The organism is Streptomyces mabaensis (assembly GCF_053763515.1).
In genome coordinates this window covers 1-81198 of record NZ_JBSOPZ010000035.1, presented here as the reverse complement: position 1 = coordinate 81198, position 81198 = coordinate 1, and the positions used below count along the sequence as shown (strand labels likewise).

Annotated in this window: 72 protein-coding genes and 1 riboswitch; of the genes, 42 read left to right on the top strand and 30 right to left on the bottom strand. The window is 71.8% G+C overall.

Translation table 11 applies throughout. The annotated features are described in order from the left end of the window. The coding region (locus tag ACWV17_RS27080; RefSeq protein WP_455361731.1) for a lipoyl synthase at positions 1 to 491 on the bottom strand (491 nt) is incomplete at its 3' end. Between the two features lie 120 nt (positions 492 to 611). Continuing rightward, positions 612 to 1415: a lipoyl(octanoyl) transferase LipB gene (lipB, locus tag ACWV17_RS27075; RefSeq protein WP_455361730.1), complete on the bottom strand. Its 804-nt coding sequence runs from the start codon at positions 1413 to 1415 to the stop codon at positions 612 to 614. A gap of 205 nt (positions 1416 to 1620) precedes the next feature. On the opposite strand from lipB, the gene ACWV17_RS27070 reads away from it, so the two are divergent. Further along, on the top strand, positions 1621 to 3105 hold the full coding sequence (locus ACWV17_RS27070) for a regulator (RefSeq protein WP_455361729.1): 1485 nt from the start codon (positions 1621 to 1623) through the stop codon (positions 3103 to 3105). 542 nt (positions 3106 to 3647) lie between these two features. Here the strand turns inward: ACWV17_RS27070 and ACWV17_RS27065 are convergent. Together ACWV17_RS27065 and ACWV17_RS27060 are read right to left on the bottom strand one after the other, a co-directional pair. Beyond that, positions 3648 to 4958, bottom strand: a complete 1311-nt coding sequence (locus ACWV17_RS27065; RefSeq protein WP_455361728.1) for an NAD(P)/FAD-dependent oxidoreductase — start codon at positions 4956 to 4958, stop codon at positions 3648 to 3650. 248 nt (positions 4959 to 5206) lie between these two features. Further along, positions 5207 to 6106: a TIGR01777 family oxidoreductase gene (locus tag ACWV17_RS27060; RefSeq protein WP_455361727.1), complete on the bottom strand. Its 900-nt coding sequence runs from the start codon at positions 6104 to 6106 to the stop codon at positions 5207 to 5209. Between the two features lie 39 nt (positions 6107 to 6145). Between ACWV17_RS27060 and ACWV17_RS27055 the strand changes: the two genes are divergently transcribed. Both ACWV17_RS27055 and ACWV17_RS27050 read left to right on the top strand, forming a co-directional pair. Further along, on the top strand, positions 6146 to 6709 hold the full coding sequence (locus ACWV17_RS27055) for an N-acetyltransferase family protein (protein ID WP_455361726.1): 564 nt from the start codon (positions 6146 to 6148) through the stop codon (positions 6707 to 6709). A 79-nt stretch (positions 6710 to 6788) separates the two neighbouring features. Beyond that, on the top strand, positions 6789 to 7943 hold the full coding sequence (locus ACWV17_RS27050) for a PP2C family protein-serine/threonine phosphatase (RefSeq protein ID WP_455361725.1): 1155 nt from the start codon (positions 6789 to 6791) through the stop codon (positions 7941 to 7943). A gap of 33 nt (positions 7944 to 7976) precedes the next feature. Here the strand turns inward: ACWV17_RS27050 and ACWV17_RS27045 are convergent, their stop codons facing one another. After that, on the bottom strand, positions 7977 to 8651 hold the full coding sequence (locus tag ACWV17_RS27045; RefSeq protein ID WP_455361724.1) for a TetR family transcriptional regulator: 675 nt from the start codon (positions 8649 to 8651) through the stop codon (positions 7977 to 7979). A 78-nt stretch (positions 8652 to 8729) separates the two neighbouring features. Here ACWV17_RS27045 and ACWV17_RS27040 point away from each other — a divergent pair, with 78 nt between their 5' ends. Beyond that, positions 8730 to 9524: an SDR family NAD(P)-dependent oxidoreductase gene (locus tag ACWV17_RS27040; protein ID WP_455361723.1), complete on the top strand. Its 795-nt coding sequence runs from the start codon at positions 8730 to 8732 to the stop codon at positions 9522 to 9524. 41 nt (positions 9525 to 9565) lie between these two features. On the opposite strand, the gene ACWV17_RS27035 is transcribed toward ACWV17_RS27040, so the two are convergent. Next, the gene (locus ACWV17_RS27035) at positions 9566 to 10084 is read right to left on the bottom strand and encodes a DUF4240 domain-containing protein (RefSeq protein WP_455355564.1); all 519 of its coding nucleotides are present in this window, start codon (positions 10082 to 10084) and stop codon (positions 9566 to 9568) included. A gap of 134 nt (positions 10085 to 10218) precedes the next feature. Between ACWV17_RS27035 and ACWV17_RS27030 the strand changes: the two genes are divergently transcribed. After that, positions 10219 to 11136, top strand: a complete 918-nt coding sequence (locus ACWV17_RS27030) for an SDR family oxidoreductase (protein ID WP_455361722.1) — start codon at positions 10219 to 10221, stop codon at positions 11134 to 11136. 184 nt (positions 11137 to 11320) lie between these two features. Next, on the top strand, positions 11321 to 12358 hold the full coding sequence (locus tag ACWV17_RS27025) for a serine/threonine-protein kinase (RefSeq protein WP_455361721.1): 1038 nt from the start codon (positions 11321 to 11323) through the stop codon (positions 12356 to 12358). On the opposite strand, the gene ACWV17_RS27020 is transcribed toward ACWV17_RS27025, so the two are convergent. The 6 genes from ACWV17_RS27020 to ACWV17_RS26995 all read right to left on the bottom strand — a co-directional run bounded on the left by ACWV17_RS27020 (position 12322) and on the right by ACWV17_RS26995 (position 22305). Further along, entirely contained in the window at positions 12322 to 13311 is a 990-nt protein-coding gene (locus ACWV17_RS27020; protein WP_455361720.1) for a helix-turn-helix transcriptional regulator, read from the bottom strand. The two genes, ACWV17_RS27025 and ACWV17_RS27020, sit on opposite strands and share 37 nt — an antisense overlap. A gap of 96 nt (positions 13312 to 13407) precedes the next feature. Further along, a complete protein-coding gene (gene aceE, locus ACWV17_RS27015; protein WP_455361719.1) occupies positions 13408 to 16086 on the bottom strand; it encodes a pyruvate dehydrogenase (acetyl-transferring), homodimeric type in 2679 nt (892 codons plus the stop codon). 217 nt (positions 16087 to 16303) lie between these two features. Continuing rightward, a complete protein-coding gene (locus ACWV17_RS27010; RefSeq protein WP_455355456.1) occupies positions 16304 to 16927 on the bottom strand; it encodes a GntR family transcriptional regulator in 624 nt (207 codons plus the stop codon). A gap of 135 nt (positions 16928 to 17062) precedes the next feature. Beyond that, complete coding sequence (gene sucB / locus ACWV17_RS27005; RefSeq protein WP_455361718.1) at positions 17063 to 18871, bottom strand: 2-oxoglutarate dehydrogenase, E2 component, dihydrolipoamide succinyltransferase; 1809 nt, start codon at positions 18869 to 18871, stop codon at positions 17063 to 17065. A gap of 54 nt (positions 18872 to 18925) precedes the next feature. Next, positions 18926 to 20314: a dihydrolipoyl dehydrogenase gene (gene lpdA / locus ACWV17_RS27000; RefSeq protein WP_455355458.1), complete on the bottom strand. Its 1389-nt coding sequence runs from the start codon at positions 20312 to 20314 to the stop codon at positions 18926 to 18928. Between the two features lie 443 nt (positions 20315 to 20757). Beyond that, entirely contained in the window at positions 20758 to 22305 is a 1548-nt protein-coding gene (locus ACWV17_RS26995; protein WP_455355459.1) for a leucyl aminopeptidase, read from the bottom strand. Between the two features lie 358 nt (positions 22306 to 22663). On the opposite strand from ACWV17_RS26995, the gene ACWV17_RS26990 reads away from it, so the two are divergent. The 5 genes from ACWV17_RS26990 (at position 22664) to ACWV17_RS26970 (ending at position 29831) form a co-directional block, all read left to right on the top strand. Further along, positions 22664 to 24679 carry a hypothetical protein gene (locus tag ACWV17_RS26990; RefSeq protein ID WP_455361717.1) on the top strand — a complete coding sequence of 672 codons (2016 nt, stop codon included), beginning with the start codon at positions 22664 to 22666 and terminating at the stop codon, positions 24677 to 24679. Positions 24680 to 24803: 124 nt separating this feature from the next. Continuing rightward, positions 24804 to 26369: a GT4 family glycosyltransferase PelF gene (pelF, locus tag ACWV17_RS26985; protein ID WP_455355461.1), complete on the top strand. Its 1566-nt coding sequence runs from the start codon at positions 24804 to 24806 to the stop codon at positions 26367 to 26369. Beyond that, on the top strand, positions 26366 to 28372 hold the full coding sequence (locus tag ACWV17_RS26980; RefSeq protein WP_455361716.1) for a hypothetical protein: 2007 nt from the start codon (positions 26366 to 26368) through the stop codon (positions 28370 to 28372). Before pelF ends, ACWV17_RS26980 begins: the two co-directional genes overlap by 4 nt. A 20-nt stretch (positions 28373 to 28392) precedes the next feature. After that, entirely contained in the window at positions 28393 to 29040 is a 648-nt protein-coding gene (locus ACWV17_RS26975; protein ID WP_455361715.1) for a spherulation-specific family 4 protein, read from the top strand. Then, the gene (locus ACWV17_RS26970; RefSeq protein WP_455361714.1) at positions 29037 to 29831 is read left to right on the top strand and encodes an endo alpha-1,4 polygalactosaminidase; all 795 of its coding nucleotides are present in this window, start codon (positions 29037 to 29039) and stop codon (positions 29829 to 29831) included. Before ACWV17_RS26975 ends, ACWV17_RS26970 begins: the two co-directional genes overlap by 4 nt. 21 nt (positions 29832 to 29852) lie before the next feature. Here the strand turns inward: ACWV17_RS26970 and ACWV17_RS26965 are convergent, their stop codons facing one another. Together ACWV17_RS26965 and ACWV17_RS26960 are read right to left on the bottom strand one after the other, a co-directional pair. Beyond that, positions 29853 to 30029, bottom strand: coding sequence for a hypothetical protein (locus ACWV17_RS26965; protein ID WP_455355465.1), 177 nt, complete (start codon positions 30027 to 30029; stop codon positions 29853 to 29855). A 129-nt stretch (positions 30030 to 30158) separates the two neighbouring features. Beyond that, entirely contained in the window at positions 30159 to 30977 is an 819-nt protein-coding gene (locus tag ACWV17_RS26960; protein ID WP_455361713.1) for an adenosylcobinamide-GDP ribazoletransferase, read from the bottom strand. A 76-nt stretch (positions 30978 to 31053) separates the two neighbouring features. Between ACWV17_RS26960 and ACWV17_RS26955 the strand changes: the two genes are divergently transcribed. Next, a complete protein-coding gene (locus ACWV17_RS26955; RefSeq protein WP_455361712.1) occupies positions 31054 to 31824 on the top strand; it encodes a hypothetical protein in 771 nt (256 codons plus the stop codon). Here the strand turns inward: ACWV17_RS26955 and ACWV17_RS26950 are convergent. From ACWV17_RS26950 to ACWV17_RS26935, 4 genes are all read right to left on the bottom strand, one after another. Next, entirely contained in the window at positions 31722 to 32558 is an 837-nt protein-coding gene (locus tag ACWV17_RS26950; protein WP_455361711.1) for a hypothetical protein, read from the bottom strand. The genes ACWV17_RS26955 and ACWV17_RS26950 overlap by 103 nt on opposite strands. After that, on the bottom strand, positions 32555 to 34366 hold the full coding sequence (locus ACWV17_RS26945; protein ID WP_455361710.1) for a phosphatidylglycerol lysyltransferase domain-containing protein: 1812 nt from the start codon (positions 34364 to 34366) through the stop codon (positions 32555 to 32557). The genes ACWV17_RS26950 and ACWV17_RS26945 overlap by 4 nt, the downstream gene beginning before the upstream one ends. 80 nt (positions 34367 to 34446) lie before the next feature. Then, positions 34447 to 35553, bottom strand: a complete 1107-nt coding sequence (cobT, locus tag ACWV17_RS26940; RefSeq protein WP_455361733.1) for a nicotinate-nucleotide--dimethylbenzimidazole phosphoribosyltransferase — start codon at positions 35551 to 35553, stop codon at positions 34447 to 34449. A gap of 114 nt (positions 35554 to 35667) precedes the next feature. Beyond that, positions 35668 to 36873 (bottom strand): bifunctional adenosylcobinamide kinase/adenosylcobinamide-phosphate guanylyltransferase, encoded by a 1206-nt coding sequence (locus ACWV17_RS26935; protein ID WP_455361709.1) that lies wholly within the window; start codon positions 36871 to 36873, stop codon positions 35668 to 35670. A gap of 93 nt (positions 36874 to 36966) precedes the next feature. Between ACWV17_RS26935 and ACWV17_RS26930 the strand changes: the two genes are divergently transcribed. Continuing rightward, positions 36967 to 37176 carry a hypothetical protein gene (locus ACWV17_RS26930; RefSeq protein WP_455355471.1) on the top strand — a complete coding sequence of 70 codons (210 nt, stop codon included), beginning with the start codon at positions 36967 to 36969 and terminating at the stop codon, positions 37174 to 37176. Positions 37177 to 37787: 611 nt separating this feature from the next. Here ACWV17_RS26930 and ACWV17_RS26925 read toward each other — a convergent pair. From ACWV17_RS26925 to ACWV17_RS26915, 3 genes are all read right to left on the bottom strand, one after another. Beyond that, positions 37788 to 38882 (bottom strand): S1C family serine protease, encoded by a 1095-nt coding sequence (locus ACWV17_RS26925; RefSeq protein WP_455361708.1) that lies wholly within the window; start codon positions 38880 to 38882, stop codon positions 37788 to 37790. A gap of 90 nt (positions 38883 to 38972) precedes the next feature. After that, on the bottom strand, positions 38973 to 39716 hold the full coding sequence (locus tag ACWV17_RS26920; protein ID WP_455361707.1) for a class I SAM-dependent methyltransferase: 744 nt from the start codon (positions 39714 to 39716) through the stop codon (positions 38973 to 38975). Between the two features lie 50 nt (positions 39717 to 39766). Beyond that, positions 39767 to 40366: a DUF3043 domain-containing protein gene (locus ACWV17_RS26915; protein WP_455355474.1), complete on the bottom strand. Its 600-nt coding sequence runs from the start codon at positions 40364 to 40366 to the stop codon at positions 39767 to 39769. 286 nt (positions 40367 to 40652) lie between these two features. On the opposite strand from ACWV17_RS26915, the gene ACWV17_RS26910 reads away from it, so the two are divergent. The 4 genes from ACWV17_RS26910 (at position 40653) to ACWV17_RS26895 (ending at position 43828) form a co-directional block, all read left to right on the top strand. Next, a complete protein-coding gene (locus ACWV17_RS26910; RefSeq protein ID WP_455355475.1) occupies positions 40653 to 41435 on the top strand; it encodes a PspA/IM30 family protein in 783 nt (260 codons plus the stop codon). Positions 41436 to 41450: 15 nt separating this feature from the next. Then, positions 41451 to 41729, top strand: a complete 279-nt coding sequence (pspAA, locus tag ACWV17_RS26905; RefSeq protein ID WP_455361706.1) for a PspA-associated protein PspAA — start codon at positions 41451 to 41453, stop codon at positions 41727 to 41729. Positions 41730 to 41891: 162 nt separating this feature from the next. Further along, positions 41892 to 43139 carry a sensor histidine kinase gene (locus ACWV17_RS26900; protein WP_455361705.1) on the top strand — a complete coding sequence of 416 codons (1248 nt, stop codon included), beginning with the start codon at positions 41892 to 41894 and terminating at the stop codon, positions 43137 to 43139. After that, entirely contained in the window at positions 43136 to 43828 is a 693-nt protein-coding gene (locus tag ACWV17_RS26895) for a response regulator (protein ID WP_455355478.1), read from the top strand. The genes ACWV17_RS26900 and ACWV17_RS26895 overlap by 4 nt, the downstream gene beginning before the upstream one ends. Positions 43829 to 44385: 557 nt before the next feature. Here the strand turns inward: ACWV17_RS26895 and nadA are convergent. Continuing rightward, complete coding sequence (gene nadA, locus ACWV17_RS26890; protein ID WP_455361704.1) at positions 44386 to 45576, bottom strand: quinolinate synthase NadA; 1191 nt, start codon at positions 45574 to 45576, stop codon at positions 44386 to 44388. Between the two features lie 226 nt (positions 45577 to 45802). On the opposite strand from nadA, the gene erpA reads away from it, so the two are divergent. Beyond that, complete coding sequence (gene erpA / locus ACWV17_RS26885) at positions 45803 to 46159, top strand: iron-sulfur cluster insertion protein ErpA (RefSeq protein WP_455355480.1); 357 nt, start codon at positions 45803 to 45805, stop codon at positions 46157 to 46159. 96 nt (positions 46160 to 46255) lie between these two features. On the opposite strand, the gene ACWV17_RS26880 is transcribed toward erpA, so the two are convergent. Both ACWV17_RS26880 and ACWV17_RS26875 read right to left on the bottom strand, forming a co-directional pair. Next, on the bottom strand, positions 46256 to 47746 hold the full coding sequence (locus ACWV17_RS26880; protein ID WP_455361703.1) for a hypothetical protein: 1491 nt from the start codon (positions 47744 to 47746) through the stop codon (positions 46256 to 46258). 121 nt (positions 47747 to 47867) lie between these two features. Further along, a complete protein-coding gene (locus tag ACWV17_RS26875; RefSeq protein WP_455355482.1) occupies positions 47868 to 48068 on the bottom strand; it encodes a hypothetical protein in 201 nt (66 codons plus the stop codon). A 177-nt stretch (positions 48069 to 48245) separates the two neighbouring features. Here ACWV17_RS26875 and ACWV17_RS26870 point away from each other — a divergent pair, with 177 nt between their 5' ends. Continuing rightward, positions 48246 to 49220 (top strand): carbohydrate kinase family protein, encoded by a 975-nt coding sequence (locus tag ACWV17_RS26870; protein WP_455355483.1) that lies wholly within the window; start codon positions 48246 to 48248, stop codon positions 49218 to 49220. A 30-nt stretch (positions 49221 to 49250) separates the two neighbouring features. Here ACWV17_RS26870 and ACWV17_RS26865 read toward each other — a convergent pair whose 3' ends face one another. Beyond that, positions 49251 to 50636, bottom strand: a complete 1386-nt coding sequence (locus tag ACWV17_RS26865) for an aminotransferase class V-fold PLP-dependent enzyme (RefSeq protein ID WP_455361702.1) — start codon at positions 50634 to 50636, stop codon at positions 49251 to 49253. A gap of 310 nt (positions 50637 to 50946) precedes the next feature. Between ACWV17_RS26865 and ctaC the strand changes: the two genes are divergently transcribed. From ctaC to ACWV17_RS26845, 4 genes are all read left to right on the top strand, one after another. Next, positions 50947 to 51906 carry an aa3-type cytochrome oxidase subunit II gene (gene ctaC, locus ACWV17_RS26860; RefSeq protein WP_455355485.1) on the top strand — a complete coding sequence of 320 codons (960 nt, stop codon included), beginning with the start codon at positions 50947 to 50949 and terminating at the stop codon, positions 51904 to 51906. After that, positions 51903 to 53639, top strand: coding sequence for an aa3-type cytochrome oxidase subunit I (ctaD, locus tag ACWV17_RS26855; protein ID WP_455355486.1), 1737 nt, complete (start codon positions 51903 to 51905; stop codon positions 53637 to 53639). The genes ctaC and ctaD overlap by 4 nt, the downstream gene beginning before the upstream one ends. Continuing rightward, entirely contained in the window at positions 53636 to 54034 is a 399-nt protein-coding gene (locus tag ACWV17_RS26850) for a cytochrome c oxidase subunit 4 (RefSeq protein ID WP_455355487.1), read from the top strand. The genes ctaD and ACWV17_RS26850 overlap by 4 nt, the downstream gene beginning before the upstream one ends. A gap of 110 nt (positions 54035 to 54144) precedes the next feature. Continuing rightward, positions 54145 to 55398 (top strand): Ig-like domain-containing protein, encoded by a 1254-nt coding sequence (locus ACWV17_RS26845; protein WP_455355488.1) that lies wholly within the window; start codon positions 54145 to 54147, stop codon positions 55396 to 55398. A gap of 41 nt (positions 55399 to 55439) precedes the next feature. Here the strand turns inward: ACWV17_RS26845 and ACWV17_RS26840 are convergent, their stop codons facing one another. Then, positions 55440 to 55841 (bottom strand): hypothetical protein, encoded by a 402-nt coding sequence (locus ACWV17_RS26840; RefSeq protein WP_455355489.1) that lies wholly within the window; start codon positions 55839 to 55841, stop codon positions 55440 to 55442. Positions 55842 to 56025: 184 nt separating this feature from the next. Here ACWV17_RS26840 and ctaE point away from each other — a divergent pair, with 184 nt between their 5' ends. From ctaE to ACWV17_RS26810, 6 genes are all read left to right on the top strand, one after another. Continuing rightward, complete coding sequence (gene ctaE / locus ACWV17_RS26835; RefSeq protein ID WP_455355490.1) at positions 56026 to 56646, top strand: aa3-type cytochrome oxidase subunit III; 621 nt, start codon at positions 56026 to 56028, stop codon at positions 56644 to 56646. 66 nt (positions 56647 to 56712) lie between these two features. After that, a complete protein-coding gene (gene qcrC / locus ACWV17_RS26830) occupies positions 56713 to 57522 on the top strand; it encodes a cytochrome bc1 complex diheme cytochrome c subunit (RefSeq protein ID WP_455355491.1) in 810 nt (269 codons plus the stop codon). Continuing rightward, the gene (gene qcrA, locus ACWV17_RS26825; RefSeq protein WP_455355492.1) at positions 57519 to 58571 is read left to right on the top strand and encodes a cytochrome bc1 complex Rieske iron-sulfur subunit; all 1053 of its coding nucleotides are present in this window, start codon (positions 57519 to 57521) and stop codon (positions 58569 to 58571) included. The genes qcrC and qcrA overlap by 4 nt, the downstream gene beginning before the upstream one ends. Then, positions 58568 to 60217 (top strand): cytochrome bc1 complex cytochrome b subunit, encoded by a 1650-nt coding sequence (gene qcrB, locus ACWV17_RS26820; RefSeq protein WP_455361701.1) that lies wholly within the window; start codon positions 58568 to 58570, stop codon positions 60215 to 60217. Before qcrA ends, qcrB begins: the two co-directional genes overlap by 4 nt. Before the next feature lie 127 nt (positions 60218 to 60344). Then, positions 60345 to 61409: an anthranilate phosphoribosyltransferase gene (gene trpD / locus ACWV17_RS26815; RefSeq protein ID WP_455355494.1), complete on the top strand. Its 1065-nt coding sequence runs from the start codon at positions 60345 to 60347 to the stop codon at positions 61407 to 61409. A gap of 90 nt (positions 61410 to 61499) precedes the next feature. After that, positions 61500 to 61616, top strand: a riboswitch (SAM riboswitch). A 178-nt stretch (positions 61617 to 61794) separates the two neighbouring features. Then, entirely contained in the window at positions 61795 to 63156 is a 1362-nt protein-coding gene (locus ACWV17_RS26810; RefSeq protein WP_455361700.1) for an aminotransferase class V-fold PLP-dependent enzyme, read from the top strand. Between the two features lie 32 nt (positions 63157 to 63188). Here ACWV17_RS26810 and ACWV17_RS26805 read toward each other — a convergent pair whose 3' ends face one another. After that, positions 63189 to 63470, bottom strand: coding sequence for an Lrp/AsnC ligand binding domain-containing protein (locus ACWV17_RS26805; protein WP_455355496.1), 282 nt, complete (start codon positions 63468 to 63470; stop codon positions 63189 to 63191). Continuing rightward, complete coding sequence (locus ACWV17_RS26800) at positions 63467 to 64177, bottom strand: rhomboid family intramembrane serine protease (RefSeq protein ID WP_455361699.1); 711 nt, start codon at positions 64175 to 64177, stop codon at positions 63467 to 63469. The genes ACWV17_RS26805 and ACWV17_RS26800 overlap by 4 nt, the downstream gene beginning before the upstream one ends. A 144-nt stretch (positions 64178 to 64321) precedes the next feature. Here ACWV17_RS26800 and ACWV17_RS26795 point away from each other — a divergent pair, with 144 nt between their 5' ends. From ACWV17_RS26795 to ACWV17_RS26775, 5 genes are all read left to right on the top strand, one after another. Further along, complete coding sequence (locus tag ACWV17_RS26795; RefSeq protein WP_455355498.1) at positions 64322 to 64561, top strand: hypothetical protein; 240 nt, start codon at positions 64322 to 64324, stop codon at positions 64559 to 64561. A gap of 34 nt (positions 64562 to 64595) precedes the next feature. Continuing rightward, entirely contained in the window at positions 64596 to 65957 is a 1362-nt protein-coding gene (locus tag ACWV17_RS26790) for an NYN domain-containing protein (RefSeq protein ID WP_455361732.1), read from the top strand. 248 nt (positions 65958 to 66205) lie between these two features. Continuing rightward, entirely contained in the window at positions 66206 to 67228 is a 1023-nt protein-coding gene (locus ACWV17_RS26785) for an NlpC/P60 family protein (protein ID WP_455355499.1), read from the top strand. Between the two features lie 257 nt (positions 67229 to 67485). After that, positions 67486 to 68523 carry an NlpC/P60 family protein gene (locus ACWV17_RS26780; RefSeq protein ID WP_455361698.1) on the top strand — a complete coding sequence of 346 codons (1038 nt, stop codon included), beginning with the start codon at positions 67486 to 67488 and terminating at the stop codon, positions 68521 to 68523. A 49-nt stretch (positions 68524 to 68572) separates the two neighbouring features. Then, positions 68573 to 69793, top strand: a complete 1221-nt coding sequence (locus ACWV17_RS26775; RefSeq protein WP_455361697.1) for a hypothetical protein — start codon at positions 68573 to 68575, stop codon at positions 69791 to 69793. Positions 69794 to 69836: 43 nt separating this feature from the next. On the opposite strand, the gene ACWV17_RS26770 is transcribed toward ACWV17_RS26775, so the two are convergent. Continuing rightward, complete coding sequence (locus tag ACWV17_RS26770; RefSeq protein WP_455361696.1) at positions 69837 to 71075, bottom strand: glycosyltransferase 87 family protein; 1239 nt, start codon at positions 71073 to 71075, stop codon at positions 69837 to 69839. Positions 71076 to 71183: 108 nt separating this feature from the next. Between ACWV17_RS26770 and ACWV17_RS26765 the strand changes: the two genes are divergently transcribed. Together ACWV17_RS26765 and ACWV17_RS26760 are read left to right on the top strand one after the other, a co-directional pair. Continuing rightward, on the top strand, positions 71184 to 72338 hold the full coding sequence (locus ACWV17_RS26765) for a glycosyltransferase family 4 protein (RefSeq protein WP_455361695.1): 1155 nt from the start codon (positions 71184 to 71186) through the stop codon (positions 72336 to 72338). A 55-nt stretch (positions 72339 to 72393) separates the two neighbouring features. Continuing rightward, positions 72394 to 74070 carry a GMC oxidoreductase gene (locus ACWV17_RS26760; RefSeq protein WP_455361694.1) on the top strand — a complete coding sequence of 559 codons (1677 nt, stop codon included), beginning with the start codon at positions 72394 to 72396 and terminating at the stop codon, positions 74068 to 74070. On the opposite strand, the gene ACWV17_RS26755 is transcribed toward ACWV17_RS26760, so the two are convergent. Next, positions 74058 to 75854, bottom strand: coding sequence for an AMP-dependent synthetase/ligase (locus ACWV17_RS26755; protein WP_455361693.1), 1797 nt, complete (start codon positions 75852 to 75854; stop codon positions 74058 to 74060). The two genes, ACWV17_RS26760 and ACWV17_RS26755, sit on opposite strands and share 13 nt — an antisense overlap. 218 nt (positions 75855 to 76072) lie before the next feature. Between ACWV17_RS26755 and ACWV17_RS26750 the strand changes: the two genes are divergently transcribed. The 6 genes from ACWV17_RS26750 (at position 76073) to ACWV17_RS26725 (ending at position 80956) form a co-directional block, all read left to right on the top strand. After that, positions 76073 to 76843 carry a metallophosphoesterase family protein gene (locus ACWV17_RS26750; protein ID WP_455355505.1) on the top strand — a complete coding sequence of 257 codons (771 nt, stop codon included), beginning with the start codon at positions 76073 to 76075 and terminating at the stop codon, positions 76841 to 76843. Positions 76844 to 76945: 102 nt separating this feature from the next. Then, positions 76946 to 77395: an SRPBCC family protein gene (locus ACWV17_RS26745; protein ID WP_455355506.1), complete on the top strand. Its 450-nt coding sequence runs from the start codon at positions 76946 to 76948 to the stop codon at positions 77393 to 77395. Next, positions 77395 to 78645, top strand: a complete 1251-nt coding sequence (locus ACWV17_RS26740; RefSeq protein ID WP_455361692.1) for an ArsA family ATPase — start codon at positions 77395 to 77397, stop codon at positions 78643 to 78645. Before ACWV17_RS26745 ends, ACWV17_RS26740 begins: the two co-directional genes overlap by 1 nt. A 62-nt stretch (positions 78646 to 78707) precedes the next feature. Continuing rightward, complete coding sequence (locus ACWV17_RS26735; protein ID WP_455361691.1) at positions 78708 to 79127, top strand: DUF5304 domain-containing protein; 420 nt, start codon at positions 78708 to 78710, stop codon at positions 79125 to 79127. 61 nt (positions 79128 to 79188) lie between these two features. After that, a complete protein-coding gene (locus tag ACWV17_RS26730) occupies positions 79189 to 80130 on the top strand; it encodes an ROK family glucokinase (RefSeq protein WP_455361690.1) in 942 nt (313 codons plus the stop codon). Positions 80131 to 80197: 67 nt separating this feature from the next. Then, the gene (locus ACWV17_RS26725; protein WP_455361689.1) at positions 80198 to 80956 is read left to right on the top strand and encodes an endonuclease/exonuclease/phosphatase family protein; all 759 of its coding nucleotides are present in this window, start codon (positions 80198 to 80200) and stop codon (positions 80954 to 80956) included. The last annotated feature ends 242 nt before the right edge of the window (positions 80957 to 81198 follow it).

Below are 81198 nucleotides of genomic sequence, written 5' to 3'. Positions count from 1 at the left end.
TCGGGGATGAGCAGTTCGACCTTGGTGCGGCCGTCGGCGCGCTGCGCGGTCATGGTGTGGATCTGGCGCACGGTCTCGGCGTACAGCCAGGCGCCGCCGTCCTCCAGGTCGTCGCGGGCGACGCCGGTGATGGTGGCGTAGTTCAGGTCCATGGTGACGACGGACTCGCCGACCCGGCGCGGCTCGTCGCGGTCCAGGGCCTGCGGCTTGCCGGTGTCGATCTGGCAGAAGTCACAGCGCCGGGTGCACTGGTCACCGCCGATGAGGAAGGTGGCCTCGCGGTCCTCCCAGCATTCGTAGATGTTCGGACAGCCGGCCTCCTGGCACACGGTGTGCAGGCCCTCGCTCTTGACCAGGCTCTGCATCTTGGTGTACTCGGGACCCATCTTGGCCCGGGTCTTGATCCACTCGGGCTTGCGCTCGATGGGGGTCTGGCTGTTCCGGACCTCCAGACGCAGCATCTTGCGTCCGTCGGGTGCGACAGCGGACACGTCCAGCGCCCCTTTCTGCTAACGCGGCTAAGGCGGCATTGAATCTTCGGCGAACACCAGGGTACGCCCTTAATTTTCGAGGTCCTGGGCCCCGGGGGTCGCCCGGCGGCGGCCCAGGGGTCAGGCGTTCCGGGCCGCGGGTTCCACGTCCCGCGGCTGCAGGTCCGCGTTCTCCAGGACCTCCCGTACGTGCTTCTCGGCCACCGGAAGGACCTCGGCGATGGTGACCTCGCGGCCCAGCTCGTTCGAGAGCGACGTGACGCCCGCGTCGCGGATGCCGCAGGGCACGATCCGGTCGAACCAGGTGTTGTCCGGGTTCACGTTGAGCGCGAAGCCGTGCATCGTGACGCCCTTGGCGACCCGGATGCCGATGGCGGCGAGCTTGCGGTCCTCGCGGCGCTGGCCGGCATTGGACGGGGCGTACTCCGGCCCGTTCATCCGCGGGTCGAACTCCTCGTCCGCCAGCCGGGGGTCGAAGTCCAGGGAGAGGCCGCCGGACGAGAGGCGCTCCTCGACCGGGTCGCCCAGCACCCACACACCGCTGCGGCCCTCGACCCGGCTGGTCTCCACGCCGAAGTCCGCGGCCGTACGGATGAGGGCTTCCTCCAGGCGTCGTACGTGCGCGACCACGTCCACCGGCCGCGGCAACTTCATGATCGGGTAGCCCACCAGCTGGCCGGGGCCGTGCCAGGTGATCTTGCCGCCGCGGTCGACGTCGATGACCGGGGTGCCGTCCAGGGGGCGCTCGTTCTCCGCCGTGCGCCGCCCGGCCGTGTAGACCGGCGGGTGCTCCAGCAGCAGGCAGGTGTCCTCGATGTCGTCCGCGAACCGGGCGGCGTGCACCCGGCGCTGCTCATCCCAGGCTGCCTGGTACTCGACGGCTTCCGCGCCGAATCCCAGATGGACAAACCGCAGCTCAGTCACCGCAGCGCCTCCTTAGAACGTTCACCGTGCACTTATCCGCCCTTCGGCAACTGTACGGGCACGCCGTTCCCGTCAGTCCGCGGGCCAATCCTCACACGATCGGATGAATGTGGGACGAAGGTGGCGGTGAAGGCGGGGATGGCGGCTAAATTCGCGCCGATCAAGGGCTGCTCCACGGCCCGGAAGGCAGGAGACCGTACAGCTGATGACGGAACGACCTCCGCAGCGCACCCCCAACCGACAGCTCGCCGCGCTCATCGCCGAAGCGGGGTTCTCCAATGCGGGGCTCGCCCGCCGGGTCGACCAGCTCGGTCTCGAGCACGGCCTCGACCTGCGGTACGACAAGACGTCGGTGACCCGGTGGCTGCGCGGCCAGCAGCCGCGCGGAACCACGCCCGCCCTCATCGCCGAGGTCTTCACCCGCCGGCTCGGGCGGCGGCTCTCGGCGCAGGACCTCGGGCTGGACGCCTGTGCCCCCGTCTATGCGGGGCTGGAGTTCGCGGCCACCCCCGAGGAGGCCGTCGACATCGCCAGCGGGCTGTGGCGCAAGGACTCCGGCAGCCATGCGGAACTGCGCAAGATCGCCTTCACCCCGGCGGGGCTGGTGGTGCCCAGCCGGGACTGGCTGATCGGCCGCGCGGACGAGCGGGTGGGTCGCGGTGAGGCGCCGGTGAGCGGCCCGCTCGTCCCCGCGCAGGGGCGGCCGTCCGCCGTGCCCCCGGTCCCGGTCCCGCCGGCCGTGCCCCCCTCCGTCCCGCGTCAGCGGCAGATCGACCGCGGGCCCGGGCAGCGGGTGACCGGCGGCGACATCGCGGCGCTCCGCTCGGTCGGCGAACTCTTCCGCACGCTCGACCACGCGTACGGCGGCGGCCACGCCCGGCAGGCGCTGGTGCGCTATCTGGAGCACGAGGCGGAGCCGATGCTGCGCGGTACGTACGGGGAGACGACCGGGCGGCGGCTCTTCGCGGCCGCCGCCGATCTGACCCGGCTGGCCGGCTGGACGTCGTACGACATCGCCGCGCACGGCCTGGCCCAGCGGTACTTCGTCCAGGCGCTGCGGCTCGCGCAGGCCGCCGGGGACCGGGCGTACGGGTCGTACGTGCTGGTCACGATGAGCCGCCAGGCCGTCTATCTGGGCCACGGCCGGGAGGCGGTGCAGCTGGTCCGGGTCGCCCAGCAGGGTGTCGGTACGGGCGCCCCGCCGGTGGTGCAGGCGCTGCTGCACGCGGTGGAGGCGCGGGGGCACGCGGTGCTGGGGGAGGTGCGCGCGTGCACGGCGTCGCTCGTCCGGGCGGAACGGGCGCTGGAGGCCGCGCGGCCCGGCGACGACGTACCGCACTGGGCGCGCTTCTTCGACGAGGCGCAGCTCACGGACGAGTTCTGCCACGCGTACCGGGATCTGCAGCAGTACCGGGCGGCCGCGCAGTACGCGGAGCGCTCGCTGCAACTGCGCGGACCGGCGTTCGCGCGCAGCCGGCTCTTCTGCCGGGTGGTGCTGGCGACGGCCCGCCTGGGGCTGGGGGAGCTGGACCAGGCGTGTGCGCTGGGCGCGGAGGCGGCGCAGCAGTCGACGGAGATGCGGTCGGTGCGGGCGGTGGAGTACGTCCGGGACTTCGAGCGCCGCCTCGAGCCGCACCGCGACGCGGCGGCGGTCCGGGGCTATCGCGATCGGGTGGCGCTGATGGGCTGACCCGGCCGGTGCCGGGTTGGTGGGGTGTGCCCGCCTGTGGTGGGCGGGGGTCTCCCACCCGCCCGCCCGTTCGGGTACGGCGAGGGGTGCGGCCCTCCTGTGGGTGGCTGAGCGCCGCTGGCGGCTGCGGGCGGCCTGGGCGTTGGTAACGCGAAGGGGTGCGGGGTGGTGGGTTGTGCCCGCCTGTGGCGGGCGGGGGTCTCCCACCCGCCCGCCCGTTCGGGTACGGCGAGGGGTGCGGCCCTCCCGCCCGTTCGGGTAACGCGGGGGCATGGCCCGCTCGCGGGTGCGGCCCTTCTGTGGGTGGCTGAGCGCCGCTGGCGGGTGCGGGTCCGCCTGGGCGTTCGAGCGGCGCGGAGGGTGCGGCCCGCTCGCGGGCTGGGGGCCGCCTGGCCGTTTGGGTAACGCGGGGGGCGTTCCGTTCGCTGGCGCGGGGTCCTGGGTGCCGCGCAGCGGGAGCTTCTGGGGGCCGGGGGCTTGCCCCCCGGTTTCGGGGAGGGGCGGGGTTGGGGAACGCACTGGCCTCCCGCCCCGCCCCCCGCTTACGCCGCCGTTGGCAGGGGCGTTGCGTACTCCGGGCGGATGCCCAGGTCTCCCAGGAGCGATTGAGCGGCGCGGCGGGCCGAGAAGAGGGCCCCCTGCACCGTGCTCGTGTCCCGGTGGTCGCCGCAGACGTACAGGCCGGCCAGCACCCGCACCGGGCGGCGCAGGTCGTGCGCCGGCGGCATGGCCGGGACGGCCTCCGGGGTGTGGTGGATGGCCAGGAGTTCCCAGCCGGACGTCCCGGTGCCGTAGAGGGCGGCCAGATGCGCGCGGACCGCCCGGTCCAGGTCCCCGCCCGCCGGCGGAGCGCCGAGCACGGTGGACGAGATCAGCGCCTGGCCGCGCGGGGCCCGCGTCGGGTCGACCTCGCTCATGACGGCCGTGTGCGCCACCGGCCCGCGCCGGTCCGCGTCCAGCAGCAGCGCGGGCTCGGCCAGCGGCGGCACGGGTGCCGCGTGGTGGAGCACGGTCACCGGGTGGAAGCTGGGCACCCGCAGCCCCGGCAGCAGCTCGGCCGAGGCCCGCGCCCCGGTCGCCAGCAGCACGGAACGGCAGCTGAACTCGCCGTGGTCCTCGGTGACGACCGAGCTGATCGACACCGACCGGACCCGCACCCCCGTACGTACCGTCCCTGGCGGAAGCGTGGCCGCCAGCCGCTCCGGCAGGGCCGCCGCGCCCCCCTCCGGCACACAGAGCCGGCCGCGCGCGAACCCGCGCAGCGCGAGGTCGGCGCACCGGCTGGAGGTGGTGAGTTCCGGATCGCAGAGCAGGGCGGAGAGCAGCGGCCGCAGAAAGCCGTTCACCGTGCGCTGCGGCAGCCCGCGGCCGGCGAGCGCTTCGAGCGCGGGCCGTTCGGGGCGGGCCAGCAGCCGCTCGGTGGGCATCGCGGCGATCCGGCCGAGTGCCGAAGCGAGCCGCGCCTGGTCGAGCGCACCACCCAAGGGCGCGCGGGGAGCGCTCGCGAGGGCGCGCGCCGCAGTGAGTGCGCCGCCCCGCGCGCTCCCCGCCACCCCGGCCCGGAGGTGGCGGCCCTCGCTGTGCACCAGGACCCCGGGAGAGAACGGCCGCAGGGCCGGCCCGTTCAGCCCCGGTGTGCGTCGAAGTTCCGGATACGAGGTGTTGAGCAGCCGGCCGATCCGGTCGAGCCGGAACCCGTCGATCCGCTCGGTGGCCATACGGCCGCCCGGGCGGGCGGCGGCCTCCAGGACGGTGACGGTGAGTCCGGCGTTCACGAGCTGATGTGCCGCCGACAGTCCTGCGACTCCGGCTCCCACAATGACGACGTCCGCGTGGTGTGCGCTGCTGAGCACGTGCCCCTCCCCGAGGTCGGCGCGGCTGGTGGGGTCGTCCTTCCCCCAACAGGCCCCGGGAATACCCGAGTCCGGACGAGAGTAGAAGTGGTTCCTGTCGTACACAGTCGCGCACTGACCGGGCATGGGCGCACGGCGGTCGCACACCGGACTGGAATCGGTCAGTTGTGGTCAGTGGCTGTCGGCGGGCGTCATGAGCGGCGCGGCGGCGGTGCCCGGCCGCGGCCCGGCGCCCGCCCCCGCCGCGCTCAGCGCAGCGCCGCCCGCACCGCTTCCTCGATCCCCGGGAAGGCGAAGGAGAACCCGGACTCCAGCAGCCGCGTGGGCAGCACACGCTGGCTGCCCAGCACGTCCTTGGCGAAATCGCCGAGCACGACACGGAGCGCGGGCTCGGGCACGGCGAACAGCGTGGGCCGCCGCAGCACCCGCCCCATCGCCCGCGTCACCTCCCGGTTCGTGAGCGGCTGCGGCCCGGTCAGGTTCACCGGCCCGGCCAGCGACTCGGTGTCGATGATGTGGCGCAGGGCCGCGATCTCGTCGTGCATGGAGATGTAGCTCCAGTACTGGCGGCCGTTGCCGAGCCGCCCGCCGAGCCCCGCCCTGAACAACGGGAAGAGCGGCCCCCACGCCCCGCCGCCACGCGCCACGACCAGGCCGGTGCGGGCGAAGACCGTGCGTACGCCGGCCTCCTCGGCCGGCGCCGCGGCCGCTTCCCACTCCACGCAGACGTCGGCCATGAAGCCGTCCCCGGGCGGCGCGTCCTCGTCCACCGCGCGGTCCCCGGTGTCGCCGTAGTACCCGATGGCCGAGCCGCTGACCAGCACCTTCGGCGGAACGTCCAGTGAGGCGAGCGCCTCGGCCAGCGCGGCGGTCCCGAGCACCCGGCTGTCCCGGATCTCCCGCTTGTACTCCTCGGTCCACCGGCGATCGCCCACCCCGGCCCCGGCCAGGTGCACCACCGCCTCGCAGCCCACCAGGCCGTGCGCGTCGACGTACTGGCGGTGGGGGTCCCACTCGACCTCGTCCGGTGCCGCTGCCGTGCGCCGCACCAGCCGCACCACGTCATGGCTGTCCGCGCGTAGTGAGCGTACGAGTTCCTTGCCGATGAGGCCGGTCGAGCCGGTGACTGCGATGCGCATGGACCCCATCCTGCCCCGGCCCGGTGCCCGCATGGCACAGTGGCCGCCATGTCCGAGCCGCAGTCGCACATACGCCTCGCCCGCACCGCCGACGCGGACGCGCTCGCCGCACTCGACCGGGCCACCTGGTCCCCACTGCACTCGGTGCAGCCGAAGCCGGAGCCGCCGTACGCCCCGTTCTTCGACGACCGGCACCTGCCCGTCGATTACCTGGTGGCCGATTTCGACGGACTCGACGGACTCGAAGGACTCGACGGGCTCGACCGGCTCGACGGCGGCGATGACCGCGACGGGCCCGTCGCGGGCTACATCCGGCTGGCCCCGCCCACCCCGCTCGCCTCCAACGGGCACGTACTCCAGGTCCAGGGCCTCGCCGTCGCCGACTCGGCGCTCGGCCGCGGCCTGGGCCGGTCCCTGCTGCGGGCCGCCTGCGCCGAGGCCCGCCGTCGCGGCGCGAGCCGGATCACCCTGAGGGTCCTCGGCCACAACACCCCGGCCCGCCGGCTGTACGAGTCCGAGGGCTTCGTGGTGGAGGGCGTGCTGCCGGGGGAGTTCCTCCTCGACGGCCACTACGTGGACGACATCCTGATGGGCCGCGGCCTCACCGCATAAGTCACCGCCATCGCCGGCGCTCCGTCCGCGGCGTGCCGCTCGGGGTGCGGCGCCGACGGGTGCGTACAACGCTGAAGGGGTGGACCGCAGGGACAAAGCTGACGAGGAACCCGGCTGGCTGCGCGGTGCTCCGCCACCGCGCTGGCTCCGCGTGCTGCCCGTCGTCCTGCTGATCGGGCTCTCGGCGGCTCGGATCGCCACGCCCCGGACCGTGGAACTGGGGTACTTCCTCGCCGCGCTCCCGCCGGTGGCCGCGTTCGCGTACGCGGCGGCGGGTACGGCCCTCTTCGGTGCCGTCACGCTCACGCTGCTGGCCGTGCCGGCGATCGAGATCGGCCGCGCCGGCAGTGGCGACCTGGTCACCGTCGTCTTCGTGGCGCTGCTCAGCGTGGTCATCTCGTGGGTACGGCGGCGCCGTGACGCGCAGTTGGTGAGCGTGCGGACCATGTCGGAGGCAGCCCAGCTGGCGGTGCTGCCGCCGCTGCCCGAGCAGGTCGGCCCGGTGCGCTGCGCCGGGCTCTACCGGGCCGCCCAGCGCGGCACGCTCGTCGGCGGCGACCTCTTCGACGTACGCGAGGGCCCGTACGGCGTGCGGGCGCTGGTCGGTGACGTCCAGGGGCACGGGCTGGCGGCGGTCGGTACGGTCGCCGCGCTGCTCGGCGCGTTCCGCGAAGCCGTACTGGACGACCCGGGGCTCGGCGCGGTCGCGGCGCGGCTGGACCGCAGGCTGGTGGCCGACTCGGCGGGTGTCGATCATGCCGAACTCTTCGCCACCGCCGCCCTGCTGGAGTTCCCGCCGGACGGGTCGGTGGTACGGGTCGTCTCCTGCGGGCACCCGCCACCGCTGCTGCTCCGCGGCTCCTCCGCGACGGAGCTGCACGCGGAACCTGGCCCGCCGCTGGGGCTGGGGCTGGCCGGCCTGGCAGCGCCGAAGGCGGCGACCGTGGGGCTGCAGCCGGGGGACAGGGTGCTGGTGCACACGGACGGGGTGACGGAGGCCAGGGACGCCGCCGGCACGTTCTATCCGCTCGCGGAACGGCTGCCGGCCCTGTCCGCCGAGTACGAGACGGACCCGGCCGCGCTGGCGAGCGCGGTCTGGCGGGACGTGTCCCGGTTCGCGGGCGGTGTGGCGGGCGGGGTGGCCGATGACGTGGCGCTGCTGGTGCTGTCCCCGGGGGCCGCGTCGCGGACCGCAGCCGACCGCAGCCCTGGAGCACCGGTCGCCGGCCCCTGAATGACTGTCTGCCCCTGAGTGACCGTCGGCGCCTCAGTGACCGCCCGGGCCGTCGAGCAGACTCAGTCCGCCCGTCAGCGCGTGCAGGCACCGCACCGAGAGTTCGGACGGCGAGCCGGGGCCCGTCGTGGGCGCGTCCGTCGGTGCCCAGGCCTCCAGGGCGATCCGGATGGCGTCGGTGGCGGCGGCCGCGACCAGCCGTACTTCCAGCGGGTCCGCGTCCGGGCCGGCCAGCCGGGCGATCACCGGCACCAGGCGCTCCTCGGACTCCTGGTTCACCCGGTACCAGACCGCGCGCAGTGCCGGGTCCTGCGCCGCCGCGCGCAGCAGCCCGCGGGTCCAGGTGAGCCCCTCGTCCGTCTCTCCCGCCGGTACGGACAGTGCCTCGGTCATCGCCCGCTCCAGTGCCCCGGCGAGCGGCGCGCCGGGTTCCTCCGCCTCCAGCAGGGCTCGCCAGCTGTCCCCACCGCCCGTGAGGAGCGGGGCGACCGCGTCCTGCTTGTTGCGGAAGTAGCGGTAGAAGGTGCGCAGGGCGACACCGGCCCGCCGCGCGATGTCCTCGGCGGTGGTGCCGTCGGGTCCTCGCTCGGCGAAGAGCGCGGCGGCGGCCCGCGCGATCTCGAGCTGGGTCGCGGCCTTGCGGCGTTCGGTCAGCGAGAGCTGGGTGGTCACCTCCGCAGCGTACGCCCGTGAGTCCAGCGGCAGCATGGATTGCCACTCTGTCAAAACGTGCCAGCAAGGCGTACCGTGTCCGCACAGCGATCGTCCGGACACAGGAGAAGACCCATGAACCGCTACGCAGGCCGCCGTGTTCTCATCACCGGCGCCGGCTCGGGCATCGGCCAGGCCACCGTGCACCGCATCCTCGCCGAGGGCGGCCGTGTCGTGGCCGCGGACGTCAACGAGGCCGGCCTGAAGGCGACCGCCGAGCAGGCCGCGGCAGACGGCATGGCGGGCGGCACTGCGGGCGGCACGGCGGACCGCCTCACCACCGTCGTGCTCGACATATCCGACGAGGCGGCGGTACGGGCCGGCGTGGCCGGGGCCGTGGAGACGCTCGGCGGCCTGGACGTGCTGGTCAACGCGGCCGGCATCCTGCGCTCCGAGCACACCCACCGCACGACGCTGGACTTCTGGAACCAGATCATCTCGGTCAACCTGACCGGCACGTTCCTGATGATCCGGGAGTCGGTCCCGGCGCTGCTGGCGGGCGACCAGCCGGTCATCGTCAACTTCAGCTCGACCTCCGCGACCTTCGCGCACCCGTACATGTCGGCGTACGCGGCGAGCAAGGGCGGCATCCAGTCCATGACGCACGCCATCGCCTCCGAGTACAGCAAGCAGGGCCTGCGTGCCGTCTGCGTCGCGCCCGGTTCCATCGCCAGCGACATGACCAGCGGCAAGGGGCCGGGCCTGCCCGAGGACACCGACTGGAGCCTGTTCGCCAAGCTCGCCCCGGCGATCGGCGCGGGGTTCGCCGGCCCCGAGACCGTGGCCGGGGTGGTCGCGATGCTCGGGTCGCAGGACGGCGCGTTCATCACCGGCACCGAAGTCCGGATCGACGGCGGCACGCACTTCTGACCGCCGCGGGCGTATCGCGGGCGTATGTACGGCGGGCGCGTTTACGGCCTGAACCGGTCCCACAGCTGGGGGAACCGCTCCGCCAGAACCGCTTCGTTCTCGAAGTCGATCGCCGTGCCCTCCGGCTCGGCGGTCTGCCCCGGGATCCCCAGATCGGGTGCCACCACCCCGGTGAGCTGCTCGTACGCCTCGTCCGCCGCGTAACCGAGCTCCTCACCGTCCCCGTCGACCTCCTCGTCGAACTCGTCGAGGAGGTCGGCGAGGCTGTCCGGATCGTGCACCGCGCCCTCGAAGACCTCCCGGCCCTGCCCGATGAGCCAGCAGCGGAAGTAGTCGAAGGCGTCGTCGCTGGCTCCGTCGAGCAGCACCCAGGCCGCTCCCCACAGGTCCCAGCGGTACGCGCGATTGTAGCGCGCCTCGAAGTGCCGGGCGAAGTCCAGCACGGAATCGGGATCGAGCTGGAGCAGGCGCTCGACCAACAGGTCGGCCTGTTCCTCGGGGTCGCCCTCGGCGGCCTCCCGGGTGCCGTCGACGATCTCCCAGAACTCCGTCTCGTCCATCATCACGGGTCAAGCATCGTGGTTGGCGGGGGGTGACGCCACCTCATGACGCTCCGTGTAATGCGGACAGAGGATGTCGGCTTTACGTGCGAACGTCGGTGGAGACACAGTCGCCGCACGCCGGGAGGACAGCCATGGGACCCACACCGCTGAACGGAAAGATCGCACTGGTGGCCGGAGCCACCCGCGGAGCCGGCCGGGCGATCGCCGTCCAGCTCGGCGCGGCGGGCGCGACGGTGTACGCGACCGGGCGCACCACCAGGGAGAAGGTCAGCGAGATGGGCCGCCCGACGGAGACGATCGAGGAGACGGCGGAACTGGTCACCGCGGCGGGCGGACAGGGCATCGCGGTGCCCGCCGACCATCTCGACCGCGAGCAGGTACGGGACGTCGTCGCGCGGATCGAACGCGAGCACGGGCGGCTCGACATCCTGGTGAACAACCTCTGGGGCGGCAACCAACTCCTCGACTTCAGCACGAAGATGTGGGACGTCGACCTCGACCGGGGCCTGCGGATGCTGGAGCTCGGCGTGAAGAGCCACATCATCACCAGCAGCATCGCGCTGCCGTTGCTGGTACGGAACCCGGGCGGGCTGGTCGTCGAGGTCACCGACGGCACGGCGGAGTCCAACCGGGGCTTCCGCGAGAACTTCTACTACGACCTCGCCAAGAACGGCCCGATCCGGATGGCCTTCATCCTCGGCGAGGAACTGGGGAGCGAGGGCTGCACGGCGGTCTCGGTCACCCCCGGCTTCATCCGGTCCGAGGAGATGCTGGACTTCTTCGGCGTCACCGAGGAGACCTGGCGCGACGGGGTCAAGAAGGACCGGCACTTCGCGATCTCGGAGTCCCCCGTCTTCGTCGGCCGCGCGGTCGCGGCGGTCGCCACGGACCCGGACCGGGCGCGCTGGAACGGACAGTCGCTGTCGAGCGGCCAGTTGGCGAAGGTGTACGGATTCACCGACGCGGACGGCAGCCGGCCGGACGCGTGGACGTACATCGCGGAGGTGGCAACGGGCGGAGCGGACCGCTCGGCGGAGGAGTACCGGTAGCCGCGACAGCGCGACCGGTCAAGTCCCGAAATCCCCTGGCACGCGATCCAGGGGCGTGACGCGATGCGATGGGCCGGGCTTCATGGAGACACGGGTCCGCGCAGAGCAGGTGGCCCGCCGCATCGCCCGGAGCAGCCCTGGCGGTGCGGACTCACGGGACTCCTTCGACTGGAAGTGGGCTTTCATGTCTCACCCTTCCTCGACGCAGCGCCTGCAGGTCGCGGGCTACCGGGTGGAACGCGAGATCGGCCGTGGCGGCATGGCGGTTGTCTACTGTGCGAAGGACCTGCGCCTGGACCGTACGGTCGCGCTCAAACTGCTGGCTCCCGAGTGGGCCCGGAACGACACCTTCCGTCGCCGGTTCACCCACGAGTCACGGGTGGCCGCTGCGATCGACCATCCGCACATCGTGCCGATCTTCGAGGCCGGAGAGATCGACGGCGTGCTGTACATCGCGATGCGTTACGTCTCCGGGCTGGACCTGGGGGCGCTGCTCGACCGGGACGGGCCGCTGCCCGTGGCGACCGCGATCCGTATCGCCGCCCAGGTGGCGTCGGCCCTGGACGCGGCCCATGACCACGACCTGGTCCACCGGGACGTCAAGCCCGGCAACATCCTGGTCGCCAAGGGCACCGACAGCGACCACCCCGAGCACGCCTATCTCACCGACTTCGGGCTGACGAAGAAGTCGCTGTCGCTCACCGGGTTCACCACCGCGGGCGAGTTCGTCGGCACGTTCGACTATGTTGCGCCGGAACGGATCTCCGGCCGGCCGGTGGACGGCAGGTGTGACCTCTACAGCCTGGCCTGCGTCGTCTTCGAAATCCTCAGCGGCCGGCCGCCCCTTGAGCGCGACGAGGACATGGCGCTGCTGTGGGCGCACCAGTACGAGCAGCCGCCCGCCCTGTCCGAGAAGCGGCCCGGGGTCGCGCCTGCCATGGACGGGGTCCTGGCCAAGGCGCTGGCGAAGGTGGCCGAGGACCGGTACGGCTCCTGCCTGGAGTTCGTGGCGGCGCTGCGTGCCGCGGCGAACGGCGACGGCGGCCAGGGCGGTCATCCGCCGGCGCAGGCGGACTCCCGGCTCGTCGCGCCACTGGGCCACCCCGGCCCGCCCCCGGCCCCACCGGCCTGGGCCGGACCGGTCTTCCGCAGCCCGCCCAGTTCCGTGAGGCCGTCTCTGCCGGATCAGCGTGCGGACAGGTCCTGGCCAGGCTGCTGGTAGAGCGCCGCCGTGCGGGCCGCCGCGTTCGCGAACCGGGCGCGCAGCCCCGCCGGCTCCAGGACCTCCGCCTCCGGGCCGAGGCTCAGCAGCTGCGAGAACGCCACCACCTCCGACTCGACCGGCAGCGTCAGCGTCAGCCGGCCCTGTGCGTCGGGCGGGCCCGCCGCGGCCAGTGCCTCGTACGCGGCGGCGCGGTCCGTGACGTACGGCAGGACCCGTGCGCCCGCCTCCGTGAGCCGGAGCACCACCTCCGTACGCAGGATCGAGCGGGCGAACTGGGCCGCCCGCGCCGCCCAGAACTCCGGGAGGTCGAACCCCTCCTCCCGGACGAACCGCTCCTCGCCCACCGACACCGCGGTGAACCGGTCCATCCGGTACACCCGGAACTCCTCGCCCGCCCGCGCGCAGACGTACCAGACCCCCGCCTTCAGCACGAGTCCGTACGGAGCCAGCTCCCGCTCCACATCGGCGTCCCGGCGGCGGTAGCGCGCGGTCACCAGCCGGTCGTCCCAGACCGCCTCCGCGATCGCGGGCAGCAGGGCCGGGGTCTCGGGCTCCTGGTACCAGCCGGGCGCGTCCAGGTGGAACCGCTGCGCCGCCGACTCCGAGGCGCCCCGCAGCGACGGCAGCAGCGCCGCCGACACCTTCAGCCGGGCCGCCGAGGCGGCGTCCGCCAGCCCCATGTCCCGCAGTGCACCCGGCAGCCCGGACAGGAACAGTGCCTCGGCCTCGCTGCGCCCGAGCCCGGTCAGCCGGGTCCGGTACCCGCCGACGAGCCGGTATCCGCCGACCCGCCCCCGGTCCGCGTACACCGGTACCCCGGCCTCGGACAGCGCGAGCGCGTCCCGGGTGATGGTGCGCTCGGACACCTCCAGCTCCTGGGCCAGCTCGGCGGCCGTCATCGGGCGGCCCTGGAGGAGCAGCACCATCTTGATCAGGCGGGCAGCACGCATGCCGGCCATTCTGCCGGTGCCCCGCGGCCGGTCAAGGAGCGGCAGAGGCCCCCCGCTGTGCGACGGGGGGCCTCTGCCTGCGGGACGACGGTACGGTCAGAGCCCGTACCGCTCCCGGGCTTCCTTCACGGCCGAGGCCGGGACCTCGCCGCGACGGGCGAGCTGCGCCAGCGCCGCGACCGTGATCGACTGCGCGTCGACACCGAAGTGACGGCGGGCGGCGTCACGCGTGTCCGACAGACCGAAGCCGTCCGTGCCGAGCGAGGAGTAGTCCTGCTCGACCCACTGGCTGATCTGGTCCGGCACCTGCCGCATCCAGTCGCTGACCGCGAGCACCGGGCCGGGCGCGTCCTCCAGCACCCGCGTGACGTACGGAGTCCGCTGCTCCCCCCGGAGCAGGGCCTCGTCGCACTCCAGCGCGTCGCGGCGCAGCTCGCCCCAGGACGTCGCGGACCAGACGTCGGCCGCGACCCCCCAGTCGGCGGCCAGCAGGTCCTGCGCCTCCAGGGCCCAGTGGATCGCCGTACCGGAGGCCAGGAGCTGGAGCCGCGGGGCGTCCGCGGCGGGCGCGACCGCCTCCTTGAAGCGGTAGAGACCGCGGACGATGCCCTCCTCGACACCCTCCGGCATCGCGGGCTGCGGCTTCGGCTCGTTGTAGACCGTCAGGTAGTAGAAGACGTTCTCGGCTTCGGGGCCGTACATCCGGCGCAGACCGTCCTTGACGATCACCGCGATCTCGTACGCGAAGGCCGGGTCGTAGTTCAGCGACGCCGGGTTCGTGGACGCGATCAGGTGCGAATGGCCGTCCGCGTGCTGGAGGCCCTCACCGGTCAGGGTCGTACGGCCGGCGGTCGCACCGACGATGAAGCCCTTGCCGAGCTGGTCGGCCAGCTGCCACATCTGGTCGGCCGTGCGCTGCCAGCCGAACATCGAGTAGAAGATGTAGAAGGGGATCATCGTCTCGCCGTGCGTCGCGTAGGACGTCGCGGCGGCGATGAAGTCGGCCATCGCGCCGGCCTCGGTGATCCCCTCGTTGAGGATCTGGCCGTCCTTGGCCTCCTTGTAGTACATCAGCTGGTCGCGGTCGACCGGCTCGTACGTCTGGCCCAGCGGCGAGTAGATGCCGGCCGACGGGAACAGCGACTCCATACCGAAGGTGCGCGCCTCGTCGGGGACGATCGGCACCCAGCGCTTTCCGGTCTCCTTGTCCCGCATCAGGTCCTTGGCGAGGCGGACGAAGGCCATCGTGGTGGCCATCTCCTGCTTGCCGGACCCCTTGTACAGGGCCTTGAAGGCGCGCTCCTCGGGGTCGGGCAGTGCAACCGCGTGCACCCGGCGGGACGGGGCCGGGCCGCCGAGGGCCGCGCGGCGCTCCTGGAGGTAGCGGACCTCGGGGGAGTTCTCGCCCGGGTGGCCGTACGGCACCAGGTCCTCGTCCAGCCGCGCGTCCGGGATCGGCAGGTCGAGCAGGTCGCGCATCGCGCGGAACTCCTTGCCCGACAGCTTCTTCATCTGGTGGTTGGCGTTCTTGGACTCGAAGCCGGGGCCGAGCGTGTAGCCCTTCACCGTCTGGGCGAGGATCACGGTCGGCGCGCCCTTGAACCCGACGGCGGCGCGGTACGCGGCGTACACCTTGCGGGGCTCGTGGCCGCCGCGCGAGGTGTGGAAGCACTCGGCGATCTTCGCGTCGGAGAGCACGCCCGCCAGCTGCACGAGTGCCGGGTCGGCGCCGAAGAAGTGCTCGCGGATGTACGCGACGTCGCGGGTGGCGTACGTCTGGAACTGCGCGTCCGGCACCTCCCGCAGGCGGCGCACCAGCGCGCCCGAGGTGTCGAGCTGGAACAGCTCGTCCCAGGCCGAGCCCCACAGCGACTTGACGACGTTCCAGCCGGCGCCGCGGAACTGGGCCTCCAGCTCCTGCACGATCTTGAAGTTGGCGCGCACCGGCCCGTCGAGGCGCTGCAGGTTGCAGTTGATGACGAAGGTCAGGTTGTCGAGCTGCTCACGCGCCGCGAGGGCGAGGGCGGCGGTCGACTCGGGCTCGTCCATCTCGCCGTCGCCGAGGAAGGCCCAGACGTGCGAGTGGGCGGTGTCCTTGATGCCGCGGTTGTGCAGGTAGCGGTTGAAGCGTGCCTGGTAGATCGCGGAGAGCGGGCCGAGGCCCATGGAGACGGTGGGGAACTCCCACAGCCAGGGCAGCCGGCGCGGGTGCGGGTAGGAGGGCAGGCCGTTGCCGCCGGACTCCTGCCGGAAGAGGTCGAGCTGCTGCTCGCTGATGCGCCCGTCCAGGAAGGCGCGGGCGTAGATGCCGGGGGAGGCGTGGCCCTGGATGTAGAGCTGGTCGCCCGAGCCGGGAGCCTCGTGCGAGTCCTTGCCGCGGAAGAAGTGCTGGAAGCCGGTCTCGTACAGCCAGGCCGCGGAGGCGAAGGTGGCGATGTGGCCGCCGACGCCGAAGCGGGAGCCGCGGGTGACCATGGCGGCCGCGTTCCAGCGGTTCCAGGCGGTGATGCGGCGCTCCATCTCCTCGTCACCGGGGAACTCGGGCTCCGCGGCGGTGGGGATGGTGTTGACGTAGTCCGTCTCCAGCAGCTTGGGCAGGGCGAGGCCCGCGCCTTCCCCGTGCTGGAGCGTGCGGCGCATCAGGTACGAGGCGCGGTGCGGGCCGGCGGCCTTGGCGACGGCGTCGAGGGAGGCCGCCCATTCGGCGGTCTCCTCGGTGTCACGGTCCGGGAGCTGGTCGAGCTCACTCGGAAGCTTTCCTACGAGGTCGGTCATGGTGCGCCGCCTTCCGGACTGGGAGGGGGTGGAGAAGAGAGCCTTGTCTGGCAGGACAGGGCGAGGGCAGGTAAGCCCGTCGAAGACTGTAAGCAACTGATCGATGATCGATCAAAGGGTTGAGAGGAAAAACTTCTCCGTACACCGAAATTGGCATTCCGTGCCGCGAAACAGGGCACGGGGTGCCGCTGCGTGAATCGTCACAAGATGGGACAACTCAGGCGCGCGGTGCACATCCGAGCACGTGGTTCTTCACCAGCGCGCCGATCTGCGGATCACGCCGCCGGAAGGCGTCGACGAGCGCCTCGTGCTCCTCCGCGTACGACTGCTGGACGGTTCCGAGCCAGCGGATGGAGAGCGCGGTGAAGACTTCGATGCCCAGGCTCTCCCAGGTGTGCAGCAGGACGCTGTTCCCGGCCGCTCGCACCAGCTCCCGGTGGAAGCCGACCGTGTGCAGCACCTGGGCCGTCCCGTCGGCCTTCCGGTCGGCCTCGTGCAGGGCCGCGACATGCGGTTCGAGCATCGAGACGTCCTCGGCGAGCCGGGGCGCGGCCAGCTCCGCCGCGATCTGCTCCAGACCGGCCCGCACCGGATAGATCTCCTCCAGGTCGGCCGCGGACAGGTTCCGTACGCGTACGCCCTTGTTGGGCGCCGACTCGATCAGCCGCAGGCTCTCCAGCTCACGCAGCGCCTCCCGTACGGGCGTCTGGCTCACCTGGAGCTCCACCGCGATCCGCCGCTCCACGATCCGCTCGCCCGGCTTCCAGCGCCCGCTCACGATCCCCTCCACGATGTGCTCGCGGATCTGCTCGCGCAGCGAGTGGACGACGGGCGGGGTCATGGAGCACTCCTCGGGTCAGCGACGTGGCCATTATCGCGGTACCGGCAGGACGCCAGAACGCGGCGCCCCCCGGCCGGAGATCCGGCCGGGGGACGCCGCGCTGGTGCCGCTGTGCCTACGCACTTCCTACGGGCTTCAGAGGCCGAGCTCGACCTCGAACTCGCCGGCCTCCAGGATCGCCTTGACGGCCGTCAGGTAGCGGGCGGCGTCCGCGCCGTCCACCAGACGGTGGTCGTAGGAGAGTGCCAGGTAGGTCATGTCGCGCACGGCGATGGTCTCGCCGAGCTCCGGGTGGTTGATGACCACCGGGCGCTTGACGGTGGCGCCGATGCCCAGGATCGCGACCTGGTTCGGCGGCACGATGACCGTGTCGAACAGCGCACCGCGCGAACCGGTGTTGCTGATCGTGAAGGTCGCACCGGACAGCTCGTCCGGAGTGATCTTGTTGCCGCGGACCTTGCTCGCCAGCTCCGCGGTCTTCTTCGAGATGCCGGCGAGGTTGAGGTCGCCCGCACTCTTGATGACCGGGGTCATCAGACCCTTCTCGGAGTCCACCGCGATACCGATGTTCTCGGTGTCGAAGTAGGTGATGGTGCCCTCGTCCTCGTTGATCCGGGCGTTGACGACCGGGTAGGCCTTCAGCGCCTGGGCCGCCGCCTTGACGAAGAACGGCATCGGGGAGAGCTTGACACCCTCGCGCGCGGCGAAGGCGTCCTTGGCGCGGCCGCGCAGACGCATCAGCTTGGTGATGTCCACCTCGACCACGGAGGTCAGCTGGGCCTGCGTGTGCAGCGCCTTCATCATGTTGTCGCCGATGACCTTGCGCATGCGGGTCATCTTGACGGTCTGGCCGCGCAGCGGGGACGCCTCCAGGGCCGGGGCCTTGGCCGCAGCGGCCGGGGCAGCGGCGGCGGGAGCCGGGGCGGCGGCCTTGGCGGCCTCCGCGGCGGCGATGACGTCCTGCTTGCGGATACGGCCACCCACGCCGGTGCCCTTGACCGAGGCCAGGCTGACGCCGCTCTCGGCGGCGAGCTTGCGGACCAGCGGCGTGACGTACGCACCGTCGTCACCGGCGGTCGCGGCCGGAGCCGGGGCAGCCGGAGCGGCGGGCGTGGCCTGGGCCGGAACGGGCGCCGGAGCCGGGGCGGGTGCGGGTGCCGGGGCGGGCGCGGCCGGAGCCGGCGCGGGGGCCGGAGCGGCAGCCTGCGGCGCCGGGGCAGCGGCCGGAGCCTCCTGCTTCGGGGCCTCCTGCTTCGGAGCCTCGGCCGCGGGAGCCGGGGCGGCAGGCGCGGGAGCGGCGGCCGGGGCGGAACCCGGAGCACCGATCACGGCGAGCTTGGCGCCGACCTCGGCGGTCTCGTCCTCGGCGACCACGATCTCCAGCAGCACACCGGAAGCCGGGGCCGGGATCTCGGTGTCGACCTTGTCGGTCGACACCTCGAGCAGCGGCTCGTCGGCCTCGACCGACTCGCCGACCTCCTTGAGCCAGCGGGTGACGGTGCCCTCGGTCACGCTCTCACCGAGCGCGGGAAGGACGACGTCAGTGCCCTCGGCGGCGCCGCCGGCCTGAGCCGGGGCGGCGGCGGGGGCGGGTGCCTCTTCAGCGGCCGGCTTCTCGGCGGCCGGAGCCTCGGCAGCCGGGGCCTCGGCGGCGGGCGCCTCGGCCTCGGCAGCGGCCGGAGCGGGGGCGGCGGCCTCGCCGCCGGTGCCGTCGTCGATGAGTGCCAGCTCGGCGCCGACCTCAACGGTCTCGTCCTCGGCGACCTTGATGGACGCGAGGATGCCCGCGGCGGGGGCCGGGATCTCGGTGTCGACCTTGTCGGTCGACACCTCGAGCAGCGGCTCGTCGGCCTCGACGCGCTCGCCCTCGGCCTTCAGCCAGCGGGTGACAGTGCCCTCGGTGACGCTCTCGCCGAGCGCCGGAAGGGTTACGGAAACCGCCATGGTTTCAGTTGCTCCTTACGAATGTGCGGAAGTGGTCGTCGCGCCCGGGGACTACTAGTCGTGGGAGTGCAGCGGCTTGCCGGCCAGGGCCAGGTGGGCCTCGCCGAGCGCCTCGCTCTGGGTCGGGTGCGCGTGGATGAGCTGCGCGACCTCGGCCGGCAGAGCCTCCCAGTTGTAGATGAGCTGAGCCTCGCCGACCTGCTCGCCCATACGGTCACCGACCATGTGGACGCCGACCACGGCACCGTCCTTGACCTGGACGAGCTTGATCTCGCCCGCGGTCTTGAGGATCTTGCTCTTGCCGTTGCCCGCGAGGTTGTACTTCAGGGCGACGACCTTGTCCGCACCGTAGATCTCCTTGGCCCTGGCCTCGGTGATACCCATGGAGGCGACCTCGGGGTGGCAGTACGTCACGCGCGGCACGCCGTCGTAGTCGATCGGCACGGCCTTGAGGCCGGCCAGCCGCTCGGCGACCAGGATGCCCTCGGCGAAGCCGACGTGCGCGAGCTGGAGGGTGGGGACGAGGTCACCGACGGCCGAGATGGTCGGCACGTTGGTCTGCATGTACTCGTCGACGAGGACGTAGCCGCGGTCCATTGCGACGCCCTGCTCCTCGTAGCCGATCCCCTGCGAGACCGGGCCGCGGCCGACGGCCACGAGCAGCACCTCGGCCTCGAAGGTCTTGCCGTCGGCCAGGGTGACCCGCACACCGTTCTCGGTGTACTCGGCCTTCTCGAAGAAGGTGCCGAGGTTGAACTTGATCCCGCGCTTGCGGAACGCGCGCTCCAGCAGCTTGGAGCTGTTCTCGTCCTCGACCGGGACGAGGTGCTTCAGGCCCTCGATGACGGTGACGTCGGAGCCGAAGGACTTCCACGCCGAGGCGAACTCGACGCCGATGACGCCGCCGCCCAGCACGATCGCGGACTGCGGGACGCGGTCCAGGACCAGCGCGTGGTCGGAGGAGATGATGCGGTTGCCGTCGATCTCCAGGCCGGGCAGCGACTTCGGCACGGAGCCGGTCGCCAGCAGGATGTGGCGGCCCTGGATGCGCTGGCCGTTCACGTCGACGGAGGTGGGGGAGGAGAGGCGGCCCTCACCCTCGAAGTAGTTCACCTTGCGGGAGGCGACCAGACCCTGCAGGCCCTTGTACAGGCCGGCGATGACGTCGTCCTTGTACTTGTGGACACCCGCCATGTCGACGCCGTCGAAGGTGGCCTTGATGCCGAACTGCTCCGACTCGCGCGCCTGGTCGGCGATCTCGCCGGCATGCAGCAGAGCCTTGGTGGGGATGCATCCGTTGTGCAGGCAGGTGCCGCCGAGCTTGTTCTTCTCGATCAGGGCGACGTCCAGACCCAGCTGCGCAGCGCGCAGGGCCGCGGCGTAACCGCCGCTACCGCCGCCGAGGATCACTAGGTCGAAAACGGTGCTGGCGTCGTTCGCCACGTCACGTCCTCCATGCATGTGCGCCGGGCGCCGGTCCTCTGTGACCGGGCGGCGGCTGGTGTTCGGCCGCTTTTTCTTCGGCCCTGTGGTGGGGGCCCTGTCCTGCCGAGAACCCATCTTCGCACTTGTTGACGGGAGGCGGGACGCCGGGCCGGGGTGTGAGACGTCCGATCCGCCGTCTCGCGGGGTTACCGCGGCGTACGAACGTACGGATTTCGTTGACCTGTAAACAGTACGGCCCCGGGCTGCGCACAGCCCGGGGCCCAGGGCCTCTCGTTTGGATCTTGCCGGGCTCGCGGGGCCTGGCACCGCACCTCGCCGCGTTGTCGTCAGTCGCCAGGGCTCCGCCATGACTCCTTCCTCCGCCTTGCGATGCACGGCACCAGGCCCCGCTCCCTGATCCGGCCTGATCCAAACGAGAGGCCCTAGCTCTGCAGGTGTCCTCAGCCCAGGTCGCCCGCGGCGGTGCGCTCGGCCAGCCGGACCAGGGTGCGGACCGCGGAGCCGGTGCCGCCCTTGGGGGTGTAGCCGTACGGGGCGCCCTCGTGGAAGGCCGGGCCCGCGATGTCGATGTGCGCCCAGGTGATGCCCTCGCCCACGAACTCCTGGAGGAACAGACCGGCGACCAGGCCGCCGCCCATCCGCTCGCCCATGTTGGCGATGTCGGCGGTCGGGGAGTCCATGCCCTTGCGCAGATCGGCGGGGAGCGGCATGGGCCAGGAGGCCTCGCCGACCTCCTCCGCGATCTCGTGGACCGAGGTACGGAAGGCGTCGTCGTTCGCCATGATGCCGAAGGTCCGGTTGCCCAGCGCCAGCACCATCGCGCCGGTCAGGGTCGCCACGTCGACGATCGCGTCCGGGTTCTCCTCGGAGGCCCGGGTCAGCGCGTCGGCCAGGACGAGCCGGCCCTCGGCGTCGGTGTTCAGGACCTCGACGGTCTTGCCGCTGTACATGCGCAGCACGTCACCGGGACGGGTCGCGGAGCCGGACGGCATGTTCTCGGCGAGCGCGAGCCAGCCGGTGACATTGACCTCGAGGCCGAGCTTCGCGGCCGAGACGACGGCGGCGAACACCGCGGCGGCGCCGCTCATGTCGCACTTCATCGTCTCGTTGTGGCCGGCCGGCTTGAGCGAGATGCCGCCCGAGTCGTAGGTGATGCCCTTGCCGACAAAGGCGAGCGACTTGGTCGCCTTGGGGTGCGTGTACGCGAGCTTCACCAGCCGCGGCGGGGCCTCGGAGCCCTTGCCGACGCCCAGGATGCCGCCGTAGCCGCCCTTGGCCAGCGCCTTCTCGTCCAGCACCTGGACCTTGATCCCGTTCTCCTTGCCGGCCGCGGTGGCGACGGCGGCGAAGGCCTCGGGGTCGAGGTCGTTCGGCGGGGTGTTGATCAGGTCACGGGCGATGTTGATCTGGGTGGCGACGACCTGGGCGCGCTCGGCCGCGGCCTTGTGCGCCTTGTCGCGGGGCTTGGCGCCGAGCACGGCCACCTCGCCGAGCGGCAGCTTCGGGCCGCCGTTGTCGTTCTTGCCCTTGCCGGTCTTCTCGCCACCCTGGTACGCGGTGAAGGCGTACGCGCCGAGCAGCGCGCCCTCGGCGATCGCCGTCACGTCGGAGGCATCCTCGACGGGCAGCGTGAAGCCGGCCTTCTTGGCGCCGGACAGCGCGCGGGCCGCGGAGCCCGCGGCGCGGCGCAGCGCGTCCGGGTCGAACGACTCACCCTTCTCGGGTGCGGAGCCGAGCCCGACCGCCAGCACGACCGGGACCTTCAGGCCGGCCGGCGCGGGGAGCTTGGTCACCTCGCCCTCGGCACCGGTGGCGCCGAGGGACTCCAGGACGGTGGCGAGCTTTCCGTCGAACGCGTTGTCCACGGCCTCCGCGCCGGGGGCGACGACGGGTCCCTTCCCTCCCTTGGGGCTCTTGGCGACCCCGACGACGAGGGCGTCGGCGCGCAGCGTCGCCGCGCCGGCAGTGCTGAGAGTCAGAGCAGTCACGGTGGTGAGGTCTCGCTTCCGTTTGTTGTGTTGACCTGCTGCGGCCGAAGGGGTGGGATCGGCCGTTCCCAGCGCATCGTATTCCGGCCCCGCACGCGCCAGAAATGAGCCTACGCGCCCGGACTCGACCGCACGGCTCTCGGATGTTTGACAAATTGTTCGAGCGCCAGCGGAAGTGGTTCACCCGTCTGTGGTCTCTGTTCCAGGTTTGCCGCCTACACCAGTGAGAGGTCCGCCACACTCAAGCCACTCTCGCAAGGGAACGCGGGGTTTCTTTGCATGATTTCCACAGATCCTTCCTGGGCCGTCCATGGAGGTCTGGCAGGGGGGAAGTTCGCAGATGGTTCAGAGCATCCGTATGAGCAGAGCTGCCGTCGCGTGCGTGGCGGCAGCTCTGGTGTTGGCGGTCCTGCCGGCGTCGGGCGCCGTGGCAGCGCCCACGCCGCGCATCGACCTGAAGGTCCTGGTCGTCGACGACGGCGGCAGCGCGGTCGAGGCCGTGACCGCCGAGCTGAAGAACACCGGAGTCCCGTACACCGAGATCGAGTTGGGCGAGTCCGGCCGGCCGGTCATCGACACCGCGTTCCTCAGCGACACCGTGGACGGCCGGCCGCGCGCCAAGTACCAGGGCGTGGTCCTGCCGAACGAGGACCCGTTCGGCGCGGGCTCCGCGGAGATGGCCGCCCTGGTGGCGTACGAGAAGACGTACGGGATCCGGCAGGTCGACGCGTACACCTGGGCGCACCCGGGCGTCGGGCTGGACTACACCGACAGCGGGGGCTACTCCGGAACCCTGGACGGCGCCGAGGCCGCGCTGACCCCGGCCGGCAGGTCCGGCCCGTTCGGCTACCTCGACGGCGGAGTGACCTTCGAGGACAACTCAGGGCTCATCCCCGAGAGCTACGGCTACATCGCGCGGCCGAGGGAAGGTTTCACCAGCTACCTCGACGCCCCCGTCACCGGCGGCACCGGGCGGGGCAGCCTGCTGGGCGAGTACGCCCACGACGGCCGCCGCGAACTCGTCGTGACCTTCGGCTACAACCAGTACCAGCGCCAGTTCCGGCTGCTGGCCCGCGGCATCGTCGAATGGCTCACCCAGGGCGTCCACCTCGGCCAGAGCCGCAACTACTTCTCCGTACACGTCGACGACGTCTTCGCGCCGGACGCCCGCTGGGACACGGAGCTCAACTGCACGCCCGGTGACTTCGACTGCGGCGACGGCGAGGGGGAGGGCACCGCGCCGATCCGGATGACCGCCGCCGACGCGCAGTACGCGGCGCAGTGGCAGCAGTCCAGCGGCTTCACCCTCGACATGGTCTACAACGCGGGCTCCGGCGAGGAGTGGAAGGCCGAGCACGGCGGCACCGACGCGCTGACCGCGCAGCTGCTGGCCGACCGGGCGAAGTACCGCTGGATCAACCACACCTACACCCACCCCTTCCTCGGCTGTGTGCAGGACACCTCCACCGTGCCCTGGCAGTGCGCGAAGGACGCGGCGGGCAACACCCGGTGGATGAGCCGCGCCGAGATCTCCGCGCAGATCCGTGACAACCACAACTGGGCCGTCGGCAAGGGCCTCGCGGTGGACCGGTCCGAGCTGGTCACCGGCGAGCACTCCGGCCTCAAGACGCTTCCGCAGCAGCCCGTGGACAACCCCAACCTCGCGCCGGCGCTCGCCGACAACGGGGTCCGGTGGACGGCGAGCGACAACTCGCGCGAGCCGCAGCAGCGGGCGGCCGGCAGCGCGCTCACCGTGCCCCGCCACCCGATGAACGTGTACTACAACGTGGGCACCGCCGCCGAGATGACCGACGAGTACAACTGGATCTACGCGAGCAAGGAGGACGGAGGCAGCGGCGTCTGCGCGACCAACCCGGCCTCCACCTGCCTGGACGAGCCGCTCGACGAGACCACCGGATACGCGACGTACATCGTGCCGCAGGAGGCCCGGATCGCTCTCGGTCACGTGATCGGCAACGACCCGCGCCCGCACTACGTGCACCAGTCCAACCTGGCCGAGGAGCGCATCCTCTACCCCGTCCTCGACAAGGTCCTGGCCGACTACCGCGGACTGTTCGCCGACAACGTGCCGGTCGTCAACCCGCGCCAGCGCGACGCCGGCACCGAGCTGAACCGCCGCGCCGCGTGGAGCAGGGCGCTCGCGGACGGCAGGGTGACCGCCTACCGGATCGGCACCACGGTCACCGTCAAGGCGCCGGCCGGGGTCACCGCGCCGGTCACCGTGCCGGAGGGAACGCGGAAGCAACTGTTCCTGGGGACGAGCGTGTTCGGCACCGCGTACGCCGGGCAGCGCTCGGCATGGACCGCGCCCGAGACGCTCCAGTCGGCGGTCACGCTGAGGCTGCCCGCCTGATCCGCACCGGCCGGGCCGGCCTGACCAACTCGACCGGCATGACCAGTTCGAAACCAGCCTGACCAGCTCGACCAGCTCGACCAGCTCGACCAGCAGAGCCGATCACGTCCTGGGGGGACACCGAATGAGCCATGGGCGTCACGTGACCATGCTCACCGAAGGAACGTATCCGCACGTCCACGGGGGCGTCAGCACCTGGTGCGACCAGCTCGTGCGCGGCATGCCCGAGGTCGACTTCAATGTCGTCGCCCTCACCGGCAGCGGCCGCGAGCCGGTCACCTGGGAGCTGCCGCGCAATGTCTACCGGCACACGGCGGTCCCCCTCTGGGGGCCGCCCCCGCCCCGGTCGGTGCGGCGTCCGATGTTCGGCCGCGAACGCCGGCGCTTCATCGACACGTACGAAAGGTTTCTGCTGTCCCTGCTCGACCCGGAGTCGGGCTGCGACTTCTCCTCCGCCCTGTACGCGCTGGCCGAACTGGCCCGCGAGGGGCGGCTGTCGGCGGCGCTGCGCTCGGAATCCGTCCTGCGCTCGCTGATGTGGATCTGGACCATGCCGCACCTGGCGACAGCCGCGGCCCGGCCCACCGTCCACGACGCACTCACCGCCACCGACCTGCTGGAACACGCGCTGCGCCCGCTGGCCGTCCGGATCCCCGGCGACAGCGTGGCGCACGCGGTCAGCAGCGGGCTCGCGACCCTGCCCGCGCTCGCCGCGCAACAGCTGGACGGCGTCCCGTTCCTCCTCACCGAGCACGGCATCTACCTGCGCGAGCGCTACCTCGGCTACCGCAGCGAGGCGCAGCGCTGGCCGGTCAAGGCGCTGATGCTGAGCTTCTACCGGGAGCTGAACTCCGAGGGCTACCGGCGGGCCGACCTGATCACGCCCTGCAACCAGTACAACCGGCGCTGGGAGGAGCGGGGCGGCGCCCCCGCCCACAAGATCCGGACCGTCTACAACGGCGTCGACCCGCAGCTCTTTCCGGACGCCGGCGCGGAGCCGGAGGTTCCCACGCTCAGCTGGGCGGGCCGGATCGACCCCATCAAGGACCTGGAGACGCTCATCCGGGCGTACGCGCTGATGCGCGCCGAACTCCCGGAACTGCGGCTGCGCCTCTTCGGCGGGGTCCCGGCGGGAGGCGAGGACTACCGGACCCGGCTCGAAAAGCTCGCCGCCGAGCTCGGGGTCACCGACGGCATCAGCTACGAGGGCCGGGTCAGTGATGTTGCCCGCGCGTACGCGGCGGGCAGCGTGGTGATGCTCTCCAGCATCAGCGAGGGCTTCCCGTTCAGCATCATCGAGGCCATGTCCTGCGGCCGGACCACCGTGTCGACCGATGTGGGAGGGGTCAGGGAAGCCGTCGGCGACACCGGTCTGGTCGTGCCCCCGCGCGAGCCCGCGCTCATGGCACAGGCCACGCTGGCGCTGCTGAACGACGACGAACGACGGGCCGAGCTGGGCCGGTTGTCGCGGCAGCGGGTGGTGGAGCAGTTCACGCTGCGCCGCTCGGTGGACGGCTTCCGGCGGATCTACCGTGAGCTGGCGGGCTTCCCGGAGCCCGCGTACGAGCCGGGCTTCGAGCCCGCGTACGCCGTCGGCGAGGCCGTCGGTGACGCCGCCGGCGCGGACTGGACCGTGCAGCTCACGGACCCCTGGCACCGTGAGCTGGCGGCGGGAGGGTCCCTCTGGTGAGCGGCCCGCTCTGGCTCACGCCCGGCGACCGGGCGGACACCCTGCCGCTCATCCCGAGGCAGCGTCCCAGCTGGGCCGCGGCCGATCCGCTGGACGAACTCGCCGGGCGGCTCGACGGTTTGATCGCCGCCGCCGTGCACCCGGACGAGATCGCCGCGATCCTGGAGTCCGACGGGATGACGGACGACCACATCAGGCTGACCTACGGCCGCGAGGACTCCTTCGCCCTCGCCGAGGAGCTGTACGCGCGGGTCCCGCGCCGCTTCCCCGAGCCGCCCGGACCCGCCGTCGATCCTTGGAGCGCCAGCCTGCTCGGCTGTCTGCTGCGCGGACTCGTCTTCGCGCTGCCGGGACTGGCGTACGTCCTGGGCGCGCCGCTGCTGGCGGGCCCGCCGGACCGGCTCGGGCTGCCCGCCGGGACGGTCACGCTGCTGGCCGGTGCGCTGGTCGGGTGGGTGTGGAACCAGTCGCTCTCGCACCGGGCGTACTCCTGGCTGGGCCTCGGCGACCGCGAGGCGGCGTGCCGTGCGCTGCTCGCGGGGGCGCCGGCCGGGGCGCTGCTGGGGGCGGTGGTCGCGTGCTCGGTGCCGGGCCCCGGCTCGGCGGCGGTGTTCGCGGCGGGCCAGTCGCTGTACCTGGGCGCGGCGACGGTTCTGCTGGTTCTGGGCCGCGAACGCGCGCTGCTGTACGCCCTGTTGCCCATGGCGGCGGGGGCGGCCGCCACCCCGGTCCTCGCCCTCCCCACCCCGGCCCGCGCGGCCCTCCTGCTGACATCACTCCTGGCGGCCCTGACCCTGGCGGCCCGCGAACTCCCGGTGCGGGATCTGCTGACCGGGCTCGGCCGGCGCTGGGCGGCTGCGCGCCGCCCACGGCTCACGCGGGCCAGGCCCCACCCGTACAGCCGCGAAGCGGCGGCCCCCCAGCGGGGCCGGCCGGCGGCCCGGCTGGCCGAGGCGTGGGCACGGTGGCGCGCCAGCAGGGCTGCGGCCCGGCCCGCGCGGGGAGTTCGCGTCCCGCGCTGGGCCCAGCCGGCCGAAGACCCCGCGCGCCGGTCAGGAACGGCCGACAAGGCCGGACCCCGGCCCGGTGGCCCCGCCGGGCGTGAGCCCCGCGCACCGCGCTGGGCTCGGCCGCCCGCTGCGGGTTGGCGGCGGCTTCTGCCCGAAGGTTCCGCACGCGGCGAAGCCGGGTCCCGGCCGTGGTGGCGCCGGGTGCTGCCCGGCGGCCCCGCTGGGCGTGAGCCCCGTGCACCGCGCTGGGCGCGGCCGTCCGCTGCGTACGGCGGCCCCGCCGGGCGTGAGCCCCGCATACCGCGCTGGACGCGGCCACCCGCCGGGCTCCGGCCGTGGTGGCGCCCGCGCGGCGGGGCGTTTGCCCTGCTGGGGCGCGCGCGTGAGGGCTCCGGGGTGCGGCCCTCGCCTCGGCTGGCTGCCTCGCTTCCCTACGGGCTCTTCGGGCTCGGCACCGGCGTGCTCGTGCTGCACGCCGCTCTCGGCGACGTGCTCGCCGGCGGGCCCGGAGCCACCGTCGCCGCGCCCTCCGCCGTCGCGCTCACCCTCAGCATGGGGCCCGCCGAGTGGCTGCTGCACCGCTTCCGCAGCGACAGCCTCGCCGGGCTGCGCGCCTCCACCACCCCCGGTGCCTTCTGGCGGGCCACGGCCGGCACGCTCGCCGAGTGCCTGACCGGCTACCTCGCCGTCCTCCTGGCCCTCGGCCTCGCCGGCACCGCGCTCTGGCCCGACGCGCCCGGCCTCAGCGGCATCCGGCTCGCCACGCTCCTGCTGCTCGGCGCGGTCATGTGGACCGGGCTGCTCCTGCAGTCCTTCGGCGCGGTGCTCGCCGCGGCCGCGGTCTGCGGGGCGGCGGCGCTCGCCCAGACCGTCGCCCTGCTGACCGGCGTCGGCAGCCCGCACCTCGTCCAGCTCACCGTGGCGGGGACAGCGGCCGCGGTGCTCGCCGTGCTCGTCTGTGTTCTGCTGGGCCGGGCGACCGCTCACCGATAGCGAGGAAGAGGAAGAAGTCCATGCTGCTGGTGCCGCTCTACGAGCACCCCGCCGACCGCCCGGAAGCCTGGGAGGCCGTGATCCGGTCCGCCGCCCGGCTGTTCGGCGTCGTGCTCAACCCGGCCAGCGGCCCCGGCACCGCGCCCGACCCCGCGTTCGCCGCCGTCGCACGTCGGCTGCGGTCGGCCGGAGTCCGGCTCCTGGGATACGCCGACACCGACTACGCGCGCCGCCCGCACCCGGCCGTCGTCCAGGACCTGGTGCGGCACCGCGACTGGTACGGCACCGACGGGGTCTTCCTCGACCAGGTCTCCGCGGAGCCCGAACTCCTGCCGCACTACGGCCGGCTGACGGTCGCCGCACGGGCCGCCGGCGCGGCGACCGTCGTCCTCAACCACGGCGTCCACCCGCACCCCGGCTACCTCGACCTCGCAGACGTACTGGTCACCTTCGAGGGCCCCTGGGACGCGTACGAGCCCGACGTCGTCCCGCAGTGGACGGCCGCGCATCCGCCCGAACGCTTCTGTCACCTCGTGTACGCGGTGCCGCCCGGCGCGCCCGCCGCCGCACTGGCCGCCGACCGCGGCGCCGCCGTGCACTGCGCCGTCCCGGGCGGCGGCGCGCACCCGTGGGGGACCCTCCCGTACGCCCTGGAGGGCGCCGGATGAGGCGCGTACGCCTGCTCGTCCTGCTGCTGCTCCTGCTCGCCGGATGCACCTCCCCCGCTCCGGACAAAGAGGATCCGGCGCCGCCCTCGCGCGGCCGCTGGCAACCCGAGCCCGGCGTCGCCTGGCAGTGGCAGCTGAGCGGGAAGCTGGACACCTCGGTCGACGTCCCCGTCTACGACATCGACGGCTTCGACCACCCCGCCTCCGCTGTCGCCGGTCTGCACCGCGAGGGCCGCAAGGTCATCTGTTATCTCTCCACCGGCGCCTGGGAGGAGTTCCGCCCGGACGCCGACGACTTCCCGGACGAGGTGCTGGGGCGGGGCAACGGCTGGGAAGGGGAGCGCTGGCTCGACATCCGGCGTACGGACGTCCTCGGGCCGCTGATGGCCCGGCGGATCGACATGTGCCGGAAGAAGGGCTTCGACGCGGTCGAGCCGGACAACATGGACGGCTACCGCAACCGCACCGGCTTCCCCCTCACCGCCGCAGACCAGCTCCGCTACAACCGGCTGATCGCCCGGCTGGCGCACGAGCGCGGTCTCTCCGTCGGCCTGAAGAACGACCTGGACCAGATCCCGGAGCTGGTGGGGGACTTCGACTTCGCGGTCAACGAACAGTGCGCGCAGTACGGCGAGTGCGCCGCCCTGGCGCCGTTCACCGCGGCCGGGAAGGCCGTCTTCCACGCGGAGTACGAACTCCCGACGGCCCGGTTCTGCCGCGAGGCGCGCGGCCTGAAGCTCAGCTCGATCCTGAAGAAGTACGAGCTGGGCTCCTGGCGGCGCGCCTGCTGACGCGTGTCGCAGCGGCCGCGGTCAGCGCCGGCCACGCCGGGTGGACAGCCCGGCACCCACTCCGGCCAGGTGCACGGCCAGTACGGTCAGCCCGAGGAGCATGAGGCTCATCGGCGAGAAGAGAACCACGGTCGACGTCTCCGTCGCGTGCAGGATGAACGCGATGAAGAAGAGGGCGCCCGCCACAAATGCCAGCATGTCTGCTCCTACCGGTGAGTGGCGTGCCCCGCTCGGCTGCGGCGGCTGCGCCGTTGTCAGCAACCGTGTGCCCCGCCCCCCACCCCTCATGCGTACGGAGTTGGGGCGGAGCCCGGCCGCAGCCGGCCGTCAGCCCAGCGCCAGCACGACCAGCGCCGCCGTCGCCGCCGTCTCCGCGAGCGCGCCGAAGACGTCCCCCGTCACCCCGCCGAACCGGCGCACGCAGTGCCGCAGCAGGAGGTGGGCCGCGACCAGTGCCGCCACCGCCGCCACCGCGTGGTGCAGCGCGCCGTACGGTCCGAACAGCGCGCCCGCGCCCGCGCACCCGGCGCTCACCAGCACGGCCGCCGACACGGCCGCGGGTACGGACACCACCCCCGCGACCGCCGCGCCCAGCCCCTCCGGGCGGGCCGGTGGGACACCCGCGCGCGAGGCCAGGGTCAGCGCCAGCCGGGCGGTGACGCCCGCCACGACGACGGCCACGGCGCCGCGCGCCCAGCCCCCCGAGCCGTACAGCTCGTACACCACCGCCACCTGCGCCAGCAGGACGAACAGCAGGGTGAGCACGCCGAACGGGCCGATGTCGGACTGCTTCATGATGCGCAGCGCGTCCGCCGCCGGCTTCGCGCTGCCCAGACCGTCCGCGGTGTCGGCCAGCCCGTCCAGATGCAGTCCGCGGGTGAGCGCCGCCGGTACGGCCACGGTGGCGACGGCGGCGAGCAGGGGGCCCGACCCGAGCAGCAGCAACACGCCGCCGAGCGCGGCCGCGCAGAGCCCCACGACGAGCCCGGCGAGGGGCGCGGCCAGCATGCCGGCGCGCGCCGCGGGCCGGTCCCAGCGCGTGACCCGGACGGGGAGGGCGGTGAGGGTGCCGAAGGCGAACCGTATGCCGTCGGCGAGCGAGGGCGGCGGGAGCGGCCCGGTGGCCGGGGGAGTGGTCTCGGTCATCCGGCGCAGGCTATCCCGGCCCGCGAGCGACCTGGCCGGTAAATTACCCATAGCGCGCAAACCGGGAGCAGATCGTATGGGTGACTGGTGGTACCGCAACATCCTTGAGCCGGGGAAACTCCCGCTGCTCCTCGCCCTGCTCTCGTTCGTCCTGTCGTTTCTGGTGACGCGCACCATCACCCGGCTGATCCGGGCGGGCAGGGGGCCGTTCAAGAACATCTCACCGGGCGGGCTGCACGTGCACCATGTCGTCCCCGGCGTGATCCTGACGGTCATCGGCGGGTTCGGGGCGATCGCCAGCAGCCGGAACAGTTTCGGCGCCTTCCTCTCCGCCGTGCTCTTCGGCATCGGGGCGGGCCTGGTGCTGGACGAGTTCGCGCTCGTCCTCCATCTCGACGACGTCTACTGGAGTGAACAGGGGCGCACGAGCGTCGAGGTCGTGGTGCTCACGGCCGCTCTGGTGGCGCTCGTACTCGGCGGCTTCCTGCCGTTCGGCGTCAATGACCTGACCCCCGACGAGCGGCAGAACCGCGGGCTGGTCGTGATGAACATGGCGCTCAACTTCTTCTTCGCGCTGCTCGCGCTGGGCAAGGGAAAGACGCGTATCGCCATCCTCGGCACGGTCGTCCCGTTCGTCGCGCTGATCGGCGCGGTCCGGCTCGCCCGGCCCGACTCACCGTGGGCGAAGCGCTTCTACCGCAACCGGCCCCGCGCCCGCGCCCGCGCCGGGCTGCGCGCGTTCCATCACGACCGGCGCTGGGCGGCTCCGCGCCGCAAGTTCCAGGACCTGATCGCCGGCACCCCGGACTCGGAGCGGTCGCGGGTGCCGACCACCAAGGACCGCTGAGCCTGATCCTGACCTTGCCCCTGACGGTGCCGTCGGCGGGCGCGGCGCACCGCGGCGATCCCGCACAGCACCAGCACCGCGGCGATCGCCGCCAGGTGCTCCTTTCCGGCGAGGTTGTTCTTGACCAGCACCTCCACGATCATGAGCACGATCACCAGCGCGCCCGTGAGATACGCCCGCAGGCGCCAGCAGACGAAGACGGCGAGGCCGACGACCGCCGCCGACGGCCCGGTGTCGACCACCTGCCCGTCCGAGGCGGGCAGGCCGAGGAAGGCGTCGGGCCCCAGGGCGATGCCCACGCGTGCGTACAGGGTCCCGGCCAGCGTCGCGGCGTAACCGATCGCCAGCGTGCGCCACCGGCCGAGGGTGATCTCCGCGATGCCGAACACCACCAGGATCTGCGCGAGCGCGCCCCAGACGGGCAGATCGAGGGCGGGCACGAAGAGCGAGAGCGGGGTGCGCAGCAGTGCGAGCCACAGTGGATCGTCCGCCCGGATCGAACCGATGTTCTGGACGGCCCGGAAGCCCCAGGACTGGTTCTGTATGAACTGGAAGGACGCCGTCAGGCAGACCGCGACCAGGGCGAGGGGCACGGCCCGCCACTTCCGCGCGGTGAGCGCGTCGCGGACCGTCCGGTAGAGCCGGCCCCACTCGCGCAGGCCGGCCCGGCGCAGGCCCTCGCCTCGTAGCCCGTTGCGTCGCAGCCCGTCGCGTCGCGGGCCGGTGCGGTTCATCGTTTCGTCTCCAGGTGCCGGCGATGCAGCCACTTGGGGAGGCCCGGCGCTTCGAGGAAGCCCTCGGCGCGGCCCGCGGCGAGTCCGATGCGCAGCAGATCGCTGCTCTTCTCGAAGAGCATGAAACGGGGCTCCCAGATCGGCCGGTACTTGGCGTTGGCGCGGTACAGCGACTCGATCTGCCACCAGCGGGAGAAGAAGCCGAGCAGCGAGCGCCACAGCCTCAGGACGGGTCCCGCCCCGAGCTTCGAGCCACGTTCGAAGACCGACCGGAACATCGCGAAGTTGAGCGAGACCTGAGTGATCCCGATCTCTCCGGCCCGCTGGAGGAGTTCGATGACCATGAACTCCATCAGGCCGTTGTCGGAGTCGCGGTCACGCCGCATCAGGTCGAGGGAGAGCCCCTGGGGGCCCCACGGCACAAAGCTCAGCAGTGCCCGCCGTTCGGACTGCGCGTCGGTGCATTCCAGCATCACGCACCGCCCGTCGGCCGGATCGCCGAGCCGCCCCAGCGCCATCGAGAAGCCGCGCTCGGTCTCGCCGTCGCGCCAGTCGTCGGCGCAGCGCAGCAGCTCCGCCATCTCGTCGGCGGGGATGTCCTCGTGGCGGCGGATACGGACCTCGTAGCCGGCGCGCTTGATCCGGTTGTACGCCTGGCGCACGGTCCGCATCGCGCGCCCGTCGAGGGTGCTGCGTTTTCCCGGGGGAGTCCCCCCGGACCCCCAGTCCGCGGTCTCCACGATCGCCTCGTCGCCGAGCTCCAGCGCGTCCAGGCCGTGCCGCGCGTAGATCATGCCGGCCTCCTCGCTCGCCCCCATCACGGCTGGGATCCAGCCGTGCGCGCGGGCCTCGGCCAGCCAGGGTTCGATGGCGCCGGGCCAGGCCTCGGGGTCGCCGATGGGGTCGCCGGAGGCGAGCGAGACCCCGCCGACGACGCGGTAGGTGACGGCGGCCTTGCCGGTGGGCGACCAGACGGCGCTCTTCTCGCGGCGCAGCGCGAAGTAGCCGAGCGAGTCGCGCCCGCCCTGCTTGTCGAGGAGCGCGCGCAGCCTCGCCTCGTCCTCCTCGGTGATCGGATCGACGGTGCGGCGGGAGCGGAAGGCCGCGTACAGCACGGCGAGGAGCAGCAGGGTGGACAGGACGTTGATGGTGACGTCCACCCAGCCCGGCGCGGTGATCCCGGGGTAGCCCGCGTCGTTGGCGGCCAGCGAGACCAGCCGCATCACGCCGTACCGCCAGCGGTCCAGGAAGGACGCGCGGTGGTCGTCCTCGGCGGTGTTGGTGAGACCGACCAGCAGGGCGGCGACCAGCGAGGTGAGGAGCAGACCGAAGAACGCGACGGCCACGCCGAGCTTGGGGTTGGAGCGGTCGCCCTTCGCGTAGAACTCGCGCCTGCCGAGCAGCAGGGCGGCGACGAAGGCGGTGGTCAGGGCCAGTGAGATCCAGTTCTGCGGGTGCTGCCGGATCTCGGCGTAGAGCATGGCGAGGACGAACAGCGCCAGGAAGAGCCCGCTGAGGACGATGTTCAAGATCCAGGCGGCGCGCTTGCGGCGGCGCATGGTGATCGCCAGGAAGAGGGTGAAGGCGCCCGAGGCGAAGCCCGCGGTCAGCAGGTACGGGGTGAAGTAGTCGTCGGTGTTGTGCCGCCGGAGGTCCTGGCCGAGGGAGACCCAGACGGCGCTGAGGAAGTTGATGAACGCCACGGCGCGCAGGTACCAGACGGCGATCGACGCGCTGCGTCGCGAGCGGGCGGTGCTCCGGACGGTGTTCCCGTCGGCTTCCGTGGTGGCCAAACGGACATCTCCCATGGAAAGCGATCATATGGGGGCATCGCCGGCGAGGGAGGGTGAGCGTGGGCGCGGCCGGTCAGGGCCGCGCCCGCGGAAACTCAGTCGGCCGTTTCCTCTTCAGCGGGACCGGACGGACGGTCCGCTCCTTCCTCCGCGCTCTCCGTCCCCTCCGTCCGCTCGGGCAGCTCGGCCGCCAGCGCGGCGGCCGCCTGGACGAGGGGAAGTGCCAGCAGTGCCCCGGCCCCTTCGCCCACACTGACGCCGTGGTCGAGCAGCGGGTTGAGCGCCATCCGGTCCAGGGCCTTCGTCTGGCCCGGCTCGCCGCTCGCCTGGCCCGCCAGCCACCAGTCCGGCGCCCGGAACGCCGCCCGTTGCGCCACCAGCGCACAGGCCGCGGAGACCACTCCGTCCAGGATCACCGGAGTACGCCGCACCGCGCACTGCAGCAGGAAACCCGTCGTCGCCGCCAGGTCCGCGCCGCCCACCGCGGCCAGCAGTTCCAGCTGGTCGCCCAGCACCGGCCGCGCCCGGCGCAGCGCGTCGCGGACCGCCGCGCACTTGCGCATCCAGGCCAGGTCGTCGATCGGTGAGCCGCCGCGCCCGGTGACGACGGAGGCGTCCGTGCCGCAGAGCGCGGCGATCAGGGTGGCCGCGGCGGTGGTGCCACCGACGCTCAGATCACCGAGGACGACCAGATCGGTGCCCGAGTCGGCCTCCTCGTCCGCGATGGACACGCCGAGCCGTACGGCCTCTTCGGCCTCCTCGGCCGTCAGCGCGTCCTCGACATCGATCCGCCCCGAGCCCCGCCGCACCCGGTGGCGTACCACCGCCTCGGGAAGCAGGTCCGGCTCGCAGTCCAGGCCGGCGTCCACGATCCGCACCGGGACGCCGAGCCGCCGGGCCAGTACGGAGACGGCGCTCGTGCCGTCGAGCACGCCGCGCACCAGCTCGTGCGCGCCCCGGGCGGGCCGGGCCGAGACGCCCAGGTCCGCCACCCCGTGGTCGCCGGCGAAGAGCACCACGCGGGGCCGCTCGACGGCCCTGACCGGTACGGAGGCCTGCGCGGCCGACAGCCACTCGCCCAGTTCGTCGAGCCGGCCGAGCGCGCCGGGCGGCAGGGCCAGCCGCTCCCGGCGTTCCTCGGCGTCACGCCGTACACCCCCGTCGGGGCGTTCGATCAGATCGGAGAAGTCGTCGAGATTCAGCCTGCTCATCTGCCGAACAGTACCGGCAGCCCCACGCCGGTCAGGGCCCGCCCGACGGTTCTGTTCGCGGCGCTGTCCGCAGCTCTGTGCGCGGCTCTGATCGCAGCTCCGTCCTCAGCCGCGCAGCGGCAGCGCCTGACCCGCCACCACCAGCAGCACCTGCTCGCACTCGTTCGCCACCGTCGCGTTGAGGCGGCCCAGTTCGTCGCGGAAGCGCCGGCCGGAGGCAGTCGCGGGCACGACGCCGGAGCCCACCTCGTTGCTGACCGCGACGACCGTACGACGGGTCGCGCGCACCGCCGCGACCAGCGCGGCCATCCGCTGCCGCAGCTCCCGTTCGCCGCCCTCCGCCCATCTGGCGTCGTCCCAGGCCCCGGCCCGGTCCATCGCGTCGGTGAGCCACAGCGCCAGACAGTCGATGAGCAGGGGCGGACCCTCCTGCGCGAGCAGCGGGACGAGCTCGCACGTCTCGGCGGTCCGCCAGGAACCCGGCCGGCGCTCGCGATGCGTGCTGACCCGGGCGGCCCACTCGTCATCGCCGTCCCGGCTGCCGCTGGTCGCCACGTACAGCACCTCGGGGAAGGCGGCGAGCCGCCGCTCGGCCTCGAACGACTTGCCCGAGCGGGCCCCGCCCAGCACCAGCGTGCGGCGCGGCAGATCGGGCACGGCGTGGTACTCGCCGACCAGTACGGTCGTCCCGTCCGGCACCGCCCGCGCCCCCACGGCCGCGAGCCGGCGCTGCAACTCGGCGCCCGGCGGCGCGTCGTGGTCGACGTGGACGGCGATCACGTCGGTGGTCGGACCGACGGCGCCGGCGGCGCGCAGCCGGGCGAGTGCCTCCGGGCGCCCGACGACATCGCCGAGCACCATGTCGTACGGGGTGGGCGGGCCGTTGCCCTCCGCCCCGGCGGGTGCGCCGCCCGGCGGGAGATACAGCAGCCGTTCCCCGTCCGGCCCGGTCACTTCGTACCCGGTGCCCGGTGCGTCCATCGCCATCGCCCGCACCCGGTGTCCGCTGATCAGCGCCAGCTCCCGGCCGTCGGGCACCCGCCCGGCGGCGGGCAGCCCGACGGGCAGCTCGACGGCCGGCCCGCCGTGCGGGTGGCTGAGCAGTACATGCCGTACACCGGTGAGCGAGTGCCCGGCGCGGGCGGCGGCCAGCGCGGCCCCGGGAGTGAGGTCGAGGAGCAGCGCGCCGTCCACGAGGAGAGCGGTGGCGGCGCGCGCCCGGCCGCCGAGGGACATCGCGCAGTTCGCGCAGGGGCAGTCGGGACGCGGCAGCCCGTCGGGGGCCCCGGTGCCGAGGAGAGTCAGTTCCACGGTGACGATCCTCCCGCGTCCCCGCGGCTGGTGCGCGCCCGGCTACGCTGCGGGCAGGCTGTGATGACGAAGTGGCCGGACCCAGGAGGCGACATGGCGTGGACGTGGCGGTTCGAGAAGTCCGACGGGACGGAGACGGAACCGGCGGTGCAGCCGGAGGAGTTCACGACCCAGGGGGATGCGGAGTCGTGGATCGGTGAGGTCTGGAAGGACCTCGTCGAGGGCGGGGCGGACCAGGTGTCCCTGTTCGAGGACGGCGCGAAGATCTACGGCCCCATGAGCCTGCACGCGGAAAACGCCTGAGCCAAGGGCGCCGAACACGGGCCCGCCGCCCCCAGCGGGCGGCGGGCCCCGCCCTGCGCGCGGCAAGCGCGCGGGCGTGCCGGGCGAAGTGCTGGGCAGCGGCGGCGTTGCTGCGCGGCGCGCCGCGCCGGGCCCGCGCGGGCCGAGCAGGACACGGCCGCGCCGTCCCGCCTGGGGGCGGCGGGCCCCGCCGTGCGCGCGGTGAGCGCGCGGATGTGCCTGTGCCGAGCCCGAGGCCAGGGTGATTGGCCGCGGCGGCGGTGCTGCGTGGCGCACCGCGCCAGGCCCGCGCTCGGCCTGCGCGGGGCGGCCGGGCCGCCCCGGGCGTACCGCGTCGGCCGCGAGGTGTGCCCCCGCCGGGCCCGCGCGGGCCCGGCGGGACGGCGCGGCCGGGTCCTGCCGCTGTCTGCGCGCGGGGCGCTGGCTGTGGTGCGCCGGCCCACGGCCGCCTCGCCGTGCATTCGGCCGTTGCGTCGGCCCCCCGGCCGTCGCCGGGCCCGCGGGCCGCGCGGGAAGGCGCGCCCTGCGCCGGACCCGCAGCCCGGCCCCGCCCCCCCGCCGCGCCCTGCGCCGGGGGCCTGGTTGCCGCGGCTTTCGCTGCGACGCGCGCTTCAGAGCTCGCCGAGTGTTACCTCGGCCGTTCGTTCCCTGCCCGCGCGCTCGTATGTCGTCCGTACCTTGTCGCCCGGCTTGTGTTCCGCCAGTGCCTCGGACAGCGAGGTGATGGTGGTGACCTCGGCGTCGTCCAGCCCGGTGATCACGTCCCCCGCCCGGATGCCGGCCCGCTCCGCCGCCCCGTCCCGCACCACGTCCACCACGGCGACGCCCGCGGGCCTGAACCTGTCGTCCAGGACCGTACGCCCGCTGATGCCGAGCGCCGCCCGGTCCGAGTCCGTGACCCTGCCGTCCTTGATGATCTGGTCCGCGATGTGCTGCACCGTCGAGGCCGGGATGGCGAAGCCGATCCCCGGCGCCGGGACGTCACCCAGCCCCGGGTCGGTCGCGCCGAGCGTCGGGATGCCGATGACCTCGCTCTCCAGGTTCACCAGCGCGCCGCCGCTGTTGCCGGGATTGATGGCGGCGGAGGTCTGCACCATGTCGGCGATGGTGGCGCCGGTCCCGCCGCCCGCCGGAGTCTCGCTGACCGTGCGTCCGACCGCCGAGACGATGCCCTGGGTCACGCTGCTGGAGAGGCCGAGCGGGCTGCCCATCGCCAGCACGATGTGCCCCACTTCGACCTTGGCGGAGTCACCGAACCGGGCGGCCTTCAGCCCTTCCGGTGCCCGGGCGAGCCGGACCACGGCGAGGTCCTGTTCGGGATAGGCGGCCACCAGCTTCGCGTCGAGCGTGGTACTGCCGGTGGAGACGGTGACCTTGAAGTCCCGTTCCCGGCCGACCACATGGGCGTTGGTGACGATATGACCTTTGTCGTCGTACACGATGCCGGAGCCCAGGCCGTCCCCCGCCTCGATCTGGACGACCGAGGGCAGTACGTCGTCGATCACCCGCTGGTAGTCGGCCTGGAGCTCGCTGGTCGCCCTCCGCGGCGCGCCCACCTCACCCGCGCCCACCTCGCCCGCGCCCGCCCGGGCAGTCCGCGGTGCCGCCGCGTCCGAGCAGCCGCCGAGCAGAGCGACGGCGCAGACCCCGGCGGCGAGGGCCGGCCCCAGTCGGCGGACACGGTTCCGGTTACGTGATCCATCCATGACCGGAGTATCCCTTTCGCCCGGGTCTCCGGTCCTGTGCTGAGGGGCCGATCAGGGCCCGCCGCAGCCGGCACGGCGGACGCAGCGGACTCAGCCGCGCACTCCGCAGAGGTGGATCAGCGCCGCGACCCGGCGGTACGGGTCGGTGCGCCCGGCCCGGTCCTCCGCGGCCAGCAGCCGCTCCAGCTCCCGCGCGGCAGGCAGCTCGGCATCGGAAGGCGCCGTATCCGTGAAAACCCGCACCCCGTACCAGGCATGCAGCGGCGCGCCGATGCCGGCCAGCGTCCTGGTCAGCGCGTCCAGCCGGTCCGCGCGGACCTCTAGCCCCAGACGGTTGGTGTACGCGTCGGTGTCGAACGCGGCGAGCGCCGTCGGCCAGTCCCCGGACAGACCCGGCCGCATCACGAGCGCGTCCGCGTTCCGTACGAGCAGGGACAGCAGGCCGCCGGGGGCCAGCATCCGGGCCAGGCCCGCGAGCATCGCGTCCGGCTCCCGGACGTACATCAGTACCCCGTGGCAGAGCACGACATCGAAGCTGCCCGGCAGGAAGTGCACACCGGTGTCCCGGCCGTCGCCCTCGATCAGCCGCACCCGCTCGCGGATGCCCGCCGGCTCACCGTCCAGCGCGTCCCGCGCCGCCGCCAGCATCCCGGCATCGGACTCCAGCCCGGTCACCCGGTGGCCGGCCCGGGCCAGCCGCAGCGCCTGCGTCCCCTGCCCCATACCGACGTCGAGCACCCGCAGCCGCTGCCCGACCGGGAAGCGTGCCGCGAGCTGCTCGTCGACCTGGCGGGCGACGAGCTCCTGACGGACGGTGTTGCGAAGACCCCCCAAGCCCTTCAGCCACGCCGAGGAGCCGCCGTCGAAGCCGGAGACAGCTGTACTCAGGGCCGCTCTCCGCGCTTGACCTGCGGCTTCGGCAGACGCAGCCGGCGCATCTGGAGGGTGCGCATCAGGCCGTAGGCGACGGCGCCGCGCTTCGGCTCGTTCGGGAAGCGCTCGGCGAGCTGCTTCTTGAGCCGGATCCAGATGCCGATCGAGTCGATGACGATCATGATGATGACGCCGAGCCAGAGCAGCAGCGCGATGTTCTGGATGTTCGGCATCCGGATCATGCTGAGGACCAGGATCACCACCGCGAGCGGCAGGAAGAACTCGGCGATGCAGAAGCGCGAGTCGACGAAGTCGCGCACGAAACGGCGCACCGGGCCCTTGTCGCGCACCGGCAGGTAACGCTCGTCGCCACTGGCGAGCGCCTCGCGCTGCCGGGCGAGCTCCGCACGGCGGCGCTCGCGCGCACGCTTGGCGTCCTCCTTGCGGTTGCCTGTAGAGGCCACCACGGCGCGGCGCTGCGTCTGGGCGACGCTGCGCTTCGGCGTGGGGCGGCCCTTGGGGGCCTGCGGGTCACGGGGCTGCTTGGAGAGGTCCGGCGTCACCTTGACGGTGGGGGCGGCCTTCTCTTCCTTGGAACGGCTACGGAACACAAAACCCAAGGGTACGGGGTGGCGGGCGGGGAGCCCCACCCCCTGCCGGGAACGATCGGGCAACGTCACGCGTCGTTATGGGGGCAGAGCGGACGCGGCCGGGAGTTTCCCTGATCGACATCTACTCCCTACGCCTGAGAACGCCCGTCAACAGTCGTCCTGGAGGAGGAGCACATCCGCGCTCGAACAGTGCGGTAATGGAGGCAGGGCCCGTACTGTGGGTTCTGTTGGAGTGCTGGAGCTGGAGTCCGTCAGAAGGGGGCGCGCGAAGCCCATGAGCGGTGTCATGAAGCGTATGGGGATGATCTTCCGCGCGAAGGCCAACAAGGCCCTGGACCGGGCCGAGGATCCGCGCGAGACCCTCGACTACTCGTACCAGAAGCAGCTGGAGCTGCTTCAGAAGGTACGCCGCGGGGTCGCCGACGTGGCGACCTCCCGCAAGCGGCTCGAACTGCAGCTCAACCAGCTGCAGGGGCAGTCCTCCAAGCTGGAGGACCAGGGCCGCAAGGCGCTGGCCCTGGGCCGTGAGGACCTGGCGCGTGAGGCGCTGTCCCGGCGGGCCGCGCTGCAGCAGCAGGTCACGGACCTGGAGACGCAGCACCAGACACTGCAGGGCGAGGAGGAGAAGCTGACGCTCGCCGCGCAGCGCCTCCAGGCCAAGGTCGACGCGTTCCGCACCAAGAAGGAAACGATCAAGGCGACGTACACCGCCGCGCAGGCGCAGACCCGCATCGGCGAGGCCTTCTCCGGCATCTCCGAGGAGATGGGCGACGTCGGCCTGGCGATCCAGCGGGCCGAGGACAAGACCGCACAGCTGCAGGCGCGGGCCGGCGCGATCGACGAGCTGCTGGCTTCCGGTGCGCTGGACGACCCGTCCGGCATGGCGAAGGACGACATCGCCGCCGAGCTGGACCGGATCTCCGGTGGTACTGATGTAGAGCTGGAACTGCAGCGGATGAAGGCCGAACTGGCGGGCGGCTCCGCGCCGAAGCAGGCCATCGAGGGCGGCGCCGGTGCGCAGGACGCGGCGGAGCAGTCGCAGACCCAGCACAAATTCGACAAGCAGTAGTCGAAGGAGAGCGTCGTGATCGTACGGATCATGGGGGAGGGCCAGGTGCGGCTGGCCGACAGCCGGCTCGCCGAACTGAACACGCTGGACGACGAGCTGCTCGCCGAGATGGAGAGCGGGGACGAGTCCGGCTTCCGGCGCACACTGAACGCCCTGCTCGACAAGGTACGAGAGCTGGGCGACCCCCTCCCGGACGCGACCCTGGAGCCGTCCGACCTGATCCTGCCGGCGCCGGGAGCGACGCTGGAAGAGGTCCGCGAGATGCTCACCGAGGACGGCCTGATCCCCGGCTGACCCCACCCCTCCAACACCCCGCTGCCCCGCCCCCGGATCTGAGGGGGCGGGGCAGCGCGCTACGCCCCGCCGCACCGGCGCCCCGGCCGGGGGCCTGCCCCCGGCCGGGGGCAGGGAGGGGAAAGGGGCTCCGGGGCCGGACCCCGGCGGGACGTCGTACCGTTGCTTCCCGTGACGACGACCCCCTTCGGCGCGGGCCTGGACCGCGCGCGGTACTGGCTGCGCGGACATCCGCTCGCGCTCGACGCCGCCCTCGCGCTCGCCGTGCTCGTCGCGATCATCGTCGGATCGTTCGCCGACCCGCACGGCGGACCCCACGGCCCGACCTTCGGCACCCGTACCCCCGACGCCCTCAGCCTCGCGCTGATGGTCCTCGGCGCCGCCGCGCTGATCTTCCGCCGCCGTCGGCCGATGGCCGTGCTCGCCGCCACCAGCGCCGTCTCCTTCATCGAGCTGGTCAGCGGTGACCCGCGAGCCCCGGTCGCGATGTGCGCCGTCGTCGCCCTCTACACCGTCGCCTCGCGCACCGACCGCCCCACCACCTGGCGCGTCGGCCTGCTGACCATGACCGGGCTGACCGGGGCCGCGATGCTCGCCGGCCCGGCGCCCTGGTACGGCCAGGAGAACCTCGGCATCTTCGCGTGGACCGGTATGGCCGCCGCCGCGGGTGACGCCGTACGCAGCCGGCGCGCCGTCGTCGATGCCATCCGCGAGCGCGCCGAGCGTGCCGAGCGCACCCGGGAGGAAGAGGCCCGCCGCCGGGTGGCCGAGGAGCGGCTGCGCATCGCCCGCGACCTCCACGACGTCGTCGCCCACCACATCGCCCTGGTCAACGTCCAGGCCGGGGTGGCCGCCCACGTCATGGACAAGCGCCCGGACCAGGCCAAGGAAGCGCTCGCGCACGTACGCGAGGCCAGCCGCTCCGCACTCAACGAACTGCGCGCCACCGTCGGCCTGCTGCGGCAGTCCGGCGACCCGGAGGCGCCGACCGAACCGGCGCCGGGACTCGCCGTCCTCGACGAGCTCGTGGACACCTTCCGGCACGCGGGCCTCCCGGTGGAGGTGGCCGTCAGCGAGGACGGCCCGCTCCCCGCCGCCGTCGACCTGGCCGCGTACCGGGTGATCCAGGAGGCGCTGACCAACGTACGCAAGCACGCCGGCCCCGGAGCGAAGGCCGAGGTCAGCGTCGTACGGGTCGGTTCCTGCGTCGAGGTCACCGTCCTCGACGACGGCACCGGCAGCGAGCCGGCCGACGGCCACCCGGAGAACGGCGGCGGCCACGGGCTGATGGGCATGCGCGAACGCGCCACCGCCCTCGGCGGTCGCTGCTCGGCCGGCCCCCGGTACGGCGGCGGCTTCCGCGTACAGGCGATACTGCCCGTCGGGGCCCGCACGGGGGAGGAACAGTGACGATCAGAGTGCTGCTCGCCGACGACCAGGCGCTGCTGCGCAGTGCGTTCAGGGTGCTGGTGGACTCCGAACCCGACATGGAGGTCGTCGCAGAGGCGTCCGACGGCGCCGAGGCCGTGGAGCTCGCGCGCTCCGAGCGCGCGGACGTCGTCCTCATGGACATCCGGATGCCGGGCACCGACGGCCTGGCCGCCACCCGGCTGATCAGCGCCGACCCGTCCCTCGCGGGCGTACGCGTGGTGATGCTGACGACCTTCGAGGTCGACGAGTACGTGGTCCAGTCGCTGCGCGCGGGCGCCTCCGGATTCCTCGGCAAGGGCGCGGAACCGGAGGAGCTGCTCAACGCCATCCGGATCGCCGCCGCGGGTGACGCGCTGCTCTCCCCGGTGGCGACCAAGGGGCTGATCGCCACGTTCCTGAAGCAGGGTGGCGGCGGCGGTCCGGACGGCGACGGCGGCCCGGGGCTGCACTCGGAACGGCTGGCCGCGCTGACCGTCCGGGAGCGTGAGGTTCTCGTCCAGGTGGCCGGCGGGCACTCCAACGACGAGATCGCGCAGCGGCTGGAGGTCAGCCCCCTCACCGTCAAGACCCATGTGAACCGGGCGATGGCGAAGCTGGGCGCCCGGGACCGGGCCCAGCTGGTGGTCATCGCCTACGAATCGGGCCTGGTACGGCCACGGGTGGAGTGAGCGACAGCCCCACCCTCACCGGCGGCCGAAGGCAGTAAAGGACGCTCACCGGCCTCTGGCCTGACCGGCCTCTTGCCTCACCGGCCTCTTGCCTCACCGGGCCCTGGCCCCCGGGTCTCCGGCTTCACCGGGCCCTGGCCCCCGGCTTTCGGCTTCACCGGGCCCCGGCCTCACCCCGCGCATGGCCCTTGGCCCCACGGCCCTCGGCCACACGGGCCGCCGGCCTCACCGGCCCCCGGCTCCCACGGCCCCACGGGACCCGGCTGCCGACGGGCCCCGACCCCCGGCCCCCCGGGCCGCGTCCCCACGGGCCTGCGGCCCGGGGGCGGCCCGGCCACGGCCGTGCCCGGGCTTCGCCCGGTGCGGCTCACCGGCCTCCCGCCCGCCGCAGGCGCGTCGTGCCCGGCGTGAGCCCGAGTGAAAGGGGCGCCCCTCCCGGAGGGGCGCCCCTTTCGTTGGGGTCTGGCGATCGCGCCGCGTAGCGGGCGCGTCGATGGGGGCCTGTGGGGGCTTCCCCCACCTGAAGGGCGGGAGGGTGGGATCGCCCCCCGTACCCGCTACGGCAGGGCCAGCATCCGTTCCAGCGCCAGCTTCGCGAAGCTCTCCGTCTCCTTGTCGACCTGGATCTGGTTCACCAGATTCCCCTCGGCCAGCGACTCCAGCGTCCACACCAGGTGCGGCAGGTCGATCCGGTTCATCGTCGAGCAGAAGCAGACCGTCTTGTCGAGGAAGACGACCTCCTTGTCCGGGTGCGCGGCCGCCACCCGGCGGACCAGGTTCAGCTCGGTGCCGATCGCCCACTTGGAACCGGCCGGGGCCGCCTCCAGCGTCTTGATGATGTACTCCGTCGAGCCGACGAAGTCCGCCGCCGCCACGACCTCGTGCTTGCACTCGGGGTGCACCAGCACGTTGACGCCCGGGATCCGCTCGCGTACGTCGTTGACCGAGTCCAGCGAGAAGCGCCCGTGCACCGAGCAGTGCCCGCGCCACAGGATCATCTTCGCGTCGCGCAGCTGCTCGGCGGTCAGGCCGCCGTTCGGCTTGTGCGGGTTGTACAGGACGCAGTCCTCCAGCGACATGCCCATGTCCCGCACCGCGGTGTTGCGCCCCAGGTGCTGGTCCGGCAGGAAGAGGACCTTCTGGCCCTGCTCGAAGGCCCAGTCCAGCGCCCGCTTCGCGTTCGACGAGGTGCAGATCGTCCCGCCGTGCTTGCCGGTGAACGCCTTGATGTCCGCGGAGGAGTTCATGTACGACACGGGCACGGTGGCCTCCGCCACGCCCGCCTCGGTCAGTACGTCCCAGCACTCCGCCACCTGCTCGGCGGTCGCCATGTCGGCCATGGAACAGCCGGCGGCGAGGTCCGGCAGGACCACCTTCTGGTCGTCGGACGTCAGGATGTCCGCGGACTCCGCCATGAAGTGCACACCGCAGAACACGATGTACTCGGCCTCCGGCTTCGCGGCCGCGTCCTTGGCCAGCTTGAAGGAGTCACCGGTGACGTCGGCGAACTGGATGACCTCGTCACGCTGGTAGTGGTGGCCGAGGACGAAGACCTTGTCCCCGAGCTTCTCCTTGGCGGCGCGGGCGCGCTCCACGAGGTCCGGGTCGGACGGCGAGGGCAGGTCGCCGGGGCACTCGACACCGCGCTCGCTCCGGGGGTCGGCCTCACGGCCGAGCAGCAGCAGGGCGAGCGGCGTCGGCTGGACGTCGAGCTCCGGGCGGGTTGGGGCGGTGGTCACGACACGCACCCTTTCTTCGTCTGCAACGGGACCTTCTCGTCTATTTGACGCTATCTATCATAACCGCTTCACGTCAGTTTGACGATGTCCATAGTGTCGATGTGACGCATTCCCGCACGCCTGCCGGGTGTGCGAGCATGAAGAACCAAACGCAAGCGCAAGGCCCGGAATGAATCCGCGGCCCCGTCGGTTGAGGCCGACGGCAAGCAGTCCGAACAACCCGGGAGTGAAGCAGATGTCCGTTCAGGACGAGAAGACCACTGTGAGCGACGGCATCCTCCTGTCCGACGCCGCCGCGGCCAAGGTCAAGGCCCTGCTCGACCAGGAAGGCCGCGAGGACCTGGCGCTGCGTGTCGCCGTTCAGCCCGGCGGCTGCTCCGGCCTGCGTTACCAGCTGTTCTTCGACGAGCGCGCCCTTGACGGCGATGTCGTGAAGGACTTCGACGGCGTGAAGGTCGTCACGGACCGGATGAGCGCTCCTTACCTCGGCGGTGCCTCCATCGACTTCGTCGACACCATCGAGAAGCAGGGCTTCACGATCGACAACCCGAACGCCACCGGCTCCTGCGCCTGCGGTGACTCGTTCAGCTAAAGCCACCGAACTGCGCGAGGCGGCGCCCCCCCCGAACGGGGAGCGCCGCCTCTGTCGTATGCGATGAGCGGGGCGCACAGCGAGGTACGCCGGCCGCTACTTTCGTGTCGGCGGCACCGGCTCCCCGGTCGCCCCGTTCACGACCTTCCGGTCGCCCAGCGGCTTGTCCAGCGTCACCGTCTCGGTCAGCTCCTTGGCCAGCATGATGCAGACCCGGTCCTTGCCGGTCTCCGCTTCGATGAGCTTCACGGTCACCGCCGACGCGCTCTCGGTGGCCTGCGCCGAGTATTCGCTGCACACCGAGCCCCAGAAGGTCAGGGTCAGCGTCCGGCCGTCGGCGCTGTACGACTCGATGGGGGAGCTGCGCGTCGCCGGCGGAGGCGTCGAATCCTTCGGCGGCACCGGCAGGGTGGTGGAGGGGGCCTCCGGAGTGGGACCCGTCAGGTACTTCGGGTCAACCGCCGGATGGGTGATGGTGAAGTCCGCCGCACCCTTCTCGCCCTTGACCTGGAACAGCCACGACGGTACGAGCGCCTGCCGCCCGTCCACGAACTGCGCCGCGAGCCCGAACACCGCCTTCTCGACGATCACCGTCGCGGGCTTCCCGGTACCACCCGAGGCCCCGTCCGAGGGCTCGCACGGTGCGGCCACGTCACCCTGCTCCGGCTTCTCCGCCGGTACGGGCGTCGCGCAGCCGCCGATCCCGATCGGCCCCGCGCCCTCCCCGGCCTCGTTCAGTGCGGCGAGCGCCCCGTCCGCGTCGATCACCGGATACGTGTCGCCCTTCACCGGCTTCTTCAGCTGTCCGCTGCCGCCGACCACGTCGCCGCCGGGGCCGATCTGCACGCCGGTCGTCCAGCCGTACGTCGGCAGCCCGCCGATGACGGGACTGGCGTTCACCACACGCACCGCGCCCATCAGCTGCCGCGCGTCCAGCTTGGCGTCGTCCTGCCCCAGCGCCTTGAGTACCGGAGCGGCAGCCGCCTTCGCGGCCTTCTCGCTCACCGCGGCACCCGAGTCCTCCGGCGGAACCGTCGTCCCCCCGCAGGTGTCCTTCCCGCGCTCACAGTCGTCGCTGCCGCCCGCCTGGTACTTCACGAACGTCCAGGTCCCGGGCGCCTGCCGGTTCACCTGCAGGACCGGCCCGGCCGAGTCGCGGACCACGCCCGCCTTCCAGACGTCGCCCTCCAGGCGCGGCTTGTCCGTCACGCCGAGGGCCCCGGCGAGCTTCGCCACCTCCGCCTCGCCGACCTCGCCGCGCGTGCGGTAGACCGGCGCCGCGTCGGGTCCGTCCGGCAGTTCCCCCTCGGCTCGGTAGACGACGCCGCCGGGGTCGGGCTCGCCCGGGGCGATGTCCCCCCGCCCCGAGCCGTCCGTATGACCGTCGAGGGCAAGCGGGGGCGGGTTGCCCTCCGCGCCGGGCGTGCCGTTCCGGTCGGCCGCGTCGCCGTTGCCGGCCGCCGTCGAGGCGACGTACGCGCCACCGCCGCCGGCCAGCAGCACCGCTGCCGCGACCGAGGCGACGGCAAGCGGGGAACGCCGTCGGCGGGGACCGTCGGTTGGTGTGTCGGACCGCTCGCTGCTCACCGTGTTACTCCTTCGACAGGGGACACGGCTGAGACGGTCGGGAGGAGCGAGCGGTTCCCCTGCGGCGGGCCGGTCCCCCGGACGGGTCAATCCACGTACGGGTCGCGCAGGCCCCAGTCGCCTAGTCGCCGTACTCCGACATGGAGTCGAGCAGCCGGGCGGACGCCGGCGGAACGGTGATCCCGTGGATCTGCGACGGACGTACCGGTACGGGCGCGGGCTCGGCCGGGACCGCCCAGTGCGGTGCCATCCGGGCGCAGTCGCCGCGCAGCTGGGCGAGGCTGAATTCAGGGGCGGGGTCCGTGGCGATGTGCTTCGGCATGCGCGCTGCTCCCGTATCTCGGAGATCCGCTTGCGGACCCCGTATACAGGCACCGTAAGCACGACGATCGTCACGAAAAAAGACCTACTATCGGGTAGTTTTGCCAGGTCGGCGTGGGCCCCGGAACCCGGTAGCGTGAACTGTCACCTCCCCTCGACGCCACAGGAGCGCTTCGCCGTGCGGATCGCAGTCACCGGCTCCATCGCCACCGACCACCTCATGACCTTCCCCGGCCGCTTCGCCGACCAGCTGGTCGCGGACCAGCTGCACACGGTCTCCCTCTCCTTCCTGGTCGACAACCTCGACGTACGCAGGGGCGGCGTCGGCGCCAACATCTGCTTCGGCATGGGGCAGCTGGGCACCCGGCCGATCCTGGTCGGCGCCGCGGGCGCCGACTTCGACGAGTACCGCGCGTGGCTCGACCGGCACGGCGTGGACACCGCCTCGGTCCGTATCTCCGAGGTGCTGCACACCGCCCGCTTCGTGTGCACGACGGACGCCGACCACAACCAGATCGGCTCGTTCTACACCGGTGCCATGAGCGAGGCCCGGCAGATCGAGCTCAAGGCGGTCGCCGACCGCGTCGGCGGCCTCGACCTGGTACTGATCGGCGCGGACGACCCCGAGGCGATGCTCCGCCACACGGAGGAGTGCCGCGCCCGCGCCATCCCGTTCGCCGCCGACTTCTCGCAGCAGATCGCCCGGATGAACGGTGACGAGATCCGCACCCTGCTGGACGGTGCGACGTACCTCTTCTCCAACGAGTACGAGAAGGGGCTCATCGAGTCCAAGACCGGCTGGACCGACGAGGAGATCCTGGCCCGCGTCGGCCACCGGGTCACCACGCTCGGCTCGCGCGGTGTGCGGATCGAGCAGACCGGCGCGGAGCCCATCGTCGTGGGCTGCCCCGAGGAGGTGGCGAAGGTCGACCCGACCGGCGTCGGCGACGCGTTCCGCGCGGGCTTCCTGTCCGGCCTCTCCTGGGGCGTGGGCCTGGAGCGCGCCGCCCAGGTCGGCTGCATGCTGGCGACCCTGGTGATCGAAACGCTGGGCACCCAGGAGTACACCCTGCGCCGCGCCCACTTCATGGACCGCTTCACCAAGGCGTACGGGCACGACGCGGCCGAGGACGTCCGGGACCACCTCGCCTAGTACCGGTACCGACACCGGTACCGGTACCGCTCACGCACGCCGGCGGACCACGTAAGCGCGACCCTGGTCCGCCGGCTGCTCGCCCACGTACTCCTGGCCCGTCATCTCGCACCACGCCGGGATGTCCAGCCGCGCCGCCTCGTCGTCCGACAGGACCGTCACCGTGGCGCCGACCGGCACGTCGCCGATGACCTTGGCCAGCTCGATCACCGGGACCGGGCACCGCCTGCCGAGCGCGTCCACCACCAGCGAGGCGCCGACCGGCGTGGCCCGCACCTCGCCCGACGCCGGCGCGCCCAGCCGCTCGCGCACCCCGGACACCGCACCCGGCAGCACCTCCAGGAAGCGGTCGACCTCCTCGCCGGTCGTCCCGGGCGGCAGCGAGACGCGGACATTGCCCTCCGACAGCACCCCCATGGCCCGCAGCACATGGCTCGGCGTCAGTGTGCTGCTCGTGCACGAGGAGCCGGAGGACACGGAGAAGCCCGCCCGGTCCAGTTCGTGCAGCAGTGTCTCCCCGTCGACATAGAGACAGGAGAAGGTGACCAGGTGCGGCAGCCGCCGTACCGGATCGCCCACCACCTCCACGTCCGGCACCAGCGCCGGCACCCGGGCCCGGATCCGGTCCACCAGCCCGCGCAGCCGCCCGGCCTCCGCCGCGGCCTCCGCCCGTACGGCACGCAGGGAGGCGGCGGCCGCCACGACCGCCGGGATGTTCTCGAAACCGGCGGCCCGCCCCGACTCCCGTTCGTCGGCCGGGCCTTGGGGTGCGAAGCGAATCCCCTTGCGTACGGCCAGCAGCCCGACTCCAGCCGGTCCACCCCATTTGTGCGCACTCGCCGCGAGCATCGACCAGTCTCCCTCCACCGGCCCCCAGGCCAGCGACTGCGCCGCGTCGACCAGCAGCGGCACCCCGGCGGCCCGGCACGCCCCGGCCACCTCGGCGACCGGCTGCTCGGTGCCCACCTCGTGGTTGGCGGACTGCAGACAGGCCAGGGCGGTGTCCGGGCGCAGGGCAGCCGTGTACGCCTCGGGCGCCACCGACCCGGCCCGGTCCACCGGTACTTCGGTCAGCGAACCGCCCGCCTTCTCGTGCTCGGCGGCCGCGTGCAGCACGGAGGAGTGCTCCACCGCGGACACGACCAGATGGCCACCCACGCGCCGGCGTCCGGCCAGGGCGCCCGCGATCGCCGTATGCACGGCGCGCGTTCCGGAGGAGGTGAACACCAGCTCGTCCGGCCGGCACCCCACGGCCTCCGCCGCGGCCTCGCGCGCCGCGTCGAGGAGCAGCCGGGCCCGCCGCCCCTCGCGGTAGAGGCGGGCGGGGTCCGCCCACCCCTCGTCGAGCGAGGCCTGCAGGGCCTGGCGGGCGACGGGGTGCAGCGGAGCGGAGGACGCGGTATCGAAGTAGGGCACGCCGCCACGCTAACCCCGCGCCGTCCCCGAGCGCCCGCGGCCTGCTCCCCCGGGGCACAGGGGAGGGGGCGTCAGATGACCCCCGGAAGCGGCCATTCGGGGGTCCGCGGACCGTCCCCCGGAAGGCCGAACCACCCCTTCGGGGTCAGTCGCGGCGCGTTAAGCACCCTCCCCGCGCGACCCCAATTAGCGTCCAGTAGGGTTTGGTCCGCATAAACATCCAAACCCCTGCCCGTGGTCAGGGCCGGCGACCGACCAAGCGAAACGGCCGCAGCCGGCCGCGCGGGCGAGACTCTCGGGAAGGCGCTACGTGAGTCCCTACGGCTCCGACCGCTCGCCGCGGCGCCCGATGCGGCGGAAGCTGCTGCAGGCGCTGACTGCGGGCCTGGTCCTGGCGACCGCCACCGGTTGCACATACAAGGACTTCCCCCGCCTCGGAATGCCCACTCCGGTCACGGAGGAGGCGCCGATCATCCTCTCCCTGTGGCAGGGTTCGTGGGCGGCCGCACTCGCCACCGGCGTGCTGGTATGGGGCCTGATCGTGTGGAGCATCGTCTTCCACCGGCGCAGCCGCACCAAGGTGGAGGTCCCTCCGCAGACCCGGTACAACATGCCCATCGAGGCGCTGTACACCGTGGTCCCGCTCATCATCGTGTCGGTGCTCTTCTACTTCACCGCACGTGACGAGTCCAAGCTCCTGGCCCTCGACAAGCCGCAGCACACCATCAACGTGGTCGGCTACCAGTGGAGCTGGGGCTTCAACTACATCGAGGACGTGGACGGCAGGGCCGACACGCCCGGCAAGCTCCCCGATGAACTGGGCTCCCTCCCGGACCGGTACACCAAGGACTTCCCGGCCGGCGCCGAAGGCGTCTACACCAAGGGCGTCCCGGCCGACCGGAACCCGCAGAACGGCAACCCGGGTCCGACGCTGTGGCTGCCCAAGGGCGAGAAGGTCCGCTTCATCCTCTCGTCCAATGACGTCATCCACTCCTTCTGGGTGGTTCCCTTCCTGTTCAAGCAGGACGTCATTCCGGGACACACCAACGTCTTCGAGGTGACTCCGAACCAGGAGGGCACCTTCATGGGCAAGTGCGCCGAACTCTGCGGCGTCGACCACTCCCGGATGCTCTTCAATGTCAAGGTCGTCTCTCCGGAGCGCTACCAGCAGCACCTGAAGGAGCTGGCCGAGAAGGGGCAGACCGGCTTCCTCCCGACCGGCATCGAGCAGACCGACCCGGCCAGGAATGCGGAGACGAACAAACTGTGAGCATCCTCAACGAACCCCAGGGTGCCGCGGCAGCAGACGACTCGTACGAGGACGAGCTGCCGGTACGGCGCAAGCAGCCGGGAAATGTCGTCGTCAAGTGGATGACCACCACTGACCACAAGACGATCGGCACGCTCTATCTGGTCACGTCGTTCTTCTTCTTCTGCATCGGTGGTCTGCTGGCGCTCGTCATGCGCGCCGAACTGGCCCGTCCCGGTACGCAGATCATGTCGAACGAGCAGTTCAACCAGGCGTTCACGATGCACGGCACGATCATGCTGCTGATGTTCGCGACGCCGCTGTTCGCCGGATTCGCGAACTGGATCATGCCGCTGCAGATCGGCGCGCCCGACGTGGCGTTCCCGCGGCTGAACATGTTCGCGTACTGGCTGTACCTCTTCGGCTCGCTCATCGCGGTGGCCGGCTTCCTCACCCCGCAGGGTGCGGCCGACTTCGGCTGGTTCGCCTACACGCCGCTGTCGGACGCGGTCCGCTCGCCGGGCATCGGCGCCGACATGTGGATCATGGGTCTGGCCTTCTCGGGCTTCGGCACGATCCTCGGTTCGGTCAACTTCATCACCACGATCATCTGCATGCGCGCCCCCGGCATGACGATGTTCCGGATGCCGATCTTCACCTGGAACGTGCTGCTGACCGGTGTGCTGGTCCTGCTCGCCTTCCCGGTGCTCGCCGCCGCGCTCTTCGCGCTGGAGGCCGACCGGAAGTTCGGTGCGCACATCTTCGACGCCAGTAACGGCGGCGCGTTGCTGTGGCAGCACCTGTTCTGGTTCTTCGGGCATCCCGAGGTGTACATCATCGCGCTGCCGTTCTTCGGCATCGTCTCCGAAGTGATCCCGGTCTTCTCCCGCAAGCCGATGTTCGGTTACATCGGTCTGATCGGTGCGACGATCGCGATCGCGGGTCTGTCGGTGACGGTGTGGGCGCACCACATGTACGTCACCGGTGGTGTGCTGTTGCCGTTCTTCTCCTTCATGACCTTCCTGATCGCGGTACCGACCGGTGTGAAGTTCTTCAACTGGATCGGCACCATGTGGAAGGGGTCGTTGTCCTTCGAGACACCGATGCTGTGGACGATCGGCTTCCTGGTCACCTTCACCTTCGGTGGTCTGACCGGCGTCATCCTGGCCTCGCCCCCGATGGACTTCCACGTGTCGGACTCGTACTTCGTGGTGGCGCACTTCCACTACGTGGTCTTCGGCACCGTCGTGTTCGCGATGTTCGCGGGCTTCCACTTCTGGTGGCCCAAGTTCACCGGCAAGATGCTCGACGAGCGCCTGGGCAAGATCACCTTCTGGACGCTGTTCATCGGCTTCCACGGCACGTTCCTGGTGCAGCACTGGCTGGGCGCCGAGGGCATGCCGCGCCGGTACGCGGACTACCTGGCCGCCGACGGATTCACCGCGCTGAACACCATCTCCACGATCAGCTCGTTCCTGCTCGGCATGTCGCTCCTGCCCTTCATGTACAACGTCTGGAAGACGGCGAAGTACGGCAAGAAGATCGAGGTCGACGACCCGTGGGGCTACGGCCGTTCGCTCGAGTGGGCGACTTCCTGCCCGCCCCCGCGGCACAACTTCCTCACCCTGCCGCGGATCCGTTCCGAATCCCCGGCGTTCGACCTGCACCACCCGGAGATCGCTGCTCTGGACGAGCTCGAACACGCCGGTCACGGTGCCAGCCACATCGCTGGTGACAAGGAGGCCGGCAAGTGAAGGTCCAGGGCAAGATGTTCCTGTGGCTCGCCTTCTTCATCCTCGCCATGGCGATCGTCTATGGCGTGTGGTCGAAGGAGCCGGCCGGCACCACCGCACTGTTCCTGGCCTTCGGCCTGAGCGTCATGATCGGCTACTACCTGGCCTTCACGGCCCGGCGAGTGGACGCCATGGCTCAGGACAACAAGGAGGCCGACGTCGCGGACGAGGCCGGTGAGCTGGGATTCTTCTCCCCGCACAGCTGGCAGCCGCTCTCGCTCGCCATCGGTGGCGCGCTCGCCTTCATGGGCGTCGTCTTCGGCTGGTGGCTGCTGTACTTCTCGATGCCGATCGTCCTGATCGGTCTGTTCGGCTGGGTGTTCGAGTACTACCGCGGCGAGAACCAGAACCAGTAATCGCGAAGCCAAACATGTGGGGCCCGGACACCTCGTCAAACAGGTGACCGGGCCCCTCGTTTGCAGTCATCCGGCGAGCCGTTCGGCGCATATCTTCCTAATGTGTGGTTATGAGCCACTCACCGCACATTCGGATGGTCCTGAGCTGCACCGTGGTGGTCCTCTCCCTCGGAGTGGGAGCCGCCGCCTGTGACGGCTCGGGCGGCAATCCGCTCTCCGCCCGGCCCTATGACGCGGCCGGCCAGGTCGCCTTCAACCACACCGCGGGCAGCCGCCCGACGGACCCCGACCGGCCGCTGGAGGTGACGGCCAAGGGCGAGGACAGCCGAATAACCGACGTGACCGCGACAGACGCCGCCGGCCGCCATGTGGCGGGCGAACTCTCCGCGGACGGCAGCCGCTGGCACAGCACCACCCCGCTGGCCGCAGGAGCGCACTACACCGTCCGGGTGAGCACCGAGGACGACGAGGGGGCGCCAGGGCGGCGGACGCTGTCGTTCCACACGGCACCGGCACAGAACCTCCTGAAGGTCGAGTTCGGCCCCAAGGCGGGCAAGTACGGCGTCGGCCAGCCCGTCACGGCGAAGCTGAGCCGGGCGGTCAAGGACAAGGCGGCCCGGGCGGTCGTCGAACGGGGGCTGAGCGTCCGCTCCACGCCGTCGGTCGAGGGGGCCTGGCACTGGGTGGACGACCGGGAACTGCACTTCCGCCCGAAGGAGTACTGGCCCGCCAACGCCTCCATAGAGGTGCGCAGCAATCTCGAGGGCATCCGGGTCGGCAACAAGATCCACGGCGCCGCCGCCAAGCCGCTGACCATCACCACGGGGGACCGGCTCGAAGCGATCACCGACGCCGCCTCGCACCAGATGACCGTCCTGCGCAACGGCGAAGTGATCAAGACCATCCCGGTGACCACCGGCAAACCCGGCTTCTCCACCCGCAACGGCGTCAAGGTGGTGCTGGGCCGGGAGTACTTCGTACGGATGCGCGGCACCAGCGTCGGCATCCCGGAGGGCAGTGCGGAGTCGTACGACCTGCCCGTCTACTACGCGACCCGGGTCACCTGGAGCGGCGAGTACGTGCACGCCGCCCCCTGGTCCGTCGGCTCACAGGGATACGCCAATGTCAGCCACGGATGCACGGGCATGAGCACCGGCAACGCCGCATGGTTCTTCAACACCGTGCGTGAGGGCGACATCGTGAAGGTGATCAACAGCTCCGGCGAGGAGATGGCTCCCTTCGGCAACGGATTCGGCGACTGGAACCTGCCGTGGGGCGAGTGGCGCAAGGGCAGTTCCCTCCTGGCCGGCACACCGGAGGGGCGGACCGCCGTCGACGCCGCCCGCCTCCGGGCCGAGATCTGACCGGGCCGGCCGGTCCGGTCAGACCGATCGAGGCCGGGGCCTCAGGCGCCCACCGACAGCCGGCGGCGCAGCAGCGCGGCCAGCGAGTCCGCGAACTCCACCGGATCCACCGGAAGGGTCACCGCCGCGTCCGCGCGGCTCCAGGTGGCCAGCCAGGCGTCCTGCGGGCGGCCGATGAGCAGCAGAACGGGCGGGCAGTGGAAGATCTCGTCCTTGATCTGACGGCACACGCCCATACCGCCCGCGGGAACCGCCTCGCCGTCCAGCACGCAGACGTCGATGCCGCCCCGCTCCAGGGCCTTCAGTACGGCCGGCATGGTGGCGCACTCAAGGAACTCCACCGGCGGCACATCGGCGGCCGGCCTGCGTCCCGCCGCCAGCCGCACCTGTTCGCGAGTGCTGGAGTCGTCGCTGTAGACCAGCACCGTGGCAGTCGCCTGCATTGTTCCTCCACGCTTCTCAATGACACAGCTTCGGGTCAGGAACCGATGCGCGGATGCTACTCCGTCCGACAGCGTGTCAACACCGGTTCGCACGGTGCTTCGATGGGCCGTTCGGGCTGGACACAGCGTACTGACACACCGAACGGCACCCCCCGGAGTGAGGGCGGGATAAGCGACCGACATAATGTCGGTCGTGGCGACAGCAACGACAGTAGAAACCGGGCACGCGCACCCGTCGGTCAATCGGCCGAACCTCACCAGCGTCGGAACCATCATCTGGTTGAGTTCCGAGCTGATGTTCTTCGCGGCCCTCTTCGCGATGTACTTCACCCTGCGATCGGTGACGGGTGCCGATTACTGGTCGGCTCAGGCTGAACACCTGAACTTCCCGTTCTCGGCGACCAACACCACGATCCTGGTGCTCTCCTCCCTCACCTGCCAGCTCGGCGTCTTCGCCGCGGAGCGGGGCGATGTGAAGAAGCTCCGGACGTGGTTCATCATCACGTTCGTGATGGGTGCGATCTTCATCGGCGGCCAGGTCCTGGAGTACACCGAGCTGGTGAAGGACGCGGGCATGTCGCTCTCGTCCGGCCCGTACGGCTCCGTGTTCTACCTGACCACCGGCTTCCACGGCCTGCATGTGACGGGCGGCCTGATCGCCTTCCTGCTGGTCCTTGGCCGCACGTACGCGGCCAGGAGATTCACCCACGAACAGGCCACCGCCGCCATCGTCGTGTCCTACTACTGGCACTTCGTCGATGTCGTCTGGATCGGCCTCTTCGCCACGATCTACATGATCAAGTAATCGGGCTCGCACCCGACACATATCCAGCAAGCACCGACGCAGAAGATCCTGACACCGGGGTAATCCGTGAAAAAGCTCTCCGCACGACGACGCCATCCGCTGGCCGCGGTCGTCGTTCTCCTCTTCGCGCTGGCGGCCACTGGGGGGCTGTACGCCGCGTTCGCGCCCACGGGCACGGCGCAGGCCGACGAGACCGCCCAGTCCCTCGCCATCGAGGAGGGCCAGAAGCTGTACGCCGTTGGCTGCGCAAGCTGCCACGGCACCGGGGGTCAGGGTTCCACTGACGGCCCGAGCCTGGTGGGAGTCGGCTCCGCAGCCGTTGACTTCCAGGTCAGCACGGGCCGCATGCCGGCCCAGCAGCCCGGCGCGCAGGTGCCGAAGAAGCCGAACATCTACTCGCAGAAGCAGATCGACCAGCTCGCTGCGTACATCGCTTCCCTCGGCGCGGGTCCCGTCACTCCGACTCCGGAGCAGTACAACCCCGAGGGCGCGAACATCGCCAGGGGTGGCGAACTCTTCCGCAACAACTGCGCGCAGTGCCACAACTTCACCGGTGAGGGTGGCGCCCTGACGGACGGCAAGTACGCCCCCAACCTGCACGACGTGTCGCCGAAGCACATCTACGAGGCCATGCTGACCGGCCCGCAGAACATGCCCTCCTTCCCGGACACGACGCTTCCGGAGCAGGAGAAGCAGGACATCATCGCGTACCTCGAGACGGTCAACAGCAGCGAGTCGGAGAGCCCCGGCGGCCTCAAGCTGGGCGGCCTCGGTCCGGTCAGCGAAGGTCTGTTCGGCTGGATCTTCGGTCTGGGTGCGCTCATCGCAGTCGCCGTCTGGGTCGCGGCCCACACCGCTAAGGCCAAGAAGTCATGAGTAGCCAACAGAATCCAGAAGAGACCCTGCCTGCTGAGCAGGGCGCCGCGCACGGCGCGGTATCTGTCGCGGACGATCCGTTCGCCGACCCCGGTCTGCCGGCCCACAAGCCGCGCATCCAGGACATCGACGAGCGGGCCGCCAAGCGCTCCGAGCGCACCGTGGCGTTCCTGTTCACGCTGTCGATGCTGGCGACGATCGGCTTCATCGCGTCCTACGTGATCTTCCCGGTCGACCAGATCGTCTACATCTTCCCGTTCGGGCACGTGAGCGCGCTCAACTTCTCCCTGGGTCTGACTCTGGGCGTGGCGCTCTTCTGCATCGGCGCGGGCGCGGTCCACTGGGCCCGCACCCTGATGTCCGACGTGGAGGTCGCGGACGAGCGCCACCCGATCGCGGCCGAGCCCGAGGTCCGGGCCAAGGTCATGGCGGACTTCGCGGCCGGCGCGAAGGAGTCCGACATCGGCCGCCGCAAGCTCATCCGCAACACCATGTTCGGTGCGCTGGCGATGCTGCCGCTGTCCGCCGTGGTGCTGATGCGTGACCTCGGGCCGCTGCCCGAGGACAAGCTCCGCCACACGCTCTGGGCCAAGGGCAAGCTGCTCATCAACCAGAACACCAATGAGCCGCTGCGACCCGAGGACGTGGCCGTCGGCTCGCTGACCTTCGCCATGCCCGAGGGCCTGGAGGAGGACGCGCACGGCTTCCAGACGCAGATCGCCAAGGCTGCCCTGATGATCGTCCGTATCCAGCCGGAGAACATCAAGGACAAGCAGGAACTCGAGTGGTCCCACGAGGGCATCGTGGCCTACTCGAAGATCTGCACCCACGTCGGCTGCCCGATCAGCCTGTACGAGCAGCAGACCCACCACGTGCTCTGCCCGTGCCACCAGTCCACCTTCGACCTCTCCGACGGCGCCCGCGTCATCTTCGGCCCGGCCGGTCACGCCCTCCCGCAGCTGCGGATCGGAGTGAATGACGAAGGCTTCCTCGAAGCGCTCGGCGACTTCGAAGAGCCCGTCGGTCCTTCCTTCTGGGAGCGCGGATGAGCAACGTGACGACGAATACATCAGCCGCCGGCGCGGCGGGAAAGCGGAAGGCACCCGCCGGTGAGCGGGTCGCCGACTGGGCGGACGGCCGGCTCGGCATCTACAGCCTGGCCAAGTCCAACATGCGCAAGATCTTCCCGGACCACTGGTCCTTCATGCTGGGCGAGATCGCGCTCTACAGCTTCATCATCATCATCCTCACGGGTGTGTACCTGACGCTGTTCTTCCACCCGAGCATGGCCGAGGTCGAGTACCACGGCTCGTACGTCCCGATGCAGGGCATCCGGATGTCCGAGGCGTACGCCTCGACGCTGGAGATCAGCTTCGACGTCCGCGGCGGTCTGCTGATCCGGCAGATCCACCACTGGGGCGCGCTGATCTTCATCGCGGCGATGATGGTGCACATGATGCGCGTCTTCTTCACGGGCGCGTTCCGCAAGCCGCGCGAGGTCAACTGGATCTTCGGCTTCCTGCTGCTGGTGCTCGGCATGTTCACCGGCTTCACCGGCTACTCGCTCCCGGACGACCTGCTCTCCGGTACGGGTGTCCGCTTCATGCAGGGCGCGATCCTGTCGGTGCCGATCGTCGGTACGTACCTGTCGATGTTCCTCTTCGGCGGCGAGTTCCCCGGCGACGACTTCGTCGCCCGGTTCTACTCGATCCACGTCCTGCTGCTGCCCGGCATCATGCTGGGCCTGCTGGTGGCCCACCTGATCCTGGTCTTCTACCACAAGCACACGCAGTTCGCGGGTCCCGGCCGGAACAACAACAACGTCGTCGGCATGCCGCTGCTGCCCGTCTACATGGCCAAGGCCGGAGGCTTCTTCTTCCTGGTCTTCGGTGTCATCGCGGCCATCTCGGCGATCGCCTCGATCAACCCGATCTGGGCGCTCGGACCGTACCGTCCGGACCATGTGTCCACCGGCGCCCAGCCCGACTGGTACATGGGCTTCTCCGAGGGACTCATCCGGGCCATGCCGGGCTGGGAGATCAACTTCTGGGGCCACACGCTCGCCCTGGGTGTGTTCATCCCGCTGATGATCTTCCCGTTGGTGCTGGTCGCGATCGCGGTGTACCCGTTCGTCGAGTCCTGGGTCACCCAGGACAAGCGCGAGCACCACATCGCGGACCGGCCGCGTAACGCGCCGACCCGTACGGGCTTCGGTGTCGCGTGGCTGACCTGGTACGTGATCCTGCTGATCGCGGGCGGCAACGACATGTTCGCCCAGTTCTTCCACCTGTCGATCAACAACATCACCTGGTTCGCGCGGATCGGCTTCTTCGTCGGCCCGGTCATCGCCTTCGTCATCACCAAGCGGATCTGCCTGGGCCTGCAGCGGCGTGACAAGGAGAAGGTGCTGCACGGTCGCGAGACCGGCATCATCAAGCGCCTGCCGCACGGTGAGTTCGTCGAGGTCCACGAGCCGCTCTCGCCGGCGCAGCTGCACACGCTCACCGCGCATGAGCAGTACAAGCCGGCCGAGATCGGCCCGACGGTCGACGAGAACGGTGTCGAGCGCAAGGTGAAGCGCACGGAGAAGCTCCGGGCCAAGCTCAGCAAGAGCTACTACGGCGAGGGCAGCCAGATCGAGAAGCCCAGCGTCGAGGAGTACAAGGAGATCACCAGCGGCCACGGCCACCACTGATCCCACCCGGCCGCGAGGTCGCCACAGCGAGAGCCCCGTCCATTGCTCGGACGGGGCTCTTCGCCGTAACCGGGGCTGGATAGGGTGGAAGCACTCTCTATTCGGCTGTGGACCCCAGGAGCGGACCATGAACGTTGTGACCCCGGCAGGCGGCGACAGCGTGGCGGCCCGCAGCTGGCCGGGCGTACTCGACGCGCTGCTCAGCAACACCGACGTCACGGCCGACGACACCGCCTGGGCGATGGACCGCATCATGCGGGGCGAGGCCACCGACGCGCAGATCGCCGGTTTCGCGGTGGCGCTGCGGGCCAAGGGCGAGACGGTCGCGGAGATCAACGGACTCGTACGGACGATGTACGAGCACGCCAACCTGATCGAGGTACCCGGCCGGACCGTCGACATCGTCGGCACCGGAGGCGACGGCGCCAAGACCGTCAACATCTCCACCATGTCGGCCGTCGTGGTGGCCGGCACCGGAGCGAAGGTCGTCAAGCACGGGAACCGGGCCGCGTCGTCGGCCAGCGGTGCCTCGGACGTGCTGGAGAAGCTCGGCGTCAACCTGGAGCTGACGCCGCAGCGGGTGGCCGAGGTCGCCGAGGAGGCCGGGATCACCTTCTGCTTCGCCGTGAAGTTCCATCCGGCGCTGCGTCATGTGGCGGCGGCACGGCGCGAGTTGGGGATCCGCACCACGTTCAACTTCCTCGGTCCGCTCACCAACCCGGCCCGGGTACGGGCGCAGGCGACCGGGGTCGCCGACGCCAGGATGGCGCCGATCGTCGCGGGCGTACTGGCGGAGCGCGGGTCCTCCGCGCTCGTCTTCCGCGGTGACGACGGCCTCGACGAGCTGACCACCACCGCCACCTCCCGGGTGTGGACGGTGCGGGACGGCGAGGTCCGCGAGCAGCCCTTCGACCCGCGTGAGGTGGGGATCGAGCTGGTACCCGTGGAGGCACTGCGCGGTGCCGACGCCTCGTACAACGCGGATGTCGCGCGCCGGCTGCTGGGCGGCGAGACCGGCCCGGTGCGGGACGCGGTGCTGCTCAACGCGGCGGCGGCGCTGGTGGCGCTCGATCCGACGGAGGGCTCGTTGAACGAGCAGATCGCCGCCGGGATCGCCAAGGCCGCCGAGTCGATCGACTCGGGCGCGGCTCAGCGCACGCTGGAGCGCTGGGTGGCGGCGAGCAACGCGTAAGCGCGTGCCTCACGCAAGCTGACACAACGCGGAGTCCGGCATTCGGACTCCGCGTTGCGCGTGGAAGATCTTGTGGCAAGATACTGCGCAGGTCATGAGTGACAGCGTTCAGGCCCCGGCTTGCTGTCCGGCAACCCTCCGTCCGTGGCGGGGTGCCCCGGGTGAAGACCAGGTCGTAGGCAGCAAGGCCTGCGGCAAGCGCGGACCCCTTGCGCACCTCTTTTCAGGTGTTGGGCTGGGGTCCTGGTCCTCCAGGGAGCAGTCTCGTGAGCAAGCGAATGCGATAGGGCTTTCGGCCCCCCACCGCACACCCTTCTTTCCCTTACCGCTCCGTGCTTCGGTCACGTCGAGCGGTGATCTCGCCTGCCTCTCACGGGAGTTCGCCATGTCTGTCTCCACCGCTGCCGCCGACCAGCTGATTTGTTCCCCGCTGCCCGTTCTGGGGCGGGATGTCACCGTTCCGCTCGTCACCGGGGGCGAAGTCACCTACGCCGCCCTGGACTACGCCGCGAGCGCCCCGGCCCTGCAGCGCGTGTGGGACGACGTGGCCGCGTACGCCCCGTACTACGGCAGCGTGCACCGCGGTGCCGGGTACCTCTCCCAGCTGTCGACCGACCTCTTCGAGAACAGCCGCGCCACCGTCGCGGAGTTCCTCGGCTGCCGTGCCGGCGACCAGGTTGTCTTCACCCGCTCGACCACCGACTCGCTCAACCTGCTCGCCCAGGCGCTGCCGGCCGACTGCCAGGTCTTCGTCTTCGAGACCGAGCACCACGCCTCGCTGCTGCCCTGGCGAGACGCCCGGGTGACCTACCTCAACGCCCCGCGGACTCCGGCGCAGGCCGTCGAGACCCTGGAGCAGGCCCTTGCCGGCCGAGACCCGTACGGCCCCGCGCTGGTCTGCGTCACCGGCGCGTCCAACGTCACCGGTGAGCTGTGGCCGGTCAAGGAGCTCGCCGCCGCGGCGCACGCGCACGGCGCCCGCATCGTGCTGGACGCCGCCCAGCTCGCGCCGCACCACCCGGTGGACATCGCGGAGCTCGACGTCGACTGGGTCGCCTTCTCCGGGCACAAGCTGTACGCGCCGTTCGGCTCCGGGGTGCTGGCCGGCCGCGCCGACTGGCTGCGGGACGCCGAGCCGTACCTCGCGGGCGGCGGCGCGAGCCGCACGGTGGCCCGCCGTACGGACGGCGGCGTGGACGTCGAGTGGCACGCCACGGCCGCCCGTCACGAGGCCGGCTCGCCCAACGTCATCGGCGTGTACGCGATCGCCTCGGCCTGCAAGGCGCTCACCGAGGCCGGCTTCGACTCCCTGGTCGCCCGCGAGCAGCAGCTCGTCGCCCGGGTCCGCGAGGGCCTGGCGGAGGTGCCCGAGGTGCGGGTGCTCTCGCTGTTCGGCGACGACGCCCCGCGGGTCGGCGTCATCTCGTTCGTGGTCGACGGCTGGAACAGCTCGCACTTCGCCGCCGCGCTTTCCGCGGAGTACGGGATCGGCGTACGGGACGGCCTGTTCTGCGCCCACCCGCTGGTACGGACCCTGCTCGGCAGCGAGCCCCAGGAGCCGGGCGAGTGCGGGGCCCCCGAGGCCGCCCCGGGGGAGCGGTCGCTGAACGCGATCCGCGTCAGCTTCGGCGCGGGCACGCCCGACGAGCACGTGGAGCGCTTCGTCGGCGCGGTCCGGGAGCTGGTGCGCGAGGGCGCCAAGTGGGACTACCGCACCGAGGACGGCCGCTGCGTCCCCGCGGTCTAGCAGGCCGGCCGCTGCACAGGGCCGGACAGCGCCTAGGCGTCCAGGCCGATCGCGAAGGCCGCTTCCAGGTCGTGCTGGGAGTACGTACGGAACGCCACATGCGTGTCCGTGGCCTCCACACCGGGAATCTTGCTGATCCGGCCCGGGATGATGTCCGCGAGGTCGTCGTGCCGGGCCACCCGCACCAGCGCGACGAGGTCGTACGTACCGGTGACGGAGTAGACCTCGCTGACGCTGTCCAGGGCGGCGATCGCCTCCGCGATCTCGGGAATCCGGTCCACGCTGGTCTTGATGAGCACGATCGCGGTGATCACGGCTTGCTGTCTCCCTCGGTGGCCGTCGCTGGACCACTCACTCTATCCGTACGCCTGTAACGCCCCCAGGCGTAGAGGAACCCGATCGAGAACCCGACCAGATGGGCCAGATAGGCGACTCCGGGCCCGCTGTCGGCACGATGGGCCGCCAGCCACTGGATGCCGAACCAGAACACCAGCACGATCCAGGCGGGCAGCCGCAGCGGCAGGAAGAGGAGGAAGGGGAACAGGCTGGTGACCCGGGCCCTGGGGAAGAGGTACAGGAAGCCGCCGAGCACCCCGGAGATCGCTCCGGAAGCCCCCACCAGGGTCTGCTGCGAGTCCGCGTTCGCCACCGCGTACCCGACCAGCGCGAGATAGCCGCAGCCGAGGGAGAAGAGCGCGAACTCCGGGCGCCCCATCCGCTCCTCGGCCATCGCCCCGAAGACGTAGAGAAACAGCATGTTGCCGAGCAGATGCAGCCAGCTGCCATGGACGAACAGGGCGGTCAGCGGGGTGAGCACCGCCCGGCCGACGCCGCCGAACAGCTCGTGCGGGATGACCCCCCAGCGCTCGAAGTAGGCGCTCTGCGCGGCGGTCAGTTCCGGGCCCGTGCCGTACGCCGGATTGAGCCCGGAGACCGGGCTGAGGGCGAAGACCAGGCTGCAGGCGCCGATCACGCCGTAGGTCACCAGGGGCCGGCCGGCCGCTCCCCACCTTACGATCATGAACAGAGCATGTCGTAAGGGGACAGACTGGAACAGGGTGCCTCGCCGCGTCTCGCATGCAGGACTGCGCGCCACCCGGGGTACCCGCCAGGCAATAGGGTTACGGGCAGTCCACCCGCAAGGCCAAGAAAGAGGGACGGCACGATGACGGTTCCCCTGCCGACCACCACGACCAGGTGGCGCTGCACGCTCTGCGGCAACCTCACCCGGTTCGACGTCACCAGGTCGTCGAAGGTGATCGAGTACGTACATCTCGACCTCGCCGGGGAACCGAAGGTCGAGGAACGCGAGGTGGTCAGTGAGACCATCGAGTCGGTGCGCTGCCGCTGGTGCAACGCGGTGGACCAGATCGAACTCGTGGACAGGCCGGGCGACGGCTCCTGAGGGAGCCGCCCCGCATTGACGGTAGGGGTGACGGATTGTGGAGCCTGCAAGCGGCGCTGAGCCGGCCCGTGAGGCCGGCGACGCCGCCGAGGTGCTCGACCGCCCGCTGCCGGAAGGCGTGAGGCGCCGGGTCGTCTCGCTGGTCTCGGACGCCTTCGGCGGGCTGACGGTCGCCGAACTCCCGTCGCAATTGCGGCAGTACGCCCGTTTCACCCCGACCAGGCGGGCGAAGTTCGCGGGCAACGCGATGGCTTCGGCCCTGGAGGGCGACACGCTGTTCCGGCAGCGCATCGGCGAGCGGCTGCGGGAGGCCCAGCCGGAGCTGACCGGTGCGCTGGAGGCCGGTGTGCCCCCGGCCGCTGCCGATCCCGTCGACGTGGCGGCGGCCGCGTATGTGCTGCGGCCGACCGGGTGGGTCAAGCTCGTGGCCGCCGCCGGCGAGGAGGCCCAGCGCGCCGACGCCGAGCGGGTGGGCGAGGAGACCCAGCGGGAGCTGGATCGGCTGCGCGAGGAGCTGGAGCGGGCCCGCGCCCAGACCAGGCACGACACCGAGCGGCTGCGCGCCGATCTGGAGACGGCCCGCAAGGAAGCCGATGCGCTTCAGCGCAAGCTGCGCAGCGCGCAGAGCGATCTGAAGCGCGGTGAGGCGGCGCTGCGCAAGACGGTCGCCGAGATCGATGGGATCCGCGGCGAGGCCACCGCGCAGGTCGCCGCGGCCGAGAGCGAGACCCGGCGGCTGAAGTCGCGGCTGGCCGAAGCGGAGTCGGCCGTCGAGGCGAGCCGCCGCGCCGCCCGCGAGGGCCGCAGCGTCGAGGACATGCGGTTGCGGCTGCTGCTCGACACGGTGCTGGAGTCGGCGCAGGGGCTGCGGCGTGAACTGGCCCTGCCGCCCGCGTCCGTACGTCCCGCGGACATGGTGGACGCGGTCGAGCCGGGGCGTATGTCGCCCAAGGACATCGCGGCCCGGGCGCTGTCGGAGACCGATCCGGCGCTGCTCGACCAGCTGCTGGCGCTGCCCCAGGCCCATCTGGTCGTTGACGGCTACAACGTGACCAAGACCGGCTATCCGACGATGCCGCTGGAGAAGCAGCGGCTGCGCCTGCTGGGCGGTCTGTCGATGCTCGCGGCGCAGACCGGTGCCGAGATGACCTGTGTCTTCGACGGGGCGGAACTGGCGGCGCCGGTGCTGCTCGCGCCGCCGCGCGGGGTGCGCGTGCTGTTCTCCAAGCCCGGGGTGACGGCGGACGAGCTGATCCGTCAGCTCGTCCGGGCGGAGCCGCCGGGCCGGCCGGTGGTGGTCGTCTCGACCGACCGGGAAGTGGCCGACGGAGTGGCCAAGGCGGGGGCGCGTCCGGTTGCGTCCGCCTTGTTGCTGAAGCGGCTTTCGCGCGTCTGAACAACTCCTGGGCCTAATGCCCGAATTCGCGGAACGTACCGTCAAGTGGCCATTACTGCCAGTGCGATGTCTGAGAATAATCCCGTCCGCGACTGAAATTTTTCTCATGAGGATTTGAAGTGATCACACGTTGGTCACTAGGGTCAGGCCTCAAACCTTCGTGCGGTTGATCGTCCATCCGGGATGTCTGCGAAGGGACCGCCGAGTCAGCGTTGTTCGGCGGCTCGAGGAAGAAGGAGCTCGCCTTCGTGGCGTCCCACCGTCGACCCAAGCAGCCGAGCCGCACACGTGTGACCGTGCTCACCGCGACCGCCGCCGCAGCCGTGGCGCTCACCTCCCAGACCGCCCAGGCCGACCCGAAGCCGAGCAAGAGCGAGGTCAAGGCCAAGGTCGACAAGCTCTACCACGACGCCGAGGTGGCGAACGAGAAGTTCAACGGCGCCGAGGAGCAGCGGGACAAGCTCGAGAAGCAGGTCAGCGAGCTCCAGGACAAGGTCGCCCGCGGTCAGGACGAGCTCAACGCCATGCGGGACGGCCTCGGTTCGATGGCCACCGCGCAGTACCGCACCGGCGGCATCGACCCGTCCGTGCAGCTCTTCCTCTCGGCCGACCCGGACGGCTATCTCGACAAGGCCTCCTCGCTCGACCAATTGAGCGCGAAGCAGGCCGAATCGGTACAGAAGATCCAGGCGAAGCAGCGCGCTCTCGCGCAGCAGCGCGCCGAGGCGTCCGGCAAGCTCCAGGACCTGGCCGAGGCGCGCAAGGAACTCGCCAAGAAGAAGAAGGAAGTCCAGGGCAAACTCGGCGAGGCCCAGCGCCTGCTGAACTCCCTCACCGCCAAGGAGCGCGCGGCGATCAGCGAGGAGGAGAACCGCGCCAACCGCGCCAGCGACCGGGCCGACCTCGGCAACGAGAAGCCCTCCTCGGGCCGCGCCGCCGCCGCGCTGGCCGCCGCGCAGACCCAGCTCGGCAAGCCGTACGTCTCCGGCGCCGAGGGCCCCAACTCCTACGACTGCTCGGGCCTGACCCAGTGGTCGTACGCCCAGGCCGGCGTGAGCATCACGCGCACCACCTACACCCAGGTCAACGACGGCACCCGGATCGGCCGGAGTGAGCTGCAGCCGGGCGACCTGGTCTTCTTCAGCGGTCTGAGCCACGTGGGCCTCTACGCGGGCAACGGTCAGGTGCTCCACGCGCCCAAGCCGGGCACCGTGGTCCGGTACGAGGCCATGGAGTGGGCCGGCAGTTTCCAGTTCGGCGTCCGCATATGACGGCCCGTCACTGAAGTCCGTTACTGAACCTCCCCGCGCTGCCGCACCGCCCATTCGGGCGATTTCCGGCATCGTTCGCTGACTGTCCGCCCCGCCGGTGACCTGCGTCTCCGGCGGGGCGTCACTGTCTGTACGCGCCGAGGTCTTTGGCCGTCACATGGTCGCGCGGCTACTGTCTGCCCGCGCGGTTCCCGGCGATTCGTCCGCCCACCAGGGCGGCAGGGCACCGCATGCAGCGGAAGGGAGTGCGGCTTCCTGTGGCGTCCCATCGCCGGCCCACGCAGTCGGGCCTTGACCGGAGCACCCGCGTCACCGTCCTGTCCGCCGCCGCGGCCACCGCGGCGGCAGCCTTCTCGGCCGCGCCGGCGGACGCGGAACCGCATGACACCCCCAGCGTCACCGCCACCCGGGCGAAGGTCGACCACCTCTACGAGCTGGCGGAGAAGGCCACCGAGCGGTTCAACGAGGCGGACGAGCGCGCCGGCGAGCTGCGCGAGCAGGTGCGGCAGACACAGGACTCCGTCGCCCGCGGCCAGGACCGCATCAACCGGATGCGGGGTCTGCTCGGTGCGTTCGCGGGTGCCCAGTACCGGTCCGGCGGCATCGACCCGTCGGTCGCCCTGCTGCTGTCCGAGGACCCGGACAGCTATCTCGACAAGGCCGCCACCCTGGACCGCATCGGCGCGCGCCAGGCGGGCAAGCTGGTGGAGTTCCAGTCAGCGCAGCGCGGGCTGGGCCAGCAGCGCGCGGAAGCCATGCGCAAGCTGGCCGAACTGGAGCGTCTGCGCGGTGACGTGGCCCGCCACAAGCGCACGGTCACCGCCAGGCTCGCCCAGGCGCAGCGGCTGTTGAACGCGCTGCCCTCCGACGAGCGCGCCGCGTACGACAGGGCCTCGCGCTCCGGGCGCGGCGAGGTGCCGCCCGGGCTGTCCGGTCAAGGCGCGTCCTCCGCCCGGGCCGCGGCCGCCGCATCGGCCGTCCGCCGGGCGGTCGGCCTGCCCTATGTGTGGGGCGCGACCGGGCCGTCCGGCTTCGACTGCTCCGGGCTCATGGTGTGGGCGTACCGGCAGGCCGGCGTCTCCCTGCCGCGCACCTCGCAGGCTCAGCGGAACGCGGGGCGGCATGTGTCCCTCGCCGAGGCGCGGCCGGGCGACCTGGTCACGTACCGCAGCGACGCCAGCCATGTCGGGATGTACATGGGCAACGGCCAGGTCGTGCACGCCCCGTACCCCGGCGCGCCCGTGCGGTACGACCCGGTCGGCATGATGCCCGTGTCGGCCGTCACCCGGGTCTGAGCCGGGCCGCGAGAGCGCTCCGGCCGCCGAAGCCCCGTACCCTCGCAGAGTGGCAGGTCGCGGGCGTGGGACGAGACGGTGGGCGGGGTCGGCGGCGGCTCTGCTCCTGCTGCTGACCGCCGGGTGCGGGGCGCCGGCCGTGCCCGACACCGCCGCGCGGGAGGTCCGGCGGACGCTGGACCTCCGGGCCGAGGCCGTCCTCGACCGCGACGAGGCCGACTACCTCGCGGCGCTCGATCCGGCAGCGCATGCCCTGCGGGCCGCCGCGCGCGAGGAGTTCGCGAACCTCGCCGACGTACCGCTGAAGTCCTGGGAGTACGACCTGACAGGTCTGCGGCGGGAGGGCTCCACCGCCACCGCCCGGGTCGAGCTGCGCTACCGGCTGGACGGCTACGATCGTGCGCCGCTGCGGACCGGCCGTGAGCTGGAACTGGCCGAGGCAGACGGCCGGTGGTACGTCACCGCCGACCGGCCCGCCCGGGGCGCGACCCAGCAGCTCTGGCAGCAGGGCCGGGTCACCGCCGTGCGCGGCACGCACAGCCTGGTCCTGGGCGTCGGGCGGACGGCCGGGACACTGCGCGAGATCGCGGCGGCGGCCGACCGCGCGGTGCCCGCCGTGGAGGCGGCCTGGCCGGGCGAGTGGGCCGGGCGCGTGGTCGTCCTGGTGCCCGGATCGCTGGCCGCGATGGGCTCGCTGCTGGGCTCGCCGGCGGCCGGTTACCGGGGGATCGCGGCGGTCACCACGGCGGAGACCGGCGGCTCGGGCCCGGCGCCGGCGGACCGGGTGATCGTCAACCCCGAGGGGTACGCAGTGCTGAGCGAGGCGGGCCGGCGCGTCGTCCTGACCCACGAGACGGCCCACGTCGCCACCCGCGCGCACACGTCAGCGGCCACCCCGCAGTGGCTCTCGGAGGGCTTCGCGGACTGGGTGGCCTACCGGGGTACGGACCGCACGGCGGCCCAGGCGGCGCCCGAGCTCCGGAAGGCGGTACGCGGCGGTGAGCTGCCCGGCCGGCTGCCCGCGGACGAGGACTTCGCCTTCGGCGGCGACGCCGGCCGGCTGGCCCGGGCGTACGAGGGCGGCTGGCTGGCCTGCCGGCTGATCGCGGACCGCTGGGGCGAGGAGAAGCTGACGGCCTTCTACCGGGCCGTGGGCGCGCACGAGAAGCGGGAGGGCGCGGTGGAACGGGCGATGGCCAAGGTCCTCGCGACCACCCCGGAGGACTTCACCGCCCAGTGGCGCACCTACCTGAGCAACCAACTCCCCTGACCGCCCCCGCCGCTGCCCCCGCCGGGCGCCGCCCGCGCTGCCGTCAGGAGGTGAGGAGTTCGGACTCCTTGCCGCGGCCCTGCCGGGGCTGGGTCGCCGGGGGCGGGACCGTGTCGCGCCACAGGCGGCGGCACGCCGTGAATGCCGCCGCGACCAGCAGGCCGTTGCGTACCGTCAGCAGCAGGATGCCCAGCCAGTCGCTGGCCACGACGTGCGAGAACCACAGGGGGAACTCCAGCAGCGTGACCCCGGTCGCGGCCAGCACCAGCCGGGCCGGGCCGTCCATCCGGCTCGCCCGCAGGGACAGGCACGCGGCGGCCAGGCCGACCAGCCACAGCAGGTACTGCGGACTGATCACCCGGCTCGTGGTGGTGAACAGCAGGACCGCGGTGAAGGCCGCGTCACTCGCGGTGCTCGCCCCGAATCTCCGCGCGCGCAGCCGCCAGACCAGCAGCCAGCAGAAGGCGATCAGGGTGAGCGCCAGCGCCAGCGTGCTGACCAGGGGGACATGCGGCCCGAGGAACTCCATCGAGCCGTAGTTCAGGAGCACCTGCCCCTCCCAGCCGAAGTGCCGCGCCACGTGGAAGACCAGGGCGCCGAGCGACTCGATCTCGGTGCCGCGGTCCCGCTGGAACGTGAGGAACGCCAGTGCCCCCGGCATCGCCGACGCGAAGAGCAGCGCGAGCCCGCCGACGGTCAGCGCCGCCGAGCCCCACGCGGCGCGCGTCGCACGGCCGGGACGGGTGCCCGTGAGCAGCAGCGCGGGCCACACCTTCAGCAGCGCACCCAGACCGGCGAGCGCCCCCAGCGTGCGCGGATGGCGGGCCCCGGCGAGCAGGGCGGCGACCGCCACGGCGGTCACCATCAGGTCGTACCGGGCGTACGCCGTCGGGCCGAGCAGCGGCACCCCCGCCACCCACACCCACGCGCCCGCCAGCCGCCGGCCGGGCCTGCGTCCCGCGTACGTCAGCAGCCCCATGACCAGCGCGTCCGCGAGGAACGCCAGCACGAAGAAGGCGGAGGCGTAGTCGAGGAAGGGCAGCAGGCCGGGGGAGAGGATCGCCAGCGCGGCGGCCGGCGGGTACTGCCAGGTGACGTCGTCCAGCGGGAAGGTGCCGGTCCTCAGCACCTCGTACCAGCCCTGGTAGATCACGGAGACATCAGTGGTGACGTCCGGCCCGGGGAACGTGACCACCTTGAACACGCACAGCAACACGAGCGCTCTGGTGACGCCCCACACCACGAGCGGCTCCCTGAGCTGCGCGCCGCCGATGCCTGCCATGACCACCTCATGTCTGCGAGGGCGGACCAGCCCCGCCCGAGCAGCAATGATGCCTTCCGCCCGGGCCCGGCAGCCACGCAGTACGGCCGTTCGGTACTGTCGGCGGCGATGCACAAGACCCTGATCGTGACCAACGACTTCCCGCCCCGCCCCGGCGGTATCCAGGCCTTCCTGCACAACATGGCGCTGCGCCTGGACCCCGAGCAGCTCGTTGTCTATGCCTCCACCTGGAAGCGGGGGGCCGAGGGCGCGGAGGCCACCGCCGCCTTCGACGCCGAGCAGCCCTTCACGGTCGTCCGCGACCGTACGACCATGCTGCTGCCGACCCCGCGCGTCACCCGGCGGGCCGTCCAGCTGCTGCGCGAACACGGCTGCGAGTCGGTGTGGTTCGGGGCGGCCGCCCCGCTCGGTCTGATGGCCCCGGCCCTGCGCCGGGCGGGCGCGAAGCGGCTGGTCGCCACCACGCACGGCCACGAGGCCGGCTGGGCGCAGCTGCCCGCCTCCCGGCAGCTGCTGCGCCGGATCGGCGAGGGCACCGACACGATCACCTACCTCGGTGAGTACACACGCTCCCGGATCGCCGCCGCGCTCACCCCGCGGGCCGCCGCGCGCATGGTCCAACTGCCGCCCGGCGTGGACGAGAAGACCTTCCATCCCGGCTCGGGCGGCGACGCGGTGCGCGAGCGGCTCGGCCTGGCCGGCCGGCCCGTCGTGGTGTGCGTGTCCCGGCTGGTGCCCCGCAAGGGCCAGGACACCCTGATCCTCGCGATGCCGCGGATCCTGGCCCAGGTGCCCGACGCCGTGCTGCTCGTCGTCGGCGGCGGACCGTACGCCAAGGACCTGAGCAAGCTCGCCGCCGACACCGGTGTCCAGGACTCCGTGCGGTTCACCGGCCCGGTGCCGTGGGAGGAACTGCCCGCCCACTTCGGCGCGGGCGACGTCTTCGCCATGCCCTGCCGTACGCGGCGCGGCGGGCTCGACGTCGAGGGCCTGGGCATCGTCTACCTGGAGGCCTCGGCGACCGGGCTGCCGGTGGTGGCGGGCGACTCCGGCGGTGCGCCGGACGCCGTCCTCGACGGGGAGACCGGCTGGGTGGTGCCCGGCGGGCCCCCCGCGGTCGCGGCGCGGGAGTCGGCCGACCGGATCGTCACCCTGCTCCAGGACCCGGAACTGCGGCGCCGGATGGGCGAGCGCGGCCGGGAATGGGTCGAGGAGAAGTGGCGCTGGGACCTGCTGGCCGAAAATCTCAAGGCCCTCTTGTAGAAACGCCGTTGCGCGGGATATGGGCGGAATCGGATATTCCGCTCATGATGCGCCCATGACATCAAATCTGACGCGTCGTCATCTTCTGGGCCTGGGCGCCCTGCAGACGGCGGCCGCGCTCGGTCTCACCCGCATCGGTCTCTCCCCGGCTGCCGCCGCGGAGCCCACGGCGGCAGCCGCTGATCGGACCGCCGCCGACCACGCCCCCGCTGCCGACTACGCCCCCGCCGTCGTGGTCGGCTCCGGCTACGGCGCCGCCGTCGCCGCGCTCCGCCTCGGCGAAGCCGGCATCCGTACGCTCGTCCTCGAAATGGGCCGGCTCTGGGACACCCCGGCCGCCGACGGAAAGGTCTTCTGCGCCACCTCGGCACCCGACCACCGGTCCATGTGGTTCCGCACCCGCACCGAGGCGCCGCTCGCCACCTTCCTCTGGCTGGACGTCGTCAACAAGGACATCAGCCCCTACCCCGGCGTCCTGGACCGGGTCCGCCACACCGGCATGTCGGTCTTCGTCGGCCGCGGTGTCGGCGGCGGATCGCTGGTCAACGGCGGGATGGCGGTGACCCCGCCGCGCGCGTACTTCTCCGAGGTGCTCCCGCGGGTCGACGCCGCCGAGATGTACGACACGTACTTCCCGCGGGCCCGGCAGATGCTCGGTGTCAACACCATCGATCCGGCCTGGTTCGAGTCCACCGAGTGGTACCGCTTCTCCCGGATCTCCCGGAAGCACGCCCACAAGGCGGGCCTGCGGACGGTCTTCGTACCCAACGTCTACGACTTCGGGTACATGCAGCGCGAAGCCGCCGGCCAGGTCACCAGGTCCGCGCTCGCGGGCGAGGTCATCTACGGCAACAACCACGGCAAGCGCAGCCTCGACAAGACCTATCTCGCGGCGGCGCTCGGCACCGGGCATGTCACCATCGAGACCCTGCACCGGGCCAGAGGGATCCGCAGACAGCCGGACGGTACGTACGTCCTCACCGTCGACCGCACCGACGTCACCGGGCGGGTCGTCGAGACCCGCGAGATCGGCTGCACGCGGCTCTTCCTCGGCGCCGGCAGCCTCGGCACCACCGAACTCCTGCTGCGCGCCCGCGAGACCGGCACGCTGCCGGACCTCAGTACGCGGGTCGGCACCGGCTGGGGACCCAACGGAAACGTGATGACCGCCCGGGCCAACCACCTCTGGGACACCGTCGGCGCCAACCAGTCGACCATGCCCACCCTGGGCATCGACGACTGGGCCAACCCCGCCAACCCGGTCTTCGCGGAGATCGCGCCGCTGCCCACCGGGCTGGAGCACTGGATCAGCCTCTACCTGGCGATCACCAGGAACCCGGAGCGCGGCACCTTCTTGTACGACTCCGCCACGGACTCCGCGAAGCTCAACTGGACCCGGGACCAGAACCAGCCCGCGGTCGCCGCCGCCAGGTCCCTCTTCGACCGGGTCAACCGGGCCAACGCGACGATCTACCGCTACGACCTGTTCGGCGGCAACAAGACCTTCGCCGACGACTTCACGTACCACCCGCTGGGCGGCTGCGTGCTCGGTGAGGCGACCGACGACCACGGCCGGGTGAAGGGGTACTCCGGGCTGTACGTCACCGACGGGTCACTGATCCCCGGCTCGGCCGGGGTCAACCCGTTCGTCACCATCACCGCGCTCGCGGAACGGAACCTCGCCCGGATCCTGGCGGAAGACCGCGCGGATCACGCGGATCACGCGGTGTAGAGCCCCTCGATCGCGTCCGCGAAGTCCTTCGCCACCACATTGCGCTTGAGCTTCAGCGACGGCGTGAGGTGGCCCGACTCCTCCGTGAACTGGGAGGGCAGGATGCGGAATTTCCGCACCGATTCCGCCTTGGAGACGGCCGCGTTGCCGTCGTCCACCGCCGACTGCACGGCGGCGATCAGATCCGCGTCGTCGCGCAGCGAGACGGCCGTAGAACCCGCCGGCTTGCCGTGCTCCGCGGCCCAGCGGCCGAGGAACTCCTCGTCGATGGTGACCAGCGCGCCGACGAACGGCCGCCCGTCGCCCACCACCATGCACTCCGCGACCAGCGCGTGGGCGCGGATGCGGTCCTCGATCACCGCGGGGGCGACGTTCTTGCCGCCCGCGGTGACGATGATCTCCTTCTTGCGGCCGGTGATCGCGAGGTAGCCGTCCTCGTCGAGCGTGCCGATGTCACCGGTGTGGAACCAGCCGTCGGCCAGCGCCTCCGTGGTGGCGCTCTCGTTGTGCCAGTAGCCCTGGAAGACGTGCTCGCCGTGCACCAGCACCTCGCCGTCGTCCGCGATCCGCACCACGGAACCGGGCAGCGGCTGGCCGACCGTACCGATCTTCTGCCGGTCCCACGGGTTGAACGCGGTGGCCGCGCAGGTCTCCGTCAGGCCGTACCCCTCCAGCACGGTGAGGCCGATACCACTGAAGAAGTGGCCGAGCCGCTCGCCCATCGGGGCGCCGCCGGAGATCGCGTACTCGCAGCGGCCGCCGAGCACCGCACGGAGCTTGCTGTACACCAGCCTGTCGAAGACCTTGTGCTTGAGCTTCAGGCCGACGGACGGGCCGCCCGGTGTGGCGCGCGCCCGGCTGTACGCGATGGCCGTGTCGGCCGCCTTGTCGAAGATCTTGCCCTTGCCGTCGGCCTGCGCCTTGGCGCGCGCCGAGTTGTAGACCTTCTCGAAGACGCGCGGCACACCGAGGATCAGCGTCGGCCGGAAGGAGGCGAGCTCGTCGGTGAGGTTCTTGATGTCCCCGACGCAGCCGAGCCTGACCGGGGCCAGCACCGACCCCACCTCGACCAGCCGTCCGAAGACATGCGCGGCCGGCAGGAAGAGCAGTACGGAACCCTCGCCGGTCCGGAACAGGGGGCGCAGCCGCTCCACCACGTTGCCGCACTCCGCGAAGAAGTTGCGGTGGGTGAGCACGCAGCCCTTGGGCTTGCCCGTGGTGCCGGAGGTGTACACGATCGTGGCGATGTCGTCGGCCTTGGCGACCGAGGTGCGCTCGTCCACCGTCGCGTCCGTGACCTCCGCACCCGCGGCACGGAGCTCCTCGACGGCACCCTGGTCGATCTGCCACAGGTGCTTCAGGCCGGGCAGGCTGTCGCGTACGGAGTCGACGGCGGCGGTGTGCACGCCGGCCTCCACGATGACGCCGACCGCGCCCGAGTCGCCGAGAATCCACTGCACCTGCTCGGGCGAACTGGTCTCGTACACCGGCACGGTGACCGCGCCCGCGGTCCAGATCGCGAAGTCGAGCAGCACCCACTCGTAGCTGGTGCGGGAGATGAGGCCGATCCGGTCGCCCGGCTGGACACCGGAGGCGATCAGGCCCTTGGCGGCGGCCCGCACCTCGGCGAGGAACTCGGTCGCGGTGAGATCGGTCCACACGCCGCCGAGCTTGCGGCTCATGACCGCAACATCGGGGTGCTGAGCGGCATTGCGGCGGATCAGATCCGTCAGGTTGCCGTCCGAAGGGACCTCGTACAGGGCCGGAAGGCTGAACTCGCGCAAGACTGCTGCTCCTCTGGGCGCCATCGCCACGATCGGACTGCCCGGACGTTACCCATCAGTAGTGGGTTCCCGATAGGGGGTTCAGGCCAGATGTTCCATGCGTCACACGACACGGCGGTACCTGGCGCAGAGTAGTCCACTCTTCACACAACTCGAAAGTAACCGCAGGTCCGGCGGGCTCTACCCAGGTGCACGCGGGTCGACTTAGGGTGATCGTCATGCCTGGCACACGAGTCCACGTCGTGAGCGACGTCCACGGGAACGCGGCGGATCTGGCCAAAGCCGGAGAGGGCGCTGACGCCCTGATCTGCCTCGGTGACCTTGTCCTCTTCCTCGACTACGCCGACCACACGCGCGGCATCTTCCCCGACCTCTTCGGTGCCGAGAACGCCGACATCATCGTGGAACTGCGCACCGCGCGCCGCTACGAGGAGGCCCGCGCGTTCGGCGCCCGCCTCTGGGCGGGCCTCGACCGGAACGCCGCGATCGAGGCGGCGGTGCGAAAGCAGTACGCCGAGCTGTTCGCCGCGTTCCCCACGCCGACGTACGCGACCTACGGCAACGTCGACATCCCGTCCCTCTGGCCGGAGTACGCGCGACCGGGCACCACCGTCCTGGACGGCGAGCGCGTCGAGATCGGCGGCCGGGTCTTCGGCTTCGTGGGCGGCGGGCTGCGTACGCCGATGCGTACCCCGTACGAGATCAGCGACGAGGAGTTCGCCGCCAAGATCGAGGGGCTGGGCGAGGTCGACGTGCTGTGCTCGCACATCCCGCCGGAGGTCCCGGAGCTCTGCTACGACACGGTGGCGCGGCGGTTCGAGCGCGGCAGCCGGGCGCTGCTGGCCGCCATCCACCGGGTGCGGCCGCGGTACGCCCTCTTCGGCCACGTGCACCAGCCGCTGGCCCAGCGCCTGCGGATCGGCGCCACCGAGTGCGTGAACGTCGGTCACTTCGCTTCCACCGGGCGGCCGTGGGCCCTGGAGTGGTGACAGTGTCGCTCGCGGTAGCCTTCACGCGGCAGGCGGCACCCGCGCGCCTGGTCAACTCCCTTCTCTCTCCCCTAACCGGACCGCACTGGAGGAGCCACAGCGATGGCGGAGCACACCAGCTCGAGCATCACGATCGAGGCGGCACCGGCCGATGTCATGGGCGTGATCGCCGACTTCGCCCGTTACCCGGAGTGGACGGGAGAGGTGAAGGAGGCCGAGGTCCTCTCCACCGACGCCAAGGGCCGCGCCGAACAGGTCCGGCTGCTGCTGGACGCCGGTGCGATCAAGGACGACCACACTCTCGCGTACACCTGGACCGGTGAGAACGAGGTCAGCTGGACGCTGGTCAAGTCGCAGATGCTGCGGGCGCTCGACGGCTCGTACATCCTGGCTCCGGCGGGCGCTGGTGACCGTACCGAGGTCACCTACCAGCTGACCGTCGACGTCAAGATCCCGATGCTCGGCATGATCAAGCGCAAGGCGGAGAAGGTCATCATCGACCGCGCGCTGGCCGGCCTGAAGAAGCGCGTCGAGAGCGGCCCGGCCGTCTGATGCGTACGGTCCTCGTCACCGGCCCCGGCGGCGCGGGCCGTACCACCGTCGCGGCGGCGACCGCGCTGGCGGCAGCCCGCGCCGGACAGCGTGCGCTGATCCTCTCCACGGACCCCGGCGACACCCTGGGGCCACTGCTCGGCGCCCCGATCGGCACCGACCCGGCCGAGGTGGCCCCGGGCCTGTGGGCGGCGCGGACCGACCCGGGCGCGGAGTTCCGTACGGAACTGCTGGCCCTGCAGGACCGGAGCGCGGCCGCACTGGACCTGCTGGGCGCGAACCGCCTGGAGGCGGAGGAGCTGACGGAACTCCCGGGCACGGCTGAGCTCGCGCTGCTGCGCACGCTGCGCACCCTCCACGAGGGCACCCACCCGGCGCTGGCCGCCGGCGCGGCCGGGTTCGACCTCGTCGTGGTCGACATGCCGCCGACTCCGCAGGCGATCGCCTGCCTCGCGTTGCCCGAGCAGCTGCGGCGCTATCTCCGGCGGCTCGTGCCCGCCGAGCGGCAGGCCGCCCGGGCACTGCGGCCCGTGCTGGCGCAGCTCGCCGGTGTGCCCATGCCCGCGCAGTGGGTGTACGCGACCGCTGCCCGCTGGGAGGCCGAGCTCGCGGCGGCCCAGGCCGCGGTCGAGTCACCGGACACCACGGTCCGGCTGGTACTCGAACCGGGCCCGGCCGCCGTCGACGCCCTGCGTACCGCCCGGACCGGGCTCGCGCTGTACGGCCGGGCCCCGGACCTGGTCGTCGCCAACCGGCTGCTGCCCACCGGGTCCACCGACCCGTGGCTCGCCGGCGCCTCCGCCGGGCAGCAGGAGCTTCTCAAGCAGCTGACCGACGAGTTCCCCGCCGTACGGGAGCTGGGGCACCTCGGCCAGGCCCCGCGCTCCCTCGACGACCTGGCCCGGCTGGACGTGCCGGCCGAGGCGGGGCGCGACGGGGTGCCCGCCGCGGTGCCCGACTCGGTGCCCGACTCGGTGTCCGCCGCCGAGCCGCCCCGCTGGACCGTCGAGGACCGCCTCGCCGAGGACAACGTCCTCGTCTGGCACCTGCCGCTGCCCGGCGCCACCCGGGACGCCCTCGAACTCGTCCGTCGCGGCGACGAACTCGTCCTCGCCGTCGGCCCGTTCCGCCGGATCGTCCCCCTGCCGTCCGCGCTGCGCCGCTGCACCGTCTCCGGCGCCGGCCTGCGGGACGGCGAGCTGCGCGTCCGCTTCACGCCGGACCCGGCGCTGTGGCCGCGCACCCGCTGAACGCGCTGCCGCCGTTCAGGTACCGTCGGTGTTAACCCGTTGTTCTCCCGCAGGAGCCCGCCATGAGCGAAGCCACCGATCGCCCTGTCGACGCCGATGCCGACGCGTGGGCCAGGGCGTGCGCCGAGGATCTCGCGGCGGAGAAGGCCCGCCGCCGCGGGCAGCAGCAGGGGCAGCCGCCCGGCACGGCCGCCGAGGAGCTGCGCAAGCTCGTCGACGCGGTCGCCGACAAGGTCGCCTCGCTGCAGTCCCCGCTGCTGGGCACGGCCGCGCAGGGCGCCGTACAGCAGCTGATCAGCCAGGCGAAGGCCGCCGTCGAGCCGGTCATCGAGCGGAACCCCGACGTCTTCGACCACCTCGCCGCGGCCGGTTCCGAGCTGCTCGCCGCGTACCGTTCCGCCGTCGAGTCGCAGGAGCGTCGCTGGTCGCAGGGGCCGAAGGGCGAGGGCCCCGGGCCGGCCGAGCACATCGACCTCGACTGACGCGCCGTCTCCCTCGGGTACGGTTGGCCTTAGCGGGGCTCGACCGAATACTGAGGGACACATGGGACTCACCATCGGCGTCGACATCGGCGGCACGAAGATCGCGGCGGGCGTGGTCGACGAAGAGGGCACCATCCTGGACACGTACAAGGTGCCCACCCCGACGACCGCCGACGGCGTCATCGACGCGATCTGCACGGCCGTGTCCGAGGTCAGCGGCGGCTACGAGATCGAAGCCGTCGGCATCGGCGCTGCCGGATACGTCGACGACAAGCGCGCCACCGTGCTCTTCGCGCCGAACGTCAACTGGCGTCACGAACCGCTCAAGGACAAGGTCGAGCAGCGCGTCGGCCTGCCCGTCGTCGTCGAGAACGACGCGAACGCCGCCGCGTGGGGCGAGTACCGCTTCGGCGCCGGCCAGGGCCACGAGGACGTCATCTGCATCACCCTCGGCACCGGCCTCGGCGGCGGCATCATCATCGGCAACAAGCTGCGCCGCGGCCGCTTCGGCGTCGCCGCGGAGTTCGGCCACATCCGGGTCGTCCCGGACGGCCTGCTGTGCGGCTGCGGGAGCCAGGGCTGCTGGGAGCAGTACGCGTCGGGCCGCGCGCTCGTCCGGTACGCCAAGCAGCGCGCCAACGCGACCCCCGAGAACGCCAAGATCCTGCTCGCCCTCGGCGACGGCACGGTCGACGGCATCGAGGGCAAGCACATCAGCGCGGCCGCGCGCCAGGGCTGCCCGGTGGCCGTCGACTCGTTCCGCGAGCTGGCACGCTGGGCGGGTGCCGGCCTGGCCGACCTGGCCTCGCTGTTCGACCCCTCGGCGTTCATCGTCGGCGGCGGTGTCTCGGACGAGGGCGAGCTGGTCCTCGGCCCGATCCGCAAGTCGTTCCGGCGCTGGCTGATCGGCGCCCAGTGGCGACCGCACGCGCAGGTTCTGGCCGCCCAACTGGGCGGCCGGGCAGGCCTGGTGGGCGCGGCGGACCTGGCCCGCCAGGGCTGACCCTCCGTACGACAGTGCCCGCCGCGCCCCCTGGGGCCGCGGCGGGCACTGGCATATCTTGAGCCCCATGGCGACGAACGCGCTGCCCGACTCCCGTACCGAGCCCGACGGTTCGGTCGTGATCCGGGTCCTCAGCTACAACATCCGCTCGATGCGCGACGACCGGGAAGCCCTGGCCCGGGTGATCGGCGCGTGCGCGCCCGACCTGGTCTTCGTACAGGAGGCGCCGCGGTTCTTCCGGTGGCGCAAGCGCGCGGCGTGGCTGGCGGCCCGCACCGGTCTGGTGGTGCTGTCCGGCGGGGCGACCGCGTCCGGGCCGCTGCTGCTGTGCTCGCTGCGGACGACGGTGGAGCGTACGGAGGACGTACTGCTGCCGCGCACCCCCGGCCTGCACCAGCGCGGTTTCGCCACCTCGGTGGTACGGATCGGGGGCGCGCGGCTGGGGCTCGTCAGCTGCCACCTGAGCCTGCAGACCGATGAGCGCTTCGCTCAGGCCGGAATGCTGCTGGACCGCCTGAAGGCGATGGACGTCCCGCACGCGATCGCGGCCGGCGACATCAACGAGCGGCCCGGGGGCCGCTCGTTCCGCCGGCTGTCGGAGGAGCTCCAGGACTGCTGGACGGTCAAGCCGTGGGGCGGCGAGTACACCTCGACCTCCGGCGACCCGCACCAGCGGATCGACGCGATCTTCGCGACGCACGGAGTGGAAGTGCTGGGCTGCGGTGTCCCGTCGGACCTGCCGGCGGTCAGCGAGGCCGACCTGAAATCGGCCACGGACCACCTCCCCGTCCTGGCCGCCCTCCGCGTCCCCGCGACCGCTGCCTAGCCCCGCCCCCGTCGCTGCGTGGGCTCCGCCCGGTTCTGCCGCCTCCGCGTGCCCGCGCCTGCTGTCTAGCCCGGCGCCCGCCGCTGCGTGTGCTCCGCCCGGGCCGGGTGCTCTCCGCGCGCTCGCGCACCCCGCGCCGGCCCGCCGTCTCCGACGACCCCGCCCAGGGCCTGTCCGGCGGATCTTGGCCGGGGCCACGACGTCTGGCACGGCACCTCGCCGCGTTGCCGAAATGCCCGAAT

What these genes read in the sequence shown, in the direction of transcription:
- ACWV17_RS26735 (WP_455361691.1), top strand. Translation starts at nt 78,708, where the DNA reads ATGAGCGAAGCCACCGATCGCCCTGTCGACGCCGATGCCGACGCGTGG.
- sucB (WP_455361718.1), bottom strand. Translation starts at nt 18,871, where the DNA reads ATGGCGGTTTCCGTAACCCTTCCGGCGCTCGGCGAGAGCGTCACCGAG.
- ctaE (WP_455355490.1), top strand. Translation starts at nt 56,026, where the DNA reads ATGTCGGTCGTGGCGACAGCAACGACAGTAGAAACCGGGCACGCGCAC.
- ACWV17_RS26975 (WP_455361715.1), top strand. Translation starts at nt 28,393, where the DNA reads ATGCTGCTGGTGCCGCTCTACGAGCACCCCGCCGACCGCCCGGAAGCC.
- pelF (WP_455355461.1), top strand. Translation starts at nt 24,804, where the DNA reads ATGAGCCATGGGCGTCACGTGACCATGCTCACCGAAGGAACGTATCCG.
- ACWV17_RS26760 (WP_455361694.1), top strand. Translation starts at nt 72,394, where the DNA reads ATGACATCAAATCTGACGCGTCGTCATCTTCTGGGCCTGGGCGCCCTG.
- ACWV17_RS26910 (WP_455355475.1), top strand. Translation starts at nt 40,653, where the DNA reads ATGAAGCGTATGGGGATGATCTTCCGCGCGAAGGCCAACAAGGCCCTG.
- ACWV17_RS27040 (WP_455361723.1), top strand. Translation starts at nt 8,730, where the DNA reads ATGAACCGCTACGCAGGCCGCCGTGTTCTCATCACCGGCGCCGGCTCG.
- erpA (WP_455355480.1), top strand. Translation starts at nt 45,803, where the DNA reads ATGTCCGTTCAGGACGAGAAGACCACTGTGAGCGACGGCATCCTCCTG.
- ACWV17_RS27030 (WP_455361722.1), top strand. Translation starts at nt 10,219, where the DNA reads ATGGGACCCACACCGCTGAACGGAAAGATCGCACTGGTGGCCGGAGCC.
- ACWV17_RS27010 (WP_455355456.1), bottom strand. Translation starts at nt 16,927, where the DNA reads ATGACCCCGCCCGTCGTCCACTCGCTGCGCGAGCAGATCCGCGAGCAC.
- ACWV17_RS27060 (WP_455361727.1), bottom strand. Translation starts at nt 6,106, where the DNA reads ATGGGGTCCATGCGCATCGCAGTCACCGGCTCGACCGGCCTCATCGGC.
- ACWV17_RS27035 (WP_455355564.1), bottom strand. Translation starts at nt 10,084, where the DNA reads ATGGACGAGACGGAGTTCTGGGAGATCGTCGACGGCACCCGGGAGGCC.
- ACWV17_RS27055 (WP_455361726.1), top strand. Translation starts at nt 6,146, where the DNA reads ATGTCCGAGCCGCAGTCGCACATACGCCTCGCCCGCACCGCCGACGCG.
- ACWV17_RS27045 (WP_455361724.1), bottom strand. Translation starts at nt 8,651, where the DNA reads ATGCTGCCGCTGGACTCACGGGCGTACGCTGCGGAGGTGACCACCCAG.
- ACWV17_RS26795 (WP_455355498.1), top strand. Translation starts at nt 64,322, where the DNA reads ATGACGGTTCCCCTGCCGACCACCACGACCAGGTGGCGCTGCACGCTC.
- ACWV17_RS26765 (WP_455361695.1), top strand. Translation starts at nt 71,184, where the DNA reads ATGCACAAGACCCTGATCGTGACCAACGACTTCCCGCCCCGCCCCGGC.
- ACWV17_RS26930 (WP_455355471.1), top strand. Translation starts at nt 36,967, where the DNA reads ATGGCGTGGACGTGGCGGTTCGAGAAGTCCGACGGGACGGAGACGGAA.
- qcrB (WP_455361701.1), top strand. Translation starts at nt 58,568, where the DNA reads ATGAGCAACGTGACGACGAATACATCAGCCGCCGGCGCGGCGGGAAAG.
- ACWV17_RS26990 (WP_455361717.1), top strand. Translation starts at nt 22,664, where the DNA reads ATGAGCAGAGCTGCCGTCGCGTGCGTGGCGGCAGCTCTGGTGTTGGCG.
- ACWV17_RS26950 (WP_455361711.1), bottom strand. Translation starts at nt 32,558, where the DNA reads ATGAACCGCACCGGCCCGCGACGCGACGGGCTGCGACGCAACGGGCTA.
- ACWV17_RS26840 (WP_455355489.1), bottom strand. Translation starts at nt 55,841, where the DNA reads ATGCAGGCGACTGCCACGGTGCTGGTCTACAGCGACGACTCCAGCACT.
- qcrA (WP_455355492.1), top strand. Translation starts at nt 57,519, where the DNA reads ATGAGTAGCCAACAGAATCCAGAAGAGACCCTGCCTGCTGAGCAGGGC.
- ACWV17_RS26875 (WP_455355482.1), bottom strand. Translation starts at nt 48,068, where the DNA reads ATGCCGAAGCACATCGCCACGGACCCCGCCCCTGAATTCAGCCTCGCC.
- ACWV17_RS26750 (WP_455355505.1), top strand. Translation starts at nt 76,073, where the DNA reads ATGCCTGGCACACGAGTCCACGTCGTGAGCGACGTCCACGGGAACGCG.
- ACWV17_RS26740 (WP_455361692.1), top strand. Translation starts at nt 77,395, where the DNA reads ATGCGTACGGTCCTCGTCACCGGCCCCGGCGGCGCGGGCCGTACCACC.
- ACWV17_RS26945 (WP_455361710.1), bottom strand. Translation starts at nt 34,366, where the DNA reads ATGGGAGATGTCCGTTTGGCCACCACGGAAGCCGACGGGAACACCGTC.
- ACWV17_RS26970 (WP_455361714.1), top strand. Translation starts at nt 29,037, where the DNA reads ATGAGGCGCGTACGCCTGCTCGTCCTGCTGCTGCTCCTGCTCGCCGGA.
- ACWV17_RS26725 (WP_455361689.1), top strand. Translation starts at nt 80,198, where the DNA reads ATGGCGACGAACGCGCTGCCCGACTCCCGTACCGAGCCCGACGGTTCG.
- aceE (WP_455361719.1), bottom strand. Translation starts at nt 16,086, where the DNA reads ATGACCGACCTCGTAGGAAAGCTTCCGAGTGAGCTCGACCAGCTCCCG.
- trpD (WP_455355494.1), top strand. Translation starts at nt 60,345, where the DNA reads ATGAACGTTGTGACCCCGGCAGGCGGCGACAGCGTGGCGGCCCGCAGC.
- ACWV17_RS27020 (WP_455361720.1), bottom strand. Translation starts at nt 13,311, where the DNA reads ATGCGTGCTGCCCGCCTGATCAAGATGGTGCTGCTCCTCCAGGGCCGC.
- ACWV17_RS26955 (WP_455361712.1), top strand. Translation starts at nt 31,054, where the DNA reads ATGGGTGACTGGTGGTACCGCAACATCCTTGAGCCGGGGAAACTCCCG.
- ACWV17_RS26845 (WP_455355488.1), top strand. Translation starts at nt 54,145, where the DNA reads ATGAGCCACTCACCGCACATTCGGATGGTCCTGAGCTGCACCGTGGTG.
- ACWV17_RS26960 (WP_455361713.1), bottom strand. Translation starts at nt 30,977, where the DNA reads ATGACCGAGACCACTCCCCCGGCCACCGGGCCGCTCCCGCCGCCCTCG.
- ACWV17_RS26730 (WP_455361690.1), top strand. Translation starts at nt 79,189, where the DNA reads ATGGGACTCACCATCGGCGTCGACATCGGCGGCACGAAGATCGCGGCG.
- ACWV17_RS26965 (WP_455355465.1), bottom strand. Translation starts at nt 30,029, where the DNA reads ATGCTGGCATTTGTGGCGGGCGCCCTCTTCTTCATCGCGTTCATCCTG.
- ACWV17_RS27025 (WP_455361721.1), top strand. Translation starts at nt 11,321, where the DNA reads ATGTCTCACCCTTCCTCGACGCAGCGCCTGCAGGTCGCGGGCTACCGG.
- ACWV17_RS27070 (WP_455361729.1), top strand. Translation starts at nt 1,621, where the DNA reads ATGACGGAACGACCTCCGCAGCGCACCCCCAACCGACAGCTCGCCGCG.
- ACWV17_RS26770 (WP_455361696.1), bottom strand. Translation starts at nt 71,075, where the DNA reads ATGGCAGGCATCGGCGGCGCGCAGCTCAGGGAGCCGCTCGTGGTGTGG.
- ACWV17_RS26800 (WP_455361699.1), bottom strand. Translation starts at nt 64,177, where the DNA reads ATGATCGTAAGGTGGGGAGCGGCCGGCCGGCCCCTGGTGACCTACGGC.
- ACWV17_RS26745 (WP_455355506.1), top strand. Translation starts at nt 76,946, where the DNA reads ATGGCGGAGCACACCAGCTCGAGCATCACGATCGAGGCGGCACCGGCC.
- ACWV17_RS26925 (WP_455361708.1), bottom strand. Translation starts at nt 38,882, where the DNA reads ATGGATGGATCACGTAACCGGAACCGTGTCCGCCGACTGGGGCCGGCC.
- ACWV17_RS26810 (WP_455361700.1), top strand. Translation starts at nt 61,795, where the DNA reads ATGTCTGTCTCCACCGCTGCCGCCGACCAGCTGATTTGTTCCCCGCTG.